Consider the following 88,011-nt stretch of genomic DNA (forward strand, 5'->3'; position numbering starts at 1 on the left):
AGGCGTAGATCTTGCCCTTGTAGTGGTTCATCACGCCGTTGATGTGGTTGATCATCGCCTGGCGCAGCGCGTTGCCCGACATGGCCTCCATCCAGCCCGGCTGCTGGGAGTGCCAGGCCAGCGTGTGGCCGCGCACCCGCTTGCCGTTCTGCACGGCCCAGTTGTAGACCCGGTCACCGCTGGAGAAGTTGAACTGGTTCTGGTTGGGCTCGGTGGCGTTGATCTTCATCTCGTTCTCGGCGGTGATCATGTCGAACTCGCGGTTCGCGATGGTCGTGTACTGCGAGTCGCCGAGCTTGCCGGCGCTGATCGCGGTGCCGAAGTAGCGCCCGCTCTGCTGGGCCGCCGCGCCGAGCGTGGTGGCCGCGGCACCGGCAGAAGCGGCACCGGCGGAGACCGGGCCGGTCACCGCCGTGAGCGTGCCGAGCACGAGAGTGCCGAGGGCGCCGGCGACCAGGGCCCGGCGAAGGCCGCCGAGAGGTCGCCGGGTACGGGGCGGGGGTATGGCGTTCGTGCCCATGTCTGAGCCTCCATAACTGCGTCACGGGTGAAGGGGAATGCGGGGATGTCCCCCGTGGACTCGACACCGCGCCCGCCCTCGGGCGCACACCACCAAGGCATCAAGGACGCGGCTCCCCGCCGAACCGTGTGGCAGAGGGGGCCGCCTCGGAGACTCAGTGTGGAAACACGTCCGAAACTTGTCAAGGCTTAAGCGAAACTTTCGGTTAACACATTCGCTCCCGGCGCCGAATTGCGTGGAGGGGAGCGGAATTGGCATCCCGAAAATTTCGCCATGGCCCCGTTCCAGGCCAAGGCCTGTATGAACGTTTCATCATGGGGCCTCATCAGCCGGATGAGCCATCGCGATAAGACCAGGTGAATCCACGATCAGCTCCGTGCCACCGATGTGAAGACGTCTCCGGTCCTTGACAGGGGCTTCACCGCTCGTGTGTGATCCCCACCACCACCACCTCCATCCACTCAACGGAGAGGGGCCCGGCCAAGCGGACATCTGATGTGAGTGCTGACAAGCGTGGCGTCCCGCAGCCGTGACTGTCCTGATCACAAGAGAGCGACTCCACTGTCGACGATGTCCGAATCTTGGTTCGGGCACATATCCCGTGCTCTCCCCGCGGCGGGGCCGACGGCCTGGTGATCATGGTGAATGCCGGTTTCGGAATCGCTCGCAGTCTTCTTTCCCATCTGCCGCACGGTCCGACCGGTCCTCAACAGGTTCAGGACCTTCCGGCGGAATTCAGGGGAATGTCTCCTTCCCATGCCGTCCCATGCCGTCCCATGCCGTCCCATGCCGCTCTCCTCTCAACGAGTGGCACAGGGATCCAGGAACCCGCCTCCACGAAAGCCGGGGTCCATCGAGTGCGAGTCCGGTCTCGGCTGGACTCTCCCACTGTGGGAGGCCTCATGCTGCTCCCGGCGGTCCCCAGCGGTTGACCCTGAAGGTGTTCAGGGGTGGGGACGGTGTGACCGTTCGCCGCGTCGGCATGAGGCATGAGGAGAGCGACGCATGACCATCGTGAAGGACATCGAGGCCCGCGGCATGCGTCACTGCGAGACGACGGCGCTGGGAGTGCTGTTGCGGCACGAGGGACTTGATCTGTCCGAGCCCATGCTGTTCGGGCTGGGCGCGGGCCTGTCCTTCATCTACTGGGACAGCAAGGGCATGGCGTTCCCCTTTCTCGGAGGCCGTGTCAAGCCTTTCGACCTCACCAGGAACCTGACCGCCAGGCTGGGGCTGACGTTGACGGCCAAGGAGACCACCTCACCGCGCAAGGCGTGGGAGAACGTGACCGCCCCCATCGACGCCGGTCGGCCGGTCGGTCTTCAACTCGACTGCTACCACCTGGACTATTTCCACTCCAAGGTGCACTTCGGCGGCCATGTCGTCGCCATGTACGGCTACGACGAGCACGACGCCTACCTGGTGGACACCGACCAGCAGGGAGGAGCCGTGCGCACCAGCCGGGCCGGCCTCGCCACGGCGCGCGCCGAACGCGGCCCGATGACCGCCAGGAACCGGTCCTTCACCGTCACCCTGCCTGCTCACCCGCCCTCCTGGCAGGACCAGATCATCCCCGCCATCAGAGACTGCGCCGACGCCTTCCTCGCCGCTCCCATCGCGAACCTGGGCCACCGCGGCATCGAGAAAGCCGGCAAGAAGGTGCCCGGATGGCTGCTGCGCGCCGGCGAGCCGCGGCGGGACCTGCCGCAGGCCGCTCTCCTCATGGAGAAGGGCGGCACCGGCGGCGCCCTGTTTCGCGCCCTCTACCGTGACTTCCTCGGCGAGTGCGCCCGGCTGATCGACGACGGCGACCTCCGTACCGGTCACCGGCTGTACGCCGAGGCCGCCGTCCTGTGGACGGACGTGTCCACTCTGATCGAGAAAGCCGGAGAGAGCGGCGACGCGGGGTACCTCGAGCAGGCCGGCGTCATCCTCCACGATCTTTCGCGCATCGAGAGGGACGCCATGCGGGTGCTGCGTCGGCTGTAGCTCAAAGGAATCCCGGACCGCGGTGAGTTGCGGCTCCTGACCGTGCGTACTATTTTTTGACCATGCGGCCAGAAAACAAGCCGAGCGACCAGAAGCAGTCGTCGTTCATTCAGGAGGCCCGGCGCGCGCAGATCATCGAGAGCGCCATCGAGACCTTCACGGAGCTGGGCTACGCCAACACCTCTCTGGCGCACATCGCCGAGCGCGCCGGCATCAGCAAGGGCGTGATCTCGTACCACTTCGCTGGTAAGACCGAGCTGATGGAGCAGATCGTCGAGCAGGTCTACCGCGACATCGCCCAGTTCGTCGTACCGCGGACGGAGAGGGAGACCACGGCGGCCCGCGCGCTGCGGGCGAACATCCGCGCGGTCGCCGAGTACATGCGGGGTCACCGCTCCCAGCTGCTCGCCCTCGGAGAGATCTTCAACAATTTCCGCGCCCCCGACGGCAGGAAGCGCTACGGCGTCGCCTTCAACGAGCCGATCTACCGGGACCGGGAGACGTTGTTCCGCCTCGGCCAGCAGAACGGCGAGTTCCGCTCCTTCGACCCCCGCGTGATGTCCGTCACCGTGCAGGCCGCGATCGACGCCATGTTCGCCTACTGGGTGACCCATCCCGACCACGACCTGGAAGCGCACGCGGACGAGCTGGCGGACCTGTTCGAGCACGCCGCCCGGGCCGACCCCCCTGGACAAGCCGACCCCCCCGAAGAAACGGCGAACCGATGACACAGCCCGTCAACCGGCCGACCGCGCAGGCCACGCCCTCCACCCCCTCCCCGCGCTCCCCGAGGCTTCTCCATGTCGACAACCTGCGCACCGCCCTGATGGCACTCGTGGTGATCCACCACTCCGTGATCGCCTACAGCAACGTCCCGCGCTGGTACTACACGGAACCGCCGTCCGACCCCTCGGGAACGCTCCTGGACCTCGTGATCGTGCTCAACCAGGCGTTCTTCATGGGCGCCTTCTTCCTCATCTCCGCGCTCTTCGTGCCCGGCTCCTACGACCGCAAGGGGACCGGGCGGTTCCTGAGGGAGCGGCTGCTGCGCCTGGGGGTCCCGCTGCTGCTCTGGCTGCTGGTGCTCCGCCCCCTGGCGACCGCCGGCAGATACGCCGCCGCGAGAGACGCCGCCCTCCAGCAGGGGACCGAGCTGCCCTACTGGCAGTTCTATCTGCGCTCGTTCACCCCCGGGCCGATGTGGTTCGTGGAGGTGCTGCTGGTGTTCAGCGCGCTCTACGTCCTCTGGCGGCAGCTGGCCGTCAGGGACCGGCACGCGTCCGAACCGGCTCCGGCCACGGGCCGGGCGCCCGGTGCCGCCACGATCGCCGGGTTCACCGTCGGGCTGGCCCTGGTGACCTACCTGTGGCGCATCGTGGTGCCGATGGATGTCTCGATCCTGGGACTGCCCACCCCCGCCTACCTGCCGCAGTACGTGGCGCTGTTCACCGTCGGGCTGATCGCGGCCCGGCGCGGCCGGCTGGAGGGCCTGTCCAGAACGGCCGGCCGGGTCGGGTTCGCCGTCGCGGCCGTCGCCGCGGTCGCGCTCCTCCTCGTCCTGATCTCCGCCGGAGAGGCGATCCTGGGCGGGGGGACCCTGCCGTCCCTGATAGCGGCGACCTGCGAGTCCGCGCTCGCCGTCGGCGTCATCCTCGGCCTTCTGGTGCTGTTCCGGGAGCGCTTCGGCCACCAGGGACGCCGCCGCCGGTTCCTGTCGGCGCACGCCTACACCGTCTACGTCATCCACCCGGTCGTGCTGGTCGCCCTGGGCCACGCCCTTCGCGACGTGCAGGCGCCCGCGGTCGCGAAGGGCGCGCTGCTCGCCGTCCTCGCGCTGCCGCTGTGCTGGGCGACGGCGTACCTGGTACGCGCCCTGCCGGGCGCCAGGAAAGTGCTCTAGACCGTATCCGTGCCGCGCGCGGGGCTGCGGGGATCGGTTCTCAGGGAGTTTTCAGGCGGAGTTTGTAGCACTTTCAACTGAAATTTATGAGTATGGGGCGATGGAGCGCGTGCCGCACGAGGCCGATGCGGCCGGGGCTCGGGGAGCCGTGGCCGGCAGGGTTCGGCGGTCCGTCGTCGGGGGCGGTGCACTCGTCGTCGTGGCGCTGCTCGCGTACTGGCTGGGAAGCGGCGGCGGGAGCGGTGAGGAGGCCGCGCCCGGGCCGAGCGCGACGCCGACGCCCGGTGCGACGCTCACGGTGCCCGACGTCTTCAAGAGGGTCGGGCCGTCGGTGGTGGTCGTCCAGGCCGGGAAGTCGCTCGGAACCGGGGTGATCGCGGCCGAGGACGGGACGATTCTCACGGCGCACCACGTCGTCCAGGGCACCTCGGGCAAAGGCGCGAACAAGGATGCCGAGGACGTCACCGTGACGTTCGCCGACGGCACCAGGACGAAGGCCGCTGTCGCGTCGTCGAATCCCAAGCTCGACGTCGCGACCCTCAAGCCGGCGAAGCTGCCGGAGATCGTCGTCCCTGCGACGCTCGGCGGCGCCGCGACCGTGGGCGCGCCCGTCGTGGCGATCGGCAATCCGCTGGGCCTGACCTACAGCGTCTCCACCGGCGTCGTGTCGGGCCTGAACCGGACCGCCGACCGGACCGCCAAGGACGGCGGCCTGAACGGGCTCATCCAGTTCGACGCCTCCGCGAACCCTGGCAGCTCCGGGGGTCCCCTCCTGGACGCTCGCGGCCTGGTCATCGGGATCGTCGTCTCGATCGCCGACCCGGGAGGCGACGAGGCGTTCGCCGGCATCGCGTTCGCGGTGCCGATCGGTGCGGCCCTGGGCGGCGGCGAGGGCGACGGGCCGCCGGGCGACGGGCCCCAGATCTGACCGAAGCGTCACGAGGAGAGAAGCAGCACATGACCTCGACCAAGTCCTCCGAGTCGGCCCATCCGCTCGAACATGTGCTGTTCGAGGTCAAACGCACGATCGTCGGGCAGGACGTCCTGCTGGAGCGCATGGCCGTCGCGTTGGTCGCCGACGGCCACCTGCTCGTCGAGGGCGTGCCGGGCCTGGCCAAGACGCTCGCGGTGAGGTCGCTGGCCGCCGCGATCGCCGGGAGTTTCCAGCGCGTCCAGTTCACCCCCGACCTGGTGCCGGCCGACCTCGTGGGCACGCGGGTCTACCACCAGCACTCCGGGGAGTTCAGAACCGAGCTCGGCCCGGTGTTCGCGAACCTGCTGCTGGCCGACGAGATCAACCGCGCTCCCGCCAAGGTGCAGAGCGCCCTGCTGGAGGTGATGCAGGAGCACCAGGTGACGATCGGCCGTGAGACGTTCCGGGTGCCCGAGCCGTTCCTGGTCATGGCGACGGAGAACCCGATCGAGTCGGAGGGCACCTACCCGCTGCCCGAGGCGCAGGTCGACCGTTTCATGATGAAGGTGGTCGTCGACTATCCGACGCAGGCCGAGGAGCAGGCGATCGTCAGGCGAGCGCTGCGCCCGCCCGAACCCCCGCAGCCGATGGTGACGGCCGAGGACCTGATCGCGATGCGGGCCCGCGCCCGGCAGGTGTACGTCGATCCGGCGATCGTCGACTACGCGGTACGGCTGGTCTCCGTGACGCGTTCCCCCGCGACGGCCGGGCTCGGCGAGCTGGAACGGTATGTCACCTACGGGGCGAGCCCGCGGGCGTCCATCGCGCTCGTCACGGGCGCCCGGGCGCTGGCGTTCCTGCGCGGCCGCGACTACGTCCTGCCGCACGACCTGTCCGAGCTCGCGCTCGACGTGCTGCGCCACCGCCTCGTGCTGTCCTACGAGGCCCTCGCGGACGACGTCGACGCCGACACGATCGTCACCAGGGTGCTCGGGGCCGTCCGGGCGCCCGACGTCGTCCTGCAGAATCGCTGAACCGCCATGGCCACCGCCTCCGAGAGGCTCCTGCTCCGCCTGGAGTGGAAGGTCGTCCGCAGGCTCGACGGCCGGCTCCAGGGCGCCCACCGCACCGCGCACCGCGGCTCCGGGATCGACTTCACCGGGTTACGCGCCTACGGCGACGGCGACGACGCCCGGCACATCGACTGGAACGTGACCGCACGGCTGGACGAGCCGCACCTGCGCGTGTTCACCGAGGACCGCGAGCTGACGGTGTGGCTCGTCCTCGACCGGTCGGCGTCGATGGCGGCCGGCCGGCCGGGGCGCGGCAAGCACGACGTGCTCGCCGAGCTCGCGCTCGTCCTTGCCCGGCTGTTCGGCCGGGGCGGCAACCGCGTCGGCGCCCTGCTGTTCGACACCGGGACGCCGCGCGTCGTGCCGCCCGGCACCTCCCGGCGGCACGCGCTGCGGATCGGCGCCGAGCTGGAACGCACCTCCACGGCGCGCGGCGGCGCCACCACCGACCTGGCGGAGATGCTCGACGCGGCCGGACGGCTCGCGCGCCGCCGCGCGCTCGTCGTCGTGCTGTCGGACTTCATCGGCGACGGCGACTGGGAGCGCTCACTCCAGCGCCTGGCCCGGCGGCACGAGGTGGTCGCCCTGCGGATCGTGGACACGGCCGACGACGTGCTGCCCGAAGCCGGGCTGATCGTGGTCGAGGACGCCGAGACCGGCGAGCAGCTCGTCGTCGACTCCGCCGACCCGCTGTTGCGGGTCCGCCTCCGCGCCGCCGTCGACGCCCGCGACGCCCGGTTGGAGGCGGGCATGCGCCGGGCCGGGGTGCCCGTCCACCGCGTCGACACCGACCGCGATCTGGCCGAGGCGCTCGTCGAGGTCGTCGCCCGAACCGGAAACCGGTCGCCGTGACCGGGCTCGTCGAGGTCGTCAACGGACACCCGAGACCGGCGAAGGAGGCCTCATGACCCTGTCCTCCTGGCTGCCGGCGGTCGTCGGACTGCTCGTCACGGCGGCGCTCGCCTGGGCGGCCGTCGTCTCGGCGCGCCGCCGGACGGCCGCCCTCGCCGCGGCCGGGGTCGCCGTGCCGGGTGGCCACCGGGCGTACCTCGGAACCGGCCTGACGATCGCCGGCGTCGGGGTGCTCGCGATCGCCGCCGCCGGACCGGCGGCCATGGTGCCGGTCCCGCGGGCCGCGGGCACCGTCATCCTCGCCGTCGACGTCTCCAACAGCATGGGTGCCGACGACGTCGCCCCCACCCGGCTGGCGGCCGCGCAGCGGGCGGCCCGCGCGTTCGTGGCGGCGCAGCCCGACAGCGTCGACATCGGAGTCGTCGCGTTCGAGCGGGGTGCGCTCACCACCGCACGGCCCGACGCCGACCACTCCGTCGCGCTCAAGGCCATCGACCGGCTGAAGATCACCGGCGGCACCTCGCTGGGGACGGCCATCACGGCCTCCCTGTCGGCGATCACCGGCAGGCAGGTGGCCGTCGGCCGCGACGGCACCGCGCCCGACATCGGCTACTGGCCGTCCGCGACGATCGTGATGTTCTCCGACGGCCAGAACCAGGGCGCGGACGTCGAACGGGCCGCCACCGTGGCCCAGCGGGCGGGCGTCCACGTCCACACCGTCGGGGTCGGCACCACGGCCGGGGCGACGGTGAAGGTCGACGGCTACCACCTGCAGACCTCGCTCGACGAGGACACCCTCACCTCGATCGCGCGGACCACCGGCGGCGCCTACCACCCCGCCTCCGACACCGCGCGGCTCGACGGGATCGCCGACACGATCGACCTGCGGCTCACCGTCTCCGACGAGCCGCTGCCCCTCGCCGGCGGGCTGATCGGGCTCGCCCTCGCGCTGCTCACCGCGGGCGCGGCGCTCAACGTGCTCCGGTCTGGACGGGTGATCTGAATGTCGTTCTCATGGCCGTGGGCGCTGCTGTCCATCCTGGTCATCCCGCTGATCCTCGCCATCCGCGAGTGGGCGCGGCGCCGCCGCCGGCGGGCCGCCGTGCGCGTCACCTCGATCGCGCTCGTACGCGGCGCCCTGCCCGGCCGTACGCGCTGGACGCGGAAGATCCCCGCGGCACTGTTCGTGGCCGGACTCGCGCTGCTCGCGGTCGGGGCCGCGCGGCCGCAGGCGTCGGTCCCGGTGCCGCAGACGTCGGTGACGATCCTGCTCGCGCTCGACACCTCCGGCTCCATGTGCTCCACGGACGTCGACCCCAACCGCATCACCGCCGCGAGGAAAGCCGCCGCCGAGTTCATCGAGTCGCAGCGGGGCGGGCCGCGCATCGGCCTGGTCACCTTCGCGGGCAGCGCGGGTCTGCTCGTCCCGCCCACCGACGACACCGACTCGCTGATCGAGGCGCTGGACGGCCTCACCGTGTCCCGCGGCACCGCGATCGGGCAGGCCATGCTCACCTCGATCGACGCGATCGCGGAGGTCGACCCGTCGGTCGCCTCCACCGGGGCGAACCCCGGCGGCGGCGGGCCGGGTTACGCCGGTGCCGCGATCATCGTGCTCACCGACGGCGCCAACACCCAGGGCGTCGACCCGCAGATCGCCGCCCAGGAGGCGGCCCTGCGCCGCGTCCGCGTCTTCCCCATCGGCTTCGGCACCACGAACCCGGCCCCGATGGTCTGCGACAACTCACAGTTCGACGGCCGCGGCTACGGCGGCTGGGGCGGCGGCTCCGGCGGCCGCGGCGGATTCGACAGGGGCCGCAACCCCCGCGTCATCGACGAGCCCGCGCTCAAGCGGATAGCCCAAACCACCGGCGGCTCCTACCACCGCGCCGAGAACGCCGGCCAGCTCCAGAGCGCCCTCGACGCCCTCCCCCGCAGCTTCACCGTCGTCCACCAGCGGGTCGACACGGCCGCCGCCTTCGCCGCCGGCGGCGCCGTCCTCGTCACCGCGGCCCTGTCCCTCTCCCTGTGGTGGAACCGCCCCCGGACCCCGGCCCGCTGACGTACCCGTGGCCGGCACGGGTCGCCGGTCAGCCGCGGGTGTCGAGCGAGACGTGCAACGAGAGGTGCGAGGACAGGGCGCGGAGGAAGTCCGGGGCGTCGAAGACCGCGCCCGCGGAGGCGACGCCGGTGGTCCTGGTCCGGCCGGTGAGGATGCGGTCGACGGCCTCCACCGCGAGCGGCGCGCTGACGGCGTAGATGTCCTGACCGGCGGCGGCCACGCGGCGTTCCGCGCCGCCGGAGCGGACGAGGACGTCGACGACGAAGGTCTGCGCGGAGCGGCCGCGCTCGTCGACGGCGGCCGGTGCCGGGGCACCGGGAGCGGACAGGTCCGCGGCCGCCTTGGCGGTCATGTAGGTGCGCACCTCCGGGACGGCCAGGTGGCTGGGAACGGTGACGACGTCGGCCATGGTGAACTCTCCGATGACGCTCTGGGGGCCGAGCGGAGCCGGGAAGGGCCACTCCAGGGTCGGCAGGGCGTCATCGTGGTACTCCAGCCGTCCGCCGGTGAAGCGAACACGGCGGCCACCCCGTCGCCGACTCGAGACCACGCCCGCAGCGAGCGTTCCACCGGTGGGGTGCCAGCTGCTCAGGCCGTAGGCGATGTGCGCCTCGTCCGCCGCCGTCCAGTCGCCCATCGCGGTGGTGACCAGGAGGTCGCCGAGGCCGCCGTAGAAGGCCATCGCCGGGACCACCACGGTGCCCGCGGCGCGGGTGCGCTCCGCGAAGTGCGCGAACGTGTCGACGTTCGCCTCGATCTCGGCCGCCACGTCGACATACGGGATGCCGGCGCGCAGCGCCGCCTCGACCAGCGGCGCGGCGGTCGAGGCGAAGGGCCCGGCGCAGTTGATCACGGCGGCCGCGCCGTTCAGCGCGCGGTCGAGCGAGGCCGGGTCGTCGGCCGACGCCTGCCGCGCCTCAAGCCCGGGGTGGGCCTCCGCCAGCGCCGCCAGCTTGTCCCGGTCGCGGCCGAGGAGCAGCGGGACGTGTCCGCGCTCGCACGACTCCGCGACCACGAACCGCCCGGTGTGCCCGTAGGCGCCGAACACCGCCACGATCGAACCCGATCCCATGTCTGCTCCCACGTGCTCGAAGTGCTTCATCGGGTAGATCCTGTCTTCGCCGGCCCACCGGTGCCCAGTGTCCGGAACGACACGACCCGTACAATTTCCGACATGAGTTCTTTCCCGCGCTCCGTCGCGGTCGCCGCCACCGACGGGATGCTGCACTTCGAGCTGGCCCTGGCCTGCGAGGTCTTCGGCTCCGCCCCTGACGCCGTGCCAGGCCCCTGGTACGACGTCAGGGTGTGCGGCACGCACGCCGTCCGGGTCGGCCGGTTCCTGATGGAGCCGGACCACGGGTTCGACTGGCTGGCGCGCGCCGGCACCGTGATCGTCCCCGCCCTGGCGGACGTCGACGAGGAACCGCCGGCCGAGCTGGTCGAGGCGGTGCGCGCGGCTCACGAGTCGGGCGCGCGGGTGGTCTCCCTGTGCACGGGCGTGTTCGTGCTCGCCGCCGCGGGCCTGTTGGACGGGCTGCGCGCGACCACGCACTGGGCTCACACCGAGGAACTGGCCGCGCGCCATCCCCGGGTGGAGGTCGACCCGGACGTGCTCTACGTCGACAACGGCAGCGTGCTCACCTCCGCGGGCAAGGCCGCGGCGATGGACCTGTGCCTGCATCTGGTCCGCCGCGACCACGGCTCGGCGATCGCCAACGTGGTCGCCCGCCGCCTGGTCGTGCCGCCCCACCGGGCCGGCGGCCAGGCCCAGTTCGTCACCACGCCGGTGCCCGCCCAGGACGGCCACCCCCTGGCCGAGCTGCTCACCTGGGCGATGCGGCGGCTGGACCAGCCGCTCACCGTGGAAGACCTGGCTCGTCAGGCGAACATGAGCTCGCGCCACCTGGCCCGCCACTTCCGCTCGGTGGCCGGCACCACCCCGCTGCAGTGGCTGTTGACGCAGCGGATCCGCCGCGCGCAGGAACTGCTGGAGACCACGGACGACAGCGTCGACACCATCGCCTCGGCCGCGGGCATGGGCACGGCGACGACGCTGCGCCGCCATTTCCACCGCACGGTCGGCGTGCCGCCGGACGCCTACCGCCGCACGTTCCGGCCGTGAGATGGACGACATGGCGCTGGGGGCGCTCGCACAGCGGCTGGCGCGGATCCCCGGGGTGGTCGCGGTGGTGCTCGGCGGCAGCCGTGCCCGTGGCACGCACCGTCCGGATTCGGACATCGATCTGGGGCTGTACTACCGAGGCGACCTGGACGTGACGGCGCTGCGGGCGCTGGCCGAGCAGGAGACCGGGGAGCAGACCGAGCTGACCGCGCCGGGCGGCTGGGGCCCCTGGGTCGACGGCGGCGGATCGAGCGGGTCGTGGCCGACGCGGCCGCTCTGACAGACGAGGTCAGGGCGGCCGTGTCACCTGACACGCCCCGGGTCCGGTGGAGCCGGTTCGGCTGACCCTCATACCGGCATCTCGATGGCCTCGGACGGACTCCGAGGCCATCGAGATGCCGGAGTCACGAGAGTCCGGGAAGGGGTCAGTAGCGTTCGCTGAGGTTGAGGTTGATCTCGATCAGCAGGGTCTTCGCCTCTCCGTACTTGAGCAGGTTGGCGAGGTTGTCGGGGAGCCTGAGGGTCGCATGCGCGTGGCGTACGGCCTGGCCCACGGAGTGCAGGTCCAGCCTGGCCGCCACCAGCGAGACGATCCTCGTGCCGGCGTTGACGCGCCGGTCGGCGAGGTTGAGGTAGGTCGTCAGCAGCTGGGCCCGGAGAAGCTGCGACTGGCTGAGCGAGAGGCCGAAGACATCCCTCACCTCGGCACGGGTGAGGACGCCGTCGGGGGTCGAGCCGTCGGCTCCGTCGAACCGGGTGTCGGTCGCCTGGACGCGGGCCAGGAGCTCGGCGCTCTGCCGGTCGCCGTGCAACTGCCAGGTGAGCTGCGGCCAGGGATTCCGGGTCGGGGTGACCTCGGTGATCTCGGTTGAGGCCGTGGCGCTCACCGGGGTGTAGACGCACCCGTTCGCGTTCTGGTACGCGGTGACGGCGGTGCCGGAGATCACGCTGCCGCCGGCGAAGAGCAGGCCGGGCCGCGCGGTGAACTGGATCTTACGGCTCTGGCCGCCGTCGAGCGTGCCGAGGGACCAGTTCAGCGTGGTCGTGCCGTCGGGGTTGGCGGTCACGGACGAGGGTTCGGGTCCGGCTCCCCGGTCGAGGGCCTGGTTGTAGTGGACCTCGGCCGGGAGGGTGTCGGTGAGGGTCACGCCGGTGGCGGCCCCGCTGCCGGAGTTGGTCACCGCCAGGTCGATCGTCATGGCCTCTCCGGCGTTGACGGTCCGCGGCGCGCTCCTGGTCAGGGTGAGTTCGGGGGCGTGCACGGTGGTCGTGGCCGTCGCGGTGTTGTTCGCCGTGTTCACCTCGGGATCGCCGCCGGCGTCCTTCGCGGTCACCGCCGCCCTGTTGGCCAGGACGGTCCCGTCGGCGACGTCGCACGGAACGCGGTGGTCGAAGGTCTCGGTCGTCGAGCTGGCCGCGTCGAGGTACGGGGTCGTCCTGGTCGCCGTGGTGCCGCCGGGCAAGGTGTCGGTCAGCTCGATCGAAGTGGCGGCGCCCGTGCCGACGTTGTCCGTCTTCACGTGGTAGGTGAGCGTGTCGCCGGGCAGGGCGTCGACCCGGTCGACCGATTTGGCGACGGCCAGGTCGGGGTCGTAGAAGCGGAAGAACTCGATCTCCCGCCGCATGACCCCGGTGAAGTCGATCTCGGGTCCGTGGTCGGTGTTCGCCGTGCCGTCGGACAGGGCGCCGGCGCGGTACTTGAGGTTGTTCCAGTCACGGAAGCCGAGGAGCGTGGTCTCGCGCGGGGCCGGTGCGTCGTCGTCGGCGTTGATGTCGACGCTCACCGTGCCGGTGTCGAAGATCGGCGCTCCCGCCGGGGTGAGGTTCCAGTTCCAGTTGAGCGGCCCGTTGCCCCGACCGACGCGGTAGCGGCCGGCCGGGTCCGTCCAGAACGTGAAGTCGGTGCCGTCGCCGATCCCGGTTGACTCGTCCAGGCGTGTCTTGTCCAGGGCGGGCAGCGAGACGTTGGAGTAGTCGAGGCGGCGCTGCGCGCCGGTGATGTTGATGTTGTCCCTGAGCAGGGCGGCGGGCGGCGCGATGGGGATGCCGCCGGGATCGAAGTTGTAGTTCATCACGCTGAGGTAGTTCGGTTTGTTGTTCGTCTTCTCGTCGCCGCCGTGCTCCAGGCCCAGCGCGTGCCCCAGCTCGTGCATGATCGTGCCCGACTGGTCGCGTACCGTCCCGACCTGGGCGTACTCCGCACCGGTCCCGAGGTCGTAGAGCTGCTCGTCGTCGGCCGGGGACGTGTTGTTCGCCGTGGTGTCGATGTCGCGGTCGGGGCCCACCTCGACGGTCATGCCGAGTTCCACGTCGTCACCCGCGCGGACCGTTTCCAGTACGCCGCCGCGCCCGGGGAAGATCGACGTGCCGGTCATCACGTCGTTGCCCGCCAGGACGGAGTCGAGCCTTCCGTCGACGCCCGCGGTGATCTCGGTGCCGCGGCCGAGCACGTCGTCGCCGGCGGGCGTCGTCTCCAGGACGCGGTTCGCCCCGGCCGACACGCCGGCCAGCCGCCAGGACCCGAGCGTGACGACGAAGTCCTTCACCTCGGAGCAGCAGCGGCCCGAGCTCCGGTTGGCGTTCCCCAGGTCGTGCGCGAGGATCGCGTAGTGGGCGTAGGGGCGCAGCCGGTGGTGCAGGTTGTCCCGTCGCGCCGCCGCGAACGCGGCGTCGTCCTGGGTCATGGTCGCCTGCTCGGCGACCGGCCTGCCGGGCACGTGGACGAAGTCGATGCCCTCGGGCTTGTGCACGCCCGGATAGGGGCAGGACTGCGCGGCCGTGTTCGGCAGGTCCGCCGCGTCGAAGGCGTTCACGACCTCGTCGACGGCGGCCTGCTTGGGCTGGTGCGAGTGGCCGTTCGCGGCCCCGGTCATGTAGTCGAGCTGCACGACGACCGACCTGCGGCAGGGGTCAGCGCCGAGCCGGGCAAGGTCGGCGATCATCGCGCCGTTCACGTCCTTGACGCCGAAACGCTCGATCAGGTCGGGGATGCCGTCCTGGTCCCGATCGGGGAGAGGCAGATGTTCGAGGCTGAAGCCGATCCTGACCTCCTTGCCGTCACCGAACTCGGGGAAGTTCGAATCCCCGTCACCCTTCGCGCAGGTCTGTCCCAGCTCGCGATCGTTGTCACACGGCGCGGCCGGCTCGACCCCGTCACCCGACCAACCGCCGGTGATCAGGTCATACTCGACGTTGAGCTCGACGTCACGATTGGCCGGCGAGACGTCCATCCTGTCGTCGCCGAGGCCGGCGGTGTCGTCGTCGTCCCAGATGCGGACGAGGACCGGGATCCTCGTCTGGTCGTCCTGCAGGGTGACGTTCTGGGTGAACACCCACTTCTGGTCGCCGAAGTGCGCCTGGCTCGGCCGGAACTCATCGTCCGACACGTACGCTCTGCGCTGGGTCCCGGCGGCGTCCCCGATCCTGACCTCGGGCAGGAACTCCCCTTCCTCGTCGATCCCGTCGTCGGGGACCTCGAACCGCTCGAAGTAGTCGATGCTGAACGTCACCGAAACGGTCGTGGCGGCTGCGGCGGGCAGGGCGGTCAGGATCGGTAACAGCGCGGCCAGCAACACTCCGGCGAACGAGAAGGCGACTAACCGCCGTCTCGTCGTGGTGATGGTCATGGGACACCTCTGCATATTCGGGAAAGTTGCCTCAGCGTCCGCCATGACCCGACAAAAGCCATGAGTATCCCCCTACTCAACGCGAGCGCGGCCTCGGCCGTCGGTGATGGGCCGCGGGGCGAGGACGCAGACGGCTTCGAGCGGGTCGGGCGGGCGATGTCCCGCCGGAGGACGGCGCTTACCGGCGGCGGGGGCGCCCCCCGCCTCCACGCCTCCACGCCTCCACGCCTCCACGCCTCCACGCCTCCACCGGACGGTAGGATCATCCGCGTGGATCTGGACGCCACCGCCGCCCGGCTCGGAGTACCCGTCGAGGACGTCGACCGCGTGCACCGGCTCGCCGGCGACCGGCCGTCGGCTCCGCTGCCCGCCAAGGCCGACGCCCCCGCGATCCTCGCCCGGCTCGCGGTGCGGCCGGACGACGCCGCCGAGATCATGGCGGGCTGGCCCGACCCCGGCTCTCCACTGTGGACTCCGGAGCTGCGCTGGCTGCTCGACCGTTCGATCGCCCTGGTCCGCGCCGATCTCGGGGGCCACGGCTGGCTGTCGCCCGGTCCTGAGCTGCCGCGCGAACGGGGCTCCGCCTGGCGGCATCTCTACGTGTACGCGTACCTGGCCCTGGTCGACGTCGTCACGGGGTACCACCGCGACCACGGCATCGCCGATGCCGTGTCGTGGGTGAGCCTCGCGGACCTGGGCCGCAACCTCGCGATCGACCGGCGGATGAACCGCGAGGGCTGGCCGGTCATGCAGAGCTGGCTGACGCTGCACGCGCGCGGCGCCATCTACGAGCTGGGCCGGCTGCAGTACCACCGCGGCGGCACCGTCATCGACCTGCACATCCCCGAGTCGGGGCCGATGACCCCGGAGGCGGTCGCGGCGTCGCTCGACGAGGCCCGCGCGTTCTTCCCGCGTCACTTTCCCGACGAGCGCTACACGGCGTTCTCCTGCGGCTCGTGGCTGCTCGACCCGCAGCTGCTGGAGTACCTGCCCGAGGACTCCAACATCGTCCGGTTCCAGCGGAGGTTCGAGCTGGAGCCCTACGAGGAGCCGGAAGGGCTGGACGCCGACGTCGAGGTGCTGCGGTTCGTGTTCCGCACCCTGACCACGCCGCTCGACCGGCTGCCGCGCCGCACCGTGCTCCAGCGCGCGATCGTCGACCACCTGAAGGCCGGCCGCCACTGGCGCATCCGCCGCGGCCACCTCCCGATCTAGCCACACCCCTGGCGCTTGACCGTCTCGGAGCCGTCGTCGTCCGTCACGGTGCGCTGCGGGGTGATCGTGCCGCCCGGTGCGGGTGGCCGGCCGCCCGCCGTCAGCACGCCGGTCGGTTTCATGGGCTCGTCAACGGTGCCGGACACCGGCCCGTCCAGGGTGAGGGCGGAGCTGTGCCTGGAGGAAGCCGTTGCCGGCGACCGTCTGAGCGCGCGTTCGAGGGGCGGGGCCCGCTACTTGCCGTGCGGGCCGAACCGGATGACGCGTACGGCACCAAACTGCGCGCGACCGCTCATGGACATCGATAATCTTGGCCGTCATGTCCTCGTTGATGATGAACAGGCGAGTTGTCGGACTGCTTGCAATGGCCGTTCTGACCCTTGCCGCCTGTGGCGGCACTGACAAGGCGGCGTCCACGTCACCCCCCGCCGCGACTTCCCCGTCGAGCCAGTCGCCCACGCGATCCTCCGCGCCCCAGATGAAGACTTACGAGGTCACTCTGGAGGTGAACGGCAAAGGCAGGATCTACCAGCCGATCGCGTATTTCGCCGACACCAACGGCAGCGAGTCGAATGTCACCCTCCCGTGGAAGAAGACCGTGACAGTCGAACTCACCCAGGCCGAACAGAAGGTCGGCTACCCGGTCTCCGTCATCCCCGGCGCGGTCCGTGACTCCAACCGCATGCTCAAACCGGCCAGGTGCCGCATTCTCGTCAACGGCAAGGAGGTCGCCACCAACGACGGCGGCGAGGATACGTGTAAGTACACCTTGAAGTGAACCGAGCTCGTTCCGCTCCGACCCGCCGCCTCGCACGGCAGGACACCCCGCCCGCCCTGGTCAGGGACATCCCCGCCGCCCGGGCGCCCGCCGGAGGAACGGCGGGAGACCGGGGGCCCTGGTCGGGCGGGCGCGGGCGAGCGGGACGAACGAGGGCACGACGTCCGGGACGATGTCCGTTGTCGAGGTGGCTCACACCGTTCGTCGCGCGGCCTCGTACGATGTCCCGTCAGCTCGGCCAGGGCGAGCCGACGATACGCTCGACCGTCGTCGTGCGCCGGAAACCGGGGACGAAGTGCTCGAGCACGTCGGAGTTCACGGTGCCGTTCGTGGTCTCGGGGCGGTTCTTGAGCCCGTCGACGTAGGCTCGCAGGAACTCGGTCTTGAAGTCTCCTCGCGGGTGGACGGCGAGGATTTCGCCCAGCTGATCGTGTTCCAGTTCGTCCAGGCCGAAGCCGAGCACGTCGGTCAAGACGCCAAGGTACGTGGTCGCGATTTCCGGGGCCATCCGGTCGGGGATGCCCGGCGTGGTGTGCAGTGCGATCGCCGTCCAGACGGTCTCGGCGGCGGCCGTGGAGAAACCCCGGTCCAGGAGGAACTCGCGCGCGTGGTCGGCGCCGTCGACTTCGAAGCGCTGCTCGACATCGGAAAAGGGAGTCAGGAGGCCGGTGTCGTGGAACATGGCCGCCACGTAGAGCAGCTCCGGGTCCGGTTTCACGCCGAGCCTGCGAGCGTGAACCAGGCCGAAGAAGAAGACCCGCCGGGAGTGGTGGTAGATGAGGGGACTGGTCGTCTCCCGGATGAGCCCGGTCGCCTCGGCGACCGCCGCTGTCTCAGGAATCTCCAACCCCGCGATGACCTCTGGCATGACCTCTGACTTTCCAGGAAGTGCGTCGACGGTGGGAGTGTTCGTCCGATTTCCATGCTGCCCACCGATCGGCGTGCGGCGCCGCCTTCGTTCGGCCAGGAATCCCCTATATCTGGACAAGGCAAAATCGCACCCGGTTGCCGGTGAAACTGGACGCGCGAGACCGGGTGCAACTGGTCATCATCGCGTACGAGACCGGGCTGGTGCCGTGAGTCAGCCACCGTGAAAGGCGAAGGCCGCCCAGTGAACGGGGTGGGCGAAGGGGATGGCGTCGGGGTCCTCGAAGGCCAGGAGACGGCGCAGGGAGGGGACCTCGGCCGGGTACCAGTCGGTGAAGCGGGTGAGGATGTCCGTGGTGGTGGCGGCGCGGAGCCACGACTGGGCGGCGCGCAGGGCCTCGGCGGGTGGCAGGCCATCGGTGAGCCACCGCCGGAGCGTCGCCAGGACGACGATCATCGACGGGCCGTCAGAGATCTTCCACGCGGTGGCGAGGACGGAACCGGCTCCCGCCTGGAGGAGACCGGTCGAGAGGCTGATCACCTCGTCGAGGGCGGAGACGTCGGGGAAGGCGGTCTGGCAGCCCGAGGCGATGACGAGGTCAGCGGTCAGCGGCAGGGCGAGGAGGTCGCGCAGGCTGAGGACCTCGTCGTGGGCGAGCAGGAAGCCGTTGTCGGCGACGGTGCGCACGTCCGTGGTCGCGTGGCAGGAGAACAGGACGAGCCGGGCCGACGGCAGGTGGGCACGGACGGCGTCCTTCCCGGCGGCCGGACCGTGGAGGGTCACCGTGTGTGGCAGGAGGGCGGCCAGGCCCCTGCCCTCCAGCTCGGAGTAGGGCAGGCGGTCGGCCGTTACGGGTTGTGGATCCGCCACGCTCAGGGCCGAGCTCGGCGGGCGAGAAGTCGCGGGCCGTAGCGCGGCGTTCGGGGCGTAGCGGATCGTGGTGGTGTCGAGGGCGTATCGGCGGACGCCGGGAGCGTCCGGGTCGGCCGTCCACGCGGCGTGCAGGGGAAGGAGCGTCAGGCCACCGGTGGGGACGAGCGTCAGAGCGGCGGGTGTTCCGACGGTGTCAAGAACCGGACCCATGATCGTTTCACCGAGCCAGCCGGTGGTGTCGTCGAGGACCCGCGCCCAGCGGTCGTCGTCCTCGGAGACCAGGGCCGTGGTGTACTCCAGCGCCCGGTCGAGGAGGGCCGACCCGCCCCAGGGGAGGTGGAGCGCGCATCTCTCTCCCTCCGGGGGCGTGATCACGGCCAGGCACTCCTCGCCCGAGGGAATCAGGTGCACCAGCGGCAGCCTCGGTTCTCCGTTACGGGGGGACCCGGCGAGGGCCTGGGCGAGCAGCCGGGTCCGACCGGTCTCGAGGACGTCGATCGCGGCGTCCAGGTCACCCGCCTTGACGAACGCCGACGCGGCCGCGCCGGGCACGCCGGAGAGCTCCCGTAGCCACGCCTCCTGGTGGTGGCGGGTGTGCTGGATCGCGAACACGTCGTTGAAGCCCGCGACGCAGGCCGCGTACGCCTCGGCGGCAGGCCGCCAGGACTCCCGCGCGCTCAGCAGGTCGCCCCGTTTGCGGTTGGCGCGTGCCCGGACGGCGGGATCGGCGAACAGCGCCGCGGCGGCCAGCTCGGCCCCGGCCTCCTCGTCGTCGCCCCGGGCGGACAGCAGATCGGCCAGCGCGAGCCGCAGGCGTGCCCTGACCTCGTCCGATGGGGCGACCGACAGACTCGCCCTGGCCGAAGTGACGGCGGCGTCGAGAACACCCGCGTCGCGGTCCTGGGCGGCGAGCAGACCGGCCAGGTTGGCCAGGTACTGCGCCCGGTAGGGGGCGGTCGCGGGCAGGAGGTCGACCGCCTGGCGGATCGCGGTGATGGCGGCGGCCAGCAGTTCCGGACGCTCCTCCGTCTCGGCCTGCAGGCGCAGCGCACTGCCCAGCGCGTTCAACATGACCGCTTTGGGGGTTCGCGGCAGCTCTCGGGCAGTCGCCTCCCGGAGCAGGGCGGCCGCGCGATCGAGGTCGACCCGGCGGCCGAGAAGCTCGTACCGGGTGATGAGCGCGGTGCACAGGCCACCGATGTACTGGGAATCGGCCCGGCCCGACGATCTGATCGCGTCCTCGTCGAAGCGCACGCATTCGTCGAGGGCCGCGGCGTCGCCGGTGGCCGTGTACACCTCGTGCAGGACCCCGGCCAGCTCGAAGCCGAGCCGGGCGGCCGGTCCGGGGATCGTGGTGGTCGCGAGCCGGTTCCGCAGCAGGGACTCGGCCTCGTGGAGGTCCTTCAGCCGGGTGGAGCCGGTCGCCCGCAGGCGCAGGGCGCCGCCGAGCCGGGCGGTCCGATACACCGCCTCGATGTCGTCGCCGGTCCCGGCGAGCGCCCCCCGGAGCAGGACGATCGCGTTGTCGAGGTCTGCCGGGAGCCCGTACCGCAGATAGCGGTCGACGAGCCGGTCGCCGAAGCCGGCCAGCGCCGCCGGGTCGGGGCCCACCTCGGCGACGAGGCCGCGCAGATCCGCGTCGGTGGTGGCCGGGTCGTGCGCGGCCAGCTCGTACCGGTCGACGGCGAGTTTCAGCAGCACCGAGGGCCTTTCGGGGTGGTCCACCGTGAGCTGGCCAAGAGCTTCGGTCCGAAGGTGCGCTGCTTCCCGGAGCAGGGTCACGTCGTCGGTGGCGCGGTAGAGCATACTGAGCGCGTCGCCGAGTTCCTGGGCGTACTCCCAGCGGTCCGGTTCGTCGGGCGGAGACGCGGTGAGAGCCTGCCGGTAGACGTCGACGGCCTCGCGCAACGTCTCGACGTCAGGCACCTCCCGGTAGCGGTCGCAGAGCCGCGCGGCCCATCGGATCAGCCGCTCGGACGTCGCCTCGTCCCGGACCAGTGCGGCGTTGATGTCGATGACCTGGTCGAGGTCCTCGAGCCGGTCGAACTCCAGATACCGCGTGTGGAACGCCGACGCCAGCCGGTCGAGGAGCTCGATCCGCTCCTGATGCGAGTTAGCGCTGGAGACCGCGACAAGGAGCGCGTCGACGATCCGGTCGAGCGCGGCGCGGCGGTCGGCGGCGGAGGAGTCCTCCGCCAGCGCGACGGCGACGACGCGCTGAGCCTCCGCCATCGGATCGTCGGGCCGCACGCCCGGATCGCGGACCTCCCGCAGAGTCCGGCGGACCGCGCGGTAGTGCTCGCGGATGGCCGCCCCGGACGGGACCCGTGCGAGCGCCTCCTCGATCATCACGCGGGCGGCGCCGTACTGGCCCGTGTCGATCAGCATCTCGGCGAGTCGTCCTCGGACGTAGTGACCTTCCGGGTCGAGGCGTACCGCCTCGCGGCCGGTTCCGATCGCGGCGGTCAGGTCGGCGGGGTCGCGACGACGGCGGTACCGGGCCAGCAACGTCAGGCTCAGGTTCGCGACGTAGGTCGGGTAGAGGGCGTCGGGGCGCGCCTCCTCGGACGCCGCCAGGCGGCAGGCGGCGATCGCCCAGTCGAGGGTCACGTCGTCGTCGCGGAGCTCCGACAGGTCGCGGAGGGCGTTGCCGAGGCTGTTGAGGAACAGGAACCGGTGGGGCGAGCGCGGTCCGGCGGTTTTGACGGCCGTGCGCAGAATCGGGACGGCCTCCTCGATCCGGCCGAGGACGTGCAGGGACTTGCCGAGATTGGCCAGGTAGCCGGGCCGTTCCGGATGGTCGAGCGGGGTGTGGTCGCCGAGGGTCCGGTTGAGCGTCACGCCGCGTTCGGCGTCGCTCGTCCGTCCGGTGCGCTCGAACCGGTCGGTGTAGGCGTTCGCGAGTTCGTGCAGGTGCAAGATACGGACCTCGTCGTGGAGGCCCGGCCACTGCGGGTGGAGGAGCAGCCGCTCGCCGTCGTCGATCGCGGCGTCGGCCACCGCGGGTTCATGAGCCGTCCGGCACAACCGGCCGAACCGCTCCGACAGTTCGCGGACTCGGCGCAGGGCGGCTTCGGGAGGGATGAACTCGTCGGGATGGAACACGCCGCCCGCCCGCAACCCGGCCAGGTAACGCCGGACGCGGTGTGCCTCCCCGAACCTGCGATAGACCTCGAGCGCGGACGCGAACTCGGTGAGGGCCGCGTCGACCTCCGGTCCGAGAATCTCGGGATGGGCCGCCAGGATCGCGGCCGCGCGGTCGGCGTCGGAGGCGTTGAGGAGTTCCTCCAGCGGCCCGTACAGATGGGACACCGTGGTCGGGACGCCCAGCGGCAGCCCGTCGATCGGCAGGCGGGGCGTCTCACGCGAACCCCTCAGGCGCAGCGTCTGAACCACCCAGGACAGGTCCGTCATCCAGGTGACGGCCCTGGGGTCCTGGCCGGGCTGGGCGCGCGTCTGGCGCAGCGCCACCAGCAGGAGCCTTTCCAGCCGCTCAAGGACGTCGGCGGGCTCGTCGGCAAGGAGCCGCCCCACCTCCGGCCAGGACGGCACCGGACCGCGGATCAGCCGCCAGGCGATCCGGCTCGCCCGCGTCCACCCCCGCACGTCCACGTCTAGCCCTTCCGGGCGACGGTGAGCGCCGTACCACGGGTGAGGAAAGCGGTGATGCGCTGCCCGTCCTCCGGCTCCGCCCGGGTCTCCCAGGGCAAATCCACCGCCTCGTAGAGCATTCTGCGGTGCACGTCGAAACAGGACTGAAGCATGATCGCGTAGTCGGCCGCCGCGGATCGCAGGAGCCGGTGGGCCACGGCTGCGACGACGGCCGCGGCGAGCAGTGCCCACCAGGTGAGGATCGTGAATCCGGCCAGGGAGACCCCGACGGCCCACAGCCTCGCCATCTCGTCGAGCCTCGCGCGTGCCTGGCCGATGTCGGCGCGTGCCTGTTCCGGCAGCAGGATCCAGAGCCTCGGCCAGCACGCGACGACGTCGAGCCCGTAGCGGAGGCGGATCCTGAGCTCGGCCGCCCGCAGGAGATCCCCGAGCGCGGTCGGCATTCGCAGATGGGGCACCGCCGGGACGGCCGCCCGGCCCGCGTCGATCCGCGAGAAACGCAGGCGTTCCCTCGCGGTGAGTTCGTCGCGGCGCAGCGCGAGGTCGCGCCACCGCCGCGCCGCCCGCTCGATCCGGCGCCCGCGCATCCATGTCAGCGCCGCGCTGATCGGCCACGCCCACCGGGGCCAGTACCCTTCGAGCAGGCGCACCACCGGCAATGTGAGACTCTCCAGCAGCCGGGCCGATGCCAGGACGACCAGCAACGCCCCGATGAGCAGGGCGACCTGCGCGGCGGGCTCGGGGAACGCCGTCCGCCACTGCCGTTCCAGTTCCTTCCAGCCCGAGGTGGTTCCGGTCAGGCCGCCGTGCCCGTGCACCCAGGCCAGCAGCCCACCGCCCCACAGGACCATCACCGGCGAGGTGAGCAGCCCGGCCCACCTGTCGGCGACCTTGCCTCCGAGCGGCGTCCACACCGACGTGAACACCGTCACTCCACCCTGACCAGCGGGCCGTGTCCCTCTTCGCACGACGCGGGCACCGGCTCACCCACCTCGAACACGGGATAGGTGTACCCGCACTCTCCGCACCGGTAGACGATCGGCGCGGCGGGGTCGCCGAACCCGGGCGCCGCTGCGAATTCGGGCGGCCCGTCCTTCGGTACGGACCGCACCTGGGCCAGTTCCTCCCGCATCGCCGCCCGGGTCTCCTCCCGCCGCCCCAGGAGTTCGATGATCGCGTCCACGTTGACGATCGCCTGCGTCAGCAGGGCGGACAGCTGTTCCTCCACTCCGGCCGCATCCTCGCCCAAAAGGACGCCGAGCCGGGCACGGATCACCTGTGCCGCGGCCACGATCTCCTCGTCCCGCACGGAGGCCCCCTTCCTTGCGTTGATATCGGTTCGGGTGCGCCGCTCGTTTCAACTGGACCTTCACACCTGGCGGGCCGCTTCCTCCTCCGTGGGGTGATCTTGGCCGTGGCGATCCGCAGGACGGGCGGGGCCGTCAGGATGAGGATCGTGTACATCTCGGCCGTGAGCACGCCAGACGCAGCCCCACCATCGCGATCACGACCTCGATGTCTCCCCCGCGCGTTCATGCACGCCCCCAGCGCCACTCCATCCCACGACGACAGGCGGCCCGCTCGGACGCCGACGTAGGCGCCGGCGAACTTCCCGGCGACGGCGACCGCCACGACCGGCAGGGCCGCGCCCATGTCAAAAACGAGCTGGATCTCCTGCCGCACACGCGCGTCCTGCCATCTCTGCAAGGGCCCCAGACATTTCGGATGTCTGGCGTCGCCGAACATGGCAGCGAGGCTTGGGGCTGACCCGGGCACCGTCATTTTGATCAGCATCTGATCAGGTCGCCCGAACGACGTTCAAAGTGACAGTGCGATCCGAGCATGGTTCGGAAGGTCTCTGTGGCGAGGTGAGGGCATCGCTGCGTCGCCACCGCTTCTGGCCGTTTCGACGCTGGGGCGGGTCAGAAACAGGCGCCGGGAATGGCGGCGCCGAGGACGGGGCGGTGAAGGTGCTGCGGGGTGATCGTGACGCCGGTGACGCGGGTGGCGAGCGCCAAGGCCGCCGAGACGGGATTGTCGAGGGAGTCGTCGGCGGCCAGATCTACAGCAGATGGACGTCACGTGACGAGCACGGCGGTGAGCATCGAGAGATACGACTCATGGGCGAGACGCAGACTGTCAAGGTCGGACGTCTCGAACCACGCCACAGCGTCGTGCTCGTCCGGCGCGACGTTGACGGGTGTCCCGGTCCACCTGTCGACCAACCAGATCTGCATGTCGAACGTCGCGGTCCGGATCTCATGCATCGGCGGGCCGGACGGCTCCGATGCCGTGATTCCCAACTCCTCCCGAAGCTCGCGGACAAGGCTCTCTTTTGGATCCTCCCCCTCCTCGACATGACCGCCCGGCAGGTCCCACACGTCGGGATACCAACGGCGTCCGGCGCTTCGATGACACAGCAACACCCGATCGCCGTCGCGAAGAACGGCCGTCACGATCCGGACCGGACCGGAGTCGTCAGCGGATGTCGTCATCGGCACATTCTGACCCATGCGGATCTGCCGCAGACAAGGTCTGGGGACAGGTGTACGGGCGATCGCACGGTCCCGGAAGCGTCTGGTGAGGAACCCGTTCAGCTCCGCGACGTCAGCTTGACGCGCACGGTCCGTTACCACCGAAAGTGAGCCAGAGCCGAAAACCGTACAGTCCCGGCTCGCGGCGGAGATGCGTGCCAGGTCGCTCTTGCGGTGGGTGATGGCCGGCACCGGCGGATGCGCCTGCCGTGTCGGATCCGTCAGGACGCCGGAGCGAGCATGGCGCGGGCGGTCCGCTCCGCCTCGGGGGGCGCGGTGGCGATGACCGCGTCCAGGGTGGTGCGGGCGGTCTCCAGTTCGTGGATGGCGGCCTGGAGGCGGGCGCGTTCGCGGTGGAGGTCGAGCAGGAGTTCGGGGCAGTCGGCGATGAGTGCGTCGCCGTCCTTGCCCATGCAGGGCAGCAGGCCGGCGATGGTGGCGGTGGACAGTCCGGCGGCGAGCAGGTTGCGGATGTGGGGAGCGGCGGCGTTCGGCCTGGCGTCGGTGGCCGCCGCGTACGCTCCCAGCGCGGAGGCGCTGATCGCCGCTCGGGCGCTGCTCGGGATCGCGGGGGCGACGCTGATGCCCTCCACGCTGGCGCTGATCGGCAACATGTTCCGAAACGCACGCCAGCGGGGGACCGCCATCGGCATCTGGGCGGCGAGCCTGTCCGGCGGAGTCGCCCCGGGGCCGGTGGTCGGCGGGGCGTTGCTGGAATCGTTCGGGTGGGGGGCGGCGTTCCTGATCGCCGTGCCGGTGATGGCGCTGCTGCTGGTGGGCGGGCCACTGCTGCTCCCGGAGTACCGCGACACCACCGCGGGGCGGCCCGACCTGGTCAGCGTCGCGCTCTCCCTGGTCGCCATGCTGACGATCGTGTACGGCGTCAAGCTGCTGTCCCACGGGGGCGACCCGGTCCTGAGCGGCGGGATCGTTCTGGCTGGGCTTGTCGCCGGAGCGGTGTTCTGGCGGCGACAGCGCGGGCTCGCCGCCCCGGTGCTCGACGTGACGCTCTTCCGCAACCGCGCCCTCACCGGCGCCCTGCTCCTGCTGCTTTTGGGCCTGGCCGCCACCGCCGGCACCTACCTGTTCGTCACGCGGTTCCTCCAGGGAGTCCAGGGCCTGTCCCCGCTCGCGGCGGGCCTGTGGCTGGTGCCCTCGTCGGTCGCCATGATTCTCACCTCCCTGGCCGCCCCCATCCTGGTACGGCGGCTACCCGAGCGGGTCGTGGTCGCTGCCTCCCTGACGGTGTCGGCGGCCGGCTTCCTCCTGCTGGCCCTGCTCGACCAGGCGGCCGGGCTCCCCCTCCTGATCGCCGGCATCGTCGTCGTCTACGTCGGCCAGGGCCCGATCATGGCGCTGGGCACCGACCTTGTCGTCGGCTCCGCCCCGCCCGAGAGGGCCGGCTCCGCCGCGGCCATGTCCGAGACGAGCACCGAACTCGGCCTGGCCCTGGGCGTGGCCGTCCTGGGCAGCGCCGGAGCCGCCGTCTACCGCCAGACCGTGCCCGCCGCGCTTCCCGCCGGCCTCCCGCCGGAGGCGGCCTCCGCCGCCCGCGACTCGATCGAGGCCGCGGTCACCGCCGTCGCACATCTTCCGCCCGTTCAGGCGCAAGCCGTACTCGTCCCCGCCCGGGAGGCGTTCACCGCGGGCCTCAACCTCGTCGCCGGGATCGGCGCGGTCGCCTCCCTGGTCCTGGCCGTACTCGCCTCGGTGACTCTCCGCGGACAACCACCGGCCGCCGAACCCGAACCCGCGTCCGCCGAGACGGCGGAGGTTTCCGGCCAGGCCTGAGCCCGGTCGCGGCCGAGGCGAACGACTCACCCGGCTGCGGCTCAACCACCAACGTCGAACGCCGGGAGATGCGGCCAGATGCCACGGGCTGAACCTCCTGTCGTACACGCGTCCACTGCCATCCCCGATGACCCACTGCCAAGTCCACTGACAACTCGTGTGCCGTACTGACATCTGCAGGGGCTCCGGACAATTGTCTGGACCCACCGAAGATGACAGGAGGACCTGCTCCTGACCTGGACACTGTCACTTCGATGGGTGTCGAAATGTTAGTGCTCGCGTCATCGAAGTCGGCAGTGCGCAGCCGAAGATCAAGTGCCATGAATGTACGTCGGTTGGGCACTGGGGCTTCAGGGCTCGAACCTGTCTAGTCTTGGAGCCGTGGGGGCCGTGGAGGAGGAATCGTCCCTTGCCGCGTTCCTGAGGATCGTGAACGTCGGCGATGTCCTCATCGGAACCGTCGCAGAGATCACGCGATCGGGAACGACCGTGCTTCTCGACGCTTTCGCCGGCGCTCCGGTCGGTGTCATCGGCCCGCTCGATCTTTCCTGGGGGTCCTTCGGGGGCTCGGCCGCCGACATCCTTGAAGTTGGCGGCCGGGTCTCTGCCGAGGTGATCGCCGTTGATCTCCCCGAACGACAGGTTCGGCTCTCGCGGTCTGCGACCGAGAACCTCCAACTATGGGCATATCTGAAGTCACTGCGTCCGGGACAGCGGCTGTCCGGCACCGTGGCGGCCATCGAACGCTTCGGCGTCTTTGTCGATCTGGACGACGGACCCGGCCACCCCGTCTTCCCCGGCGTCGGCTTCATCACCATGCCCGAGCTGTCCTGGCACCGCTTCGAGGACCCATCCGAGGTCGTTTCCGTGGGAGAGCACATCACCTGCGAGGTCCTCGTCTTCGACACCCATGACGGCGAAGCCCGCCTATCGCTGCGCGCCACCCGGCCTGACCCGTTCCAGCAGTTCGCGCGCCACGTTCACGTGGGGCAGATCCTGCACGGCCCGGTCACCAAAGTGGTGCCCTTCGGTGCCTTCATCCGTGTGGCAGACGGCATTGAAGGCCTGATTCACCTCAGCGATCTCACCGCCCCGACCCCAGAGGTGTCAGGCGACGCGGTTCGGGTCGGCGACGAGGTCACCGTGATCATTATCGAGATCGACACGCTGCGGCGTCGGCTCACCCTGTCCCGCCCGACGGTCTAGGAACCACGGGTGTCCGACACCTCCCGGGCAGTGAGGAATTCATCCAGCAGCGTGAACAGGACCTGGATGACCTTGGCCTCCTCTTCACCGGTCAGTCCCCACTGCTCCCACCCGTCGGGGAGAGCGATATGGCGCACCTGCCCCTGCCAGCCATGGTTGCAGTCCTGACCCCGTCGAGCGACCAGCCACTCCCGCCAGCCGCTCAGACCAGGACCTCCATGACGCAGCGCGTGCTGGTCATAACCGTCCAGGAAGCCCTCGACCCCAGTAAGCCTCGATCCCACCACGAACATGCCCAACCGCTTGGCCACGTGGGCGAAGTACTCACGTTCACTCATCCCCTCCAGATTCGCCGTCACCAATCCGCCTCCTGACACGTCGCCACCTCGATTTTGATGGCAAGTATCGCCGGGATGTGGGCACTGTCCCCGAAGGTCTCACGCATTCGGATGGGCTGCGTCGCCCAACCATGTGGCTTCGCCGGCAGAACGGCCGGGCCACCACCTATCTTCTGTACGAACAGGCGACCGGCCTCAACTGAGTGGTCACCCTGTCGAAGAACGTCATCCCGGGCACCATCAACGTGGGCGCCCTGCTGCGCGTGCAGAAGGGCGCCCACGGTAACGGCTGGGGCCGCTACACCGTCTACGCCGGCCCGATCCGCCTCCTAGCGAAGAAGAAGCGCGTCGTCTGGGGCGGCGATTTCGCCAAGGCGGCGTGGCAGAGCGGCTGGACCCACTGCAACTAGACCCGCTTCTCGTGCCAGGTGTAGTAGAGGTAGGTGCTGCCGGGCCCGGTCAGCGTGCCGTAGACCTGCCAGAAGCTGTTCGGGGCGAGCGAGAAGCGGAAGACCTTGTCACCGGGCCGGTCGTCCACGAAGGCGGTCTGTGTGCCGTTGTTCCAGATCCGCACTTCGATCGTGAACGTTGAGGTGTCTGGGATGTCGAGGCAGATCTCGTATTCGTACGAAAGCGAGCCGCCGATGTTGTAGCTGCGACCGTCGATGGCCCCTCGCTCCATGTTGGAGGGGATATAGCTGTTGTACGCCCGCGTGTACCCGCCAGTGGAACAGTCGACCGCGGAGGTGGCCGCGGACGCTGGATTGATGCCGGTGAGCATGGCGCCGATGACGCCGATGAGAACGAAGATGGTGCGCTTCATGCCTCTCCTCATCCGTGCAAGTGAGCCTCCGACCAATTAGTTGAAGGCTGAACTGATTCTGATGAGGTTGCCGTAGCCGGACAAGGTCGGGCAGGGATTCCCATAGATTCGAGTCAAACAGGCCACGTTGAGCTGCACCGATGAATCCGCCCTGCTTCCTTCGGCTGAAATTAAGGTGAAAACCGCATGCCAGAGGATTCGGAGGTGGCCGTTGCCTCCCCAACGTCTGGTGGTTACGGTCGCCCGCCGGAAACCGACAAGCCCACAGGCGTGCCGTCACATGGCGGGCTCGCTGGGGGCGTGGCGGCTCTGACCCCCTCACACATCTCCGGGGTCGCGACGACGCCGTACGCCAGTGAGCGGACATCGCCAGACAGTCCCCGCACATCGAGCCCTGGCGACTCGACGAGTGTCCGTTCCGCACCGCCATCCGATCAACCCAAGAGGAGAACCACTCGTCAGGCTGCGGCTCAACCACCAACGCCAGGCGCCGAGGGAGGAACCCAACTCTCATCTTCGATTCCTCACTCTCAAGTCGACTCTCAAGATCCACACCGAACTCTCAAGTTCGACGGCGCCAGACACGGAATGAGGACTCCCGACGCTGTTGACATATCAAATGAACGTTCTTTTAATTGGCGCATGGGGCGTATCGCGGGCGTCACCGCCACCGAGACCCGGGAGCGCCTGCTGCGCGCGGCGGCCGAGGCCTTCGCCCAGCGCGGCTACGACGGCACGCGCGTGGCCGACATCGCCGCGGCCGCGGGGGTGAGCAACGGCGCCCTGTACGCCCACTTCGACTCGAAGGCCGAGCTGCTGGTGGCCGCGCTGCGCGCACACGGGCCGCAGCTGCTGGCCAAGTTGTTCGCCGCCGACCCGGACCGGCCGATCACGGAGTTGCTGGCCGTCGTCGGACGCGGGCTCCCGCGCCGGCGCGCCGCCCACGGCTACCTCATCGTCGAGGCGCTCGTGGCGGCGCGCCGCGACGAGGACGTCGCCCGGCCGATGCGCGACTACGTCGGCGAACGCACCGACTGGCTCGCCGGGCTCGTCCGTGCCGCCCAGAACGACGGCGAGCTGGACGGCGCGCTGTCGCCGGACGCGCTGTCGCACTTCTGCCTGCTGCTCGCGATGGGCAGCGCGCTCGTCACACCCGACCTGCACCCGGTCGACGACGGGGAGTGGGCCGCGTTGCTCGCCCGCGTCGTCGCCGCCCTGGCCCCTGCCGGCACCACGGCACAGACCTCGGTCCCCGCCGGCACCACAGCACAGAGGGGAGCGCCACAGTGAAAGTAAAGATCAACTCCGAGCGATGCCAGGGACACGGTCGCTGCTACGACCTCGCCCCCGGCCTGTTCGGCGAGGACGACGAGGGCTACGGGCTGGTCGTCGGCGACGGCGTCGTACCCCCGGGCGAGGAGCGGACGGCGCGCCTGGCCATGGCGAACTGCCCGGAAAGAACGATCGAGATCCTCCAGGAGGCGCGACATGACCGTCGATGACCGCTTCGACCAGCGGGAATTCGAGGAGAGGCTGCGAGAGCGCCCTGACGGCGTGCGCAACGAGGTCATCACCGGGCCGGTCTCCGACTGGGCGACCGACTTCTCCCACACCGAGCCGGAGTGGGCGGCCGACCCGTACCCGATCCAGGACGACCTGCGGCAGCGCTGCCCGATCGCGCACACCGACCGGTTCGGCGGCGCGTGGCTGCCGACCCGCTACGAGGACGTCGCGGCCATCGCCTACGACACCGAGCACTTCTCCTCCCGGTCGATCGTCATGAGCAACTTCCGGCCGCCGCGCGAGGTGGCACCGGTGGGCGGCACGCCGCCGATCTCCTCCGACCCGCCCTTCCACCACGACGCGCGCAAGCTGCTGCTGCCGATGTTCACCAAGACGGTGGTCGCCAGGCAGGAGCCGGCGACGCGGGCGTTCTGCCATTCGCTCCTCGACGCGCTGGAGGGACAGGACGTCATCGACGCCGCCCGTGACTACGCCCAGCACATCCCGATGCGCGTCATCGCCGACATGCTGGGCTTCCCGCCCGAGGACGGGCCGCAGTTCCGCGAGTTCGTCGAGAACGCGCTGGAGGGCATCAACCTGCCCCCGGAAGAGCGCATCCCCCGGATGGAGAAGCTGTTCAACTACCTGCTGGCGCAGATCCGCGACCACGTCGACAACCCGCGGGACGACCTCACGACCTACCTCGTCAACGCGGAGCTGTACGGCAGGAAGCTGGAGTCGCTCCACGTGGCGGGCACGATGGCGCTGCTCCTCATCGCCGGCATCGACACGACGTGGAGCGCGATCGGCGCCTCGCTGTGGCACCTGGCCAAGACGCCGGCCGACCGCGAGCGCCTGGTCGCCGAACCCGCCCTGCTGCCGACCGCGATGGAGGAGTTCCTGCGGGCCTACGCGCCGGTCACGATGGCGCGGCTGGTCAAGGAGGACATGCACTGGCGCGGCGTCGACATGAAGGCCGACGACTGGGTCCTGCTGTCGTTCCCCGCGGCCAACCGCGACCGGGCCCAGTTCGACCGGGCGGACGAGGTCGTCATCGACCGCGAGGTCAACCGGCACGCCGCGTTCGGCCTGGGCATCCACCGCTGCGTGGGCTCGCACCTGGCCCGCATGGAACTGCAGGTCGCCCTCGAGGTCTGGCTGGAGCGGATCCCGGCCTTCAGCCTCGACGACCCGGCGGCGGTGACCTGGGCGACGGGTCAGGTCCGCGGGCCACGCACGCTCCCGCTCCGCATCGGCTGACCGGACCAGGGACGGGCCTCGCCCCGACCGGCCCCGGGCGTGGGAGGCCCGGGGCACGGGCGGCCCCACCGAGGCGACGGCCGGCCTGGCAGGCGCGGACCGTGGAGCGGGTCCACGGCTCAGCCGTCCAGCGGGAGTGTTTCGGCCAGGCGACGCCACGCGGCGCGCGGCAGGTCGTGGAAGGGGTCGTCGGTCACGACCTGGATCGCGAGATGATCGGCTCCCGCGTCCAGGAAGTCCGCGGCCCTCCCGGCGACGGCGTCGGCGTCCCCGAGCGCGAACACCGCGTTCACCAGCCGGTCGCTACCGCCGTCGCGGAAGTCGTCCTCCTCGAAACCCAGCCGGCGCAGGTTGTTGGTGTAGTTGGGCAGCTTCAGGTAGAAGCGGAGATAGCCGCGCGCGGTGGCGCGGGCGCTTTCGAGGTCGGGATCGAGGACGACCTTCAGCTCGGGGGCGAGCAGGGCGTGCTCTCCGAGGATCTCGCGGGCCTGGGCGGTGTGCTCGACGGTGACGAGATACGGGTGCGCGCCCGCGGCCCTGTCCCGGGCCAGCTCCAGCATCCTGGGGCCGAGAGCGGCCAGAACACGCGCCTGCGCGGGCACCGGATCGGCGGCGGAGTCCAGCGCGTCCAGATACTCCCGCATCGCGGAGTACGGGCGCGCGTACCGCTCGGTGAGGCCCTCGTGGCTCACGCCGAGCCCCAGGACGAAGCGCCCGGGATACTCTCGCTCGAGCGCGGCCCGCCGGGCGGCGACCTCGGCGGCCTCGTACTCCCAGATGCTGAGGATGCCGGTGGCCACGGTGATGCGCGGGGCCGCCTCGAGGAGCGGTACGGCGTGGTCGACGGCCGGGCTCCCGCCGAGCCAGAGGGTGCCGTACCCCAGCGCGTCCAACTCGGCCACCGCGTCGTCGAACGCGCCCGTGTCGGCCGGGCCGTCGCCGCGCGACGCGTTGCTCCAGGCCCCGCTCCAGATGCCGAACCTGCCCAACCGGCTGTCTCGCGGCATGACGACCTCCCTGACCATAGGCGAACATGTCTACTGCCCTCGGTTCTGCTCGCGGGAGCGAGGCGCGGCCACCGGCCCTCCCGCCTGCCCCTTCATCTCCACCATGTCCCGCGGTCAAACCGAGCGTTCGCGCACGCTCCCGGGCGATGCCCGATACTCCCCCCGATGCGAGGAAGTTCGCGAACGCCGCCGGCAACCGGTGAAGTGCCCGATCGGAGCCGGCCGTCGCGGGCGCGGGGAGCGCGACCGGCGGCCTTGACCTGGGCGTACCGGTCCGCCGGCCGGGATCATCCGTCCCGCGTGGCGCCCGGCCTTACCGGCGGGAACCGGCTACGGCTGGATTAAGGTGGCGGTGCCCCTGTCGCGCGACCGGCCCGCGACGCGGGATGGCCTCCCCCCTCACGCTTCGAAAGCCGAGGTCGAGGAGAGACTCACATGTCCCGCAGCCACATCGCCGCCACGGGGTGCGTCCTGGTGATCACCGCGCTCACCCTGACAGCCCTTCCGGCCGTCGTCGCGCACCGGGCGGCGGGCGCCGCCCCTGTCCCTGCGCCTGCTCTGATACCTTCTCCCGCCGTCACCACGCCCAGGCCCTCGGGCGGTGCCGCACTCACCCCGGCGGCTCCCACCCCGACGGCCTTCGCCCCGACGGTCCTCACCCCGGTGGCCCCGCCTCAGACGGCGGCGAGCTCTCCCCCCGCGATAAACCTGCCGCCTGGCGTCATCGAGGCGCTCCAGCGCGACCTCGGTCTCACCAGGAGGCAGGCCGAGACCCGGCTGCTCAACGAGATCCGGCTGGCACCGGTCGAGGCTCGGCTGCGCGAGGAGCTCGGCGGCCGCTTCGGCGGCTCCTGGTTCACGGGAATGCTGGCGCAGACCCTCGTGGTCGCCACCACCAGCGCCGCCGACATTCCGAGGATCATCTCCGCGGGCGCCAGGGCCGAGGTCGTCCGCGTGTCGCTGGGGACGCTCAAGGCGGTCAAGCGGAAACTCGACGAGGCCCTGTCCACCCGCCCGATCGGGGAAAGCGTCCGGTACATCGACGTGCGGAGCAACAAGGTCGTCGTCCTGTCCAGGCACGTCTCGGTGACCCAGAACGTTCTCAAGTCCATCGGGGTGAACACGGACCTGGTGGTCGTGCTGGCCTCCCAGGAGGACCCGCGTCCCGTGCACCTTGTGGAGCGTCCCCGGTACGGCCCCAAGGGGGCGGCGCCTACCACATCGGGGAGAACCGCTGCTCCGTCGGCTTCCCGGTGACCCACTGGACCCGCTGGACCCGCGGGACCCACGGGTAGGAGGGCCGATCGGTGGCAGGGCGGGGCCGGTCAGCCCGCGAAGAGGAGAAGCAGGCCCACCACCGTGTAGACCACCATCAGCAGCAGGAGGGGAATCTGCCCGAGGACGGCGGTGCGCCGCGGGAACAGGGCCAGCGCGCGGTCGTGGGCGAGCACGGTGCCGACCACGTGACCGACGACGATGACCGTCACCTGGAGCATGGCGATCCCGGCCGGGGAGGTACCGGCCGCCTGCACGGTCCACCCCGCGGTGCCCAGCCAGTCAGCGCCGGTGACCAGCGGATCGGAGAGCAGGGCGAGGGTCCGCTGCCCCTCCAGGAGGAGAAGCGTGTAGTAGTGGGCGACCACGTACCCGACGGCGATCGGAACCACCGCGTGGGCGAGCTCGCCCGCCGTCGTCCCCGGCTCCGCCGCGCCCCACCGGCCGGCCAGCGAGGTCGCGCCGCGGTACGCCGCGAGCACCAGGCCGATGACGGTGAGCAGGCCCACCGACCCCATGACCGGAGCCGGCACCGAACTCTCCTGCACGAAGCGCACCCAGACCGGGGCGTTGGAGAGACTGTCGTACATGGTGGAGCCGAGGAGCACCACCACCAGCACCGTCAGCCCCGGCACCGGCCGGAGCCCGGCCATGCCGTCCAGCGAGTTACGCCAGGTCACGACGCCGTCGGGGCGTCTTGCGATCGGGGCGAGCCGGCCGACGAGGGTGCTGTAGACCTCGAACGCGTCCGCGTGGTCGAACCAGCGCGACCCGAAGAGCACCGCTCCCCCGAGCATGAACACGACGTAGGCGGCGAGCCAGGCCCCGATGACGGGCAGGGTGGCCCGCTCGGGGGCGACCAGTTCCAGCCAGACGAAAGCGAGGAGACCGCCCGCGGCGGGCCAGTAACCCAGCCCGCCCGGCAGCGGGCGCAGCCCGGTGGCGGGGTCGCGCCCGAGCCCCTTGCAGGCCAGCAGGTGCAGCGTCCGCAGCGGGTTGAGGACCGGCCACACCGGCCCGAACAGCAGCGAGAGCGGCACCAGGCCGACCCAGAACAGGACGTAGAACACCCCCGCCGTGGGGTTCTCGACCTGGTCCGGGCCGAAGAGCAGGCCCACGCAGAAGTACGCCGCGGCGACGAGCCCGGCGGCACGCCAGAACCACGGCCACGCCCGCGCGGACACCACCCCCTGGACGACGGAGGCCAGCGGGCGGGGACGGCGGACGTCGGCGCCCAGCCGCGGCTCGGTCCACAGGGCGCCCAAGGCCACGAACGACACCAGCAGGGCGAGGATCGCGCCGGTCAGCGCGGCCTCGAAGGGGATCGGCAGGTCCTGGCGACCGCCGATGCCGTGAGCCAGGAACATCACGCCGGCCTAGCGCACCACGAGCTGGAAGAGCTGCAGCTTCGAGTCGTGGGTCTCGACCTCGAACAGCCCGTCCCGGTCCGCGACGAACTCGATCGTCGCGGGGACGCCCGGCTTCAGGTCCGCCGCCTTGTCGTAGCCGTGGACGTGCGCCTCGTCGGCCGCGTCACCGGTCACCGTGATCCGTACCGTCTGCCCCTTGGTCACGTCGATCCGTCCGGGCGGGGGCGTCACCTGCCGTCCGGCGATGGTCACCGCGATCTCCTTGACCGTCGAGGCGCCGGGGGCCGCGCTGGGCGAGCCGCAGGCCGTGGCCATCGGCAGGGCCATCAGCAGGGCCACGCCGAGCATGAGCGCGGCGAGCAGCGGGCGGCGGCGGGCAGGGGGTGACGTCATGGCTGTTCTCCTGGGGGGTGGGGGTGTCAGGCCGGCGCGGAGGCGGCGAGCCGGCACGGCGGCGGGGGCGGGCCGGTCAGCGTCGCTTGGCGCTCTTGACCGCCTTGGCGCCCTTGGCGCTCTTGGCCGCCTTGCGCGACGCGGTCGCGGACCGGCCAGGAGGCGTTCGCGCGGGTGGCCCGGTGGGACGCCGCCGGACCTCCGCGCCGCGGGGCGACGGCCTCCGTGCCGCCCGGACCACCATGAACGCCACTCCGACGACGAGGACGGCGGGCAGCAGCCACACCGACAGATCGAAACCCGAGGCGGCCTGGGGCGCGTTCGAAGCCGCCGCCTGCGGCGTGGTCTGGGGGGTGGCGGGGGCGGCCGCTCCGGCCGACGGTACGGCGCTGGGTTCCGCCGGGTTGAGCAGCGCGGGGTCGGGCTCGTTCGTGGGGGCCTTCCAGCCCTTGGGCGCCTTCGACATCTTGCCCTTGTAGGTGAACTTGACCTCTCCGGTGACCTTCTCGCCGTCCGAGGCGACCGACATGTAACGGGCGACGTACAGGCCCTGCTCCGGCCAGTACGCGACCGGGACCATCGCCGGGAACCCGGTGTGGTAGAGGTTCGGCTGCCAGGTGCCGTCCACGAGGTTGTACTCCGTGACCGGCTCGTCGAGGCGCTTGGGCTGCCCGTGCGACCACGGCTGGTCGACGCGGGCACCGCTGGGGGTGGTGACGGTGAAGTACGCGTTCGGGGCGGGCTTCTCGGTGAAGTAGAGCGCGAGCGACTCCATCGGCTCGGTCACCGTGCTGTCCTTGGCCGGCGTCGACATCGCGAGCTGGCCGTGCGCGGACGCGGGCGTCGCGAGGGCGGTCAGCGCGACGCCGGCGACGACGGCCAGCACGAGCAGCTGACCCAACCAGCGCGCCATCGCCACCTCTGCTCTCCACCGGGAAGGCCCACTGGCCCTGGAAACCGCGGGCGATTCCGACCGCTCAAGGTCAATTCCCGTCGAGAGTAGCCGCTTTTGTCCCATATGAACAGAACTTGGGTGCGCATCCGACCAAAGAGCGTCCGGGACTGTGAACCACGCCGTCCCGCACCCGTTCCGCGACGCGCGGCGGCTTCGAGTGGGACCGCGCCGTCACCCCGAACCAGTCGCGCCGGTACGTCGACGGGCACGTCGCCGGAGCCACCACCGACAGCGGCGGGCAGAACCCGGATCGCGCCCACCGCGATCCGGGTCACCGGAAGGCGCGCCGGCCGGCCTCAGTCGTCGACCCAGCCGTGGGACCGGGCGAACGCCAGGAAACGATGCCTGACCTGCCCGATCTGCGCGCCCGTCAGCGTGGGCGCGTGCTCGATGAGCAGCTCGGTCACCGCACCGCTGAAGGACTTCGCCGACAACACGTCGCACACACCGTCGTCGTCACCGAGCTGCTGCGGGGCGGCGGTGGCGACCGGGGACGCCGCCGCGACCGGCCGCCGGACCGGCGGCGGGTCCAGAAGGGTGACGGTCGAGACCTTCAGGCCGCGCTCGCCCTCCATGACCTCGTACTCCACCCGCAGACCGGGCTGGACGGCGTGCCGGCTCTCACCGAAGTCGTTGGCGTGGAAGAACACATCCTCGCCCCCGCCGACGGCGGCGATGAAACCGTACCCGCGCACCTCATCGAAACGAAGAATCGTACCGACTGCCACAACAACACCACCTGCACAGAGAATCGCACCGCTTCACTGTCACTTTCCGGAACTGTCCGGACAGTGAGTCCGCCTGCCTGTCACACCGGACGACCCGATGCTAGACCGGACGGCGCGCCATGTCCGAGCCGATTCCATGACACCGCCCGGTACACCGGCTGCCCGGCGGGGATGGCAGGCTTCGGGTCCGTAGCCGTGCCCCGAGAAGAAGAGGTAGCCGATGTCCCCGTCACCGGCGTCACCGACCTATGACGACGTCCTGAGCGCCGCCGCCCACATCGCGCCGCGGGCCCATCGCACCCCCGTGCTGCGCTCACGCCGCATCAACGAGAGCGTCGGCACCGACGTGGTGTTCAAGTGCGAGAACTTCCAGCGGATGGGCGCCTTCAAGTTCCGCGGCGCGTTCAACGCGCTGTCGCGGTTCACCCCCGACCAGCGACGCTCGGGCGTGGTCGCCTACTCCTCGGGCAACCACGCCCAGGCGATCGCCCTCGCCGCCCGGCTGCTCGACATCCCGGCCACGATCGTCATGCCGCACGACGCGCCGGCCTCGAAGGTGGCCGCCACCGAGGGGTACGGCGGGCAGGTCGTCCGCTACGACCGCTACACCGAGGACCGCGAGGAGATCGGCCGCGCGCTGGCCGCCGACCGCGGCCTCACGCTGATCCCGCCGTACGACCACCCCCACGTGATCGCCGGTCAGGGCACCGCCGCCAAGGAGCTGTTCGAGGAGGTCGGCGACCTCGACGCGCTCTTCGTCCCCCTGGGCGGGGGCGGCCTGCTCTCCGGTACGGCGCTGTCGGCCCGGGCGCTGTCGCCCGGCTGCGCGCTGTACGGGGTCGAGCCGGAAGCGGGCGACGACGGGCGGCGGTCGCTGCGCGAGGGCTCCATCGTCCACATCGACACGCCGAAGACCATCGCCGACGGCGCGCAGACCCAGCACCTCGGCGCCCACCCCTTCGAGATCATCCGCCGCGAGGTCGACGACATCGTCACCGCCACCGACGCCGAACTCGTCGACGCCATGAGGCTCTTCGGATCCGTCATGAAGATCGTCGTCGAGCCCACCGGCTGCCTCGGCCTGGCCGCCGTCCGCAACCTCGCCGCCGAGCTGAGGGGGAAACGGGTCGGTGTGATCGTCAGCGGGGGCAACGTCGACCTGGAGCGCTACGCGTCACTGCTGGCCTAGTGACCGGGCCCCGGAGGACGTCGGCGATCGCGGGGCCGGAGGGTGCCGGCCCGTCGTCGTCGTACGGCCTGGACGCCGGCACCCGGATCTCCGGTTTCCCGTCGTCGTGACGGGAACCCGTCGCCGGCACGGTCGACGGCTGTGGCCGGCCGGTCAGGCCGACGGGCCGACGATGCGGTAGCCGCTCTCGGCCAAGGTGCGGGCCATGTGCTCGGCGTACCACTGCGGCCAGTCCTCGTCGTGCCGTCCGCCGAGGACTTCCGCCTCATGGACACCGTGGGCGGTCGCCGCCCGCTTGAGGACGTCAAGGATGATCTCCGTCGTCGTGAGGTCTCGCACAGGACCCGCGTTCGGGTCTGTCGTGGGTTCCATCGTCTGCTCCTTGTCCGTTCGACCGGTTCAGCGGCCGGGGGCGCGGGTGACGACTTCCTGGAGGATCCATTCGTTGCCGTCGGGATCGTCGAACGAGGCGAAGGAGCCGTAGTCGGCGCGATCGGGATGCGGTCCGGCGACGCGGTTCGCCGTGCCGGCGTGGTGGAAGACGCCGTCGGCGTCGTGCCAGACCTCGCTGACCTCGGCGCCGCGGGCGAGCAGTTCGGCACGGGCGGCTTCGATGTCGGTGACGATCAGGTGCAGGCCCTGTGCCGATCCGGGGGCGGCCGCGGAGACGCCGGTCCCGAAGATGATCGACGCTTCCGACCCGGGCGGGGTGACCTGCACGACCCGGAAGTCGCCGCCGCCGGGGAAGTCGGCGTCCAGACGGAAACCAAGCTTCTCGTAGAAGGCCTTGGCGCGGTCGACGTCGGAGACGGGAATGACCAGAACTTCGAGTTTCAGATCCATGATGTCGTTCTCCTTGATGCGGTGATCGGGGAATGCGGTGAGCCTTGGTGAAGTTGTCGTCCCGGCCGGGACGCGAGGGGGGGTCGTTCCCGGTACTGGAATCCACCGGAGTCACAGCCGCCGGGATCGACTGTTAATTAGATGATAAGCGTCATATCATGACGCCATACGGAAGGCGCGATGACACATGAGCAGGGCCTCGCGGGCGGACGCCGCCAAGCACCGGGAAGAGATAGTGGCGGCGACGGCACGACTGCTCCGCGAGCGCGGCGTCGGCGGCGTGAGCGTGCAGGACGTCATGTCGGCCGCGGGCCTGACGCACGGCGGCTTCTACAAGCACTTCGGCTCGAAGGACGAGCTGATGGGGATCGCGACGGACTCCGCGTTCGGCGAACTGGCCTCCTTGCTGCGACAACTGCGCCAGGACCACTCCGACGGCGCGGAGGCGAGGTCGGAACTGATCTCCAGCTATCTGTCGTCGAAGCACCGTGATTCACCCGGGACCGGCTGCGCCAACGCCGGCATCGCCGCCGACGCCGCCCGGGCCGGGAGCGGAAGCCCGCTGCGCGTCTCCTACACGACCGGACTGCGAAACACGATCGAGCTCCTGGCGGAGCTTCAGGACCCGCAGGTCGCCGACGACGGCACGGCACGCGAGCGGGCGATCGTGTGCCTCGCCACCATGGTCGGCGCGATGACACTCGCGCGGGCGGCAGCCGATGATCCCGTGTCGGACGAGATACTTCAGGTCGTCCAGGACACCCTTCTGCGGCGCGGTGGCGCCCACTCCCGGTGAGGCCTCTCGGCCCTGTCGCGCGACCTGCTTCATGACGGGCGAGGGCGATCCGGGTCGCCGCCCGGTCACCTGCTCGTGGCCGCGATCGCCGCGCGGACCTCGCCGGCGAAGCCGGCGACCGTGAAGCCCGCGGGGAGGCTGTCGACGAAGACGAGATCGGAGATCGAGTTCATGGTCCGAAGGGGCAGGATCTCCTGGTAGGCGGAGGAGTTGTACCAGTCCGTCGCGGCCGCGCGGTCGGGGAACTCGATGAGCACGACGGAGCCGGGCCAGGCGCCCTCGATCACGTCGGCACCGCCCTGGGCGAGCCACCTGCCCCCGAAGGGTTCCACGGTGGCCTCCACCTGCTCCAGGTACGCCAGCCCCTGCTCGTTGGGGACGTCACCCGGGATTCGGAGGTGATTGATGAGATAGGTGCTCATGAGAGATCTTCCTGTCCGTATTAGATGTTGTACATAATCTAAATTATGCCGAGGGAATCTGCGAATTACGTGATGAACGTCATATATCGGTCAGGCGTGGGCCGTGACCGTCCCCGTGGCACGGCCTATCACGGGGCGAGTCGTCCGAAAGACCCGAGACAGGTCATCCGCGAGAGCACTGCGGCGGGCACGACCGTGCCGAGCGTCACGGTCCGAGGGATCGCGACGTCGTCGATCGTCACCACGTCGGAACGACCCCGCGGCCGAGTACTGTCGGCCCGCCGTTCGACGATGATCACCGTTTGACGTCGTATACGCGGTTGGTGAGGGTCTCCGTGACGAGTCTCCACCTGTGCAGGCCCGCCTCATCGGCGATCTCCCTCATGATCTCCTCGCCCGCGTGGTTCCCCAGCGCGTACGGACCCTTCTGAGCTGTCGCCGCCGGCAGGCAGAGCGTGGCGGAGGTGGACGCGAAGGACCGGCCGATCGGGTTGATGCTGTCCAGCGGATTGTCCGAGGTGTTCGGTTCGACGACCATGCAGCTGCCGTCAGGGGCCAGCGTCTGCCTGACACGGCGGAAAGCGCCGCCGGGATCACCGAGATCGTGCAGGCAGTCGAAGAAGGTGATCAGGTCGTACTCACCGCCGGGGAAATCCTGAGCGGTCGCGACCGAGAAGCTCACCCGGTCGCCGAGTCCCTGCTCCGCCGCCGTGCGCCGGGCGGCCTCGATCGACGGGCCGTGGAAGTCGAAACCGTGGAACCGGGACTTCGGGAACGCCTGAGCCATGAGCAGCGTGGTGTGGCCGAAGCCGCACCCGACGTCCGCGACCGACCCGCCCCACTGCAACATGTCCACGACACCGTCCAGAGCCGGCAGCCACTCCCGCACCAACGAGGCCGCGTAGCCCGGACGGAAGAACGCAGCGACCCCTTCGTACAGCTCCGGCCCATGCTCCTGCCAGCCCACGCCCTCGCCCGTGCGGTAGGCGTCCACCAACGCGTCCTCGGTGGCGTAGAGGGAGGCGAGCATCGTGAAGGCGCCGACCGCGTACGTGGGCGCCGCCGGGTCCGCGAGGACGGCGGCATGCTCGTCCGGCAGCAGATAGGTACTCGTCCCGGGTTCGTAGAGCACGTACTCGCCGGCCACCTGCGCCGCCAGCCACTCCCTCACGTAACGCTCGACCAGCCCGGTGCGCTCGGCCAGTTGCCGCGATGTGAGAGGTCCGGCTCCGGCCATCGCCGTGTACAGACCGAGGCGGGCGCCGATCGACGTGGCCAGCCCCGCGAACGCGGCACCGCTGTCGACCACCACGCGTCCCAGGAACTCCGCGAGGCGGTCCTGATCAAGCTCTTTCCTGGTGTCCGTCACTGTCTTCACCTGTCCTTGGTCGTGCCGGGCTCGCCGTCCGCGGGTGAGGAGGTCGTTGTCCCGTGGCGCTTCCGGCTGTTCATGAAAACGTGCGGCTCGGGGTCGGCGGCATCGGGAGGCACGACGATCGCACCGCGCCCGGCTTCGCTCCCGGCCGCGAACCGCGCGCGGTTCGGTCCCGGTGTACGGACACTCCGGCGCCCGCCCCAGTCTCACCTCGACGTGGAGCGGCCGGTCCTCCGGGTCCGCGACTTCGACGTACGGCGTCCCCCTGTGGTCGACACGTGTCACCGGCGCGCGAGCGGGGCGTCCCACAAGGTGCCGGAGCCCGTCCCCGCCGGAGCGAGGGCCACCGGGCGATCAGGCTCCGGCGGCGTCGAGGATGAGATCGGTGACGGCGTCGGGGTGGGAGAGCGGGGAGACATGGTTGGAGTCGATCTCCACGGTGTGGGAGTGGGCGCGTTTGGCCTCGAAGCGCTGGAGGGCGGCGGGGATGGCCTTGTCCTGCCTGGAGACCAGGACCCAGGAGGGGATGGTCCTCCAGGCTGCCACCGTGGCCTTCTCCGTGAACGCTGAGGCGACGATGGGGCGCTGGGAGGCCGCCCCCACGGCCAGGTCCTGCGCGGGGAAGTCGGGCGCGACGATCCCTGCGAACCTGTCGGGCCGGAGGTAGAGTTCGGTGCCCTTGGTGCCGTCGGCGTTCTGGAACGACACGGACTTGAGTGCCGCGTCGAGCTCGCTGCCCGGGAACCTCGTCACCAGTTCGCCGAGTGTCTCACCCTTGTCGGGCATGAACGCGGAGACGTAGACCAGCGACTTCACCTGGGGGTTGCGGGCGGCCGCGTTGGTGATCACCGCTCCACCGTAGGAATGACCGACCAGCACGATCGGGCCCTTGATGCTCTTCAGGATGCTTGAGGTGTAGGCACCGTCGGAGACCGGCCCCCGCAGGGGATTGGCGGTGGCGACGACGGTGTAACCGTCCTTCTGCAGGAGTTGCGTAACGCTGTTCCAGGTGGAGGCGTCGGCGAACGACCCGTGCACCAGAACCACGGTGGGCTTCTTCGCCGTCGCGCGGTGGATTTCCCCGGCCGCGCCCGCCGGAGTGGCGACCACGGCGGTGAGGGCGGCGACGGCGCCGAGCAGGGCGAGCGGGCGGGCGGGCTTCATGGTGACTCTTCTCTGAGATTCATACGGCCGGTCACACGCGAGGGCCGCACGCGAGCCGGGGAGGTGCCGACAGCGGGCGTGGAGTGGCCCCCTCGGCGCCTCGGGCGCCGGATCGGGATGTCGGGCCGGGAGGTCCCACCAGTGGTGGGCGCACTTCTCCGGAGGCCCGTTAGGTGATGAATGTAATCTATCCCTTGAAGATGGCCGCGGCAATTTAACTGTCAGCCATCATCTAAAAATGGGACGACGGCAGACGCCGAACGCGTCGCCGACGACGGAACCCGGGTCGGCCGTCGGCGCGTCGCCACTCCGCCGCCCGTGCCGATGCCGGGCCACCGCGTGCTCAGCGGGCGGAGCGGTAGGCCGGGATCGTGACCATCGGGGGGCGTTCGGCGACGGCGACGTCCCGGACGCTCACCTGGTGGCCGTCCGCGCCCCGGCGGAACTGGGCGAGGCTGGGAGAGGGCCGGTGCAGGGAGACCATCATGTTCTGGCGTTCCAGGCGTGACCACGAGGTCTGCAGGATCTGGGCGGCCATCCCGCCGAGCGCCTCCGTCGACTGGTGGGAGTGCACCCGGCGGCCCAGGTCGACCTGGGCCAGGGCGTCGAGACCGGCGAGGTCGAGCAGGTCGATCAGCAGGGCGAGTTCCACCCCGTAGCCGGTGACGAACGGGACGCTCTCCAGTACGGACCTGCGCCCGGCGTACTCCCCCGCGAGGGGTTGCACGAACCCGGCCAGCCGCGGCCAGTGCAGGTTGAGCAGGGGGCGCGCGACCAGCTCGGTGACCCGCCCGCCGCCGCTCTGCACGTTCCGCAGGGGCCGGTCGTAGCAGCCCTTGACGTAGACCACCGCCGGGTCGGCGAGCAGCGGGCCGAGCAGCCCGGTCACGAAGGACGTGCGGAACTCGCGCAGGTCGGCGTCGACGAAGACCAGCAGGTCGCCGGAGGTCGCGGCGAGGGACTTCCAGAGCGCCTCACCCTTGCCGTCCAGCGGTTTGAGATCGGGCAGGACCTCGTCCTGGGCGATCACCGTCGCCCCGGCCCGCGCGGCGCGCGCGGCGGTGTCGTCGACGGAGCGGGAGTCGATGACCACGAGCTCGTCGACGAGCGGCACGGCCTCCATGAGATCGCGGCGGATCGCGGCGACGATCTCCCCGACCGTCTCCTCCTCGTCGCGGGCGGGCAGCACGACGCTGATCGTCGTCTCCCCCTTGGCCCTCAGCAGCTCCGGCAGCGCCCAGTCGGCCGAGGATGAGGTGCGCCCGCGTAGCCACGCCTCGACCTCAGGCAGCACGACCCGTCCTTTCCATCACCTCGGTGGTTAGGGGTATCACCTTATGTGGCGCCGATTCCGCACACCTACCGGCTCCCGTCCCCATCGCGCAGGTGGGAAGATCAGTCCAGTCCGGAACGAGGGGGGACGGCATGAACCCGGTAGCCGTGATGCGGGCGGCGCGCGGCGTCCGCGACGAGCTCGACAGCTTGATGGGCGGCGCCTCCGGCGAGCTTCGCGACCGGCTGGATCCGCTGCTCGCCGAGGCGGGCAGCCGGCCTCCCGGGCAGCTGGCCGACGCGGTCATCATGCTCATCGCCGAGTACGGCCCCGCCTGGGAACGGCTCACCACGCTGCTGAGCCTGGACCGGGGCATCACCGCCGAACAGGTGCTTCCCCTGCTGTCCCAGGGAGCGGGCGCCGAGTCCGGCCCGCACGGGGGCGGCGGGAGCAGCCTCAGCCCTCCGACGCCGGGCGGCGCGGGTCCCACGCCGCCCTCCTGGGGCGCGGCGCCGCCGACCGGTACGGACCCCTCCGGCCGGGATCCGGCCGACGCTCCGCAGACCGCCGCCTACACCCCGGACTGGACGCTTCCCGGCGCGGAAGGGCAGGGGCATCCGGCGCCGGGTCCCGGGCGGGCACCGCGGGACCGGGGCGGGGACCCGCGCGACACCGAGCGCGACAACGGGTACGGCGACATGCCGTCCACCGGCGCCATGAGCGCCGACTGGCTGCGTCCCGACCAGGTGTCGGACCCCGCACCCCCCGTGCCCCCCGTGTCCCCCCAGTCCCCGCCGTTCCCGTCGCCGTCGTCGTGGCTGTCGCAGGAACCGTCGCAGGAACCGCCGTTCCCCCGGCCGTCGCCGTCCCGGGAACCGCAGGCCCCCCAGACCCCATCCCCATCCCCGCTCCCGGGGACACCACAGGCCCCCCAAGGGTCACCGTCACCGCCACCGTCGCCGCCGGCACCGGCCGAACCGCCCGCCGTGGCGCCGGCTCCCACCGAGGGGCGGGGCCCCTCGGTCCTCGACCGGCTGACCGGCGCCTTCCGCAGGCGGCGCAAGGAGACGCCCGCCGTGGCGCCGGGATCGGAGTGGAAGGGGATCCCGCTGATCGAGTCCCCCGCCGAGGCGGTCGCGGGCTGGGGTGCCGAGGTGGCGATCGGCGTCGCCCCCGGCCAGGGGCAGGACGGCACCGCGACACCGCGCGAGCCGCTCGACCTGGACATCCAGATCGTCGCCGAGGGCTTCGACGCGCCCGGCGGGTGGCGGGTGCGGCTGCGCGCCGACGAGACGGCACCGTACCCGCGCGCCGCGGTCAACCTGATCGCCCTCGCCCAGGAGGAGCCCGAGGTCTCCCGGCAGATCCAGGCGACCTACACGGTACGCGGCCAGGTGATCGGGTTCGGCCTGCGCGCGATCACGGTCCACGGCTCGCCCGGCAGCCTGAGCGGGCACGAGGCGCTGGAGCCGGTCTCGGGTACCCGCATCCGCCCGGCCCTGATGGGCGAGCCCGCGGACGTCACGGCGATCATCGTGCACGGCGACAGGCCGGGACGGCTGTGGTGGACCTACCAGTCGCCGCACTTCGTCACCCCCGACCGCGCCGAGCTCTGCGACCTCGGCACGCGGGCCTCGGAGTTCGGCGGGCGTCTGACGGGGCGGGGCCGTCTCTCCGAGGAGCTGGGACGGGAGGTCGGCTCGCGCGTGCCGTGGGGTTTCTGGGAGTTGCTGAACGCGGTGGCCGGCCGGGTGGCGCCGCGCCGCCCGAGCGTGCTGATCCTCTCCCAGGAGCCGCACGTCCCCTGGGAGCTGGCCGTGCTGGAGCATCCCTACGACCCCTCGCTCCCCGGTTACCTGAACTGCCAGACGGTGACCGGCCGCTGGCCCCTCGGCGGGCGGCGTCCCGAGCTGCCCCCTCCCTCGGACGCGCGTGCCGACCGCGTCGCGGTGGTGCACGGCGAGGCGCAGGCGCACCCGCTGGTGACGGAGTACGGCGCCACGCAGGTCTCCCCCGCGCTCGGCGACGTCCTGGGCGTGCTCGGCCAGGGTCCCGAGGTCGTCCACTTCACGGACGGCGGGGCCGCGTCCGAGGTGCTGGGCCACGATCTGGCCGGGAGCCCGTTCGTCTTCCTGGAGGAGCCGGGGGACGCCCGGGCGTTCCTGCTCGCGGGCGCGAGCGGGGTCGTCGTCCCGCTCTGGTCCACCGGTGGCGGGCCGGCGCCGGAGTTCTACCGGCGCTGCTTCGCCGGTGAGCCGCCGGCCGAGGTGCTGCGGTCCATGCGCGCGCAGGCCCCCGACAGCGCGGGCGCCTACCAGTTCCACGGCCACCCGTCCCTGACGTTGCACCGGACCGCCCCGCCCGCGGGGTGAGGCCGGGACCCGCGCGTTCAGCCCGCGGCGTGGCGCTCCAGGAAGGTGTAGACGTCGGCCTCGTCCACCCCGGGGAAGGACCCGGGCGGCAGCGCGGCCAGGATGTGGGAGTTGCCGCGGGCCGAGGGCCAGGCGTACCCCTCCCAGCGCTGGGTCAGCTCGGCGGGCGGGCGGCGGCAGCAGTCGCCGGTGGGGCAGCCGGACTTGGTGCGGGTGGTGACCTCCCGGCCGCGGAACCAGCGCGACTCCCGGTACGGGACGCCCAGGGTGATGGCGAAGTCGCGCTCACGTGAGATGTCGACGTGGGCGAGACAGAAGTAGGTGCCGGTGGGCGAGTCGGAGTACTGGTAGTGGACGGAGAAGCGGTCGGGTGACAGGAAGACCTGGCGTCCCGACCACTGCAGGCACATGCGCTGGCCCTCGATCGCGCCCTGCTCGTCGGCGGGGAAGACGATGCCGTCGTTCTCGTACGCCTTGTAGATGATCCCGTCGGCGTTGTTGCGGACGAAGTGGCAGACCAGGTCCAGGAAATGGGTGGCCAGGTTGGTGAAGCGGTGCGCGGCCATCTCGTAGGAGACGGCGAACACGTCGCGCAGGTCCTCCACGCTCAGCGCGCGGTCCTTCTTGGCCTCCCGCAGGTACGGCACGGCGGCGGCCTCGGGCACCAGGACGGCGGCGGCGAAGTAGTTGGCCTCGGTCCGCTGGCGCAGGAAGTCGGCGAAGTCGCGGGGCCGGTGGTGGCCGAGGGAGAGGTGGCCGAGGGTCTGCAGCAGGATCGTCCGCGGGGTGTGCATGCCGACCTGCTCGTGCTTGACGTAGATGCGCCGGTTGCGCAGGTCGGAGATGGAGCGCACGGTGCGCGGCAGGTCCTGGACCGTCTGGACGGTGTAGCCGAAGTGGCCGACCAGCGCCTGGACCGTGCTCTGCGACAGCGCGCCCGAGCGGTAGCCGACCGCGGCGAGCGCCTCGGCGGCGGCCTGCTCGATCTCCGCGAAGTAGTTGCCCTGCTCACGCTGCTTGCGGCGGAGCTCGGCGTTGGCGGCGCGGGCCTCCTCGGGGGTGGCGGTCCCCCTGGCCTGACGTGAGCGCAGCTCGCCGTAGAGGCCGAGGATGTGTTCGAGCACGTCGTTGGGGACCCGCGCGGAGATCTTCAGCCTGGCCAGGCCGAGCCCGGCGTACAGGGGGTCGCGCTGGGCCTCCTCCAGGGCCATCTCCAGCTGGGCCCGCCGGTTGGGGGCCTGCCTGCGGAGCAGCTCCTCGATCGGCACGTTGAGCGCGGCGGCCAGGGACTTCAGCAGCGACAGCTTCGGCTCGCGCTTGCCGTTCTCCAGCAGGGAGAGCTGGCTGGGCGCGCGGTTCACGCGTTCGCCCAGGTCGGAAAGGGTGAGGCCGCGCTGCTTGCGCAGGTGTCTCAGCCGCTGGCCGAACGCGATGAGATCGAGCTCCTGCGTCAAGGAAAGCGGTTCTTCACCCACCAAAGATGCCATGACCCGATGCTAAACGAAATTTCCGAGGAAATTTCATCTCCTTGCGGGTCACCCGGACGGATGTCGCCGCACTCGTCCTGGAGCGTCCGCCGCGCTCGCCGCCGGAGCCCGCCGGGCGCGCCCGCGCGGGGGCTCCCATGACGAGGTAGCGGTAGGCGGGAGTGTCGCCCCGCCGGGCGCGCCCGCGCGGGGGCCCCGGTCCACCGGTGGCGATCACCGCGCCGGCCCGCCGGAGATCTCCGCCACCCCGAAACCGGTGCGCACCCCCGGTGCCGGCCTGCGAACACCTGATCCCCGCACAAGAATTGGTCTAGTCCTTAGAGAAAACTATTAACTTCTTCCCCTCCAAATACCGATGAGTATTGATCCTAGGAGAATAATCTTCATTATTTCGTCCGAGTCGACCTTGTTTGACCGTTTCGCCGAGGCACACACTCGAACTAGGCACCCAGGGGACGAAAAGGAGTCGCATCATGAATGATCGCCTCAAGGGAGCCGCAGACGAGCTGCGGCGCGAGTGGGAGACCAACCCTCGCTGGAAGGGGACGACGCGGACCTACACGGCCGAGGACGTGGTTCGGCTCCGGGGCTCCGTCCAGGAGGAGCACACCCTCGCCCGGCTCGGCGCCGAGCGGCTGTGGGACCTGCTGAACACCGAGGAATACGTGCACGCCCTGGGCGCGCTGACCGGCAACCAGGCCGTGCAGCAGGTCAAGGCCGGGCTCAAGGCCATCTACCTGTCCGGCTGGCAGGTCGCCGCCGACGCCAACCTCGGCGGCCAGACCTACCCCGACCAGAGCCTCTACCCGGCCAACTCGGTCCCGGCCGTCGTGCGGCGCATCAACAACGCGCTGCTCCGCGCCGACCAGATCACCTGGTCGGAGGACGACCGGGACGCGCCGCACTGGCTGGCGCCGATCGTGGCCGACGCCGAGGCCGGCTTCGGCGGCGTGCTGAACGCCTTCGAGCTGATGAAGGGCATGATCGCCGCGGGCGCGGCCGGGGTGCACTGGGAGGACCAGCTCGCCTCGGAGAAGAAGTGCGGCCACCTGGGCGGCAAGGTGCTCATCCCCACCGGCCAGCACATCAAGACCCTCAGCGCCGCCCGCCTCGCCGCGGACGTGCTGGGCGTGCCGACCCTGGTCATCGCGCGGACCGACGCTCAGGCCGCGACCCTGCTGACCACCGACGTCGACCCCCGCGACCAGGCGTTCACCACCGGCGACCGTACCGCGGAGGGCTTCTACCGGGTCCGCAACGGCGTGGACGCCTGTATCGCCCGCGGCCTGGCCTACGCGCCCCACTCCGACCTGCTCTGGATGGAGACCTCCACCCCGGACCTGGACGTGGCCCGCGAGTTCGCCGAGGCCATCAAGGCCGAGCACCCCGACCAGATGCTGTCCTACAACTGCTCGCCCTCGTTCAACTGGAAGAAGCACCTGGACGACTCCACCATCGCCAAGTTCCAGCGCGAGCTCGGCCACATGGGCTACAAGTTCCAGTTCATCACGCTGGCGGGCTTCCACTCACTGAACCACTCGATGTTCGACCTCGCCCGCGGCTACGCCGAGGACGGCATGACCTCCTACGTCGAGCTCCAGGAGGCCGAGTTCGCCTCCGAGGCGCGCGGCTACACCGCCACCCGCCACCAGCGCGAGGTCGGCACCGGATACTTCGACCTGGTCAGCACGGCCATCGCGCCGGACTCCTCCACCACGGCCCTGAAGGGGTCGACGGAGGAGCAGCAGTTCGCAGAGGCTCACTGACTCTCCGGACCGGGCTCGACCGGACGCTCCCAGGGCATGGGACGGTTCCCCGGACGAGCCCGACGGCCAGGTCGAGGGGCCCCGCCGCGCGGATCTCCCCCGAGTCCGCGCGGCGGGGCCTCCCCGCCTCGGCCCCTTCCCGCGCCTCGCGCTCAGCGCACCGGCCACGGCGGCCCCTCCCGTACCCGTTCCCCACGGCCCGCGTCCCCGGGAGCCTCTCCCCCGGGGACGCGGCGGCGGGCGGCGGGCGGCATCTCAGCGGCCGACGGCCTCGATGAGCTTGCGGCGCTGCTGGGTACCGAGGCCTCCCAGACGGCGCGCCTCGTCCACGTCGGCCTGCGCCATCAACTGCGCGGCCTTGACGGTCCCGACTCCGGGCAGGGCCCGCAGAGCCTGCGACACCTTGATGCGCTTGGCGATGTCGTCCTCACGGCCAAGCAGTTGCTCCAGGCTGAGCGCGCCGGTCTTGACCTCGGCGAGAAGCTTGGCGCGAGCTGTACGGATCTCGGCGGCCTTGACCAGGGCGGCCTGACGCTGTTCGGGGGTGAGCTTGGGCAAAGCCATGGTGTTTTCTCCCTGATGACGGTAATTCCAGCGTCCTGCTACCCAAAGCCACCAGGTTAATCATCAGAGGGCATACATATAGATCCACAGCCTCCATGCCGTGTAGCACGATATGCCCGTTTGGTTACCCCGCCCTTACCCGGTTCTCCGTAGCCTCGAGCTCATGGGTATCTGGCGAAGCCCCCAGGGCATCGAGGTTGAGGCGATCGTGGTCCACGACGGCCCCTGTCTGCTGGTCACCCGCCGGATCGACGGGCGGCGGGTCCTGGTGGCGTACTGCATGAACATCCGCGAGGTCGGAGAGCACGTCGACCTGGCCGAACTGGTCCCCGCTTAGCGAGCCCCCGCGTATGCGAACGATCAACAGTGGATCATGTCCGAGTCTTGTTCGGTACGCGTGTCAACTTCCGCGACCTCTGAGGCGTCGAGTAGTCAGGGAGGCTCGATGGATGTTCTGATCGGCCTCGTTGACGAAGATCTCCTTCTGGAGCTCATCCTCGTCGAGGCACTGCACACGGAGGCGGAACGGCTGGCCGCCCAGCCCGACCGCTGAACGAGGCCGGGTGCCCGCCACCCGAAACGGCGGGCACCCGCGCGGCGAGCGCAAGACGGGCGGCCGCGCGAGGACCCGGTCACCGCGGGGACGTCACACCCGCGCGACGAGTGGGGAACGGGGCTCGATTCACCGGGTGGTGATGGCGTTAACTGTTCCCATGAACAAGCGCGAGCTGATCGAGAAGGCCGCCGCCGAGGCCGGGCTCACCCGGAGGCAGACGGCCGCGGCTCTCGACGCGATCCTGGGGACGATCCAGACGGCCGTGGCGGCCGAGGACAAGGTGGCGATTCCCGGATTCGGTTCCTTCGAGATGGTGCACAGGCCCGCGCGGAGCGGGCGCAACCCGCAGACCGGGGAACCGCTGGAGATCGCGGAGACCTGGACGGCGAGGTTCAAGCCCAGCCCGGGGTTCATGGGCCTGATCCGCCAGCGCAAGAAGGACTGACCCCCTCGGCCGGAGACCGGCGGCGGGAAGGCGACGGCCCCCGGGGAAGTATCCATTCCCCGAGGGCCTGGAGTGCCGCCATATCGCGGCACCGGCACGTTTAAGGATCCGGGTCACTCATGATGAGGTCGCACTCTGCCGTTAAGTTATAGACGCACGTGGAGCGTCCAGCGGGACTCGAACCCGCACTCGACCATCGTCGCCCGCATCCGTTCGATCCGGCGCCCGGCGGCGAATGCTGAATCTGGAGCGAGAGCCTGAGCTTGAGCGGTTGCCTCTACCGGTTGGGCTACCCCGGCAGGTGGTGCCGGGGGAGGGATTCGAACCCCCACTGTGGCCGCGTGTCAGTCTGACGGTTTCAGTTTCAGCTTTCGCGCTTTCGCGCATCCCCGCGCTCCGACGGGGAGTCCTGTGATCTTACCCGAGCAGGTAGCCCATCACCTTCTCACCGACGCGCTGGTAGGTGATCTCGGTGCCGTTGGCCTCCTCCCGGGCGAACTTCACCGCGTTCTGGAGCCTGCCGACCCGCTCCAGGAGCTCGTTGACCCGCTTCTGCGGCACGGCCCCGGAGAAGGTGACCTTGGTCCAGAAGCCGACGACGATGTCCTCGTGGTAGACCTCGACCTGGGCGGGGTGCTTGTCGGTGGCCTCCGCCTTGACGTGGTTGCGGGGCACCTTCTTGGTCCGGGTCGTCTTGACCGGCTCGGTCCGCCAGCAGTCGGTCGACTGGTCCAGCGTCCAGGCCTCGGCGGCGTCCAGGACGGGCAGCTTGGCGATGAAGGTGTGCAGGTCGACCAGCTGCTTCTCCAGGAACAGGAGATAGGTGACGGGCACGTCCTCCAGGAGGGTGGAACCGTCGACCTTCACGTCGGCCCGCGCCGAGCAGTTGGCCCAGTCCTTGGTGGCGGTGACGTCGAACAGCCGGGTGAGCGCGGCGCCGACCTGCTTGAGCAGGTCCTCGCCCTGCACCTGGACCCGGGTCGACTCCGGGGGCAGCCGCTCGCCCTCGTCGTCGATGGGCTGGTAGGTCCGCGAGAGGCCCGACAGCAGGGCGTTCTTCTGGATCGTGTGGTAAGCGTCGGTCACCTTGCGCTGGGTGTCGGACTTGACGCCCTTCTCCACGGCGAGGATCTGGTTCAGCTTGGTCGCCATGCGTGACACCGTACCGGGAAGATCACCCGCATAACACCGCTTTTTCCGCAGATAGCCCCGCGTTCCGGTCGCTCCGTCGCCGGCATGGCCCGCCCGCCTCACGGCCGGCCGGCGCCCCGCCCGCCGCGGGACCTTCAGCCGCGCACCGCGCGGGCGGACCAGCGGCCGTCGAGGTGGTCGACGCGCAGCGGACGCCCGAAGCACTCCGACAGGTTCTCCGCGGTCAGGATCTCCGCCACCGGCCCGCCCGCCTGGACACGGGCGTCGCGCATCAGCAGGGCGTGGGTCGTGGTGGCCGGGACCTCCTCCAGGTGGTGGGTGACGGTGACCGTGGTCAGCGCCGGGCGGGTCGCCGCCAGGTCCTCCACCGCGGTGATCAGGTCCTCGCGGGCGGGCAGGTCGAGGCCGGCGAACGGCTCGTCCAGCAGCAGGATCACCGGATCGGCCATCAGCGCCCTGGCGACGCGGACACGGGCCCGCTCACCCTGGGAGCAGACGCGGAAAAGCCGGTCGGCGAGGTCCTTGCAGCCCATGTCGGCCAGCAGGTGGTGGGCACGCTCGTGCTCGGCGGGGCCGTAGCGGTCCCAGAGCGGGGCGCTGGTCCCGGTGTGGCCGGTCAGGACGACGGTGTGCGCGGTGGCGCCCTCCTCCTCCAGCAGCTCCTCGTCGACGAGCCGCTGGCTGGCCGCGACGAGGCCGATGTGGCGGCGCAGCTCCCGCAGGTCGACCCGGCCCAGCCGCTGGCCGAGCACGGTGACGGCCCCCTCGGTGGGATGGCGTACGGCGGCGGCCAGCGAGAGCAGCGTGGTCTTCCCGGCCCCGTTGGGGCCGAGGACCACCCAGTGCTCCCCGTATCCGACCCGCCAGCCGATGCCGTCCAGCAGGGTACGGCCGACCACCCGGACCCCGACGCCGCTCAGTTCCACCGCACCGGCCACAGGCCCGCCCATCGGTATCCCCCTCCGCCTCGATTCGCGGCGCTCACTTTAACCGATGCACCGATATCTCCTTGTAAATCGTCCTAAAAGGATGACTCAGCCCATCTGCATGGAGGGGCCGGGGGTGGGCTGCGGGGTGATGGTCGTCCCCGAGGGGGCCGGGGCGGTGGGTGTCGGGGACGGGCTCTCCCCGTCGCCGGTCTGCGGGATCTGGGTGAAGGAGGGCTTGGGATCGCTCGAGGCCGTCGGGCAGTCCCTGGCCCGGCCCTTGCCCTTGCCCTTGGCGGTCGTGTCCGCGCAGTTCCGCGGGTCGTCGCCGTCGTCCGGCGAGCCGCCCGAGCCACGAGGTCCCCGGGGGCGCTCCGGCAGCGGGTCCTCCCGGCCGTCGTGGCCGTCATGGCCCGCGGTGGGCAGCGAGACGGTCCTGGTGGTGGTGATCTGGACGGTGGAGGGGGTGGTCGGCGCCGGCACCCGCGGCCTGCCGGTGGGCGGGCGGGTGCCGGCGCCGAAGACGGAGGCGGAGGGCGTGCCGTCGGCGGGAAGGACCAGCGGAACGGGCTCGGGAACGCCGGGGTCGCCGACGGGACCGGGCCCGCCGCCACCGGTCGCGGCGGCCACGGTGACCGCCGCCATGGAGACCGTGGCCAGCGCCGCGAACCCGGCCTGCGACAGGTGCGCCCCCTTACGCGGCCCGGCCCTGCGGGACCCCCTGCCGGGGATCCTCACCGGTACCGAGGGCTCGTCGTGGAGCGACGAGGGCGACGAGGGCAGGGACGACGAGTACGGCGAGGGTGGCGAAGGTGCTGCCGCGAGCCGGACCCTCCCGGCTCCCGGGGTGCAGGGCACCGGCGTCCAGATCGCCGCCAGCACCTCGGCGACCGCCTCGCGCAGGTCCCACGGGTCGCCCACGCCGCCCGCGGCGAGCAGCGCGCCGAGCAGGTCGGCGGCCCTGGGCCGCTCGGCGGGGTTCTTGGCCAGGGACGCCTCGACCGCCGGGCGCAGCAGCGCGGGCACCGAGGCCACCCTCGGCGGCTCGACCAGGATGCGCCGGGTCAGCACGTCCGCCTCCCCCGCGCCGAAGGGGTGGTGGCCGGCGGCCGCGTAGGCGATCAGGCAGCCCCAGGCGAAGACGTCGGAGGCGGGCAGCGCGAGCCCGCCGGTGAGCCGCTCGGGGGCGACCCAGCCGGGGCTGCCCATGACCTGTCCCGCCTGCGTGTGGGCGGCGAGCACGTCGACGTCCCTGGCGATACCGAAGTCGATCACCCGGGGGCCGGTGTCGGACAAAAGCACGTTGCCGGGTTTGAGGTCGCGGTGGACCAGCCCCGCCTCGTGCACCGCCACCAGCGCGGCGGCCACCCCCAGGGCGACGCCGTACGCCAGGTCGGGGGTGAGGGGGCCGTGCGCGGAGACCACCTGGGACAGCGCGGGGCCCGGGACGTACTCCGACACCAGGTAGGGACGGTCCTTGTCGGTGCCGTCCTCGATCACCGCGGCGGTGCAGAAAGGCACCACTCTCCGGGAGAATCGCACTTCTTCGGCGAAACGGGCGCGGAGCGTGGCATCGTTGAGATGCATCGGGTGCGGCGTCTTGAGTGCCACCACCCCACCCTGCGGGTGTTCGGCCAGGTAGACGATGCCCATCCCACCTACTCCGAGGCGGCCGAGCAGAAGGTAGCGGCCGATGATGACCGGGTCCCCGACGGTCAGCGGCCGCACACCGGTCGGCATGCCGTTCACGGGACCTGCTCCCCCACGTGCCATCCTCGTTGAGCCTCTCGTGCGCGGGCTACGGCAAGCACACTGTGGCGGGATTCGAGCGTCCTTCGCTCCCGACCGGTCAGAAGGGATATGAGAGGTAAGGCGAATGATCCCCCGGGGTAAGGAATCCGTGGTGTACGGGATGCCCCTGGGACGGGGCGGGACGGTGTGACCAGCGGCAAGGGCGCGCGCCGGCTCTCGGGCGCACGCCCGGGAACGCCTCAGGCGGCGGTGGAGGCGGAGCGCGCGGACGGGTTCCGCGGAGCCGGGGCGGAGGTCTCCTCGGGGGAGGCGACCGGCTGGGCGAGACCGGGGACGGCGAGGCCCGGCAGGAGAAGGTCCGGGACGGGCAGGTCCGACACGGAAAGGTCCGAGGCCGAGAGGTCGGGCACCTCCAGGGCGGCCGGAGCGCGGCTCCCCTTCGAGGTGGCGTGGCCGGGCATGAGGTCCTGGGTCGCGACGAGGAAGCGGGCGATGTGCGGGTACACCTCGCGGGCCTCGGGGACGACGTCGGCGAGGATGGCGAAGACGTGCGGCATGCGGGGCCACTCCTCGTACATGACCGGCACCCCCGCGGCACGGGCCCGCTCGGCCACCCGGCGGCCCTCGTCGCGCAGGACCTCGGTGGAGCCCGTGACGATCATCAGCGGGGGCAGGCCGGTGTAGTCGCCGAGGACCGGGGAGAGCAGGGGGTCCTGGGGGTCGAGCCCCGCGGTCCAGCGGCGGGCGAGCCAGTCGACACGGCCGGCCGGGATCATCGGGTCGAGCAGCCGGTTGACCCTGCGGGGCGCGCCGGTCAGGTCCGCCCACGGGGACAGGCACACGGCGGCGGCCGGCAGCGGCATGTCCTGGTCACGGAGCGCCAGAAGGGCGGCCAGGGTGAGGTGACCCCCGGCGGAGTCCCCGCCGAAGACGACGTCGCCGGGGCCGTAGCCGTGCTCCAGGAGACATCGGTAGGCGGCGATCGCGTCCTCGAGGGCCTCGGCCGGCCGGTGGACGGGGCCCTGGCGGTAGTCGACCGCCAGCACCGGGCGCCGGGTCGCGGCCGACAGACGCCAGGTGATCGGCCGGTGGGTCGCCGGGGAGCAGGAGAAGTAGCCTCCGCCGTGGAAGTAGAGCAGCACCTTGCCCTCGTCGAGTTCCTCCCCCGCGCGGATCCACTCCCCCGGGCACGCCCCCGCCTCGTCGGGGGTCACGCGCACGTGGACGGGCAGGCGAAACGGCACCCTGCCGGCCAGCGCGACGATGCGGGAGGCCGCGGCGAAGCCGACGTCGTTCCTCAGCAGCAGGTCGGAGATGGGCTTGAACGTGCCGCGCATGATCGCGTTGAGGGTCGCGGCCTGCCAGCTGAAGGGGTAGACCGGACTGACATCCATATCGATCTCGTCGCGCATGGGGGACCTCCAAAAAAGGACATTCCCCTCAGAATGGTCTTTTATCGGCGATTGAACATATCGGAGAGATTACAACTAAGTATCACGCATGTATACATCACTCTCAAGACACGCCCGCACACCGAACGTCACCATCCCTCCAAACCCGGAAACAGACCACATCGACGACCGGTCCCGCCGCGCCCCGCCCCCGCGCGCCACCGAAAATCCATTGCCTCCCCTCGAAGCGCCAAGGAGGATAGGAGGGTTGTCCTGACACCCTCCAGGAGGCAGCCTTCCTGCTCTACGCGCGCATCGCCGGGTACGGCTTCCGCCGCCACTCCACCTACCGCGCCGCCGCCGTCGCCGGAGCATTCACCAACACCGTCTTCGGCATCCTCCGCGCCTACGTCCTGATCGCCCTCTGGCAGGCCCGTCCCGGTCTCGCCGGGTACGACCTCGCCGACGCCGTGACCTTCTGCTTCCTCAGCCAGGCCTTCATCGGCCCCATGCAGGTCTTCGGCGGCGGCCTGGAGCTCTCCGAACGCGTGCGCAGCGGGGACGTGGCCCTCGACCTGCTCCGCCCCGCGTCCCTGCAGATGTGGAATCTCGCCGACGACCTCGGCCGGGCCTGCTACCTCTTCCTCGGCCGCAGCCTGCCGCCCACGGTCGTCGGCGCCGCCCTGTTCGGCCTCGTCGTACCGGGCGACCCGCTGACCTGGCTGTCCTTCATGGCCGGCCTCATCCTCGGGATAATCGTCAGCTTCGCCCTGCGCTACCTGGTCGCGCTGTCCGCCTGCTGGATCATCGACGACCGGGGGGTGCACACCATCTCGCTGGTGATGACCTTCTTCTTCAGCGGCATGGTCCTGCCCCTCAACCTCTTCCCCGGCTGGCTCGGCACCCTCGCCGAGGCACTCCCCTGGTCGGCCATGGTCCAGGTCCCCGCCGACCTCTACCTCGGCAAGCGCGACGCCCTCGAGGCCCTGGGGTTCCAGGCCATGTGGGCGGTGGCGCTGCTGGCCCTGGGAGCCCTGGTCACGAACGCGGCCCGCAGGAAGGTCGTGATCCAGGGTGGGTGACGACAACGGCCGGGACCCCCGGGACCACGCATGGGAGACGGCCGGGGGAGGCGCCCGATGGTGAGGACGTACCTCCTGCTGGCCTGGACCTGGCTGAGGGCCTCCGCACAGTACCCGGGACCGCTGATCATGATGACGCTGGGCTCGTTCGCGGTCAACGCGCTGGACGTGGCGGCGATCTGGGTGATCTTCGAGCACACCGGATCGCTCGGCGGCTTCACCCTGGCCGAGGTGATGTTCCTGTACGGTACCGCCGGCCTGTCCTTCGCACTGGCCGACATGCTCTTCGGCAACGTCGACCGGCTCAGCCAGCACATCAGAAGCGGCAGCTTCGACACCATGCTGATCCGCCCGGCGAGCGCGTTCACGCAGATGGCCGTCGACCGCTTCGGGGTGCACCGCTTCGGCAGACTGGCCCAGGCGGCCGTCGTGCTCGCCGTCGCCCTGCCCCAGCTCGGCCTCAGCTGGGGCAGGGCCTGGATGATCCCGCTGATGGTCGTGTGCGGGCTCGTCATCTTCACCTCGGTCTTCGCCCTCGGCGGGGCCGTGCAGTTCCTGCTGACCGACGCGCCCGAGGTGGCCAACGCCTTCACCTACGGAGGCGGCACCCTCACCCAGTACCCCCTGAGCGTCTACGGCTCCGAACTCGTCAAGGGCGTCACCTTCGTCGTGCCGCTGGCGTTCGTGAACTGGCAGCCCGCGCTGTTCGTGCTCGACCGCGACGATCCCCTCGGCCTGCCGTACTGGCTCCGCTTCGCCTCGCCCCTGGCGGCCGTCCTGCTGGCCGCCGTCGCCGCCCTCGCCTGGCGGGCGGGCATCCGCCGCTACCGCTCGACGGGAAGTTGACACATGATCGAACTCGACCGGGTCGGCCGCTCGTTCACCGTGGGCCGCCGCAGGGCCAGGAAGACCGTGCACGCCGTACGGGACCTGTCGTTCACCGTGGAGGCCGGGGAGTTCGTCGGCTACCTCGGCCCCAACGGCGCGGGCAAGTCCACCACGATCAAGATGCTCACCGGCATCCTGGCGCCGACCTCGGGCAGCATCCGGGTCGCCGGGCTCGATCCGACCCGCCGCCGCGTGGCCCTGGCGCGCAGGATCGGGGTGGTGTTCGGCCAGCGCACGACCCTGTGGTGGGATCTTCCGCTGCGGGACAGTTTCGAGCTGATCCGGCACCTTTACAAAGTAGATCAGCCGGATTTCCGGCGGAGGCTGGCCGAGCTGACCGAGATCCTCGGCCTCGCCCCCTTCATGGCCACCCCGGTCCGCCAGCTCAGCCTCGGCCAGCGCATGCGCGGCGACATCACCGCCGCCCTCCTGCACGACCCCGCCGTGCTGGTGCTCGACGAGCCCACGATCGGCCTGGACGTGGTGAGCAAGGCCGCCATGCGCGACTTCCTGCGGCATCTCAACGCCGACCGGGGCACCACCGTCCTGCTCACCACCCACGACATGGGCGACATCGAGAAGCTCTGCCACCGCGTGATGCTGATCGACCACGGCAGCCTGGCCTTCGACGGCACCCTCGACGACCTGCGCGCCACCGCCCCCGAGGGGGATTCCATCGAGGAGGTGGTCACCCGCCTCTACTCCGGCTGACCGCCGGACGTCCGGGGGCGGCACCCCGGGGCGCGTCACCGCGAGCGGCCGGGGCCGGGGCCGGGGCCGGACGGAGCGAACGACCTTGTACGCCACCCGCCGGCAGAAGGTCAAGATGCCCACCCGACAATCTCTGGCGAAGCAAGAGTGACGTTAATCACATTTCCATGATCCCGATGGCGTGGGGCCATCCTTCACTCGCGCTTGGAACCCTCTTGACCCCCCGGCTCCCCTCCATGCGAAAACCCGCTTTCCGGTGACCGTTTCCCGTCGCCCTTTACCACTGGAATCCCCCGCGCGTAGCCGCAAATGGCATCGGAGGGACAAAGGTAAAACGCGATCGGACAAGGCTCGACGATCATCGGCCCGGAGGGGGAAACGATCGGAAAGAAACCTTAGAAAAAGCTCCCACCAGGGCGTTCGTCAAGACTGGGGAGCGTTCGTGGGAGTAATACTGCCACCTTGTCAAATGGGTTCTGACATACCGTAACGCTATGGACAGCGACAATCTCCTGGGTGAGTTCCTGCGCGCTCGGCGTGAACTCACCACCCCCGAACAGGTGGGGCTCCTGCCTGCCGGTTCCCGGCGCACACCGGGGCTGCGCCGGGAAGAGGTGGCGATGCTGGCCGGAGTCAGCACCGACTACTACATTCGCTTGGAGCAGGGACGGGAACGTCACCCGTCCGAGCGAGTGCTCGGCGCCCTCATGCAGGTCCTCGACCTCACCGCCGACGCCGCGGCTCACATGCACCAGCTGGCGCACCCCGGGCCGCGGCGGTCCAGAACCGCCGACCAGCCGGCCCAGGTCAAACCGGCACTGGTACGGCTGATACGGAGCTGGCCCTACACCCCGGCGATCGTGACCAGCCGCTGGATGGACGTGCTGGCCTCGAACCAGATGGCCGACGCGCTCTACGACGGGCTGGACCACCGGGACAACCTGCTCCGGCTGATCTTCCTGAACCCCGCCTCCCGCCGGTTCTACCGCGACTGGGAGGAGTCCGCCCGCTCCAAGGTGGCCCAGCTGCGCGCCATCGCGGGCGCGGACCTCGACGATCCCTGCCTGACCGAGCTGGTCGGCGAACTCTCGCTCAAGAGCACGGACTTCCGGCGGATGTGGGCGCGCCACGAGGTCTCCGGCGAGAACGTCGCGACCAAACGCTTCCGCCATCATGACGTCGGCGACCTGACGCTCACGTACGAGGTGTTCAACATCAACGGCTCTTCCGGCCAGAAACTGATCGTCTTCCAGGCCGAGCCCGGAAGCCCTTCCGCGCACGCCCTGAACCTGCTGGGCAGCCTCTCGGCGCTGACGTCACCATGAGGGGGCGGCGCATGCGCTCGATCCAAGCGCGCTACACGATCATCACGACGATGCTGTTGCTGGTCATCCTCGCCCTGGTGGGAACGAGCATCGACATGGCGATCCGCTACCGGATCCAGGAGGACGGCTTCGGCAACGCCGAGCGGGTCGCCAGCCAGTGGAGCGCGCTGGTGCGGATCGGCAACATCCCCGACCCGATCCCCGCCACCGCCCCGGTCGACCTCGTCCAGCTGGTGAACGCCCACGGCGTGGTCGTCAACTCCAGCAGGCAGGCCACGGGCCTGCCGCCGATCAGCACGAGCCGCCCCCCCGCCGACGACCGGTTCCAGCAGCTGACCGAGGGATCCGTCATGGTCATGGCCATCCGGGTCTCTCCGGCGGCCGACTCCCCGGTGGTCTACGCGGGCCTCGAGGAGCCCGCCATCCTGCACGAGCACCACCTGGAGTACTTCATCGCCGCGGGCGTTCTCATCCTCCTGGCCCTCGCGGCCTGGATGACCTGGTGCGTCGTGGGGCGGACGCTACGCCCGGTGGCGGCGATCCGCGCGCGGATGTCCGAGATCACGGTGAGCGACCTGAGCCTGCGGGTGCCCATCCCCTCGGGCGAGGACGAGATCGCGCTGCTCGCCCGCACCGCCAACCAGACCCTGGCCCGCCTGGAGGAGGCCGTGGAGCAGCAGCGCCGTTTCGCCTCCACCGCCTCCCACGAGCTTAGGACCCCGATCGCGGGCCTGCGCGTGCAGTTGGAGGAGGCCCTGCTCTACCCCGACGACGTCGATCCGCGCGACACCATCCGGAGCGCGCTGACGGCCAGCGGCCGGCTCGAGGCGATCGTCAACGACCTGCTGCAACTGGCCCGGCTGCGCGCCCCCGAACCGGCGCCGAAGGAGCTGATCGATCTCGGCGCCCTCGTGACGGAGGAGGCGGCCCAGGGCACCGGTATGCCCGTACGGGTCCAGGTGACCGCCCGCGTAACGGTCCGGGGCTCCCGGATCCAGCTGATCCGGGTGGTGAACAACCTGCTGAGCAACGCGCGGCGGCACGCCGACAGCCGCGTCGAGGTCTCCGTCGGCTTCGCGGACGGCAAGGCCGTCGTGGCCGTGGTCGACGACGGCGCGGGCATCGCGCCGGCCGACCGCGAGCGCGTCTTCGAACGCTTCACCCGCCTGGACGACGGACGTCTGCGCGACTCCGGCGGCAGCGGGCTCGGCCTCGCCATCTCCCGCGACATCGCCCACGCCCACGAGGGAACCCTGCTGATCGAGGACTCGCCGCGAGGGGCCCGGTTCGTCCTCCGGCTCCCCCTGGAGGAGGCGCAGCCGCTCGGGGCCGACCCGGAGGGCCGGCACGCCGGCGTGGGGAAGGCCGCCCCGCCCTCCGGGAGGGCGAGCGGTAGGGAGCCTGCCCGCGAGGAGGCCGCTCGCAAGGAGAAGACCCCCCGGGATGAGGGGGACCGCGAGGAGGACACCGGCGCGGAGGGCTCGGTCAGCTCGGCCGGTCACCGCCGGCGGTGACCGGGGGGACGGCGCGGGCCCTGCGGACGCGCGGCGACGGGTGCGGCCCCGGCGATCCAGGGCTCAGCGGTAACCCTGTGCGTCGGACTCCTCGTACTCCTCCTCGTCGCCCCGGAACCGCGGCGCCCAGCGGGAGGGCATCAGCACCGGCAGGAACAGCAGGATGCCGAGGAGCGCGTAGACGCCGGTGGTCAGCAGCAGGCCCATGCCACGACCGGCCTGCAGGAGCACCTCGTGGAAGGTCGGATCGTCGGGGACCAGGCCCATGGCTCGCCTGACGTCCAGGGCGTAGACCACGGTCCAGGCGAGCAGGACCATCGACGGGACGAAGGTCGCCAGCGGGGAGACGCGACCGGCGACCACCAGGCCGACCAGGAGACCGATCCCGGCCATCACCCCGAGGGCGACCCAGGTCTTCGAACCGCTCTCCGCGGGGAGGGGCACCAGACTCGCCCCCGCCTCCTGCACGGCCCAGCCCGCGCCGAAGAGAAGCACGGCTGTCACGACCAGCCCGACAAGCACCCCAACGACGTGCCGCATCGCCACCACCTCGGCTCGAAGGACCGGTCACGGTCGCGGCAACCATAGCGACAAAAACTCCAGAACGGCAGACATCCCAGGGCGTGAGAACATATGGGGCACCATGCGCGCCCGCCTCCCGTTACGCCTCATGCGCGCGGCCACCTTCTCGGCCGTCTGCCTGGCACTCGCCGTCCTCGGCCACGTGGCCGCGGGCGGTTCCTGGCCGCGGCCGTGGGTGGTGGCCGCGGCGGGAGCGGCGGTCATGGCGACGGCCGTGCTGCTCGCCGGGCGTGAGCGGTCGATGATGACGATCAACGCCGGGCTCGCCACCCTGCAGCTGTCGCTGCACGAGCTGTTCGCGCTCGGTGGCGTCGCGGGGATACCGCCCCCGCATCCACACGTCAGGGGGCTGGGTGAGAGCCTCGGCATGCTCGTCGCGCACCTCACCGCGACCTTGATCACCGGATGGTGGCTGGCCCGCGGCGAGAGCGCCCTGTGGGTGCTGCTCCGCTCGGCCGGCCGCCGCCTCGGCGCCATGTTCCCGCGGCTGCGGTCCGCCGCCGCCGTCGCCCGCCCGCCGGGTCCCGCGTACGTCCCGGCCGCGCCCGTTCCCGCGCGCGCCGTCCTCCGTCACTCCGTCAGCCGGCGCGGTCCTCCGCTTCCCGCCGCCTGACCCGACCCCGGAAAACCCGAAATCCCGACATCCCGAAGTGGAGAACCCCGTGTCGCTCACGCACGCCTGCCGCCGTCTGGCCGCCGTCACCGCCGGTGCCGCCGCCATCACCCTCGGTCTCGCCCTTCCCGCCCTCGCGCACGTCACCATCAATCCCGGCAGCGCCCAGCAGGGCGGCTTCACCAAGGTCGCCTTCCGGGTCCCGAACGAGCGCGACGACGCCTCGACGACCAAGCTGGAGGTGACCTTCCCCACCGACCACCCGCTGGCCTTCGTCTCGGTCAAGCCGGTGCCGGGCTGGGACGTCAAGGTGGTCGAGGGCAAGCTGCCCAAGCCGATCACCACCGAGTACGGCGAGCTCACCGAGGCGGTCACGAAGGTCACCTGGTCGGGCGGGAAGATCGATCCCGGCCAGTTCCAGGAATTCGAGGTGTCCATGGGCGCGCTGCCCACCGACACCGACCAGCTCGTCTTCCCCGCCACCCAGACCTACAGCGGCGGCGAGGTCGTCAAGTGGGCGGACGAGCCCAAGGCCGACGGCTCCGAGCCCGAGCGCCCGGCCCCGACGTTGAAGCTCACCCCCGCCCCCGCCGGGGGAGACGGCCACGGCGCCTCCGCCACCCCCTCGGCCACGGCCCCGGCGGCGTCGGCGCCGTCGGTGGCCCCCGTCGCCGCCTCGGAGAGCTCGGACGGCACCGCCCGCCTGCTCGGCGGGGCCGGGCTGGTGCTCGGGCTCGCCGGGCTCGTGGTCGCGGCGTTCGGCCTGCGCCGGGGCCGCGCCTCCTGATCGCCTCCTGATCGCCTTCCGACCGTCTTCCGGTCTCCTTCCGAGCGCGCGGGGCGGCCCCGGGGAACCTCCTTTCCCGGGGCCGCCCCGCGTTTTCCGTCACCGGCCGCCCGCCTCGCGGGAGGGTGCCGCGTCACGCACCTCCCGGTCTTTCACGGCGGCGCCGGCCCGTCACCGTGCCGTAAAACGGGGCGGCGGGCCGCACGTTTCGGAAATGTTTGCAGCTCAGGGCAGCGTTCTACCGTTATGCCCGTCACATCACCTCCCTTATGCCGGCCCATCGCCTCCCCCTCCCGCGGCACAGCCTGTTCCGTCGGCCGAAGCCGCCGGGCAACGTTCTCCCGCCCCTCATGGAGGTCCTCGTCATGCGGCACAGCACGCGCGCCACAGCGCTCGCCGCGCTCTCCATCGTCCTGCTCGCCCTGGCGGCCTGCGGCGTGCCGCCCCACCACCCCTCGCAGTCTCCGCCACCCGAGATCAGAGCCGCCGACATCGAGAGGGCCCTGCGGACCGAGACCACGCTGACGTTCTGGTCGTGGGTGCCCAACCTCCGAAGGACGGTGGCGCTGTTCCAGCGGAAGTACCCCAAGGTCAAGATCAATCTGGTCAACGCCGGCCGATCCAGAGGCGAGTACGCCAGGCTCCGGATGGCGCTGAAGACCGGCATCGGCATTCCCGACGTGGCGCAGATCGAGTACTTCGCGCTGCCCCGCTTCGCGTTCTCCGGAGTCGTGACCGATCTCAACCCTTACGGCGCCGAAGAACTGGTGAAGGAGTTCAGTCCCTCGGCCTGGGACCAGGTGGACCTCAACGGCAGCGTCTACGCGATCCCCCAGGACACCGGCCCGATGACCATGATCTACCGAAAGGACGTCTTCGATCGGCTCGGCCTGACGCCGCCGAAAACCTGGGGGGAGTTCGTGACGGTCGCCGAGAAGATCAGGAAGAAGGACCCCCGCGTCTTCGTCACCAGCGTCGACCCGACCGACTCCGGCATCACCGACAGCCTGATCTGGCAGGCGGGCGGGCGGCCGTTCGGCATCGAGAACGCCATGACCCTCCGGATCGACCTGCAGGACAGAGGGACCAGGCGGTGGGCGAGGCTGTGGACCGGACTGACGCGGAAAAAGCTCGTCGAACCTGCCGTGACCTGGAGCGACGCGTGGTGGAAGAACATGGCGAGCGGCAGGTACGCGCTGTGGATAACGGGCGCCTGGGCACCCGGCGTCATCGAGGGCGCGATCCCGCAGACCAAAGGCCAGTGGCGCGCCGCGCCCATCCCGCGCTGGGACGCCGGGAAACCGGTCAACGCGGAGAACGGCGGCTCCGGCGTGTCCGTGCTCTCGACGAGCAAGCACCGGCTCGCCGCCTTCGGGTTCGCCCGGTGGCTGAACTCCGATCCCGAGGCTGTCAGGTCGCTGAACACCGTCTCCGGGGTGTTCCCCGCGACGACCGGCCTGCTGAGGAACAAGAGGTTCCTCGACGTCGAGATCCCGATCCTGGGGGGTCAGCGGGCCAACAGGCTGTTCAGCAAGGGCTCCACGCAGGTGGCGAAGGGCTGGCAGTACCTGCCGTTCCAGCTCTACGCCAACAGTCTCTTCGGCGACAGCGTGGGACGGTCGCTCTCGAACGCCACCGACCTCGACATCGGCCTGAGGGCCTGGCAGCTGCAGCTCAGCGCCTACGCGCGGCGGCAGGGCTTCGAGGTCTCCACCGGAAAATGAGTTTCCCGTCACCTCTTTCCCGGTCTTTCCCTGTCTTTCCCTGTCTTTCCCGACCGGAGACGGCGCGAGAAGCAGGGGCGGCGGTCCGGAACCCCGGCGTCGCGCGATTCCGGACCGCAGGGCACGGAAAGCCGGCCGTTCCGCTCCCCGGACCCGGCACTCCCTCCGCATGACTCGGCGCGACCTCCCGCACGGCCTCCGGACGCCCGCGCCTCAGGGGACGCGGGGACCGGCGAAGGACGAGATCCGGGACAGGACGGAGAAGGCGTGCGGTGGGGTCAGGCGGTGATGTCCTTGCCGGTGAAGCGCGCCCAGGCGATGGAGCCGAAGACGGTGACGTAGGCGGCGAAGACCAGCAGCCCCTGCCCCATCTCGCCGGTCGCGACCGGATCCCGCAGGACCCCGTCGAAGCCGTTCCACCAGTCGGTGAGCAGGTACGGCCGGATCACCGACAGCTGAGGGATGACTCCCAGCACCTGGGCCACGATGACGACGACCACGGTCGAGGCGATGGCCCCGACGGACACCTCGGTCAGGGTCGACAGGGCCAGCGCGATGGCGGCCAGCGCGGCCATGCCCGCGGTGACGTACAGCACGACGACGCCGATTCGCAGCACGCCGTCGAGGAAGGGGATCGTCCCTCCCGACAGCAGCGTGATCGGGCCGGCGGGGAACAGCAGCAGGCCGGTGAGCAGCGCGGACAGCGCCACGGCGGTGACGGCGGCCAGACAGAAGAAGATCACGCCGACGTACTTGACGGCCAGCAGGCGGGTCCGGCCGGCCGGGGCCGCGAGCAGGTAGCGCAACGTGCCGATGCCCGCCTCCCCGGCGATCGAGTCTCCGGCGACGACGGCGACGGTGACCGGCAGCAGCAACTGCACCAGGACCGAGAGCGCGGCGAAGGTGAGGAACAGCCCGTTGCCGGTGACCCGCTCGAAGATCGCCGACCCGCCACCGGGCCCACCGGGCCCGTCGCCCATGGATCCGCTGAAGGTCAGCAGCGTGATCCCGATCAGCGCCGGGATCACGGCGAGCACCGCGAGCATGGCGAGGTTCCTCGGCCGCCGGAAGATCAGGCCGACCTCCGAGCCGAGCAGCCGCAGCCACGCCCGGGGGGCGCCCACCGCCCGCCCGGCGGGGGCCGGGCCCCCGGAGACGTGCCCGCCCGCGAGGCCCGTTCCCGGCGTAAGGGCCGTTTCCGGGGTAAGGGCCGTTTCCGGGGTAAGGGCCGTTTCCGGCGCGAGGCCCGCCCCCGTGGCGGGCTCCCCGCCGGGAGTGGTGCGTGTGGCGTTCTCGGTGGACACGGCTTCCTTCCCGCTAACCGTCGACATCGAATCCCTCCCCGGTCAGGCCCACGAACATGTCCTCAAGGCTGGGCCGCTGGACGGCCAGGCCGCGGACGGCGACGCCGCCTGCGACCAGGGCGGCGCACACCCGCTCCGGCGCGTCGGTGCCCAGCGCGGCGCTGACGTCGCCGTCGCCGAGACGGATCTCCGGCAGGCCGAGCCCGGCCAGCACGGCCGCCGCCTCGACGGTGTCGGGGGTCTCCACCCGGATCCTGACCGTCTCCCCCGCGCGCAGTTCGGCGATGGATCCCTGGGCGACGAGCCGCCCGGTCCGCATGACGGCGATGTGGGAGCACATCTGCTCCACCTCGGCCAGCAGGTGGGAGGAGACGAACACCGTCGTCCCCTCGGCGGCGATCTCCTTGACCAGGCCGCGCACCTCGCGGGTGCCCTGCGGGTCCAGGCCGTTGGTCGGCTCGTCGAGGATCAGCAGCTCCCTCGGGCCGAGCAGCGCGGCGGCGATGGCCAGCCGCTGGCGCATGCCGAGCGAGTAGGCCCGGTAGCGCTTGCGGGCCGCGGCGGCCAGGCCCACCCGCTCCAGCGCGTACCCGATCCTGGCCGAGACGGTGCGCGGGTCGGCCGAGGGGTCGGCGGCGTCGTAGCGGCGCAGGTTGGTCTCGCCCGACAGGTAGGGGTAGAAGGCCGGCCCCTCGACCAGGGCACCCACCCTGGGCAGCACGCCGCCCGCCCCGCCGGGCATCGGCGTGCCGAGCAGTCGCCAGTCCCCGGCCGTCGGGGTCACCAGGCCGAGCAGCATGCGGATCGTGGTGGTCTTGCCCGAGCCGTTGGGACCGAGGAAGCCGAACACCGACCCGCCGGGGACGGCCAGGTCGAGGGTGTCCACGGCCACCTGGCCGCCTCCGAAGCGCTTGGTCAGCCCGCTGGTGACGATGGCGAACTCCCCGCCGGAGGGGCTCGGGACCGGTCTCTCGCCGGTCAGCACGGCGCTCCCTCCCGCCGGGTCCTCCCGGACCTCGCCGGCCGGGTTCTCCCCGCTCCCGCTGTTCCTCACGTTCTGGACGATCGGCACTTCTTCTCCACTGCTCGTCGGTTCCGGGACGGCCGCGCGGCCGTCCCGGTCAGGGTTCGTGCCCTGGACGTTCACGAGCGCCCCCGAGCACCCATGAAGCGGCTGATACGTCGTATGCGCTGATTTCCGGAACGTCGTACGCGGCCCGGACGGCGTCCCCGATTCACGCCACCGGACCCTGGCCGTGGACCCTGGCCGTGGACCCTGGCCGTGGACCCTGGCCGTGGACCCTGGCCGTGGACCCTGGCCGTGGACCCTGACGCCCCGTGCGGGGACGTCAGGGTCCCGGCGCCGGGCTCACTTCTGACCGGCCGCCTCGGACAGCTTCTCCGGGGTGACGGCGCCGACCAGCAGGCGGCCGTCGTCGGTCAGCAGCGCGGAGACCAGCTTGGTCTGGATGACCTTGCCACTGCCCCACGTGCCGCTGATCGGCTTGGCCGACTTCAGCAGGGTGTCGGTGATCGCAGCGGCGTCCTGTCCCGCGCCCTGCCCCGCGGGTCCCTCACCCCGGGGCGCCGAGGCCAGCTTCGCCATCTCCGAGGCGGGGATCACCGCGACCGTGGTCCAGCCCGTACCGACGGTCCTGGCCTTCTCCCTGATCTCCTCGCCCTGCCTGAGCTTCTCGCCCTGCCGCGCGCCTCGCTTCTCGGCGAGTTCGCCGATCGACGCCTCCTCGATCTTGGCCCCCGCGGGCGGGGTGAAGGTGAAGTTCTCCGCGGCGGGCGGGGTGAAGGTGACCGAGGTGAAGCCGACCTCGAAGGCGGGCTCGGCCGCGCTCCTGGCGTACACCTGGATCCGCAGCGGGACGAAGGTCTCCCCGTCCAGCGCCAGCTTGACCTCCTTGACCAGGGACGAGGCGTCCTTGGGCGCGAGGACGAGCTGGTAGGCCGCGCGGTCGGCGACCTTCTCGGTGTTGGTCACGCTGACCACGGTGTCGGCGCCGATCCGCCCCAGCAGCTCCTGGGCGAGCTGCTGCGGTGTGGCCGCCGTGGGCAGCGCCCTGTGCGCGTCGACGGCACCGGGCTTCCCTTCTCCGAGGCCCTCGGCGCCTCCCGCCTTGACGCGGGTGGCCTTGTTGACGTCGCTCTGCCACAGCCATACCTGGTCACCGTTGGCGATCAGGTCGGTCTCGCTCATCCGCCCGGGGAGGGCGAAGCGGAACCTGTCCTCCCCGCCGTACCAGACCTTGAGCTCGTGCGAGCCCGCCAGCAGGGCGGCGGGCGAGGATCCCCCCATGCCCGGCACGCCGGGCAGTGCGGGCAGCCCGAGCGAGGCGGTCTGCATGACGGTGCCCGACATGGGCTTCAGCCCGCTCCGGCTCGCCTGGGCGGCGCTCGCCAGCAGTTGCTCCGCGGTGCGCTCGGGCAGCGTGGGATCCCCCTGTACGGCGGCGATGACCGGTCCGGCTCCGATGGCTCCGGCGACCAGCGCGATCGCGGCGGCCGGCACGGCCCACCTCACCGCGCGGCCCCGTCTCGCTTGCTCAGACATCTCATTCCTCCACGGTATGCCGTCAATCCCTGTCGACAGCAGACTGCGTGACAGGTCCTGTGCCGAAGCTGAGACAGACTGAGAGTGCTCACAGGCTTCTCAGCCGCCTCTCAGGCGGGGTGGTCGAGGATGGGCACGTCCAGGTGGCGGCGGGTGGCGAAAGGGGCGTTCACATGCGGGTTCTCGTCGTGGAGGACGAGCGGAGGATGGCGGCCGCCCTGCAGCGCGGCCTGCAGGCCGAGGGGTTCGCGGTCGACCTCGCGCACGACGGGGAGGACGGCCTGCACCAGGCCAGGCACGGCGAGTACGACGTCGTGGTCCTGGACATCATGCTGCCCAGGATCTCCGGCTACAACGTCTGCAAGCAGCTGCGGGCCGAGGAGAACTGGGTGCCGATCCTGATGCTGTCGGCCAAGGACGGCGAGTACGACATGGCCGACGGGCTCGACCTCGGCGCCGACGACTACCTGACCAAGCCGTTCTCGTACGTGGTGCTGGTGGCCAGGCTGAGGGCGTTGCTGAGGCGCGGGGCGAACCGGCGCCCGTCCGTGCTGAGGGCCGGGGACCTGGCGCTCGACCCGGCGCGGCGGCGGGTCACCAGGGGCGAGACGCCGATCGAGCTGACGCCCAGGGAGTTCGCGCTGCTGGAGTTCCTGATCCGCCACCACGACGAGGTGGTCTCCAAGACGGAGATCCTGGAGCACGTCTGGGACACCTTCGACACCGACCCCAACGTGGTCGAGGTCTACGTCGGCTACCTGCGACGCAAGATCGACGTGCCGTTCTCCCGGAACGCGCTGCAGACGGTGCGGGGAGCGGGATACCGGCTGGCCGGCGATGGCGGCTGATCCGGCCTCCCCGGCCCGCAGGGACCCCCGTGCCCGCCAGGACCGGCCCGCCGCCGGAGCGGACGCGGGACGCCCCGCCGGCACGGCCTCCCCGGCCGGCGCGGTCGCGCACGGGGGAGGGCGCGCGGTCGGCCGGTGGCGGCGCAAGAGCCTGCGCTTCCGGCTGACGGCGGTCGCCTCGGCCGTGCTGGCGGTGGCGCTGGTGGTCTCGGCCTACGTGATGATCACCGTGCTCGGCAACGCGCTGCTGGCCACCATCGACGACTCGATCTACCAGCGGGCCAGGGACACGGTCTCGCTGGCCGACGCGGGACGGCTGCCCGACGAGATGACCTCGCCTGACGGCACGCTCCTGCAGGTGATCGACGGCACGGGACGGATCACCCACACGACCACCGGCACCGACAGGCTGGTACCGCTGCTGGGCGCCGGGGAGCGGGCGGCGGCCATCGGCATGGGCGAGGCGCGCTTCCTGGACGGGAAGCCGTACGGCATCCCGCACATGCTCCGAGTCCGGGTGCTCAGCGCCGACCGGGGGCAGACGGTGATCGCGGCGCGCCCCTTCAGCGAGGTGCAGACCAGCATCTCCACGGCCGGGCACGTGCTGATCGTCGGCACGCCGCTGCTGCTGATCCTGCTCGCGGGAGCCAGCTGGGTGATCATCGGCCGGACCCTGCGGCCGATCGCGGCGCTGCGCCGGGGCGCGGACGAGATCACCGACACCGCCCGCTCGCGCCGCCTGCCGGTGCCCGAGGCGCGCGACGAGGTGCACAGCCTGGCCACGACGCTGAACGCGATGCTGGCCCGGCTGGAGAAGGCCGGTGTCCGGCAGCGGGCCCTGGTCTCGGACGCGGCGCACGAGCTGCGCAGCCCGCTGGCGAGCATCCGGCTCCAGCTGGAGGTGGCGCTCGGCCACCCCGAGGGGCAGGACTGGCGGGAGACGGCGGAGGGCGTGCTGGAGGACACCATGCGCCTGTCCAGGCTGGCCGAGGACCTGCTCTCGCTGGCCCGGCTGGACGAGCGCGGCGGCACGCCCGCGCGGGGGGAGCCGGTGGAGCTGGACCAGCTGGTCGCGCAGACCGTCGAGCGGTACGGCGAGGCCGTCACGGTGCGGATCGCGGGCGAACCGGAGAGGGAACCGGGGAACGCACCCGGCGCGGCCGGCGACAGGCCGGAAAGCGGACCCCGAACGGCAGGCGCACCGAGGAACGGACCCGGCAGGGCCGACGGACCAAGGAACGGACCGGGGAGCGCACCCGGCGCGGCCGACGGGCCGGGGAGCGGGCCGGTCAGGGTCACCGGGGACGCGCTGGACCTGAGCCGGGTGCTGGTCAACCTGGTCGACAACGCGCTGCGGCACACCTCCGCCCCCGTGGTGGTCGAGCTGCGGGCCGAGGGAGCCGACGCCGTGCTGACCGTCACCGACGACGGGCCGGGCATCCCCGAGGCCGACCGGGAGCGGGTGTTCGACCGGTTCACCCGGCTGGACAGCGCGCGCAGCCGCGACGAGGGCGGAGCCGGGCTGGGCCTGGCCATCGTGCGCGAGACGGTCCACGCCCACGGCGGCGCCGTCCACCTGGAGGACGCCTCCCCGGGCCTCCGGGCGGTCGTACGGCTTCCGCTATCTTGACCGAGGCTTGTGAGTCATCCGCTTGGCCGGGCGGTCGATCGGGACCTAGCGTCACACTCATGACTTCCGTTGACGGCAGCCGGCGGGAGCTCATCCTGCGGGTCGCCACCGGCCTGTTCGCCGCGCTGGGGTACGACAGCACGTCCGCGAGCCAGGTCGCCGAGGCCGCCGGGCTGAGCGTCGAGGCCCTCGGCGAGGAGTTCGACGGCAAGCGTGAGCTCTACCTGGAGATCATGGAGCGCGGGTACCGGGCCGAGCGGGCGTCCCTGGTGCGGGCGCTGGAGGGGATGCCCGCGACGACCCCCGAGCAGACGGCGGTGGTGATCCACCGGATCGTCGACCACTACCTCGACTTCTGCCTCGCCCATCCCGAGTTCCCCTCCCTCTGGATGCACCGGTGGCTCGCGGACGCCGGTGACGTCACCGAGCTGGAACGGAGATACGTCCAGCCGCAGATCGACCTCGTCTCCAGCGTGATCGATCCCGCGGTGGAGGCCGGGCACGTGGACGCCGACGTCGACATGAAGTACGCCTTCTGGTCGGTGGTGTGGTGCGTGCACGGCTTCTGCCAGGGCGGGGTGCTGGGCCGGGAGGGCAACCGCCAGGACGCTGAGGATCCCGCCGTTCTACGGCGGTTCCGCACCCACCTGCACCGGATGGTCCACCGCGTCGCCGCCCTGCCCGGCTCCCCGCCCCCGCCCTGACCTCCGCCCGGCTCCCCGCCTCCATCCCGGCCTCCATCCCGGCCTCCGCCCGGTTTCCCGGCTCCGTCGCGTATGCCGGGCCGGTGCGCGCCACCGGATCTCCGTACGGCACGATTCCGTGTGATTTCGTGTGATGCTGGCATTTCCCCGGCGGCCCCTGCGGGCCGCGTCCTTCCGGCCCGCGCGAGCCGTATCCCCGAGGAGACCGATGAGCCTGCCTGACAAGGGCCGCAACACCGATGAACTGCTGGCCGAGATCGCCCGCCTCAAGCAGGACGACCTGCCGGTACGCGGCGGCAAGGTGACCGCGTACGTCTACGACACCGGACGGCCCGAGGTGCACGAGGCCGCCGCCAGGGCCTACTTCGAGATGCTGGAGGTCAACACCCTCGACCCGACGGCCTTCCCCAGCGTGGTGGAGATGGAGAAGCAGGTCGTCGGCGCGGTCGCCGAGCTGCTCGGCGGGGGGTCGGGCATCTTCACCAGCGGAGGCACCGAGTCGATCATGCTGGCGGTGAAGGCCGCGCGGGACTCCCGCGAGACGGCGGGCCGCCCCCGGATGGCGGTGCCGGTGACCGCGCACCCCGCCTTCCACAAGGCCGGGCACTACCTGGGGGTCGTGGTGGACGCCGTACCGGTGGACCCGGTGACGTTCCGGGCCTCCCCCGCGGACGTCGAGGCCGTGATCACCGAGGACACCGTCCTGGTGGTCGCCTCGGCGCCGTCCTACCCACAGGGCGTGATCGACCCGATCGCCGAGATCGCCGGGATCGCCGCCGCGCGCGGCGTGCTCTGCCACGTGGACGCCTGCGTGGGCGGGTGGCTGCTGCCCTGGCTGCGCGAGGCCGGGGCGGACGTCCCGCCCTTCGACCTGTCGGTTCCCGGGGTCACGTCGCTCTCCTGCGATCTGCACAAGTTCGGGTACGCGCCCAAGGGCGCCTCGGTCGTGCTGTTCGCCGACCCCGCGCTGCGGCGCAGGGCGTACTTCGCCTCGGCGTCGTGGCCCGGCTACACGGTGATCAACGCCACCGTGCAGAGCTCGAAGTCCGCGGGCCCGCTGGGCGGGGCGTGGGCCACCTTCCAGGCCCTGGGCCGGGAGGGCTACCTGGAGCTCGGCCGCACCACCCTGGCGGCGGCCCGCGAGCTCCGAGAGGGGATCGCGAAGATCCCCGGACTGCGGGTGCTCGGCGACCCGGAGTCGGCACTGGTCGCCTTCGGCTCCACGGACGACGTGGACGGGGTGGACGTGTTCGTGCTGTCGGACGAGGCCAGGAAGCGCGGGTGGTTCCTGCAGCCGCAGCTGTCCTACGCGGGCATCCCGGCCAACATCCACATCACGGTGACCGGGGTGACCCTGCGGGGCGTCGAGGCGATGCTGGAGGTGATCGCGGAGGCCGTGGAGGCGGCCCGCGAGCGGGGTCCCGCGGAGCTGCCGGAGGGGCTGGTGGAGCTGGTGGCGGGCCTGGACCTGGACGCGCTCGACGACGCCGCGTTCGGCGAGCTGGCGGCGGCGGTCGGGGTGGACCTGGGCGGCTCGGGGCAGCCGGAGATGGCCGTGGTCAACGCGGTTCTCGACGCCCTGCCCGCCGACCGGCGAGAGGCGATCCTGATCCGCTTCCTTTCGGTCATCTACTCCTGATCGTCAGCTCTCCACTCCCGATCGCCCGAGGACAACTACATAACAAATTGGTTTACCTCTGTCACGATATTGCAGTAAATATCAGGCTGGCCGACGATGGGGACGCTCCACCGCCGCCCGGGATCCCCGACCGGGATGCCGGGCCCACCCCCCTCCAGGAGGTCCGCGAACATGAGCAAGACCCCCGCCCTCCGATTAGCGGGCTTGGTCACCGCCGCACTCCTGCTCGCCCTCGGGCCGGTCACCCCGGCCTCGGCGCTGCAGCACACGGATCCCGCCGGTTCCACGGGTTCCACCGGTTCCATCGTCAAGGCGGACAGCGCGACCGCGCTCGCCGACAGCTACATCGTGGTCCTCAAGGGCCGCTTCAGCCTCGTCGACCGCGACCGCAGGGCGCGCGAGGTCGCAGAAGGCGAGGGCGCGCAGGTCGGCACCGTCTACCAGCGTGCCATCAACGGCTTCGCCATCCGGGCGAGCGAGGAGCAGGCCCGGCGGATCGCCGCGCGGCCCGACGTCGCCTACGTCGAGCAGGACCAGGAGTTCACCCTGGTCAACCAGGCCGTGTCCTCGTGGGGCCTGGACCGGGTCGACCAGCGAAACCTGCCGCTCGACGGCACCTACACCGCGCCGAACACCGGTTCCGGCGTGCGGGCCTACATCATCGACACCGGCATCCGGGTCACCCACTCCGACTTCGGCGGGCGGGCGCAGGCCGGACGCGACGTCTACGACGACGACAACGACGTGGCCGACTGCAACGGTCACGGCACCCACGTCTCGGGAACGGTCGGCGGCGGCCAGTACGGCATCGCCAAGGCCGTCACGCTGGTCGGCGTGCGGGTGTTCGGCTGCGGCAACAGCACCTCCACCTCGATCATCATCGAGGGCGTGGACTGGGTCACCGCCAACGCGGTCAAGCCCGCCGTGGCCAACATGAGCCTGGGCGGCAGCGCGAGCACCGCGCTCGACACCGCGGTCTCCAACTCCATCGCCTCCGGCGTCGTGTACGCGCTCGCCGCGGGCAACGAGAGCACCAACGCGTGCACCCGCTCCCCCGCGCGGCTTCCCGCCGCGATCACGGTGGGCGCCACCACCAGTACCGACGCCCGCGCGTCCTACTCCAACTTCGGCACCTGCCTGGACCTGTTCGCCCCCGGTTCGGCCATCACCTCGGCCTGGAACACGAACGACACCGCCGCCAACACGATCAACGGCACCTCGATGGCCTCCCCGCACGTCGCGGGCGCGGCGGCGCTGGTCCTGAGCGGCAGCCCCGCCGCCACCCCGGCGCAGGTGCGCGACACGATCGTCACCAATGCCACGCCCGGCGTGGTGACCAACCCCGGCACCGGATCGCCGAACCTGCTGCTGCACGTCGGGGGAGGCGGCCCCGGCCCCGAGCCCACGGTGGTCTACTCCGACGACTTCGAGGCCGAGCGCGGCTGGACGGTCAACCCCGGCGGCACCGACACCGCGACCACGGGCCGTTTCGAGCGCGGCGACCCGGGACAGACGTCGAGCGGCGGCGTGACCACCCAGCCCGGCACCACCCCCAGTGGCACGTACGGGCTGGTCAGCGGTGCGGCGGCCGGGTCGAGCGCGGGTGACGGCGACATCGACGGCGGCGTGACGAGCGCGCAGTCGCCGGCGATCACGCTGCCCGCGAGCGGGACGCTCACCCTGTCCTTCTCCTGGTACCTCGGCCACCTGAACAACGCGAGCAGCGCGGACTACGTCCGGGTCCGCGTGGTCGGCACGACCACCACGACCGTGCTGAACCAGACCGGTGCCGCGTCCAACCGCGCCGCCGCCTGGGCCACCGCCACGGCCAACGTCTCCGGCCACGCCGGGCAGGTCGTCCGTGTCGTCGTGGAGGCGGCCGACGCCTCCGGGGCGAGCCTGGTGGAGGCCGGGGTCGACGACGTCAAGATCACCTCGCAGTAGACCCTCCTGGAATGCGAGGCGCGCCCCCGCCTCGTGATCGGGCCACCCTTCCCCCCGAGGGTGGCCCGGTCCTTCTCTCCCTCGGGACGACGCTCTAAAAGAGCGTGACCCCGCCGATCACGGCCACCAGGCGGGGTTCGTCACCGGCGGCCACCTCCAGCTCGGCCCCGAGCGCGGCCAGGTCCGCGGCGACGGCCGCGGGGTCGGGGTGGCTGGCGGTGAGGGAGGTCAGCTCCACCACGGGCAGGCCGCGCTCGGCGGGGTGCGCCGTCGTCCCCCAGTCGATCAGGAACGGGACCAGGCCGTCGCCGGTGTCGTCGGGCGAGGACGTGAGCCGCCACTCCAGCAGCTCACCCTCCGGGGTGCGGCGCGACATCGGGTGGATCTCGCCCGGCTCGTACCCGCGCTCGCGGGCCCGCGCGACGGTCGCGTCGAGGTCGGCCGGGTGGATCGCCCAGGTGACCAGACGCGGGCCGGGCAGCAGGTCGAGGCCGAACGGCCGGGCGAGGCCGGGATCGGGCTGGTCGGGATCCGGGCCGATGATCTCCAGGTAACGGCGCCCGCCCAGGCCCAGCAGGTGGTTGCGGGTGCCCAGGCCCACGTGGCGCCCGCCTTCCACGGGCTCGACGCCGAGCAGGCCGGTGATCTCCCGTACGGTCGCGTACAGGTCGGGGGTGGCGTAGACGAGGTGGTCGAGTCGTTCTTCCGGCATGGGTGGGGCTCCCGTCCGTGTTCGCGGCGGGCGCGGCGCCCGCGGGAGAGGTGTGCCCGCGAGGCGGGCGTCATCAGCGGTGGCGGCACTGGAACGGTCATCGGCGCAGCCTCGCGACGGTGGCCAGGGCGGCGCGGGCGGACGCGGCGTCGTGGACCCGGAAGACCCGGGCCCCCTGCCAGGCGGAGACCGCCAGCGTGGCCATGGTCCCGGCGTGGCGCTCGTCCACCGGCAGGCCGCCGAGGGCCTCGCCGACGAAGTCCTTGTTGGAGACCGCGACCAGCACCGGCCAGCCGGTGGCGACCATCTCGTCCAGACGGCGGCTGACCTCCAGGGAGTGCCAGGTGTTCTTGCCGAAGTCGTGCGCCGGGTCGATGAGGATCGACTCCCTGGGCACCCCCGTGGCGACGGCGCGCTCGGCGAGGTCGACGGTGTAGCCGATGACGTCGGCGACCACGTCGGCGTAGGCGATACGGTGCGGGCGGGTGCGCGGGGTCACGCGACCGGCGTGCGCGCAGACCAGGCCGATGCCGTGCTTGGCGGCGACCCCGGCCAGTTCGGGGTCGACCCCGCCCCAGGTGTCGTTGAGAAGGTCCGCGCCCGCCTCGGCGACGACCTCGGCGACCTCCGCGCGCCAGGTGTCGACGCTGACGATGAGCCGGGGGTGACGACGCCTCACCTCCGCGACCAGGTCGGCCACCCGGCGGATCTCCTCCGCGGGATCGACCTCGTCGCCGGGACCCGCCTTGACGCCGCCGATGTCGACGATGTCCGCGCCTCCCGCGACGGCACCGTCCACCGCCTCCAGGGCCGCCGCGAAGCCGTACGTCCTTCCCCTGTCGAAGAAGGAGTCGGGGGTGCGGTTGACCACCGCCATGATCGCGAACTCGCCGGGCCGGAACTCACGGCCGCGCAGGCGCAAGATAGTCATCGAGACCGAGCCTATAGCCCGGTGTCGGAGAGGACGGCGCTCCCACCTGCGCCGCCTCTGGGGGAAAACTGGAAGAACTGACGAGCCTCGGGGCTCCTACGCGGCCGACCCACTTTCGGCCACGGACAGGAACTCCTGGGCGATGGCGGGCAGCCGCCGTCGCGCGTGCACGATGGCGATCACCCGGCGGACCGAGGGATCGAGGGTGCGGACCACGAGCCCGGCGCGGGCGGCCTGCTCGGCCATCCCCCGGTACCAGAGCATCGAGGCCGTACCCGAACGGACGGTGCTCAGCCAGTTGCCGCGCTCGTCGAGCTGCGTCGCCACCACGGGGGCCACACCGTGTTTGGCGAAGAGCGCGTCGAACTCCCTGCGCCGGGAACTGCCGGGAACCGGCAGCACCAGCCGCATGCCGTTGAGTCTCCTCATCGGCACCGGGTCGGGCAGGTCCACTCCGGGCGGGGAGATCAGCACGATCTCCTGGCGCTCCAGCGGATGACTGATCAGATCGGTGGGGACGGGCAGGTCCGTCAGGCCGAGGTCGGCCCGCTGGTCCCTGATGGCGCTCACCACGCCGTCCCGCCCGTCACAGCGGACGATGTGAATGCGTACCCCGGGATGTTCGGCGGTGTACGCGGGGAGGAGGCGTCCTGCCAGCCCCGGTTCGAGGCTGGGTATCGAGGCGATGCGAAGCTCCGCCTCGGACGCGTGGCCGTGCGTGGACAGTGACTCGATCTCGCGGACGGCGTCGAGCGCCTCCCGGGCCAGTTTGACCACCCGGCGTCCCTGCGCCGTGACGACCACGCCACGTCCGGAACGTGCGAACAACGTCATCCCGAGCTCTCGTTCCAAATCCCTGATCGCACGGGAAAGGGCAGGTTGTGCGATGTACAGCGACCTGGCCGCGTCGGTCATGGTGCGATGCTCCGCCGTCGCGACCACATAGCGGAGCTGCTGCAGATTCATGATTTGAAGCTAGGTCACGAGCCCTGGATCGGTCCGGTACATCGCGGAGATCACCTCGGATGATTTCGGAATGTAATCGAATGCAGCGACATCCGTGACGGATGATAAATCAGTATGCTTACGCCCCAAATTCGGCAAAAGTCCGGACCTGTAGCTCACATCGGACGCTCGGGTCAACGGGGAGACAGCGTGACAGGCAACGGGCACTACCCCCCACCGCCCCCTCCACCTCGGGGGCGACCACCTCAGACACCACCCGGATGGACGGCTCAGGGCCATCCTCAACCGCCACCGCCGGGATATCCGCAACAGCCGCCACCACCGGGACAGGGATACCCGCACCTGCCCACGTATCCGGGGCAGGCACCCCCGCCGGGACAGGCCGGTCATCCACCGGCACCACCGAGACAGGGAAACCGTCCAGCGTCGCCGCCGGGGCACGGGAGCCACCCGGCGTCGCCGCCAGGACAGGGATTCCCGCCCGGATACGGGTACCCGCCCGCTCCCTCCCGGCAGCCGGTCGCACCCCCGCCACCGCCACCGCCACCGCCAGGCCGGGGGTACCCGCCGGGGCCGCCCCAGGGCCACCCCCAGCCGCCGCCCCCGGGGTATCCGCCGCACTTCCCGCCCCCGCCGGCGCCTCCGCAGCAGCCGCCGCCGGGACAGGGCCACCCGCATCCGCCGACGTGGCCCGGGGGCCCGGCGCCGTACGGGCAGCCGGCCCCGCCACCGCCGCCGGATCCCCGGCAGCGGCACGCCCACCCGCCGCCGCAGTGGCAGCCGCAGCGCCCTCGCTCCGGCGGTGCCGGGGCGATCGTCGGCGGGATCTTCGGCGTGTTCGCGCTGGTGTTCGTCGGGCTCGTGGTGATGGGCGCGGTGGCCAAGAACAGCCGCCGCCCGGATCCGGTCTCGCCGATCGCGATCCCCACCTTCTCGGACAGCAGGCCGTCGTACACGCCCACCGCGGAGCCCGCGCGTACCGCGTCCGCCGAGCCGCGACGGACGACGGCCTCCTCCGACATCTCGGAGGACACGATCACGCCCCCGGTCAAGGTGCGGACGCTCAACACCAGCCTGGAGAACAACACGCTCTACCGGGCCGGAGGGCTTCCCCGGGTGAACTGCCCGGCGGGGTCGGCCAGCATCTACAGCCACAGCCAGCTCAAGGCGCTGATCCTCAGGACGTCCAAGTGCATGGACCGGGGCTGGTCGCAGATCATGCGCAAGCAGGGCATGGACTGGCGCCCGCCCGGCTACGCCCTCACCGCGACGAAGGGCCGCGGCGCCTGTGGCGACTTCCCCTCGCCGGGCAGCATGGTGCCGTACTACTGCCCGCGCAACACCACCATCTACGCCTCGACCAGGGCGATGGCGCGGGGGGTCGGCAACTCCGGCGGGTACGGCACCATCACCGAGTGGCACGGCGGGGTCATCAGCATGATGGCCCACGAGTACGGGCACCACGTGCAGCACCTGTCGGGACTGTCCGACACCTGGTGGCAGCGGTCGCTGCGGTCCAGCAGCCGGAGCGGGAGGCTCGCGCTGAGCCGCAGGTTCGAGCTCCAGGCGACCTGCTTCGGCGCGATGTTCATGCGCTCGGTCACGGTCAGCTACCCGGTGACCCCGGCCCGGCGCAACACCCTCTACTACTTCTACTCCCGCGTGGGCGACTGGCCCGGCTACCCCCGTGACCACGGCTCCCCGGCGAACAACAACCGGTGGTTCCGCCAGGGCTACGAGAAGAACAAGGCGTTCCAGTGCAACACCTGGTTGGCGCCCTCCTCGTCCACGTCTTAGGCGACATCACGACTTAAGGGATCATTAACCACAGATTGGCTATCTGTCTGTCATGTCCAGGTATGGGGACTAGAATCCTGGCAAATTCCGTTCAATCGGGGAACCTTGGCTGTTTTGCCAGGTAGACCGGGGCAAAACGTAGTAGGAAGCGGTGTGACGATGCGCCTTGGGCAAGACTCGGGGGATCTCGCCGGCGACAGTGGGAAACGGCGCCCCCGGCGCCGCAGCGGAGGCCCGGCCGCGGGCCGCGGCGGCGCGCAAGGTCCGGCCGAGACGCGAATCCCCCCTGGCCCACCCGGCACGCCACCGGCCCAGGACACTCCCGCCGGGGACGCGCACAACGGGATCCGGGCGGTTCCCGACCTGGTCCAGGGCGTACCGGACGGGCGGGGGACGCTCCCCCCGCAGCCTCGGCCCGGCGCACGGGGCGCCGCCAACGGGCAGGAGGCGCGCCCCCTCCCGGGCGCGCACAACGGGCAGGGAATCAACGGACAGGGGATCAACGGGCAGGAGACCCTTCCCCCGCGGGGCGTACCCAACGGGCAGCCGGCGCACAACGGGCACGACACCCTCCCGGCCCAGGGCGCGCCCGACGGGCGGATGGCCTCTCCCTCGCAGGCCGGAGCGGGCACGCGGCCCGGCCAGGCCGCCGGGCCGGGCCAAGGCGCCGGACCGGGCCCGGCGGCGGGGCAGACCGGAGGACCCGCCGGGTCTCCCCCCGGACCTCCCGGTCCGCCCGGGCCCCCCGGTCCGCCCGCCCCTCCCGGGAAGCGGCCGCAGTTCGCCAGGCCGCTGACGGTCGGCGCGCTCATCGGCTGGACCGCACTGTCGGCGGTCCTCCCCGGCGCGGCGCACCTGCGGTCGGGACACCGCCGCACCGGGTACATCCTGCTCACGATCTTCGGCGCGCTGCTGCTGGCCGCCCTGGTCGGCTGGTTCGCCCTCGGCGGTACGGAGAACGCGGGCTTCGTGGCCCGCGACGGCATTCTGACGACCGCGGTGGTCCTGGCCGTCGTCGGCGCGATCACCTGGTTCCTGCTGGTGCTCTTCTCCTACATCTCCCTCGGGCCCCACCGGCTCAGCGGCAGGGGGCAGATCGTGTCGGGCATCGCGGTCGGCGTGCTGTGCGTGTCGGTGATGGCGCCGTTCGCGCTGACCGCGAGCACCGTGATGACCGGCAAGGAGACGGCCAACGCCATCTTCCAATCCTCCGCGGGCAACCCCACGGCCGTCCCCGTCAAGGACGAGGATCCGTGGGGCGGGCGCAAGCGGGTGAACTTCCTGCTCGTCGGCGGCGACGGCGCCGGGAACCGGGAGGGTGTGCGGACCGACAGCATGACCATGGCCAGCGTGCACGTCGCGACCGGCAACACCGCCATGTTCAGCCTCCCCCGCAACCTCCAGCACGTCCGCTTCCCGCCCGGCAGCGCGCTCGGCAAGCGGTTCCCCGACGGTTTCATGCGCGAGCTGCCCAACGGCGGCCTGCTCAACGAGGTCTGGCAGTACGCCGAGGACCACCCCGAGCTGATGCCCGGGGTCAAGGACGGGCATCGGGGCCCCCGGGCGCTCATGGACGCCATCGGCTACACGCTCAACCTGAAGATCGACTACTACGCCCTGGTCAACATGTTCGGCTTCGCCCACCTGGTGGACGCCATCGGCGGCCTCAGGATCAGGGTGGAGCGCGACGTCCCGTGGGGCGGCCTCTACGGCACCGCCGGAACCATCAAGGCCGGATACCGGAAGCTCTCCGGCGAGGAGGCGCTCTGGTACGGGCGCTCCCGCGTCGGCAGCGACGACTTCTCCCGGATGGCCCGCCAGCGCTGCGTCATCGGCGCCTTCGCCCAGCAGGCCACCCCGTCGGTCGTGCTCACCAACTTCGCCAAGATCGCGGGCGTGGCCAAGAAGATGGCCAAGACCGACATCCCCCGCGAGCTGCTGGAGCACATCATCGAGCTGGGACTGAAGGTCAAGGACGCCAGGATCGTCAGCCTCCAGTTCGTGCCGCCGGAGTTCTACACCGGCTCGCCCGACTGGCAGAAGATCCGTACGGCGACCGCCAGGACGCTGCGCCAGTCGCTGCAGCCCGCCCGCCGCCCCCTGGCCGCGACGGCCTCGCCCGGCACGAGCGGCGCGACGCCCGCCGCCACGCCCAAGCCCTCCAGGTCGGCGGTGGCCAAGCCGAGCCAGACGCCCACCCAGAACGGCAAGGCCGAGGCCCAGTCCCTGGACGAGCTCTGCGGGTTCTGACCGCCCCGCGCGAGCGGCGCCGCCGCTGACGGCCCCGCGCGATCGCCACACGCGTTGTGGCCCGCCCTCCTTCGCGGGAGGACGGGCCACAACGCTTTTCCGGGCCCCGGGATGCGGGCCTTCGAAACCCCGGGTTCGAAACCCCGGGTTCAGGACCCCCGAGCCTTCAGGGCCCCCGGAACTTCGGGCCCCCGGGACTCCGGTGGGCTCCGGGCTCCCCGCCCGGAGCCCACCGGCTCAGCCGACCTTGACCGCGCCGCCGCCCCCGGCTCCCCCGCCGCCCGCGACGGCCCCGGAGGTCCTGGGCAGCAGGGCGAAGGCGCCCAGATAGACCAGGCCCGCCACGATCAGCAGCGCCTGGTAGCCGATGACCAGCGCCAGATACTCCAGGCAGCCGCCGACCATCGCGCCCAGCAGGTTGGCGCCGAAGGACACCGTGGCGTCCGCGGAGTCGGCGAAGCGCTTGGCGAACACCACGTTGGCCGCGAAGATCGGCAGGAACGCCACGACCACGGCGGTCACCGCGCGCAGCGGCAGCGGCAGGCTCAGCAGCCAGGAGTTGGGCACCAGCCAGGCCAGGACGAGCCCGGCGAGCAGCACCCCGTACATCACCGGCAGGGACGGCACCCTGAAGCGGCGTGTCACCTCCACCGCGGCGAGCACGGCGACCAGCACCCCGCCGAACACGATCGCGTTCACCACCCAGGTGGTGCCGAACAGCAGCGCGAACCCGGTGACGCTCTTCGTCTCCAGCAGCAGGAACGCCACCCCGAGCAGGAAGAGGTCGGCGTACGGGCGCATCCGCCGGTACGGACCGGCGACGGCGCGCACGGCGAGCAGGCTGACGATGAGGATCAGGCCGAGGGTGATGATGTAGATCTGCGGGATCGTCCGGTCCTTCAGGTAGAGGAAGGGCCGGTCGTCACTGGCCGGCGGCGGGGTGTCGGCCTTCACCCCCGCCCACTCGGACTCACACCGCTGCGCCTCTGCGGTGAGCCCCGCGGTGATCACCGCCTGCTGGCCGGTCTCGCTGACGATGTCGACGCAGGGCTTGTGGCCGAAGGCGGCCTGCATGGTGGAGCCGAGGCGGTCCACCAGCCAGGTCTCGCGGTAGTAGTTGTACATCGAGAAGGCGCCGCCGGGCTTGAGGTGGTCCCTGGCCGCCTCCATCGCCTGCCGGGTGAACAGGTAGCTCTCCAGCCGCAGCGAGCTCGCCCCGGACACCAGGGTGAGCGAGTCGGGCAGCGCGAAGAGGATCAGGTCGTACTTGTCGGAGGTCCGTTCCAGGAAGGCGCGGCCGTCGGTGACGTGGGTGGTGACCCGGGGGTCGGAGTAGGGCTTGTCCGGGTGGTAGGAGCGGCCGAGTTCGAGCAGCTTGGGGTCGATCTCCACGGCGTCCACGTGCTTGGCGCCCTTCGACAGCGCGATGGACACGTCGGTGCCGCTGCCCGCGCCCACGATGAGCACGTTGTCCAGCTTGCCGGAGGCCGCCCGCTCGTACGGCAGGGCGTACTGGCGCTCCCACTCCAGGCGGTTCTTGGCCGGGGTGGCCTGCTGGTGCGGGATGCCGTTGACGTCGATGTTCATCAGCGGCACACCCTCCCAGTAGCCGCGCACGTAGGTCACCTTGTAGTAGGGCGACCACAGCGCCCCGGCCGTCAGCGTCTCCGTCGCGAGGACGCCGACGACGATCAGCGACGGCACGAGCAGCGCCGCGCGGGCCCAGACCTTGCGAGGCCAGAGCAGCACCGCGTAGGCGATCGCGGCGATCGTGCCCCACACCACCGGGGGCGCGCTGAGGAACGACAGCGCGGTGAACAGCGCGATGCCGCTGAGGCTGCCGATCAGGTCGTAGCGGTAGGCCTCCAGCCGTTCGAGCTCGGGGAAGCACCGCCCGACCAGCTCGGCCGGGCCCATCAGCACGATCGCCGCCGCGGCGAAGATCACCGGCAGGATCAGCCAGGGGGGCGGCCCGCTCGCGCTCAGGCTCGTCCAGTACAGGACCCCCTCGGTCTGGCGGTCCACGGTGACCGGGAAGAGCCACACGACCACGACCAGGACGGCCAGCACGATCGGCGAGTAGTACGGCTGCCGGGTGCTGCGTCCCACCCGCAGGAAGCCGAGTCCGATGCCGAGGAAGGACCCCAGCAGGACGAAGTTCGTGAAGTAACTCAGATGAACGATGTTCGACCCGGTCCACCGGATCAGGGCCAGCTCCAGGAAGAGCATGAAGCCACTGGCCACTATCAGTCTGGGCCGCGTGCTCAGCCAGTGTGTGTGCCGGACATCGGGGCTGGGGGGTGGAGTCGTCTCCGCCGCTGCGGTCATGACGCCCAACGCTAGTGATCGGCACCCGCGCAGGGAAGGAAATCCACGCCCATCGTTTGCACGGGTTACATGCCATGAGTCCGGATAGGGAGTGGTTTCAACGGCTGGACGTGATCCAGGCGGATGCAGGAACGTGGTGGGACCCGATCCCCTCGAGCCCCGGTGGTGCACATGCGGGTCCTGCTCCAGCTCCGTCCCTCCCCCGACGTCGTCGCGGCCGTGGCCGACCCCACGGTGAGCACGGCGGCCGCCGACGTCGTCGACGCGCTGCCCGGGGTCGTCGTGGACCCCTCCTTCACCCCGGTCGTCGCGCCCCGGCCGGTTCCCGTCGCCGGGGGCGACCCCCTCTCGCTCAACCAGCCGCTGACGTTCTCCTTCGCCGACGACGAGGCCTCCGTCCTGGTCCGCGGGGAGATCTCCGACGACGAGGTCTCCACCCGGATCACCCTGCTGCCCTCGCTCCGTCCGGACGTCGTGGGAGTCTTCGCCGACCCGGTGATCGAGCGGGGTCTCACCTGCGGCGGAACGGCCCCGGTGGGCGACTGGCGCGACGTGGGGCGACTGCTGAACGTCGCCGAGCTGGCCCGCGAGGGTCTCGACGGCGCGGGCGTCGCGCTCGCGGTGCTCGACACCGGCATCAACGCCGCGCACGTGGCCCGGCGCCTCGACCGCGCCGTGGCCCTCGACGCACAGCACAGCTGGAAGCCCTCGGGGGTACGGGGCACGGCGGGCGAGTTCCCCGTCGACCACGGCACGATGTGCGCCTTCGACGCGCTCATCGCCGCCCCCGGGGCGTCACTGATCGACGTGCCCGTGCTGCTGTCCCGGCGCCCCGGAGGCAGCGCGCTGGACGGCCTGCTGTCGGACGCGGTGGCGGCCTTCGCCCACCTGCGCACCGTCCTCGAGGCCCAGCCCGCCGCCTCGCGCTCCCTGGTCGTCAGCAACAGCTGGGGTTCCTTCTCTCCCGACTGGGACTTCCCCGCGGGCCACCCCGGCAACTACTCCGACAACCCGGCCCACCCGTTCAACCTGATCGTCTCCAGCCTGGAGCGGGCGGGCGCCGACGTGCTGTTCGCCGCGGGAAACTGCGGGCGTGACTGTCCCGACGGCCGGTGCGCGTACCCCGACCGGCCGATCACGGGCGCCAACTCCCACCCGCGTGTCCTGTCGATCGGCGGCGTCGACATCCGGGGCCAGCGGGTCGGTTACTCCTCACAGGGTCCGGGCCGCCTCACCGCCCGCAAGCCCGACCTCTGCGCCTACACCCACTTCTCCGGCTCGGGGGCCTTCGGCGACGATGAGGCCGACTCGGGCACCTCAGCCGCGTGTCCCGTCGCCGCCGGGCTGGTCGCGGCCGTGCGCACCCTGTGGCCCTCCTCGCGCCTGTCACCCGCCCAGCTGCGCACCCTGCTCCGGCGTACCGCCGACGACCACGGCGCCGTCGGGTTCGACCACGACTACGGCTACGGCGTCGTCGACACCGCCGGAATGCTCGCCTCGTTGCGCCGCCGCGCCAAACGCGTAGCGTGAGTGCATGCTCCTGATCACCGTACGGCTTCCGCCCGACGCGACGCTCGCGCAGGCCATGCGGCGCCTGGAGTTACCCGAGGAGGACGTCGACACCGACTACGGCCTGGTGCTCATCGACCCCGACCAGGGCCTGTACGGCCTGCGGGTGAGCGAGTCCGCCGCCCGCCGGGTCGCCCCGGGGGCGGACGGGGGCCCCTACTCCGACCCGAGGATCGAGCCGTACGGCCCCCCGGGCTGAACACCGCGCTCGCCGGGTGGGGCCCTTTGTTCCGGGCCGGCCCCTGTTCCGGCCCGGCGGCGGCGCGGCCGCGAGAGCCGATCGGAGAGAAGGGCGGTCAGGCGTTCTCGCGGTTGAAGACGCGGGTTCCCACGACGACGCAGAGCACCGACAGGGTCACGGTCACCGCGACGCCGAGGCCGACGGTGCCGCTCGCGTAGTCGCCGTTGAACAGCTCGCGCATGGCCTCCAGCACGTAGCGGAACGGCTTGACATCCTCCCCCGTCTGAAGGCGGGGGATTCCAACAGCAACTACCCCACAAGGAGGAGGTCGCGTTGAGGTTCACGGTTCACAGGCTCCGG

The 88,011-nt window shown here is 71.2% G+C and carries 80 protein-coding genes; 42 read left to right on the plus strand and 38 right to left on the minus strand.

Annotated features, from left to right (window positions below):
• The coding region (locus tag ACVCAG_RS38740) for an endo-1,4-beta-xylanase (RefSeq protein WP_447191330.1) at positions 1-520 on the minus strand (520 nt) is incomplete at its 3' end.
• A 1,005-nt stretch (positions 521-1,525) separates the two neighbouring features.
• Here ACVCAG_RS38740 and ACVCAG_RS38745 point away from each other — a divergent pair.
• The 8 genes from ACVCAG_RS38745 to ACVCAG_RS38780 all read left to right on the plus strand — a co-directional run bounded on the left by ACVCAG_RS38745 (position 1,526) and on the right by ACVCAG_RS38780 (position 9,309).
• Positions 1,526-2,509: a BtrH N-terminal domain-containing protein gene (locus ACVCAG_RS38745; RefSeq protein ID WP_440085726.1), complete on the plus strand. Its 984-nt coding sequence runs from the start codon at positions 1,526-1,528 to the stop codon at positions 2,507-2,509.
• 62 nt (positions 2,510-2,571) lie between these two features.
• Entirely contained in the window at positions 2,572-3,237 is a 666-nt protein-coding gene (locus tag ACVCAG_RS38750; RefSeq protein ID WP_440085725.1) for a TetR family transcriptional regulator, read from the plus strand.
• Positions 3,234-4,409 carry an acyltransferase family protein gene (locus ACVCAG_RS38755; RefSeq protein ID WP_440085724.1) on the plus strand — a complete coding sequence of 392 codons (1,176 nt, stop codon included), beginning with the start codon at positions 3,234-3,236 and terminating at the stop codon, positions 4,407-4,409. Before ACVCAG_RS38750 ends, ACVCAG_RS38755 begins: the two co-directional genes overlap by 4 nt.
• 100 nt (positions 4,410-4,509) lie before the next feature.
• Positions 4,510-5,337, plus strand: coding sequence for a trypsin-like peptidase domain-containing protein (locus ACVCAG_RS38760; protein ID WP_440085723.1), 828 nt, complete (start codon positions 4,510-4,512; stop codon positions 5,335-5,337).
• Between the two features lie 29 nt (positions 5,338-5,366).
• Entirely contained in the window at positions 5,367-6,356 is a 990-nt protein-coding gene (locus ACVCAG_RS38765; RefSeq protein WP_440085722.1) for an AAA family ATPase, read from the plus strand.
• Between the two features lie 6 nt (positions 6,357-6,362).
• Entirely contained in the window at positions 6,363-7,247 is an 885-nt protein-coding gene (locus ACVCAG_RS38770; protein WP_440085721.1) for a DUF58 domain-containing protein, read from the plus strand.
• A 52-nt stretch (positions 7,248-7,299) separates the two neighbouring features.
• Positions 7,300-8,250, plus strand: coding sequence for a vWA domain-containing protein (locus ACVCAG_RS38775; RefSeq protein ID WP_440085720.1), 951 nt, complete (start codon positions 7,300-7,302; stop codon positions 8,248-8,250).
• Positions 8,251-9,309, plus strand: a complete 1,059-nt coding sequence (locus ACVCAG_RS38780; RefSeq protein WP_440085719.1) for a VWA domain-containing protein — start codon at positions 8,251-8,253, stop codon at positions 9,307-9,309.
• Between the two features lie 28 nt (positions 9,310-9,337).
• On the opposite strand, the gene ACVCAG_RS38785 is transcribed toward ACVCAG_RS38780, so the two are convergent.
• Positions 9,338-10,411, minus strand: a complete 1,074-nt coding sequence (locus tag ACVCAG_RS38785) for a saccharopine dehydrogenase NADP-binding domain-containing protein (protein WP_440085718.1) — start codon at positions 10,409-10,411, stop codon at positions 9,338-9,340.
• A 72-nt stretch (positions 10,412-10,483) separates the two neighbouring features.
• On the opposite strand from ACVCAG_RS38785, the gene ACVCAG_RS38790 reads away from it, so the two are divergent.
• Together ACVCAG_RS38790 and ACVCAG_RS38795 are read left to right on the plus strand one after the other, a co-directional pair.
• Positions 10,484-11,431 (plus strand): helix-turn-helix domain-containing protein, encoded by a 948-nt coding sequence (locus ACVCAG_RS38790; protein ID WP_440085717.1) that lies wholly within the window; start codon positions 10,484-10,486, stop codon positions 11,429-11,431.
• Position 11,432: 1 nt separating this feature from the next.
• Positions 11,433-11,711 (plus strand): nucleotidyltransferase domain-containing protein, encoded by a 279-nt coding sequence (locus tag ACVCAG_RS38795; protein ID WP_440085716.1) that lies wholly within the window; start codon positions 11,433-11,435, stop codon positions 11,709-11,711.
• A 145-nt stretch (positions 11,712-11,856) separates the two neighbouring features.
• Here ACVCAG_RS38795 and ACVCAG_RS38800 read toward each other — a convergent pair whose 3' ends face one another.
• On the minus strand, positions 11,857-15,057 hold the full coding sequence (locus tag ACVCAG_RS38800) for a CARDB domain-containing protein (RefSeq protein WP_440085715.1): 3,201 nt from the start codon (positions 15,055-15,057) through the stop codon (positions 11,857-11,859).
• Positions 15,058-15,327: 270 nt separating this feature from the next.
• Between ACVCAG_RS38800 and ACVCAG_RS38805 the strand changes: the two genes are divergently transcribed.
• Positions 15,328-16,272: an acyltransferase domain-containing protein gene (locus ACVCAG_RS38805; protein WP_440085714.1), complete on the plus strand. Its 945-nt coding sequence runs from the start codon at positions 15,328-15,330 to the stop codon at positions 16,270-16,272.
• Here ACVCAG_RS38805 and ACVCAG_RS38810 read toward each other — a convergent pair.
• A complete protein-coding gene (locus ACVCAG_RS38810; RefSeq protein WP_440085713.1) occupies positions 16,269-16,394 on the minus strand; it encodes a hypothetical protein in 126 nt (41 codons plus the stop codon). The two genes, ACVCAG_RS38805 and ACVCAG_RS38810, sit on opposite strands and share 4 nt — an antisense overlap.
• A 197-nt stretch (positions 16,395-16,591) precedes the next feature.
• On the opposite strand from ACVCAG_RS38810, the gene ACVCAG_RS38815 reads away from it, so the two are divergent.
• Complete coding sequence (locus ACVCAG_RS38815; protein WP_440085712.1) at positions 16,592-17,050, plus strand: hypothetical protein; 459 nt, start codon at positions 16,592-16,594, stop codon at positions 17,048-17,050.
• A 229-nt stretch (positions 17,051-17,279) separates the two neighbouring features.
• Here ACVCAG_RS38815 and ACVCAG_RS38820 read toward each other — a convergent pair whose 3' ends face one another.
• The 6 genes from ACVCAG_RS38820 to ACVCAG_RS38845 all read right to left on the minus strand — a co-directional run bounded on the left by ACVCAG_RS38820 (position 17,280) and on the right by ACVCAG_RS38845 (position 25,551).
• Complete coding sequence (locus ACVCAG_RS38820; protein WP_440085711.1) at positions 17,280-17,918, minus strand: HD domain-containing protein; 639 nt, start codon at positions 17,916-17,918, stop codon at positions 17,280-17,282.
• Between the two features lie 213 nt (positions 17,919-18,131).
• On the minus strand, positions 18,132-22,403 hold the full coding sequence (locus ACVCAG_RS38825; RefSeq protein ID WP_440085710.1) for a CHAT domain-containing protein: 4,272 nt from the start codon (positions 22,401-22,403) through the stop codon (positions 18,132-18,134).
• Positions 22,404-22,405: 2 nt separating this feature from the next.
• A complete protein-coding gene (locus tag ACVCAG_RS38830; protein WP_440085709.1) occupies positions 22,406-23,329 on the minus strand; it encodes a hypothetical protein in 924 nt (307 codons plus the stop codon).
• Between the two features lie 2 nt (positions 23,330-23,331).
• Positions 23,332-23,712 (minus strand): hypothetical protein, encoded by a 381-nt coding sequence (locus ACVCAG_RS38835; protein WP_440085708.1) that lies wholly within the window; start codon positions 23,710-23,712, stop codon positions 23,332-23,334.
• 769 nt (positions 23,713-24,481) lie between these two features.
• Entirely contained in the window at positions 24,482-25,129 is a 648-nt protein-coding gene (locus ACVCAG_RS38840; RefSeq protein ID WP_440085707.1) for an NUDIX domain-containing protein, read from the minus strand.
• Between the two features lie 29 nt (positions 25,130-25,158).
• Entirely contained in the window at positions 25,159-25,551 is a 393-nt protein-coding gene (locus tag ACVCAG_RS38845) for a hypothetical protein (RefSeq protein WP_440085706.1), read from the minus strand.
• On the opposite strand from ACVCAG_RS38845, the gene ACVCAG_RS38850 reads away from it, so the two are divergent.
• Together ACVCAG_RS38850 and ACVCAG_RS38855 are read left to right on the plus strand one after the other, a co-directional pair.
• Complete coding sequence (locus ACVCAG_RS38850) at positions 25,442-26,728, plus strand: MFS transporter (protein WP_440085705.1); 1,287 nt, start codon at positions 25,442-25,444, stop codon at positions 26,726-26,728. The two genes, ACVCAG_RS38845 and ACVCAG_RS38850, sit on opposite strands and share 110 nt — an antisense overlap.
• 381 nt (positions 26,729-27,109) lie before the next feature.
• Positions 27,110-27,934: a S1 RNA-binding domain-containing protein gene (locus ACVCAG_RS38855; protein WP_440085704.1), complete on the plus strand. Its 825-nt coding sequence runs from the start codon at positions 27,110-27,112 to the stop codon at positions 27,932-27,934.
• On the opposite strand, the gene ACVCAG_RS38860 is transcribed toward ACVCAG_RS38855, so the two are convergent.
• Positions 27,931-28,272: a hypothetical protein gene (locus ACVCAG_RS38860; protein ID WP_447191331.1), complete on the minus strand. Its 342-nt coding sequence runs from the start codon at positions 28,270-28,272 to the stop codon at positions 27,931-27,933. The genes ACVCAG_RS38855 and ACVCAG_RS38860 overlap by 4 nt on opposite strands.
• Before the next feature lie 203 nt (positions 28,273-28,475).
• On the opposite strand from ACVCAG_RS38860, the gene ACVCAG_RS38865 reads away from it, so the two are divergent.
• Positions 28,476-28,682, plus strand: a complete 207-nt coding sequence (locus ACVCAG_RS38865; protein ID WP_440085701.1) for a hypothetical protein — start codon at positions 28,476-28,478, stop codon at positions 28,680-28,682.
• On the opposite strand, the gene ACVCAG_RS38870 is transcribed toward ACVCAG_RS38865, so the two are convergent.
• The gene (locus ACVCAG_RS38870) at positions 28,679-29,095 is read right to left on the minus strand and encodes a hypothetical protein (protein ID WP_440085700.1); all 417 of its coding nucleotides are present in this window, start codon (positions 29,093-29,095) and stop codon (positions 28,679-28,681) included. The genes ACVCAG_RS38865 and ACVCAG_RS38870 overlap by 4 nt on opposite strands.
• A gap of 642 nt (positions 29,096-29,737) precedes the next feature.
• On the opposite strand from ACVCAG_RS38870, the gene ACVCAG_RS38875 reads away from it, so the two are divergent.
• From ACVCAG_RS38875 to ACVCAG_RS38885, 3 genes are read left to right on the plus strand one after another with little or no spacing between them, the layout of a single operon-like run.
• The gene (locus ACVCAG_RS38875; RefSeq protein ID WP_440085699.1) at positions 29,738-30,385 is read left to right on the plus strand and encodes a TetR family transcriptional regulator; all 648 of its coding nucleotides are present in this window, start codon (positions 29,738-29,740) and stop codon (positions 30,383-30,385) included.
• Positions 30,382-30,597 carry a ferredoxin gene (locus ACVCAG_RS38880; RefSeq protein ID WP_440085698.1) on the plus strand — a complete coding sequence of 72 codons (216 nt, stop codon included), beginning with the start codon at positions 30,382-30,384 and terminating at the stop codon, positions 30,595-30,597. The genes ACVCAG_RS38875 and ACVCAG_RS38880 overlap by 4 nt, the downstream gene beginning before the upstream one ends.
• Positions 30,584-31,858 carry a cytochrome P450 gene (locus tag ACVCAG_RS38885; protein WP_440085697.1) on the plus strand — a complete coding sequence of 425 codons (1,275 nt, stop codon included), beginning with the start codon at positions 30,584-30,586 and terminating at the stop codon, positions 31,856-31,858. The genes ACVCAG_RS38880 and ACVCAG_RS38885 overlap by 14 nt, the downstream gene beginning before the upstream one ends.
• Before the next feature lie 119 nt (positions 31,859-31,977).
• Here the strand turns inward: ACVCAG_RS38885 and ACVCAG_RS38890 are convergent, their stop codons facing one another.
• A complete protein-coding gene (locus ACVCAG_RS38890) occupies positions 31,978-32,865 on the minus strand; it encodes a TIGR03620 family F420-dependent LLM class oxidoreductase (RefSeq protein WP_440085695.1) in 888 nt (295 codons plus the stop codon).
• 435 nt (positions 32,866-33,300) lie between these two features.
• On the opposite strand from ACVCAG_RS38890, the gene ACVCAG_RS38895 reads away from it, so the two are divergent.
• Entirely contained in the window at positions 33,301-34,122 is an 822-nt protein-coding gene (locus ACVCAG_RS38895) for an alpha-lytic protease prodomain-containing protein (RefSeq protein ID WP_440085694.1), read from the plus strand.
• Positions 34,123-34,190: 68 nt separating this feature from the next.
• On the opposite strand, the gene ACVCAG_RS38900 is transcribed toward ACVCAG_RS38895, so the two are convergent.
• The 4 genes from ACVCAG_RS38900 to ACVCAG_RS38915 form a co-directional block, all read right to left on the minus strand.
• Entirely contained in the window at positions 34,191-35,507 is a 1,317-nt protein-coding gene (locus ACVCAG_RS38900; RefSeq protein ID WP_440085693.1) for a hypothetical protein, read from the minus strand.
• 9 nt (positions 35,508-35,516) lie between these two features.
• Complete coding sequence (locus ACVCAG_RS38905) at positions 35,517-35,903, minus strand: hypothetical protein (protein ID WP_440085692.1); 387 nt, start codon at positions 35,901-35,903, stop codon at positions 35,517-35,519.
• 76 nt (positions 35,904-35,979) lie between these two features.
• The gene (locus tag ACVCAG_RS38910) at positions 35,980-36,816 is read right to left on the minus strand and encodes a copper resistance protein CopC (protein ID WP_440085691.1); all 837 of its coding nucleotides are present in this window, start codon (positions 36,814-36,816) and stop codon (positions 35,980-35,982) included.
• A gap of 338 nt (positions 36,817-37,154) precedes the next feature.
• Positions 37,155-37,586, minus strand: coding sequence for a cold shock domain-containing protein (locus ACVCAG_RS38915; protein WP_440085690.1), 432 nt, complete (start codon positions 37,584-37,586; stop codon positions 37,155-37,157).
• A 220-nt stretch (positions 37,587-37,806) separates the two neighbouring features.
• On the opposite strand from ACVCAG_RS38915, the gene ACVCAG_RS38920 reads away from it, so the two are divergent.
• A complete protein-coding gene (locus ACVCAG_RS38920) occupies positions 37,807-38,775 on the plus strand; it encodes a threo-3-hydroxy-L-aspartate ammonia-lyase (RefSeq protein ID WP_440085689.1) in 969 nt (322 codons plus the stop codon).
• Between the two features lie 153 nt (positions 38,776-38,928).
• Here the strand turns inward: ACVCAG_RS38920 and ACVCAG_RS38925 are convergent, their stop codons facing one another.
• Together ACVCAG_RS38925 and ACVCAG_RS38930 are read right to left on the minus strand one after the other, a co-directional pair.
• On the minus strand, positions 38,929-39,147 hold the full coding sequence (locus ACVCAG_RS38925; RefSeq protein WP_440085688.1) for a hypothetical protein: 219 nt from the start codon (positions 39,145-39,147) through the stop codon (positions 38,929-38,931).
• Between the two features lie 27 nt (positions 39,148-39,174).
• Entirely contained in the window at positions 39,175-39,618 is a 444-nt protein-coding gene (locus tag ACVCAG_RS38930; RefSeq protein ID WP_440085686.1) for a VOC family protein, read from the minus strand.
• A gap of 187 nt (positions 39,619-39,805) precedes the next feature.
• Between ACVCAG_RS38930 and ACVCAG_RS38935 the strand changes: the two genes are divergently transcribed.
• A complete protein-coding gene (locus ACVCAG_RS38935; RefSeq protein ID WP_440085685.1) occupies positions 39,806-40,414 on the plus strand; it encodes a TetR family transcriptional regulator in 609 nt (202 codons plus the stop codon).
• A gap of 65 nt (positions 40,415-40,479) precedes the next feature.
• Here the strand turns inward: ACVCAG_RS38935 and ACVCAG_RS38940 are convergent, their stop codons facing one another.
• The 4 genes from ACVCAG_RS38940 to ACVCAG_RS38955 form a co-directional block, all read right to left on the minus strand.
• Positions 40,480-40,836 carry a DUF1330 domain-containing protein gene (locus ACVCAG_RS38940; RefSeq protein WP_440085684.1) on the minus strand — a complete coding sequence of 119 codons (357 nt, stop codon included), beginning with the start codon at positions 40,834-40,836 and terminating at the stop codon, positions 40,480-40,482.
• A 295-nt stretch (positions 40,837-41,131) separates the two neighbouring features.
• Complete coding sequence (locus ACVCAG_RS38945; protein WP_440085683.1) at positions 41,132-42,214, minus strand: methyltransferase domain-containing protein; 1,083 nt, start codon at positions 42,212-42,214, stop codon at positions 41,132-41,134.
• 351 nt (positions 42,215-42,565) lie between these two features.
• Entirely contained in the window at positions 42,566-43,375 is an 810-nt protein-coding gene (locus ACVCAG_RS38950; RefSeq protein WP_440085682.1) for an alpha/beta fold hydrolase, read from the minus strand.
• A 343-nt stretch (positions 43,376-43,718) separates the two neighbouring features.
• Positions 43,719-44,669, minus strand: a complete 951-nt coding sequence (locus tag ACVCAG_RS38955; protein ID WP_440085681.1) for a glucosyl-3-phosphoglycerate synthase — start codon at positions 44,667-44,669, stop codon at positions 43,719-43,721.
• Between the two features lie 131 nt (positions 44,670-44,800).
• Between ACVCAG_RS38955 and ACVCAG_RS38960 the strand changes: the two genes are divergently transcribed.
• The gene (locus ACVCAG_RS38960) at positions 44,801-47,020 is read left to right on the plus strand and encodes a hypothetical protein (RefSeq protein ID WP_440085680.1); all 2,220 of its coding nucleotides are present in this window, start codon (positions 44,801-44,803) and stop codon (positions 47,018-47,020) included.
• 17 nt (positions 47,021-47,037) lie between these two features.
• Here ACVCAG_RS38960 and ACVCAG_RS38965 read toward each other — a convergent pair whose 3' ends face one another.
• Positions 47,038-48,507: a helix-turn-helix domain-containing protein gene (locus ACVCAG_RS38965; RefSeq protein WP_440085679.1), complete on the minus strand. Its 1,470-nt coding sequence runs from the start codon at positions 48,505-48,507 to the stop codon at positions 47,038-47,040.
• A gap of 473 nt (positions 48,508-48,980) precedes the next feature.
• Here ACVCAG_RS38965 and aceA point away from each other — a divergent pair, with 473 nt between their 5' ends.
• On the plus strand, positions 48,981-50,273 hold the full coding sequence (aceA, locus tag ACVCAG_RS38970; protein WP_440085678.1) for an isocitrate lyase: 1,293 nt from the start codon (positions 48,981-48,983) through the stop codon (positions 50,271-50,273).
• Positions 50,274-50,528: 255 nt separating this feature from the next.
• On the opposite strand, the gene mihF is transcribed toward aceA, so the two are convergent.
• Positions 50,529-50,837 (minus strand): integration host factor, actinobacterial type, encoded by a 309-nt coding sequence (mihF, locus tag ACVCAG_RS38975; RefSeq protein WP_440085677.1) that lies wholly within the window; start codon positions 50,835-50,837, stop codon positions 50,529-50,531.
• 163 nt (positions 50,838-51,000) lie between these two features.
• Here mihF and ACVCAG_RS38980 point away from each other — a divergent pair, with 163 nt between their 5' ends.
• Positions 51,001-51,174, plus strand: coding sequence for a hypothetical protein (locus ACVCAG_RS38980; protein ID WP_350920360.1), 174 nt, complete (start codon positions 51,001-51,003; stop codon positions 51,172-51,174).
• Positions 51,175-51,550: 376 nt separating this feature from the next.
• On the plus strand, positions 51,551-51,838 hold the full coding sequence (locus ACVCAG_RS38985; RefSeq protein WP_344750228.1) for an HU family DNA-binding protein: 288 nt from the start codon (positions 51,551-51,553) through the stop codon (positions 51,836-51,838).
• A 417-nt stretch (positions 51,839-52,255) separates the two neighbouring features.
• Here ACVCAG_RS38985 and ACVCAG_RS38990 read toward each other — a convergent pair whose 3' ends face one another.
• The 4 genes from ACVCAG_RS38990 to ACVCAG_RS39005 form a co-directional block, all read right to left on the minus strand.
• On the minus strand, positions 52,256-52,990 hold the full coding sequence (locus ACVCAG_RS38990; RefSeq protein WP_440085676.1) for a DUF7873 family protein: 735 nt from the start codon (positions 52,988-52,990) through the stop codon (positions 52,256-52,258).
• Between the two features lie 134 nt (positions 52,991-53,124).
• Positions 53,125-53,940, minus strand: a complete 816-nt coding sequence (locus ACVCAG_RS38995; protein WP_440071576.1) for an ATP-binding cassette domain-containing protein — start codon at positions 53,938-53,940, stop codon at positions 53,125-53,127.
• An 84-nt stretch (positions 53,941-54,024) separates the two neighbouring features.
• Positions 54,025-55,656 carry a protein kinase domain-containing protein gene (locus ACVCAG_RS39000; RefSeq protein ID WP_440085840.1) on the minus strand — a complete coding sequence of 544 codons (1,632 nt, stop codon included), beginning with the start codon at positions 55,654-55,656 and terminating at the stop codon, positions 54,025-54,027.
• A 251-nt stretch (positions 55,657-55,907) separates the two neighbouring features.
• Entirely contained in the window at positions 55,908-57,080 is a 1,173-nt protein-coding gene (locus ACVCAG_RS39005; protein ID WP_447191332.1) for an alpha/beta hydrolase, read from the minus strand.
• 374 nt (positions 57,081-57,454) lie between these two features.
• Here ACVCAG_RS39005 and ACVCAG_RS39010 point away from each other — a divergent pair, with 374 nt between their 5' ends.
• From ACVCAG_RS39010 to ACVCAG_RS39030, 5 genes are all read left to right on the plus strand, one after another.
• Entirely contained in the window at positions 57,455-58,141 is a 687-nt protein-coding gene (locus ACVCAG_RS39010) for an ABC transporter permease (RefSeq protein WP_447191335.1), read from the plus strand.
• 57 nt (positions 58,142-58,198) lie between these two features.
• A complete protein-coding gene (locus tag ACVCAG_RS39015) occupies positions 58,199-58,987 on the plus strand; it encodes an ABC-2 family transporter protein (RefSeq protein ID WP_440085673.1) in 789 nt (262 codons plus the stop codon).
• A gap of 3 nt (positions 58,988-58,990) precedes the next feature.
• Positions 58,991-59,740: an ATP-binding cassette domain-containing protein gene (locus ACVCAG_RS39020; protein ID WP_440085672.1), complete on the plus strand. Its 750-nt coding sequence runs from the start codon at positions 58,991-58,993 to the stop codon at positions 59,738-59,740.
• Between the two features lie 494 nt (positions 59,741-60,234).
• The gene (locus tag ACVCAG_RS39025; RefSeq protein WP_440085671.1) at positions 60,235-61,065 is read left to right on the plus strand and encodes an MmyB family transcriptional regulator; all 831 of its coding nucleotides are present in this window, start codon (positions 60,235-60,237) and stop codon (positions 61,063-61,065) included.
• Positions 61,066-61,076: 11 nt separating this feature from the next.
• Positions 61,077-62,579 carry an ATP-binding protein gene (locus tag ACVCAG_RS39030; RefSeq protein WP_440085670.1) on the plus strand — a complete coding sequence of 501 codons (1,503 nt, stop codon included), beginning with the start codon at positions 61,077-61,079 and terminating at the stop codon, positions 62,577-62,579.
• A gap of 63 nt (positions 62,580-62,642) precedes the next feature.
• Here ACVCAG_RS39030 and ACVCAG_RS39035 read toward each other — a convergent pair whose 3' ends face one another.
• On the minus strand, positions 62,643-63,119 hold the full coding sequence (locus ACVCAG_RS39035; protein WP_440085669.1) for a hypothetical protein: 477 nt from the start codon (positions 63,117-63,119) through the stop codon (positions 62,643-62,645).
• A gap of 103 nt (positions 63,120-63,222) precedes the next feature.
• Between ACVCAG_RS39035 and ACVCAG_RS39040 the strand changes: the two genes are divergently transcribed.
• The 3 genes from ACVCAG_RS39040 (at position 63,223) to ACVCAG_RS39050 (ending at position 66,285) form a co-directional block, all read left to right on the plus strand.
• Positions 63,223-63,774: an MFS transporter gene (locus ACVCAG_RS39040; RefSeq protein ID WP_440085668.1), complete on the plus strand. Its 552-nt coding sequence runs from the start codon at positions 63,223-63,225 to the stop codon at positions 63,772-63,774.
• Positions 63,775-63,823: 49 nt separating this feature from the next.
• A complete protein-coding gene (locus ACVCAG_RS39045; RefSeq protein WP_440085667.1) occupies positions 63,824-64,561 on the plus strand; it encodes a DUF1775 domain-containing protein in 738 nt (245 codons plus the stop codon).
• Positions 64,562-64,926: 365 nt separating this feature from the next.
• Entirely contained in the window at positions 64,927-66,285 is a 1,359-nt protein-coding gene (locus ACVCAG_RS39050; RefSeq protein WP_447191333.1) for an ABC transporter substrate-binding protein, read from the plus strand.
• A gap of 278 nt (positions 66,286-66,563) precedes the next feature.
• On the opposite strand, the gene ACVCAG_RS39055 is transcribed toward ACVCAG_RS39050, so the two are convergent.
• The 3 genes from ACVCAG_RS39055 to ACVCAG_RS39065 all read right to left on the minus strand — a co-directional run bounded on the left by ACVCAG_RS39055 (position 66,564) and on the right by ACVCAG_RS39065 (position 70,152).
• Positions 66,564-67,616 carry an ABC transporter permease subunit gene (locus ACVCAG_RS39055; protein ID WP_440085665.1) on the minus strand — a complete coding sequence of 351 codons (1,053 nt, stop codon included), beginning with the start codon at positions 67,614-67,616 and terminating at the stop codon, positions 66,564-66,566.
• Positions 67,603-68,661 carry an ATP-binding cassette domain-containing protein gene (locus ACVCAG_RS39060; protein ID WP_440085664.1) on the minus strand — a complete coding sequence of 353 codons (1,059 nt, stop codon included), beginning with the start codon at positions 68,659-68,661 and terminating at the stop codon, positions 67,603-67,605. Before ACVCAG_RS39060 ends, ACVCAG_RS39055 begins: the two co-directional genes overlap by 14 nt.
• 297 nt (positions 68,662-68,958) lie before the next feature.
• A complete protein-coding gene (locus ACVCAG_RS39065; protein ID WP_440085663.1) occupies positions 68,959-70,152 on the minus strand; it encodes a LolA family protein in 1,194 nt (397 codons plus the stop codon).
• A gap of 173 nt (positions 70,153-70,325) precedes the next feature.
• On the opposite strand from ACVCAG_RS39065, the gene ACVCAG_RS39070 reads away from it, so the two are divergent.
• The 5 genes from ACVCAG_RS39070 to ACVCAG_RS39090 all read left to right on the plus strand — a co-directional run bounded on the left by ACVCAG_RS39070 (position 70,326) and on the right by ACVCAG_RS39090 (position 76,917).
• On the plus strand, positions 70,326-71,000 hold the full coding sequence (locus ACVCAG_RS39070; RefSeq protein WP_362682642.1) for a response regulator transcription factor: 675 nt from the start codon (positions 70,326-70,328) through the stop codon (positions 70,998-71,000).
• The gene (locus tag ACVCAG_RS39075) at positions 70,990-72,630 is read left to right on the plus strand and encodes an ATP-binding protein (RefSeq protein WP_440085662.1); all 1,641 of its coding nucleotides are present in this window, start codon (positions 70,990-70,992) and stop codon (positions 72,628-72,630) included. The genes ACVCAG_RS39070 and ACVCAG_RS39075 overlap by 11 nt, the downstream gene beginning before the upstream one ends.
• A 59-nt stretch (positions 72,631-72,689) precedes the next feature.
• Complete coding sequence (locus tag ACVCAG_RS39080; RefSeq protein ID WP_440085661.1) at positions 72,690-73,334, plus strand: TetR family transcriptional regulator; 645 nt, start codon at positions 72,690-72,692, stop codon at positions 73,332-73,334.
• 208 nt (positions 73,335-73,542) lie between these two features.
• Positions 73,543-74,973 (plus strand): aminotransferase class V-fold PLP-dependent enzyme, encoded by a 1,431-nt coding sequence (locus tag ACVCAG_RS39085; RefSeq protein ID WP_440085660.1) that lies wholly within the window; start codon positions 73,543-73,545, stop codon positions 74,971-74,973.
• A gap of 171 nt (positions 74,974-75,144) precedes the next feature.
• A complete protein-coding gene (locus ACVCAG_RS39090; RefSeq protein ID WP_440085659.1) occupies positions 75,145-76,917 on the plus strand; it encodes a S8 family serine peptidase in 1,773 nt (590 codons plus the stop codon).
• Positions 76,918-77,011: 94 nt separating this feature from the next.
• Here the strand turns inward: ACVCAG_RS39090 and ACVCAG_RS39095 are convergent, their stop codons facing one another.
• The 3 genes from ACVCAG_RS39095 to ACVCAG_RS39105 form a co-directional block, all read right to left on the minus strand.
• Positions 77,012-77,629 (minus strand): VOC family protein, encoded by a 618-nt coding sequence (locus ACVCAG_RS39095; RefSeq protein ID WP_440085658.1) that lies wholly within the window; start codon positions 77,627-77,629, stop codon positions 77,012-77,014.
• A gap of 97 nt (positions 77,630-77,726) precedes the next feature.
• Positions 77,727-78,560 (minus strand): dihydropteroate synthase, encoded by an 834-nt coding sequence (gene folP, locus ACVCAG_RS39100; RefSeq protein WP_440085657.1) that lies wholly within the window; start codon positions 78,558-78,560, stop codon positions 77,727-77,729.
• A gap of 96 nt (positions 78,561-78,656) precedes the next feature.
• Complete coding sequence (locus tag ACVCAG_RS39105) at positions 78,657-79,526, minus strand: LysR family transcriptional regulator (protein WP_350966547.1); 870 nt, start codon at positions 79,524-79,526, stop codon at positions 78,657-78,659.
• Between the two features lie 834 nt (positions 79,527-80,360).
• Here ACVCAG_RS39105 and ACVCAG_RS39110 point away from each other — a divergent pair.
• Positions 80,361-81,323: a neutral zinc metallopeptidase gene (locus ACVCAG_RS39110; protein WP_447191334.1), complete on the plus strand. Its 963-nt coding sequence runs from the start codon at positions 80,361-80,363 to the stop codon at positions 81,321-81,323.
• A 159-nt stretch (positions 81,324-81,482) separates the two neighbouring features.
• Positions 81,483-83,573 (plus strand): LCP family glycopolymer transferase, encoded by a 2,091-nt coding sequence (locus ACVCAG_RS39115; protein ID WP_447191336.1) that lies wholly within the window; start codon positions 81,483-81,485, stop codon positions 83,571-83,573.
• Positions 83,574-83,810: 237 nt separating this feature from the next.
• Here the strand turns inward: ACVCAG_RS39115 and ACVCAG_RS39120 are convergent, their stop codons facing one another.
• Positions 83,811-85,802, minus strand: a complete 1,992-nt coding sequence (locus ACVCAG_RS39120) for a spermidine synthase (RefSeq protein WP_440085655.1) — start codon at positions 85,800-85,802, stop codon at positions 83,811-83,813.
• A 270-nt stretch (positions 85,803-86,072) separates the two neighbouring features.
• Between ACVCAG_RS39120 and ACVCAG_RS39125 the strand changes: the two genes are divergently transcribed.
• Both ACVCAG_RS39125 and ACVCAG_RS39130 read left to right on the plus strand, forming a co-directional pair.
• Positions 86,073-87,431: a S8 family serine peptidase gene (locus ACVCAG_RS39125; protein ID WP_440085654.1), complete on the plus strand. Its 1,359-nt coding sequence runs from the start codon at positions 86,073-86,075 to the stop codon at positions 87,429-87,431.
• Positions 87,432-87,435: 4 nt separating this feature from the next.
• Complete coding sequence (locus ACVCAG_RS39130) at positions 87,436-87,669, plus strand: hypothetical protein (RefSeq protein ID WP_440085653.1); 234 nt, start codon at positions 87,436-87,438, stop codon at positions 87,667-87,669.
• Between the two features lie 97 nt (positions 87,670-87,766).
• Here ACVCAG_RS39130 and ACVCAG_RS39135 read toward each other — a convergent pair whose 3' ends face one another.
• Positions 87,767-87,904 (minus strand): hypothetical protein, encoded by a 138-nt coding sequence (locus tag ACVCAG_RS39135; protein WP_440085652.1) that lies wholly within the window; start codon positions 87,902-87,904, stop codon positions 87,767-87,769.
• Between the last annotated feature and the right edge of the window lie 107 nt (positions 87,905-88,011).

The organism is Streptosporangium sp. G12 (assembly GCF_052983175.1).

Coding starts and splice junctions, on each gene's coding strand:
- ACVCAG_RS38745 (WP_440085726.1), top strand. CDS start 1,526: ATGACCATCGTGAAGGACATCGAGGCCCGCGGCATGCGTCACTGCGAG.
- ACVCAG_RS38750 (WP_440085725.1), top strand. CDS start 2,572: ATGCGGCCAGAAAACAAGCCGAGCGACCAGAAGCAGTCGTCGTTCATT.
- ACVCAG_RS38755 (WP_440085724.1), top strand. CDS start 3,234: ATGACACAGCCCGTCAACCGGCCGACCGCGCAGGCCACGCCCTCCACC.
- ACVCAG_RS38760 (WP_440085723.1), top strand. CDS start 4,510: ATGGAGCGCGTGCCGCACGAGGCCGATGCGGCCGGGGCTCGGGGAGCC.
- ACVCAG_RS38765 (WP_440085722.1), top strand. CDS start 5,367: ATGACCTCGACCAAGTCCTCCGAGTCGGCCCATCCGCTCGAACATGTG.
- ACVCAG_RS38770 (WP_440085721.1), top strand. CDS start 6,363: ATGGCCACCGCCTCCGAGAGGCTCCTGCTCCGCCTGGAGTGGAAGGTC.
- ACVCAG_RS38775 (WP_440085720.1), top strand. CDS start 7,300: ATGACCCTGTCCTCCTGGCTGCCGGCGGTCGTCGGACTGCTCGTCACG.
- ACVCAG_RS38780 (WP_440085719.1), top strand. CDS start 8,251: ATGTCGTTCTCATGGCCGTGGGCGCTGCTGTCCATCCTGGTCATCCCG.
- ACVCAG_RS38785 (WP_440085718.1), bottom strand. CDS start 10,411: ATGAAGCACTTCGAGCACGTGGGAGCAGACATGGGATCGGGTTCGATC.
- ACVCAG_RS38790 (WP_440085717.1), top strand. CDS start 10,484: ATGAGTTCTTTCCCGCGCTCCGTCGCGGTCGCCGCCACCGACGGGATG.
- ACVCAG_RS38795 (WP_440085716.1), top strand. CDS start 11,433: ATGGACGACATGGCGCTGGGGGCGCTCGCACAGCGGCTGGCGCGGATC.
- ACVCAG_RS38800 (WP_440085715.1), bottom strand. CDS start 15,057: ATGACCATCACCACGACGAGACGGCGGTTAGTCGCCTTCTCGTTCGCC.
- ACVCAG_RS38810 (WP_440085713.1), bottom strand. CDS start 16,394: ATGAAACCGACCGGCGTGCTGACGGCGGGCGGCCGGCCACCCGCACCG.
- ACVCAG_RS38815 (WP_440085712.1), top strand. CDS start 16,592: ATGTCCTCGTTGATGATGAACAGGCGAGTTGTCGGACTGCTTGCAATG.
- ACVCAG_RS38820 (WP_440085711.1), bottom strand. CDS start 17,918: ATGCCAGAGGTCATCGCGGGGTTGGAGATTCCTGAGACAGCGGCGGTC.
- ACVCAG_RS38845 (WP_440085706.1), bottom strand. CDS start 25,551: ATGTTGCCGATCAGCGCCAGCGTGGAGGGCATCAGCGTCGCCCCCGCG.
- ACVCAG_RS38860 (WP_447191331.1), bottom strand. CDS start 28,272: ATGAGTGAACGTGAGTACTTCGCCCACGTGGCCAAGCGGTTGGGCATG.
- ACVCAG_RS38870 (WP_440085700.1), bottom strand. CDS start 29,095: ATGAAGCGCACCATCTTCGTTCTCATCGGCGTCATCGGCGCCATGCTC.
- ACVCAG_RS38875 (WP_440085699.1), top strand. CDS start 29,738: ATGGGGCGTATCGCGGGCGTCACCGCCACCGAGACCCGGGAGCGCCTG.
- ACVCAG_RS38885 (WP_440085697.1), top strand. CDS start 30,584: ATGACCGTCGATGACCGCTTCGACCAGCGGGAATTCGAGGAGAGGCTG.
- ACVCAG_RS38890 (WP_440085695.1), bottom strand. CDS start 32,865: ATGCCGCGAGACAGCCGGTTGGGCAGGTTCGGCATCTGGAGCGGGGCC.
- ACVCAG_RS38895 (WP_440085694.1), top strand. CDS start 33,301: ATGTCCCGCAGCCACATCGCCGCCACGGGGTGCGTCCTGGTGATCACC.
- ACVCAG_RS38900 (WP_440085693.1), bottom strand. CDS start 35,507: ATGTTCCTGGCTCACGGCATCGGCGGTCGCCAGGACCTGCCGATCCCC.
- ACVCAG_RS38905 (WP_440085692.1), bottom strand. CDS start 35,903: ATGACGTCACCCCCTGCCCGCCGCCGCCCGCTGCTCGCCGCGCTCATG.
- ACVCAG_RS38910 (WP_440085691.1), bottom strand. CDS start 36,816: ATGGCGCGCTGGTTGGGTCAGCTGCTCGTGCTGGCCGTCGTCGCCGGC.
- ACVCAG_RS38920 (WP_440085689.1), top strand. CDS start 37,807: ATGTCCCCGTCACCGGCGTCACCGACCTATGACGACGTCCTGAGCGCC.
- ACVCAG_RS38925 (WP_440085688.1), bottom strand. CDS start 39,147: ATGGAACCCACGACAGACCCGAACGCGGGTCCTGTGCGAGACCTCACG.
- ACVCAG_RS38930 (WP_440085686.1), bottom strand. CDS start 39,618: ATGGATCTGAAACTCGAAGTTCTGGTCATTCCCGTCTCCGACGTCGAC.
- ACVCAG_RS38935 (WP_440085685.1), top strand. CDS start 39,806: ATGAGCAGGGCCTCGCGGGCGGACGCCGCCAAGCACCGGGAAGAGATA.
- ACVCAG_RS38940 (WP_440085684.1), bottom strand. CDS start 40,836: ATGAGCACCTATCTCATCAATCACCTCCGAATCCCGGGTGACGTCCCC.
- ACVCAG_RS38950 (WP_440085682.1), bottom strand. CDS start 43,375: ATGAAGCCCGCCCGCCCGCTCGCCCTGCTCGGCGCCGTCGCCGCCCTC.
- ACVCAG_RS38960 (WP_440085680.1), top strand. CDS start 44,801: ATGAACCCGGTAGCCGTGATGCGGGCGGCGCGCGGCGTCCGCGACGAG.
- ACVCAG_RS38965 (WP_440085679.1), bottom strand. CDS start 48,507: ATGGCATCTTTGGTGGGTGAAGAACCGCTTTCCTTGACGCAGGAGCTC.
- aceA (WP_440085678.1), top strand. CDS start 48,981: ATGAATGATCGCCTCAAGGGAGCCGCAGACGAGCTGCGGCGCGAGTGG.
- mihF (WP_440085677.1), bottom strand. CDS start 50,837: ATGGCTTTGCCCAAGCTCACCCCCGAACAGCGTCAGGCCGCCCTGGTC.
- ACVCAG_RS38980 (WP_350920360.1), top strand. CDS start 51,001: ATGGGTATCTGGCGAAGCCCCCAGGGCATCGAGGTTGAGGCGATCGTG.
- ACVCAG_RS38985 (WP_344750228.1), top strand. CDS start 51,551: ATGAACAAGCGCGAGCTGATCGAGAAGGCCGCCGCCGAGGCCGGGCTC.
- ACVCAG_RS38990 (WP_440085676.1), bottom strand. CDS start 52,990: ATGGCGACCAAGCTGAACCAGATCCTCGCCGTGGAGAAGGGCGTCAAG.
- ACVCAG_RS38995 (WP_440071576.1), bottom strand. CDS start 53,940: ATGGGCGGGCCTGTGGCCGGTGCGGTGGAACTGAGCGGCGTCGGGGTC.
- ACVCAG_RS39000 (WP_440085840.1), bottom strand. CDS start 55,656: ATGCCGACCGGTGTGCGGCCGCTGACCGTCGGGGACCCGGTCATCATC.
- ACVCAG_RS39005 (WP_447191332.1), bottom strand. CDS start 57,080: ATGCGCGACGAGATCGATATGGATGTCAGTCCGGTCTACCCCTTCAGC.
- ACVCAG_RS39015 (WP_440085673.1), top strand. CDS start 58,199: ATGGTGAGGACGTACCTCCTGCTGGCCTGGACCTGGCTGAGGGCCTCC.
- ACVCAG_RS39020 (WP_440085672.1), top strand. CDS start 58,991: ATGATCGAACTCGACCGGGTCGGCCGCTCGTTCACCGTGGGCCGCCGC.
- ACVCAG_RS39025 (WP_440085671.1), top strand. CDS start 60,235: ATGGACAGCGACAATCTCCTGGGTGAGTTCCTGCGCGCTCGGCGTGAA.
- ACVCAG_RS39030 (WP_440085670.1), top strand. CDS start 61,077: ATGCGCTCGATCCAAGCGCGCTACACGATCATCACGACGATGCTGTTG.
- ACVCAG_RS39035 (WP_440085669.1), bottom strand. CDS start 63,119: ATGCGGCACGTCGTTGGGGTGCTTGTCGGGCTGGTCGTGACAGCCGTG.
- ACVCAG_RS39040 (WP_440085668.1), top strand. CDS start 63,223: ATGCGCGCCCGCCTCCCGTTACGCCTCATGCGCGCGGCCACCTTCTCG.
- ACVCAG_RS39050 (WP_447191333.1), top strand. CDS start 64,927: ATGCGGCACAGCACGCGCGCCACAGCGCTCGCCGCGCTCTCCATCGTC.
- ACVCAG_RS39055 (WP_440085665.1), bottom strand. CDS start 67,616: ATGTCGACGGTTAGCGGGAAGGAAGCCGTGTCCACCGAGAACGCCACA.
- ACVCAG_RS39065 (WP_440085663.1), bottom strand. CDS start 70,152: ATGTCTGAGCAAGCGAGACGGGGCCGCGCGGTGAGGTGGGCCGTGCCG.
- ACVCAG_RS39070 (WP_362682642.1), top strand. CDS start 70,326: ATGCGGGTTCTCGTCGTGGAGGACGAGCGGAGGATGGCGGCCGCCCTG.
- ACVCAG_RS39075 (WP_440085662.1), top strand. CDS start 70,990: ATGGCGGCTGATCCGGCCTCCCCGGCCCGCAGGGACCCCCGTGCCCGC.
- ACVCAG_RS39080 (WP_440085661.1), top strand. CDS start 72,690: ATGACTTCCGTTGACGGCAGCCGGCGGGAGCTCATCCTGCGGGTCGCC.
- ACVCAG_RS39085 (WP_440085660.1), top strand. CDS start 73,543: ATGAGCCTGCCTGACAAGGGCCGCAACACCGATGAACTGCTGGCCGAG.
- ACVCAG_RS39090 (WP_440085659.1), top strand. CDS start 75,145: ATGAGCAAGACCCCCGCCCTCCGATTAGCGGGCTTGGTCACCGCCGCA.
- ACVCAG_RS39095 (WP_440085658.1), bottom strand. CDS start 77,629: ATGCCGGAAGAACGACTCGACCACCTCGTCTACGCCACCCCCGACCTG.
- folP (WP_440085657.1), bottom strand. CDS start 78,560: ATGACTATCTTGCGCCTGCGCGGCCGTGAGTTCCGGCCCGGCGAGTTC.
- ACVCAG_RS39105 (WP_350966547.1), bottom strand. CDS start 79,526: ATGAATCTGCAGCAGCTCCGCTATGTGGTCGCGACGGCGGAGCATCGC.
- ACVCAG_RS39115 (WP_447191336.1), top strand. CDS start 81,483: ATGCGCCTTGGGCAAGACTCGGGGGATCTCGCCGGCGACAGTGGGAAA.
- ACVCAG_RS39120 (WP_440085655.1), bottom strand. CDS start 85,802: ATGCTCTTCCTGGAGCTGGCCCTGATCCGGTGGACCGGGTCGAACATC.
- ACVCAG_RS39125 (WP_440085654.1), top strand. CDS start 86,073: ATGCGGGTCCTGCTCCAGCTCCGTCCCTCCCCCGACGTCGTCGCGGCC.
- ACVCAG_RS39130 (WP_440085653.1), top strand. CDS start 87,436: ATGCTCCTGATCACCGTACGGCTTCCGCCCGACGCGACGCTCGCGCAG.